At 53.4% G+C, this 115,343-nt stretch carries 89 protein-coding genes, 1 tRNA gene and 2 pseudogenes (1 of these 92 running past the window's edge); 28 read left to right on the top strand and 64 right to left on the bottom strand.

The window, feature by feature from the left end:
- Positions 1-355: the final stretch of a TonB-dependent receptor gene (locus KK078_RS07005; protein ID WP_254089537.1), read on the top strand. Its footprint begins 2,045 nt before the window's first position; 355 of the gene's 2,400 nt are visible here — the last part of the coding sequence; the start codon falls outside the window, past its left edge; the stop codon is at positions 353-355.
- Between the two features lie 63 nt (positions 356-418).
- Here the strand turns inward: KK078_RS07005 and KK078_RS07000 are convergent, their stop codons facing one another.
- On the bottom strand, positions 419-616 hold the full coding sequence (locus tag KK078_RS07000) for a hypothetical protein (RefSeq protein ID WP_254089536.1): 198 nt from the start codon (positions 614-616) through the stop codon (positions 419-421).
- A 203-nt stretch (positions 617-819) separates the two neighbouring features.
- On the opposite strand from KK078_RS07000, the pseudogene KK078_RS06995 reads away from it, so the two are divergent.
- From KK078_RS06995 to KK078_RS06980, 4 genes and pseudogenes are all read left to right on the top strand, one after another.
- Positions 820-1,288, top strand: a pseudogene (locus tag KK078_RS06995) ((2Fe-2S)-binding protein).
- Positions 1,281-2,300: an FAD binding domain-containing protein gene (locus KK078_RS06990; RefSeq protein WP_254089535.1), complete on the top strand. Its 1,020-nt coding sequence runs from the start codon at positions 1,281-1,283 to the stop codon at positions 2,298-2,300. Before KK078_RS06995 ends, KK078_RS06990 begins: the two are co-directional and overlap by 8 nt.
- 19 nt (positions 2,301-2,319) lie before the next feature.
- Entirely contained in the window at positions 2,320-4,584 is a 2,265-nt protein-coding gene (locus KK078_RS06985; RefSeq protein ID WP_254089534.1) for a xanthine dehydrogenase family protein molybdopterin-binding subunit, read from the top strand.
- 9 nt (positions 4,585-4,593) lie between these two features.
- On the top strand, positions 4,594-5,601 hold the full coding sequence (locus KK078_RS06980) for an SDR family oxidoreductase (protein WP_254089533.1): 1,008 nt from the start codon (positions 4,594-4,596) through the stop codon (positions 5,599-5,601).
- 98 nt (positions 5,602-5,699) lie between these two features.
- Here KK078_RS06980 and KK078_RS06975 read toward each other — a convergent pair whose 3' ends face one another.
- The 5 genes from KK078_RS06975 to KK078_RS06955 all read right to left on the bottom strand — a co-directional run bounded on the left by KK078_RS06975 (position 5,700) and on the right by KK078_RS06955 (position 13,955).
- Positions 5,700-7,304 carry a RagB/SusD family nutrient uptake outer membrane protein gene (locus KK078_RS06975; protein ID WP_254089532.1) on the bottom strand — a complete coding sequence of 535 codons (1,605 nt, stop codon included), beginning with the start codon at positions 7,302-7,304 and terminating at the stop codon, positions 5,700-5,702.
- Between the two features lie 21 nt (positions 7,305-7,325).
- A complete protein-coding gene (locus tag KK078_RS06970) occupies positions 7,326-10,748 on the bottom strand; it encodes a SusC/RagA family TonB-linked outer membrane protein (protein WP_254089531.1) in 3,423 nt (1,140 codons plus the stop codon).
- A gap of 119 nt (positions 10,749-10,867) precedes the next feature.
- Complete coding sequence (locus tag KK078_RS06965; RefSeq protein ID WP_254089530.1) at positions 10,868-11,920, bottom strand: FecR family protein; 1,053 nt, start codon at positions 11,918-11,920, stop codon at positions 10,868-10,870.
- 206 nt (positions 11,921-12,126) lie between these two features.
- Complete coding sequence (locus KK078_RS06960) at positions 12,127-12,705, bottom strand: RNA polymerase sigma factor (protein ID WP_254089529.1); 579 nt, start codon at positions 12,703-12,705, stop codon at positions 12,127-12,129.
- A 146-nt stretch (positions 12,706-12,851) separates the two neighbouring features.
- Entirely contained in the window at positions 12,852-13,955 is a 1,104-nt protein-coding gene (locus tag KK078_RS06955) for an acyltransferase family protein (RefSeq protein WP_254089528.1), read from the bottom strand.
- 990 nt (positions 13,956-14,945) lie between these two features.
- Here KK078_RS06955 and KK078_RS06950 point away from each other — a divergent pair.
- Both KK078_RS06950 and KK078_RS06945 read left to right on the top strand, forming a co-directional pair.
- A complete protein-coding gene (locus KK078_RS06950) occupies positions 14,946-15,386 on the top strand; it encodes a VOC family protein (protein WP_254089527.1) in 441 nt (146 codons plus the stop codon).
- Positions 15,387-15,479: 93 nt separating this feature from the next.
- Complete coding sequence (locus KK078_RS06945) at positions 15,480-16,097, top strand: DinB family protein (RefSeq protein WP_254089526.1); 618 nt, start codon at positions 15,480-15,482, stop codon at positions 16,095-16,097.
- Between the two features lie 44 nt (positions 16,098-16,141).
- Here the strand turns inward: KK078_RS06945 and KK078_RS06940 are convergent, their stop codons facing one another.
- On the bottom strand, positions 16,142-16,807 hold the full coding sequence (locus tag KK078_RS06940; RefSeq protein WP_254089525.1) for a DNA alkylation repair protein: 666 nt from the start codon (positions 16,805-16,807) through the stop codon (positions 16,142-16,144).
- A 214-nt stretch (positions 16,808-17,021) separates the two neighbouring features.
- On the opposite strand from KK078_RS06940, the gene KK078_RS06935 reads away from it, so the two are divergent.
- Complete coding sequence (locus KK078_RS06935) at positions 17,022-18,572, top strand: MFS transporter (RefSeq protein ID WP_254089524.1); 1,551 nt, start codon at positions 17,022-17,024, stop codon at positions 18,570-18,572.
- A 160-nt stretch (positions 18,573-18,732) separates the two neighbouring features.
- On the opposite strand, the gene KK078_RS30395 is transcribed toward KK078_RS06935, so the two are convergent.
- Together KK078_RS30395 and KK078_RS06930 are read right to left on the bottom strand one after the other, a co-directional pair.
- Positions 18,733-18,858, bottom strand: coding sequence for a hypothetical protein (locus KK078_RS30395; RefSeq protein WP_262898614.1), 126 nt, complete (start codon positions 18,856-18,858; stop codon positions 18,733-18,735).
- Between the two features lie 137 nt (positions 18,859-18,995).
- Positions 18,996-19,421 carry a hypothetical protein gene (locus KK078_RS06930; protein ID WP_254089523.1) on the bottom strand — a complete coding sequence of 142 codons (426 nt, stop codon included), beginning with the start codon at positions 19,419-19,421 and terminating at the stop codon, positions 18,996-18,998.
- Between the two features lie 81 nt (positions 19,422-19,502).
- Between KK078_RS06930 and KK078_RS06925 the strand changes: the two genes are divergently transcribed.
- Complete coding sequence (locus tag KK078_RS06925) at positions 19,503-19,730, top strand: YdeI/OmpD-associated family protein (RefSeq protein WP_254089522.1); 228 nt, start codon at positions 19,503-19,505, stop codon at positions 19,728-19,730.
- A gap of 44 nt (positions 19,731-19,774) precedes the next feature.
- Here KK078_RS06925 and KK078_RS06920 read toward each other — a convergent pair.
- The 9 genes from KK078_RS06920 to KK078_RS06880 all read right to left on the bottom strand — a co-directional run bounded on the left by KK078_RS06920 (position 19,775) and on the right by KK078_RS06880 (position 32,266).
- A tRNA-Pro gene (locus KK078_RS06920) sits at positions 19,775-19,848 on the bottom strand.
- A gap of 130 nt (positions 19,849-19,978) precedes the next feature.
- Positions 19,979-22,846, bottom strand: a complete 2,868-nt coding sequence (locus tag KK078_RS06915) for a M1 family aminopeptidase (RefSeq protein WP_254089521.1) — start codon at positions 22,844-22,846, stop codon at positions 19,979-19,981.
- 68 nt (positions 22,847-22,914) lie between these two features.
- Positions 22,915-24,060 carry a helix-turn-helix domain-containing protein gene (locus KK078_RS06910; protein ID WP_254089520.1) on the bottom strand — a complete coding sequence of 382 codons (1,146 nt, stop codon included), beginning with the start codon at positions 24,058-24,060 and terminating at the stop codon, positions 22,915-22,917.
- A 304-nt stretch (positions 24,061-24,364) separates the two neighbouring features.
- A complete protein-coding gene (locus tag KK078_RS06905; protein ID WP_254089519.1) occupies positions 24,365-25,297 on the bottom strand; it encodes a DUF6268 family outer membrane beta-barrel protein in 933 nt (310 codons plus the stop codon).
- A gap of 172 nt (positions 25,298-25,469) precedes the next feature.
- Entirely contained in the window at positions 25,470-26,225 is a 756-nt protein-coding gene (locus KK078_RS06900) for a LytR/AlgR family response regulator transcription factor (protein ID WP_254089518.1), read from the bottom strand.
- Complete coding sequence (locus KK078_RS06895; protein WP_254089517.1) at positions 26,222-26,875, bottom strand: sensor histidine kinase; 654 nt, start codon at positions 26,873-26,875, stop codon at positions 26,222-26,224. Before KK078_RS06895 ends, KK078_RS06900 begins: the two co-directional genes overlap by 4 nt.
- A 544-nt stretch (positions 26,876-27,419) precedes the next feature.
- Complete coding sequence (locus tag KK078_RS06890; RefSeq protein ID WP_254089516.1) at positions 27,420-29,369, bottom strand: ATP-binding protein; 1,950 nt, start codon at positions 29,367-29,369, stop codon at positions 27,420-27,422.
- Positions 29,370-29,391: 22 nt separating this feature from the next.
- Positions 29,392-29,820, bottom strand: a complete 429-nt coding sequence (locus KK078_RS06885) for a DUF7793 family protein (RefSeq protein ID WP_254089515.1) — start codon at positions 29,818-29,820, stop codon at positions 29,392-29,394.
- Complete coding sequence (locus KK078_RS06880) at positions 29,807-32,266, bottom strand: aminotransferase class I/II-fold pyridoxal phosphate-dependent enzyme (protein WP_254089514.1); 2,460 nt, start codon at positions 32,264-32,266, stop codon at positions 29,807-29,809. The genes KK078_RS06885 and KK078_RS06880 overlap by 14 nt, the downstream gene beginning before the upstream one ends.
- A gap of 272 nt (positions 32,267-32,538) precedes the next feature.
- Between KK078_RS06880 and KK078_RS06875 the strand changes: the two genes are divergently transcribed.
- Positions 32,539-33,870 (top strand): NAD(P)-binding domain-containing protein, encoded by a 1,332-nt coding sequence (locus tag KK078_RS06875; protein WP_254089513.1) that lies wholly within the window; start codon positions 32,539-32,541, stop codon positions 33,868-33,870.
- A 264-nt stretch (positions 33,871-34,134) separates the two neighbouring features.
- On the opposite strand, the gene KK078_RS06870 is transcribed toward KK078_RS06875, so the two are convergent.
- From KK078_RS06870 to KK078_RS06850, 5 genes and pseudogenes are all read right to left on the bottom strand, one after another.
- Positions 34,135-35,040, bottom strand: a complete 906-nt coding sequence (locus tag KK078_RS06870) for a phosphatase PAP2 family protein (RefSeq protein ID WP_254089512.1) — start codon at positions 35,038-35,040, stop codon at positions 34,135-34,137.
- Between the two features lie 49 nt (positions 35,041-35,089).
- Positions 35,090-35,626 carry an RNA polymerase sigma factor SigZ gene (gene sigZ / locus KK078_RS06865; RefSeq protein WP_254089511.1) on the bottom strand — a complete coding sequence of 179 codons (537 nt, stop codon included), beginning with the start codon at positions 35,624-35,626 and terminating at the stop codon, positions 35,090-35,092.
- Positions 35,627-35,726: 100 nt separating this feature from the next.
- Positions 35,727-35,990 (bottom strand): annotated as a pseudogene (locus KK078_RS06860) (arsenic resistance protein); the annotation flags it as partial.
- Between the two features lie 58 nt (positions 35,991-36,048).
- The gene (locus tag KK078_RS06855) at positions 36,049-36,675 is read right to left on the bottom strand and encodes a low molecular weight phosphatase family protein (RefSeq protein WP_254089510.1); all 627 of its coding nucleotides are present in this window, start codon (positions 36,673-36,675) and stop codon (positions 36,049-36,051) included.
- Between the two features lie 41 nt (positions 36,676-36,716).
- Positions 36,717-37,043, bottom strand: coding sequence for an ArsR/SmtB family transcription factor (locus KK078_RS06850; protein ID WP_254089509.1), 327 nt, complete (start codon positions 37,041-37,043; stop codon positions 36,717-36,719).
- A 132-nt stretch (positions 37,044-37,175) separates the two neighbouring features.
- Between KK078_RS06850 and KK078_RS06845 the strand changes: the two genes are divergently transcribed.
- From KK078_RS06845 to KK078_RS06830, 5 genes are all read left to right on the top strand, one after another.
- Positions 37,176-38,879, top strand: coding sequence for a tetratricopeptide repeat protein (locus KK078_RS06845; protein ID WP_254089508.1), 1,704 nt, complete (start codon positions 37,176-37,178; stop codon positions 38,877-38,879).
- A 108-nt stretch (positions 38,880-38,987) separates the two neighbouring features.
- The gene (locus KK078_RS30390; protein WP_262898613.1) at positions 38,988-39,119 is read left to right on the top strand and encodes a hypothetical protein; all 132 of its coding nucleotides are present in this window, start codon (positions 38,988-38,990) and stop codon (positions 39,117-39,119) included.
- Between the two features lie 248 nt (positions 39,120-39,367).
- The gene (rsgA, locus tag KK078_RS06840; RefSeq protein ID WP_254089507.1) at positions 39,368-40,426 is read left to right on the top strand and encodes a ribosome small subunit-dependent GTPase A; all 1,059 of its coding nucleotides are present in this window, start codon (positions 39,368-39,370) and stop codon (positions 40,424-40,426) included.
- A gap of 243 nt (positions 40,427-40,669) precedes the next feature.
- Complete coding sequence (locus tag KK078_RS06835) at positions 40,670-42,376, top strand: hypothetical protein (protein ID WP_254089506.1); 1,707 nt, start codon at positions 40,670-40,672, stop codon at positions 42,374-42,376.
- 135 nt (positions 42,377-42,511) lie between these two features.
- Complete coding sequence (locus KK078_RS06830) at positions 42,512-42,904, top strand: hypothetical protein (RefSeq protein WP_254089505.1); 393 nt, start codon at positions 42,512-42,514, stop codon at positions 42,902-42,904.
- A gap of 13 nt (positions 42,905-42,917) precedes the next feature.
- Here the strand turns inward: KK078_RS06830 and KK078_RS06825 are convergent, their stop codons facing one another.
- From KK078_RS06825 to KK078_RS06795, 7 genes are all read right to left on the bottom strand, one after another.
- Positions 42,918-44,279, bottom strand: a complete 1,362-nt coding sequence (locus KK078_RS06825; protein WP_254089504.1) for an MATE family efflux transporter — start codon at positions 44,277-44,279, stop codon at positions 42,918-42,920.
- A 50-nt stretch (positions 44,280-44,329) separates the two neighbouring features.
- Positions 44,330-45,418 (bottom strand): adenylate/guanylate cyclase domain-containing protein, encoded by a 1,089-nt coding sequence (locus KK078_RS06820; protein WP_254089503.1) that lies wholly within the window; start codon positions 45,416-45,418, stop codon positions 44,330-44,332.
- 117 nt (positions 45,419-45,535) lie between these two features.
- The gene (locus KK078_RS06815; protein WP_254089502.1) at positions 45,536-46,021 is read right to left on the bottom strand and encodes a VOC family protein; all 486 of its coding nucleotides are present in this window, start codon (positions 46,019-46,021) and stop codon (positions 45,536-45,538) included.
- A gap of 562 nt (positions 46,022-46,583) precedes the next feature.
- Positions 46,584-48,782, bottom strand: a complete 2,199-nt coding sequence (locus tag KK078_RS06810) for a hypothetical protein (protein WP_254089501.1) — start codon at positions 48,780-48,782, stop codon at positions 46,584-46,586.
- Entirely contained in the window at positions 48,730-49,905 is a 1,176-nt protein-coding gene (locus tag KK078_RS06805) for a hypothetical protein (RefSeq protein ID WP_254089500.1), read from the bottom strand. Before KK078_RS06805 ends, KK078_RS06810 begins: the two co-directional genes overlap by 53 nt.
- 434 nt (positions 49,906-50,339) lie before the next feature.
- Positions 50,340-51,374 carry a FecR family protein gene (locus tag KK078_RS06800; RefSeq protein ID WP_254089499.1) on the bottom strand — a complete coding sequence of 345 codons (1,035 nt, stop codon included), beginning with the start codon at positions 51,372-51,374 and terminating at the stop codon, positions 50,340-50,342.
- A 4-nt stretch (positions 51,375-51,378) separates the two neighbouring features.
- Positions 51,379-51,591, bottom strand: a complete 213-nt coding sequence (locus KK078_RS06795) for a hypothetical protein (RefSeq protein WP_254089498.1) — start codon at positions 51,589-51,591, stop codon at positions 51,379-51,381.
- 432 nt (positions 51,592-52,023) lie between these two features.
- Here KK078_RS06795 and KK078_RS06790 point away from each other — a divergent pair, with 432 nt between their 5' ends.
- The 3 genes from KK078_RS06790 (at position 52,024) to KK078_RS06780 (ending at position 55,704) form a co-directional block, all read left to right on the top strand.
- Positions 52,024-53,166: a peroxiredoxin family protein gene (locus tag KK078_RS06790; protein ID WP_254089497.1), complete on the top strand. Its 1,143-nt coding sequence runs from the start codon at positions 52,024-52,026 to the stop codon at positions 53,164-53,166.
- A gap of 160 nt (positions 53,167-53,326) precedes the next feature.
- On the top strand, positions 53,327-54,385 hold the full coding sequence (locus KK078_RS06785) for an SDR family NAD(P)-dependent oxidoreductase (RefSeq protein WP_254089496.1): 1,059 nt from the start codon (positions 53,327-53,329) through the stop codon (positions 54,383-54,385).
- Positions 54,386-54,441: 56 nt separating this feature from the next.
- Complete coding sequence (locus tag KK078_RS06780; protein ID WP_254089495.1) at positions 54,442-55,704, top strand: MFS transporter; 1,263 nt, start codon at positions 54,442-54,444, stop codon at positions 55,702-55,704.
- Between the two features lie 3 nt (positions 55,705-55,707).
- Here the strand turns inward: KK078_RS06780 and KK078_RS06775 are convergent, their stop codons facing one another.
- The 3 genes from KK078_RS06775 to KK078_RS06765 form a co-directional block, all read right to left on the bottom strand.
- A complete protein-coding gene (locus KK078_RS06775; RefSeq protein WP_254089494.1) occupies positions 55,708-56,586 on the bottom strand; it encodes a DUF6089 family protein in 879 nt (292 codons plus the stop codon).
- Positions 56,587-56,664: 78 nt separating this feature from the next.
- On the bottom strand, positions 56,665-57,357 hold the full coding sequence (locus KK078_RS06770) for a DUF421 domain-containing protein (protein ID WP_254089493.1): 693 nt from the start codon (positions 57,355-57,357) through the stop codon (positions 56,665-56,667).
- Positions 57,358-57,370: 13 nt separating this feature from the next.
- Complete coding sequence (locus tag KK078_RS06765) at positions 57,371-58,324, bottom strand: bestrophin family protein (protein ID WP_254089492.1); 954 nt, start codon at positions 58,322-58,324, stop codon at positions 57,371-57,373.
- Between the two features lie 277 nt (positions 58,325-58,601).
- On the opposite strand from KK078_RS06765, the gene KK078_RS06760 reads away from it, so the two are divergent.
- Positions 58,602-59,810, top strand: a complete 1,209-nt coding sequence (locus tag KK078_RS06760; protein WP_254089491.1) for a sensor histidine kinase — start codon at positions 58,602-58,604, stop codon at positions 59,808-59,810.
- Positions 59,811-59,902: 92 nt separating this feature from the next.
- Complete coding sequence (gene ppsA / locus KK078_RS06755; RefSeq protein ID WP_254089490.1) at positions 59,903-62,347, top strand: phosphoenolpyruvate synthase; 2,445 nt, start codon at positions 59,903-59,905, stop codon at positions 62,345-62,347.
- 211 nt (positions 62,348-62,558) lie between these two features.
- Here ppsA and KK078_RS06750 read toward each other — a convergent pair whose 3' ends face one another.
- The 25 genes from KK078_RS06750 to KK078_RS06630 all read right to left on the bottom strand — a co-directional run bounded on the left by KK078_RS06750 (position 62,559) and on the right by KK078_RS06630 (position 93,215).
- Positions 62,559-65,504, bottom strand: coding sequence for a glycosyl hydrolase (locus KK078_RS06750; RefSeq protein ID WP_254089489.1), 2,946 nt, complete (start codon positions 65,502-65,504; stop codon positions 62,559-62,561).
- An 11-nt stretch (positions 65,505-65,515) separates the two neighbouring features.
- Complete coding sequence (rhaM, locus tag KK078_RS06745) at positions 65,516-65,830, bottom strand: L-rhamnose mutarotase (RefSeq protein ID WP_254089488.1); 315 nt, start codon at positions 65,828-65,830, stop codon at positions 65,516-65,518.
- Positions 65,831-65,951: 121 nt separating this feature from the next.
- Positions 65,952-66,542 carry a LutC/YkgG family protein gene (locus KK078_RS06740; RefSeq protein ID WP_254089487.1) on the bottom strand — a complete coding sequence of 197 codons (591 nt, stop codon included), beginning with the start codon at positions 66,540-66,542 and terminating at the stop codon, positions 65,952-65,954.
- Positions 66,526-67,926 carry a lactate utilization protein B gene (locus KK078_RS06735; RefSeq protein WP_254089486.1) on the bottom strand — a complete coding sequence of 467 codons (1,401 nt, stop codon included), beginning with the start codon at positions 67,924-67,926 and terminating at the stop codon, positions 66,526-66,528. The genes KK078_RS06740 and KK078_RS06735 overlap by 17 nt, the downstream gene beginning before the upstream one ends.
- Positions 67,920-68,654: a (Fe-S)-binding protein gene (locus KK078_RS06730; RefSeq protein ID WP_254089485.1), complete on the bottom strand. Its 735-nt coding sequence runs from the start codon at positions 68,652-68,654 to the stop codon at positions 67,920-67,922. The genes KK078_RS06735 and KK078_RS06730 overlap by 7 nt, the downstream gene beginning before the upstream one ends.
- Before the next feature lie 199 nt (positions 68,655-68,853).
- On the bottom strand, positions 68,854-71,214 hold the full coding sequence (locus KK078_RS06725; protein ID WP_254089484.1) for an ABC transporter permease: 2,361 nt from the start codon (positions 71,212-71,214) through the stop codon (positions 68,854-68,856).
- 111 nt (positions 71,215-71,325) lie between these two features.
- The gene (locus KK078_RS30625) at positions 71,326-74,967 is read right to left on the bottom strand and encodes an ATP-binding protein (RefSeq protein ID WP_254089483.1); all 3,642 of its coding nucleotides are present in this window, start codon (positions 74,965-74,967) and stop codon (positions 71,326-71,328) included.
- A gap of 96 nt (positions 74,968-75,063) precedes the next feature.
- Positions 75,064-75,447 carry a DUF983 domain-containing protein gene (locus KK078_RS06715; RefSeq protein ID WP_254089482.1) on the bottom strand — a complete coding sequence of 128 codons (384 nt, stop codon included), beginning with the start codon at positions 75,445-75,447 and terminating at the stop codon, positions 75,064-75,066.
- Complete coding sequence (locus tag KK078_RS06710; protein ID WP_254089481.1) at positions 75,407-75,664, bottom strand: hypothetical protein; 258 nt, start codon at positions 75,662-75,664, stop codon at positions 75,407-75,409. Before KK078_RS06710 ends, KK078_RS06715 begins: the two co-directional genes overlap by 41 nt.
- Before the next feature lie 10 nt (positions 75,665-75,674).
- On the bottom strand, positions 75,675-76,220 hold the full coding sequence (locus KK078_RS06705; RefSeq protein ID WP_254089480.1) for a DUF420 domain-containing protein: 546 nt from the start codon (positions 76,218-76,220) through the stop codon (positions 75,675-75,677).
- 8 nt (positions 76,221-76,228) lie between these two features.
- Positions 76,229-76,729: a hypothetical protein gene (locus tag KK078_RS06700; protein WP_254089479.1), complete on the bottom strand. Its 501-nt coding sequence runs from the start codon at positions 76,727-76,729 to the stop codon at positions 76,229-76,231.
- An 81-nt stretch (positions 76,730-76,810) separates the two neighbouring features.
- A complete protein-coding gene (locus KK078_RS06695) occupies positions 76,811-77,152 on the bottom strand; it encodes a cytochrome C oxidase subunit IV family protein (RefSeq protein WP_254089478.1) in 342 nt (113 codons plus the stop codon).
- 36 nt (positions 77,153-77,188) lie between these two features.
- Entirely contained in the window at positions 77,189-77,935 is a 747-nt protein-coding gene (locus KK078_RS06690) for a cytochrome c oxidase subunit 3 (protein ID WP_254089477.1), read from the bottom strand.
- 71 nt (positions 77,936-78,006) lie between these two features.
- A complete protein-coding gene (locus KK078_RS06685; RefSeq protein ID WP_254089476.1) occupies positions 78,007-78,591 on the bottom strand; it encodes a cytochrome c oxidase subunit 3 in 585 nt (194 codons plus the stop codon).
- Positions 78,592-78,610: 19 nt separating this feature from the next.
- Positions 78,611-79,507: a heme o synthase gene (gene cyoE, locus KK078_RS06680; protein WP_254089475.1), complete on the bottom strand. Its 897-nt coding sequence runs from the start codon at positions 79,505-79,507 to the stop codon at positions 78,611-78,613.
- Positions 79,504-80,517, bottom strand: a complete 1,014-nt coding sequence (locus KK078_RS06675) for a COX15/CtaA family protein (protein ID WP_254089474.1) — start codon at positions 80,515-80,517, stop codon at positions 79,504-79,506. The genes cyoE and KK078_RS06675 overlap by 4 nt, the downstream gene beginning before the upstream one ends.
- Positions 80,518-80,605: 88 nt before the next feature.
- Positions 80,606-82,513, bottom strand: coding sequence for a cytochrome c oxidase subunit I (locus KK078_RS06670; RefSeq protein ID WP_254089473.1), 1,908 nt, complete (start codon positions 82,511-82,513; stop codon positions 80,606-80,608).
- A 33-nt stretch (positions 82,514-82,546) separates the two neighbouring features.
- The gene (locus tag KK078_RS06665; protein ID WP_254089472.1) at positions 82,547-83,617 is read right to left on the bottom strand and encodes a cytochrome c oxidase subunit II; all 1,071 of its coding nucleotides are present in this window, start codon (positions 83,615-83,617) and stop codon (positions 82,547-82,549) included.
- Between the two features lie 15 nt (positions 83,618-83,632).
- On the bottom strand, positions 83,633-85,060 hold the full coding sequence (locus tag KK078_RS06660) for a quinol:cytochrome C oxidoreductase (RefSeq protein ID WP_254089471.1): 1,428 nt from the start codon (positions 85,058-85,060) through the stop codon (positions 83,633-83,635).
- Positions 85,061-85,105: 45 nt separating this feature from the next.
- Positions 85,106-85,732, bottom strand: coding sequence for a c-type cytochrome (locus tag KK078_RS06655; protein WP_254089470.1), 627 nt, complete (start codon positions 85,730-85,732; stop codon positions 85,106-85,108).
- Between the two features lie 16 nt (positions 85,733-85,748).
- On the bottom strand, positions 85,749-86,279 hold the full coding sequence (locus KK078_RS06650; RefSeq protein ID WP_254089469.1) for a DUF3341 domain-containing protein: 531 nt from the start codon (positions 86,277-86,279) through the stop codon (positions 85,749-85,751).
- 22 nt (positions 86,280-86,301) lie between these two features.
- Positions 86,302-87,678, bottom strand: a complete 1,377-nt coding sequence (gene nrfD / locus KK078_RS06645) for an NrfD/PsrC family molybdoenzyme membrane anchor subunit (protein WP_254089468.1) — start codon at positions 87,676-87,678, stop codon at positions 86,302-86,304.
- Positions 87,679-87,737: 59 nt separating this feature from the next.
- Positions 87,738-90,836 (bottom strand): TAT-variant-translocated molybdopterin oxidoreductase, encoded by a 3,099-nt coding sequence (locus KK078_RS06640; RefSeq protein ID WP_254089467.1) that lies wholly within the window; start codon positions 90,834-90,836, stop codon positions 87,738-87,740.
- Between the two features lie 45 nt (positions 90,837-90,881).
- The gene (locus KK078_RS06635; RefSeq protein ID WP_262898612.1) at positions 90,882-92,132 is read right to left on the bottom strand and encodes a c-type cytochrome; all 1,251 of its coding nucleotides are present in this window, start codon (positions 92,130-92,132) and stop codon (positions 90,882-90,884) included.
- A gap of 273 nt (positions 92,133-92,405) precedes the next feature.
- The gene (locus KK078_RS06630) at positions 92,406-93,215 is read right to left on the bottom strand and encodes a TIGR02757 family protein (RefSeq protein WP_254089466.1); all 810 of its coding nucleotides are present in this window, start codon (positions 93,213-93,215) and stop codon (positions 92,406-92,408) included.
- Positions 93,216-93,299: 84 nt separating this feature from the next.
- Here KK078_RS06630 and KK078_RS06625 point away from each other — a divergent pair, with 84 nt between their 5' ends.
- A complete protein-coding gene (locus KK078_RS06625) occupies positions 93,300-94,682 on the top strand; it encodes a serine hydrolase domain-containing protein (protein ID WP_254089465.1) in 1,383 nt (460 codons plus the stop codon).
- A 1-nt stretch (position 94,683) separates the two neighbouring features.
- Here KK078_RS06625 and KK078_RS06620 read toward each other — a convergent pair whose 3' ends face one another.
- Positions 94,684-95,697: a Gfo/Idh/MocA family protein gene (locus tag KK078_RS06620; RefSeq protein ID WP_254089464.1), complete on the bottom strand. Its 1,014-nt coding sequence runs from the start codon at positions 95,695-95,697 to the stop codon at positions 94,684-94,686.
- Between the two features lie 35 nt (positions 95,698-95,732).
- Here KK078_RS06620 and KK078_RS06615 point away from each other — a divergent pair, with 35 nt between their 5' ends.
- The 3 genes from KK078_RS06615 (at position 95,733) to KK078_RS06605 (ending at position 97,735) form a co-directional block, all read left to right on the top strand.
- Complete coding sequence (locus tag KK078_RS06615) at positions 95,733-96,455, top strand: tRNA1(Val) (adenine(37)-N6)-methyltransferase (protein WP_254089463.1); 723 nt, start codon at positions 95,733-95,735, stop codon at positions 96,453-96,455.
- A 145-nt stretch (positions 96,456-96,600) separates the two neighbouring features.
- Complete coding sequence (locus KK078_RS06610) at positions 96,601-97,176, top strand: YceI family protein (protein WP_254089462.1); 576 nt, start codon at positions 96,601-96,603, stop codon at positions 97,174-97,176.
- A gap of 112 nt (positions 97,177-97,288) precedes the next feature.
- Complete coding sequence (locus KK078_RS06605; protein ID WP_254089461.1) at positions 97,289-97,735, top strand: MarR family winged helix-turn-helix transcriptional regulator; 447 nt, start codon at positions 97,289-97,291, stop codon at positions 97,733-97,735.
- A 1-nt stretch (position 97,736) separates the two neighbouring features.
- Here the strand turns inward: KK078_RS06605 and KK078_RS06600 are convergent, their stop codons facing one another.
- Both KK078_RS06600 and mreB read right to left on the bottom strand, forming a co-directional pair.
- A complete protein-coding gene (locus KK078_RS06600) occupies positions 97,737-99,458 on the bottom strand; it encodes a M3 family oligoendopeptidase (protein ID WP_254089460.1) in 1,722 nt (573 codons plus the stop codon).
- Between the two features lie 358 nt (positions 99,459-99,816).
- A complete protein-coding gene (gene mreB / locus KK078_RS06595) occupies positions 99,817-100,842 on the bottom strand; it encodes a rod shape-determining protein (RefSeq protein WP_254089459.1) in 1,026 nt (341 codons plus the stop codon).
- Between the two features lie 115 nt (positions 100,843-100,957).
- Between mreB and KK078_RS06590 the strand changes: the two genes are divergently transcribed.
- Positions 100,958-102,364, top strand: coding sequence for a Gfo/Idh/MocA family protein (locus KK078_RS06590; protein ID WP_254089458.1), 1,407 nt, complete (start codon positions 100,958-100,960; stop codon positions 102,362-102,364).
- Between the two features lie 11 nt (positions 102,365-102,375).
- On the opposite strand, the gene KK078_RS06585 is transcribed toward KK078_RS06590, so the two are convergent.
- Positions 102,376-104,757 carry a TonB-dependent receptor gene (locus KK078_RS06585; RefSeq protein WP_254089457.1) on the bottom strand — a complete coding sequence of 794 codons (2,382 nt, stop codon included), beginning with the start codon at positions 104,755-104,757 and terminating at the stop codon, positions 102,376-102,378.
- Between the two features lie 114 nt (positions 104,758-104,871).
- On the opposite strand from KK078_RS06585, the gene KK078_RS06580 reads away from it, so the two are divergent.
- Together KK078_RS06580 and KK078_RS06575 are read left to right on the top strand one after the other, a co-directional pair.
- The gene (locus tag KK078_RS06580) at positions 104,872-106,059 is read left to right on the top strand and encodes a BamA/TamA family outer membrane protein (RefSeq protein WP_254089456.1); all 1,188 of its coding nucleotides are present in this window, start codon (positions 104,872-104,874) and stop codon (positions 106,057-106,059) included.
- Positions 106,060-106,242: 183 nt separating this feature from the next.
- On the top strand, positions 106,243-106,737 hold the full coding sequence (locus tag KK078_RS06575) for a hypothetical protein (RefSeq protein ID WP_254089455.1): 495 nt from the start codon (positions 106,243-106,245) through the stop codon (positions 106,735-106,737).
- Between the two features lie 239 nt (positions 106,738-106,976).
- Here KK078_RS06575 and KK078_RS06570 read toward each other — a convergent pair whose 3' ends face one another.
- Positions 106,977-107,564, bottom strand: a complete 588-nt coding sequence (locus KK078_RS06570) for an RNA polymerase sigma factor (protein WP_254089454.1) — start codon at positions 107,562-107,564, stop codon at positions 106,977-106,979.
- Between the two features lie 1,191 nt (positions 107,565-108,755).
- Here KK078_RS06570 and KK078_RS06565 point away from each other — a divergent pair.
- Positions 108,756-109,016, top strand: coding sequence for a helix-turn-helix domain-containing protein (locus tag KK078_RS06565; protein WP_254089453.1), 261 nt, complete (start codon positions 108,756-108,758; stop codon positions 109,014-109,016).
- A gap of 179 nt (positions 109,017-109,195) precedes the next feature.
- Here KK078_RS06565 and KK078_RS06560 read toward each other — a convergent pair.
- On the bottom strand, positions 109,196-115,343 hold a 6,148-nt coding region (locus tag KK078_RS06560; RefSeq protein WP_254089452.1), incomplete at its 5' end, for a T9SS type A sorting domain-containing protein.

Genomic DNA, 115,343 nt, shown 5'->3' with positions numbered 1-115,343 from the left:
TGCCAAACAAACATTTAATACCTGGCTGACCTACAAACTACAAGGCGGTGCGTTGAGGGGATTCGGCGCATCGGTGGGTTATACATTCCTCGGCGACCGCGCCACCTACTATACCGCAGCGCCCGATCCCAGCAAGAATCTGGAGGACTACTACAAACTGGACGCCGGCCTGTCGTGGGAGAAAGATCGCCTGAAGTTTACGGTCAATGTATTCAACGTGCTCGATGCGTACCTGTACAGTGGCTCGTACGAAAATTGGGTAACACAAGCGGATGGCGAAACGCCGTCGCCTGTTTACAGCTACCAGGCGGAAGCGCCGCGGAACGTGCGGTGCAGCATAGCGTACAGCTTCTGAGCGAACGCGTCGGCCGTCATCCTATCAAAGCTTGCAGATTCCGGTCTGCAAGCTTTTTTACTGCTATATAGTTGTCTCGTCATCGATCTCAGACTCGTCTCCGAGGCGTTTTCCGGCGGGCTTTTTATTCGGCTGTGCCTTGCTGGTGCCCTTTTCAAATTCTTTGGATGCACGGTCCTGCGCCGGCTTCTTCTGTCCTTCGGCGGATACTCCCGGATGGTTTGCCGAAGTCTCATCGTTATCTCTTGTTGTTGTTTTCATGATGCTGTATGGTTTTAACTGAACCTTCATTGTGCGGTAGGTAAAAAAATACGCCACCGAAGCGGTTCCTCGTACGGAGGAAATGATCCTACGCTGCGGCAGGCCTGTTACGGCGCTTTGCACCCGTCTGTCCAATTATATCGCCATTTGGTTCTCCAGCCGCTCTGCCGTTCCCCGGCAGGATTTTTTCGGCCCGGCACACTATGCCAATCATTACATTGAACATCAACCAGCGGCGCCACGAGATCGACATTCATCCATGGGTATCGCTGCTGGACGCTATACGGGAAAATCTCAAGCTGACCGGTACAAAAAAGGGTTGTGACCATGGCCAATGCGGTGCCTGTACATTGCTGTGTGACGGTAAGCGCATCCTCAGCTGTCTGACGCTGGCGGTGATGAAAGACGGCGCATCGATCACAACGATCGAAGGTATTGCCGACGGTGATGTGTTGCATCCCCTGCAGCAGGCGTTCATCGATCACGATGCCTTTCAATGCGGATACTGTACTCCCGGGCAGATCTGCAGTGCCATCGGGATGTTGCAGGAAGGGCGCGCGCACGCGCGAAGAAGTTAAAGAGCTGATGAGCGGCAACCTTTGCCGGTGCGGTGCCAACGTCGGCATTATCGATGCGATCATGGAGGTAAAGAACGGAGGCCACGGTGAATAACTTCACGTATCAACGCGCCGCCACGGTGGCAGACGCTACGGCCGCGGTATATGCCGACGCCCGCGCACAATTTGTCGCCGGCGGCACGAACATCATCGACCTTTGGAAATATAACCTGACGCACCCAGCACGGCTTGTCGATCTAAACTCGATCCCCACTCACCGGGGACTGGACGCGACGGACTACGGCGGGGTGCTGATCGGCGCATTTATGACGAATGCTGAGACGGCGTATCACCCGCTGATTGAGCAACGGTATCCGCTGCTGTCGCGAGCGATCCTGGCGGGGGCGTCCGCACAGATCCGCAACATGGCCACGAACGGCGGCAACCTCTTACAACGCACCCGCTGCTATTATTTCTATGATCCCTGTGCACCGTGCAATAAACGTGTGCCCGGGAGCGGCTGCGCGGCCATCAAGGGACGTAACCGTATGCACGCCATCCTCGGCGCAAGCGCGGAATGTATTGCTGTGTTTCCGTCGGACATGTGTGTGGCCCTGGCAGCATTGGATGCGACCGTGCACGTTTCAGGTCCCTCCGGACCTCGAAGTATAGCGTTTCAGGATTTCCATCGCCTGCCGGGCAAAACTCCCGAACAGGACAATACCTTACAACGCGGTGAAGTGATCACCTCACTGGAACTGCCGGCCGAGGGATTTTCACAGCATTACTCGTATCTAAAAGTTCGCGACCGGAACTCCTATGCATTTGCCTTGGTGTCTGTCGCAACAGGACTAACGCTCGACAACGGCACGATCAAAGAAGCTCGGATCGCGTTGGGCGGTGTGGCGCACAAGCCATGGCGTGTGACAGAAGCAGAAGCATTCTTACATGGCAAACCAGCGAATGAACAGGCCTTTGCCGGCGCAGCCGACATTCTATTACGCGGGGCGAAAGGCTATAAATATAATGCTTTTAAAATCACCCTGGCGAAACGGGCCATTATCCGAAACGGAATGATGGCGTTGAATCCAGACTCGCAACGGCCGGGAGCGCAACCTTCTGCTTAGCCCAAAACGAAAAGTATATATGACTGCAACCGCTTCTGTAGGACAACCGATCAACCGCCTGGAAGGCAAACTGAAGGTAACCGGCGCCGCCCAATACGCGGGTGACTACCCTGTGGACGGCCTGCTGTATGGTTACGTCGTAAATAGCACCATCACCAGAGGGAAGATCATCAACATCGAAACGCGCGCGGCAATGACGCTGGACGGCGTCGTGGAAGTATTTACCCACGAGAACCGGCCCAAACTTGCATGGTTCGATATGCAATATGCGGATATGGACGCGCCACCCGGTTCGGTGTTTAAACCATTGCACGACGCCGAGGTACTCTTCAACGGACAACCTATTGCGCTGGTCGTAGCCCGGGATTTTGAAACGGCGCGGTATGCGGCAACGCTCGTCAAGGTACTGTATCAGGCGGAGGCCTTTGCAGCGTGCCTGGACGACAACCTGGAAAAAGCACGCGCGCCCAAGATCGGCATGGCGTCGGTTCTCAAGCCACCACCCCCTAAGCCCACCGGAAATTTTGAAGAGGCCTATAATAATTCGCCGGTAAAGGTCTCGGTAGAAATAAAGCACGGCGCCGAACATCACAACCCGCTCGAACTGTTTGCCACTACGACCCTTTACGAGGGCGAGGGCAAGTTGACCATCTACGACAAAACACAAGGCACGATAAACAATCAGTTATTCGTAGCCAATGTATTTGGCCTTCACTACAAAAATGTACGTGTGCTGGCACCGTTCGTCGGCGGCGGTTTTGGTTCGGGACTACGCCCGCAGTACCAATTGTTTTTATGCGTGCTGGCGGCATTACAATTGAAACGAAGTGTTCGTTTGACCCTTGACCGTCAGCAAATGTTTCCGTTCTGCCATCGGCCTCAAACCATTCAACGACTAAAATTCAGCGCCGATGAGAACGGACGAATCACGGCCCTGAACCACGCCGCCATTGGTGAGACATCGCAGTACGAAGACTATACCGAAATTGTGTCGGACTGGAGTCATCGGCTTTATCCCGCTCCGAACACGCTTTTTGAGTATAAGCTCGTGCCACTCGATGTTCATACCCCCATCGATATGCGTGCGCCGGGCGGTAGTACAGGAATGCATGCCATTGAATGTACGCTGGACGAGCTGGCGTACGCATTGAACACAGACCCGCTGGAGCTTCGACTGAAAAACTACTCTGATCTCGATCCATCGAAGGGAAAGCCCTTTACCAGTAAGGAATTGAAACAATGTTACCTGAAGGCGGCCGAACAATTCGGATGGGAAAAGCGCAATCCGATACCGGGCAGCATGACCCGTGGGAATAAGCTGATCGGCTATGGCATGGCCACCGGCATCTGGGATGCGTATCAATTTCCGGCGCGTGTCGAAGCTATCCTGACAGCCGAAGGCAAGCTGATCCTAAACAACGCCGTGACAGACATCGGTACGGGGACGATGACGGTGATGACACAAATTGCCGCGGATGCGCTGGGGGTATCCCTTGCTGATGTGACGTTTCAGTATGGCGATAGCAAACACCCCTTCTCGATGTTTCAGGGGGGCTCAGCTGCCACTGCCTCTACCGGTGTGGGTATTGTTATGGCTGCAAAGGCCCTCCGGAAGAAAATACTTGAAAAGGCAAAACGCATACCCGGTAGTCCGTTAAAAGGCATTGCCGGCGACGATCTGGTGTTCGGCGACGGAAAGATCGCTTCCCGGCACGATCCATCGAAGTATGTTTCCCTGGGAGATGTTGTGGCGGCCAACAACGGCCGCCCCATCAAAACCACCAACATGGGCAAGCCGCATTTAGTAAAACTCAGAAAGTACAGCAAGGCCGCGCACAGCGCGGCATTTGTAGAAGTTGAAATAGACAAAGACCTCAAGACCATCAACGTTACCCGGGCGGTAACTGCAGTGGCTGCCGGCACGATCGTCAACCCCAAGACGGCACGCAGCCAAATTCTCGGATCGATGGTGTGGAGCATCAGCAAGGCCCTGCGCGAAGAAAGCATGCTCGATGAAAACCTGGGAAAATATATAAACCCCAACCTGGCCGAATATCACATTCCGGTGCACGCAGATATACATGCGCTGGACGTGATCTTTGCCGATGAAAAAGACGAGCTGATCAACGAGCTCGGCATCAAAGGTGTTGGTGAGATCGGTCTGGTGGCCATGCCGGCGGCGATCTCAAACGCGGTGTTTCATGCCACAGGCAAGCGCTTGTATAAACTCCCCATGCACTTCAATGAATTGCTGGAGAACGAAACAGTATCTGATAACCCCTAATGTATCAACATGAAGAACGAAGAGACCTACAGGATCGGTCGTAGAAAAGCCATTGGCAATCTGGGAGTGGGCCTGGCAACACTTGCCGTACCCGCGGTCGCGTCGGCCACGCCATCAGCAGGAGACGCTGCGCCGGCAGATGTTGACGACCCGCTGACAAAATACCCCAGACCTCCATTCAAGCACCAATCGCAACCCTGGCCGGGCCTGGCATCGAAGATGGATCCGCGGCCGGATCACGGCGAAAAAAGTTATAAAGGCTCCGGCCGGCTAAAGGGAATGAAGGCACTTATTACCGGAGGCGACTCGGGCATGGGCAGGGCAGCGGCGATCGCGTATGCGCGAGAGGGTGCCGATGTTGCCATCAACTACTATCCTACAGAAGAGCCCGATGCGAGGGAAGTGATCGAGCTGATCAAAGCCGAGGGCAGAAAAGCCGTGGCCATACCCGGTGACCTTCGCGATGAGAGTTTTTGCAAACGCCTGGTAGCGGAAGCTGTAAAAGGGCTTGGCGGCCTGGACATCCTGGTGAACAATGCAGCGCGTCAGCAAACAAAGGCCTCCATTCTGGACATCAGCTCGGAGGATTTCGATACTACCATGAAAACGAATATATATGCTCCGTTCTGGATCATTAAAGCGGCCCTGCCCCACCTGAAGCCTGGCGCGGCGATCATCGGAACAACGTCGGTACAGGCAATGGACCCCTCTCCCGAGCTTTATGACTATGCGCAAACGAAGGCTGCTACGACGAACTATGTACGATCGCTGGCCAAACAGCTTGGACCAAAGGGTATCCGGGTGAATGGTGTGGCTCCCGGCCCGATCTGGACGCCGCTTCAGGTGAGCGGCGGGGCCACGCAGGAAAAGCTGGAAAAGTTCGGAGGAGAAACGCCGCTCGGCCGCCCCGGACAACCCGCGGAACTGGCGTCGATCTACGTGCAGCTTGCAGACCCGAGTGCGAGCTATGCCAACGGGCAGATCTATGGTTCATCGGGAGGCGGTGGTCAACCCTAGCCGGTTTCTATAACAAAAAAGGAGCATTTGTCGTGCTCCTTTTTTGTTTATTCATGTATACCGCAGGTATTCGCTGCGGTATACATTGATCGTGCAGTTTAATTATAACCGGGGTTGTTATCTCCCAGGGCCGGATTGCGTTGTCTTTCGTTGTTGGACAACGGCAGTAACAAATACGTAGATGTATAGGTCTTGCCCCACGGATTGGTAGCACCCACGACGTCGACATAGGTCACTTCGCCGGGATTTGCTTCGCTTGTCTGCGGATAGCGCTGCGTGCGGAGGATATCGAACCAGGTCTTGAACTCGAATACCAGCTCGCGGTTCCGTTCGGTCCATACCTCCTCTACAAACTCCGGCGTTGCCAGACCTGCCAGGTCGGCTGCGACGTCGGCGGGATCCTGCATCCAGTATGCTCTCGCGCGTACCTCTGTCAGATAATCCACAGCTTCTCCTGTTACGCCTTCGGACTGTGCGATGGCCTCGGCGGCAATGAGCAGCACGTCGGAGTACGTGAAGATGGCCACGTCTTTGCCCGAGTTACCGGTCGTGAACAGGGCGTTCTCATCAAACCAGATATACGGTGTTTCGCGGAACGTTACCGGATTGCCGTCGGCGCCGTTCATGGTAGTATGAAAATACTGCTTCTCCTGGATGCGTAAATCCTCTGTCGGGTCATACATGTTAAGAAACTCGTCTTCGGGCTGGTAAGCACCGTTTACTACCGAGTATTTTACAACCTTGTCTTCGAAGCCTTCAAAGGCCGGAACTGTCCAGCGCGGGTAGTCGCTTGCGGTGATCGCCGCATCGTACTCGCGGTAGAAGATATACTCGTTGGCGGTTTTGTCTGCGCGACGGATCTGGTTGTACGCGCTGTTGGGCAGGTCTACGTTGCCACCGGCCATTTGATGCTGGGTCAGGCTATAGCTGCCGAACTCACCGTTGATGACGCGTCGTGCCATGGCGGCAGCGTCGGCATAGTGATCTTCCTGCAGCGGGTAACCGCTCATGGTCAGGTATACTTCGGCCAGCAGTGTCGCTGCTGCGCCTTTTGTCACGCGGCCGCTGTTGGTGGCCATGGTGACGGCGGCCATATTGCTCTCGTTCACGGCCCACAGCAGGTCAGCCTCGATCTGGTCATAGATCGCTGCAATGGGAGATCTTCCCACGTACACCTCGTCGGCCAGCGATACCACGGGCTCGGTAATAAGCGGTACTTCTCCAAACAATCTCACCAGGAAATAGTAGGCGTATGCCCGGAAAAATCTGGCTTCGCCTTCCAGCTGACCGATCTCCGCTTCGGTAAGTCCCGGGGTCGTCGCGATATTCTTGATCGCGAAGTTAGCCCGTGCCACACCGTTATACAGCTCGGCCCAGCGGTCGTCCAGGTATCCGGAAATGTTCGTGCCGTTGAGGGTCAACTGCTGTGCGTGGCTGGCATGCACTTCCTGTCCTTTGTATTGATTGTCAAAGAAACCAGACATATCCTGAAAGAAAATGGCCGGTGTACCTGCGTATGCAGAGCCATCAAACATCTGCGGAGCTCCGTTTCGATAGAGCGTGTTCACAGCGTTGAAGGCATGGTCGCGGTCAGAAAAGAACTGATCGCTCGACATCTCATCTTTGGGCTCCTCCTCCAGAAAGTCTGAACAAGAAAAGGCGCTGAGCCCAGCCAGGAGTATGATTAAATGTATCTTTTTCATAATCTGTTCAAGTTAAAGTGATCAGAACTGCAGGTTTACACCGAGCGTATACGTTGTAGGCTTCGGATACTGGAAGAAGAAAATGTTTTGGCCCCACTGTGCGTCGTTGCCTGTCCACGAAGTAGCTTCCGGATCGTACCCTTTAAATTCTTTCGAGTCGATCACAAAGGCGTTTTGTACGTTAGCATAGACGCGCAGGTTGCGCAGCTTGAGGCGCTCCAGCATTTCGCTGTTGACGGTATATCCCAGGGAGAACAAGTTGCCGCGCAGGTATGAGCCGTCGGCTACCCAATGGCTATCGACCTCGCTGTTCTGACCACCACGGCCCTGGTGACGGATCTCCTGCACCATGGTGTTCTGGCGCTCAGGGGTCCAGCTGTCGGTCAGGATCGTCCGTAAGCCGTTGGCGATGCCTGAACGGTCTTCGGTGGAGTGGAAGAATTGCTGAAGGATGTCTACGCCGTATACAAATTGCAGATCGACGGTCAGATCCCAGTTCTTATACCGGAAGGTGTTGATAAAGCTTCCCGTCCAGTCAGGCAAACCTTTTCCGATGATCTTCTTTTCGACAGAGCGTTTGGCTTCGCCGGGCTTATAGCCACGCTCTGCCGCTTCTTCTGCCTCGTCGGTGCTCCATGTACCCAGGCGTTCGTAACCCCAGAAGGAGCTTAACGACTCGCCCACGCGCAGGATGGTCTGGCTGCCCGATACCCAGTTCGGACCGGGGAAAATGTCTTCGTCGTTTTCACCGAGCTTCTCAATCTTGTTCTTGTTGCGGTTGAAGTTGAGCGAGGTTGTCCAGCGGAAGTCGTTGGTCTCAGCGTTCACCGAGGTGATCATACCTTCAATACCGCGGTTCGAGACGGAACCGATGTTGGCAGTTACGGTCTTGAAACCAGACGAATACGGCACCGGTCTATCCAGCAGCAGGTCGGTGGTCAGCCTGTGGTAGTAGTCAAACTCAAGCTGCAGGCGGTTGTTGAACCAGCCCATGTTGAAGCCGACGTCGAATTGCCGTGTCTTTTCCCACTTCAGGTCAGGGTTTGCGATTCCTCTTAAATGAGCTTCGGTGCCGCGTGTTCCGTTGATGAGCGTGTTACCCGACTCGACGGTAGACAATGACCGGTAATAACCGATTTCGGTGTTGCCGGTATATCCAAAGCTGGAGCGGAGTTTAAACTCGGTCAGGCTTGCGATATCCTGCATGAAGGGTTCGCTGGAGACCATCCAGCCCAAACCGGCCGAAGGGAAAAAGGCGTATTTGTTGTTCTTACCGAATCGGGAAGAACCATCGACACGTCCGGTCACGGTCAGCATATACTTATCCCGGTAGGTATAGCCACCGCGGAGGAAGTAGGAGTTCATGGCCCATTTTTCATATTCCGACTCGGGAGCTTTCGGGATGCTACCGGCTTGCAGGCGATTATACCGGAAGAAGTTATCGGCGAATCCTTCTACTTCGACAAAATTCCGGTCATACACGCGTTCCTGCCAGCTCAAGCCCAGCACGGCATTGATGCGGTGGTCGGTACCCAGCTCCTTGTTGTAGGACAGGTAAGTCTCTTCTTGCCAGTAGTTTATGCGTTGTGATTCCACGCGTGCGCGGCCATTAGGCGACGAGATGTTCACCAGGTCGGTGGGCGAGTATTCCTGGAAGTCGCGTTCGTTCTGGTCGAAGCCAAATTGCGTGCGCAGGTCGAGGCCTGGCAGCAGGTGGAACGTCATGTATACGTTACCAAACAGCTGTGTTCTTTTGCGCAGGCGGTCTTGTGTCTCCAACACGTGCACCGGGTTGGCCATTGCCTCGAGGCTGTAGGCGTCGGTCACCATGTTGCTGGCTGCCCAGGTACCATCGGGGAACTTCACGGGGAAGATCGGGGGCATTTCGATCATCGTACGGCGCGGCATCTGGTGGCCACCGGTCTCTTCTACTTCATTCTCTTTTATGACGTTCGCCAGCAGGTTTACACCCACGGTAAGCCACTTGGTGGGATTGGCGTCGTAGGCGATCTTGCCGCTGACGCGGTTCATCCAGCTGTTGAGCATGATGCCTTCCATGCGCGAGTAGTTCAGGAACGCGCCGACAGAAGATTTTTCGCTTTTCTGCTGGATCGACAACTGGTGGTTGTACGATATGGCGGTACGAGTAGCCTCCTTCTGCCAGTCTGTGTCGTAAAGCGGGTTGCCGTTGGCATCGAACAAACGAGGATCGTTTGCCGTGAAAGCAGGTGACGCGCTGGGATTGTACTTCGGTGAGTTCTCAATACCGGTCCGTACTACGTCCAGCCATTCCTTGGCGTTGAGCAGGTCCATTTCCTTGCGCATGTGGCCGGCGCTGACGAAGCCATCATAGCCGATGACCATCCCTTCCGTGGCGGCGCCACGCTTGGTCGTAACCAGGATCACACCGTTGGCACCGCGAGATCCATAGATAGCGGTAGACGAAGCGTCTTTCAACACTTCCATACTTTCGATATCGTTGGGGTTCAGGTATTTGATATCTTCCATGACCACGCCGTCCACGACGAACAGCGGCCCGGAGGCTGCATTGATGGTGCCGACACCGCGGATGACCACGCGAGGGCTGGCGGTAGGCGATCCTGAGTTGAGGAATACGTTTACGCCTGCCACTTTACCTTTGAGGCCCTGGAGGGCGTTGTTCACGGGCGCCGTCAGCAGGTCGCTTCCTTTCACCACGCCTACCGAGCCAGTCACGTCTGATTTGCGTTGGGTACCGTACCCTACTACGACAACTTCATTCAGTGTCCGGGTATCCGCGTCCAGCGTGACGTCTATTACGCTGCGGCCACCGGCGGGGACTTCCTGGGTGGTATAGCCAATGAACGAAAACACGAGGACGGCCGTGGCAGGATCTGCCGCCAGTGAGAATTTACCGTTGGCGTCGGTCGTAGTTCCATTGGAAGTGCCTTTCACCAACACGTTTACGCCTGGCAGCGCCTGTCCGTCGCTGTCGAATACAGTGCCGGTGATGGTCGCCTGCAGCGCCGACAGATCGTCGGGTTGCTGAAACAGGTTCGCGTTGAGCGTACCGAGGTTTGTCAGCGGTGTCGAGGCCGTGTCTTTGCGTTTGTTCAACACGATACGGTCTTTTACGACACCATACTGAATGTGAAAAGGTGTAAGCAAACGGTTCAATACGCTGGAGAGCTTTTCGTTCTGTGCATTGATCGTTACTTCTTCCTTGAGGGAAACGAAATTCTTGCTGTAGATGAATTTAACATCGACGGTCTTTTCAATTTCGTCAAGCGCCTTTACGAGCTTAATGTTTTCGAAGTTAAGGGTAACGTCCCGCTCTAAAGGGTTTTGCTCTTTACTGACGGCGGCAAAAGAAATTCCTGTCAGCATCAACATGACAGCGAGCTGCCTGCGCGTGATGTGGATCACTTTGCCCAGGCAGGCATTTGTTTGTAGAAACTGTTTCATTTTGAATCCTTGTTTTGGGGTTGCTTAATGCAAGCGCGACGCATGGCATCGCCTTGTTCTGTTCTTTCTTGGCTGTAGTCGTTCGTGGTCAAGTTCGTCTTTTTGTTTGCATGTAGTCGTTATTTAGGGTTGGGTAATGGCGAGCATCCCTGTCCGCGTAAGCGAATGGTATTGCCCTCGAGTTCGTAGGTGGCATCAACCGACAGGCTCAACATTTCGAGAATGTCGGGCAGGTTCAGGTTGCTTAGATCCGCCCGTAAGAGGCAGTTCATCAGCGCTTTATTTTCAGTCTCGATGTGGACACTGAATTTTTCATTCAAGAGGGGAAGAACGTTACGCAACGGCTCGTTCTCGAAGACGAACGACGTCGATTTCCAGATGTCGAGCTCGGGCAGGTCCTGCCCTTCCTGCTTTTCCAGCCGGTGCTGGGCTTTAACATAGCGGGCACGTTGTTGCGCGACAAGCGATACAGACGATGCATCGGCGTGTGTTGTATTATCTATAGAGTCCTGAATGTTTACGGATACCTTTCCGGTCATTACCGATACTTCGATGGAGGGGGCATGCTCATACGCCTTTATATTAAAGCTCGTGCCAAGCACCCGCGTCAGGACATTTCCGGAGGTGATGAGAAACGGTTTGGAGGGATCGCGTGCAATGGAAAAGAATGCTTCTCCTTTTAGCTGCAGCGTGCGCTCGGTCGCGGCAAATGCGGCGGGATAATCCATCTCGCTGCCGGGTTGAAGCCATACCACTGATCCGTCGGGCAGGGATTGACGCAGGATGGTCCTGGAAGTGTTCACCACGTGCCGTGTTTCGGTGACCCTGCTTACCTGGCCGGAATGGAACGGCATGCGTGTGGTGAACCAATACGCGCCCGCGGCCAGCGCGAGGATCGCGACCGACGCGGCAATCTGATAAAACAGCCTGGATGGTCTTGCACGCTGGGGTTGCACATACGGCATGGGTGCGTGTTCACCGAGCGTTTGCCGGATGCGCCGCAACATGCTGCGCTCTACCAGATCCTGCTGGGCCGGTGTGAGCGGCAGCACGTGAATCTCCCGGTCGTTTAGGGCGGCATACCAGGCATTGACACGCGCTTCCTCTTCGGGCGTGCAGTCATGCTGCAGGTAACGCTGCAAAAGTTCCGGGGTAACATCCTTGCTATTCATTTCACTATATCGATTTAGCAGGTAAGTCCGGTCAGCAAACGTTTTCCCCTACGCCTGGGGCATTTTTTTTTGAAAATGTTTGGGCGTGGTTAGAAGTGTTGGGTTGATGATTCCGTGTGTCGTGGTTTTGGCGGTGGCGCCAGATGCGTGTGTCGTGATTTTTTGCGAGGGGTGCGAGGTTAAGGGCCGGAATTTGACCTATAAGACTATAAGAAAAGGAGCATAACAACCGACATGGTGTAGTGGCGAAGGGATGTACGCAATACTTTCAATGCTTTGAGGAGCTGGTTCTCGACAGTTTTTTCGGATACGCCCATTTGGAGGGCTACCTGCTTGATGGGGAGGTTCTCGACGCGGCTCAGGCGAAATACTTCGCGACAGCGTGCGGGGAGCTTATTTACTTCGCGATCGAGCGCTTCGTGCAAGTCGTTGACCAGTACTGTCTGCTCAGTGGTGTCGTCGCGGTCCTGGACGATCGCGGTTTGTTTTTCGAGGTATGTTTTTCGCGTCAGCTGGCGCTCGTAGTAGGATATGACTTTATACTTTGTTGCGGTGAACAGGTACCCGGATAGATTTTGTACCTGCATGGTGGCGCGGTTCACCCACAGGCTTATGAAGATCTCCTGCACCAGCTCTTCGGCCACGATCTTTGCGTGTACGCGATTATAGGCCATGGCATACAGCTTCTTCCAATAACGATAATAGATCTCATCAAACGCAGCCATATCCTGCTGCCGCATGAGCTCTACCAGTTTATCATCAGAATATACTTTGAATACACGCATGGCGGTTGCGTCAGGATTATTCCTCTTTGAGTGGATAATATTAGAAATTTTCTGTTACAAAATCGCATTTAAAACGATTGAATAACATAAAACCACGATTTCCAGCCTGTCTGCAAGCACGACGCACGAGTGACCGCGGGTGTGGATCAACCGGATACGGTCGACGACGAGCCCCTCAGCCTGTTCTTTAGGAACATGCGTATGGGCATGTCCACAAACACCAACACCAGGTATGACAGGCCGATCAGCAACAATGTACCGACGACGGTAATGATGCTCATTTCGTGCAAGGTAGGTTTGTGTGTTTCGACATAGCTCATAAAGATCCAGATAAAGGGATAGTGGATCATATACAGTGGATACGATATATTTCCCGAGAGCTCGCACAGGCGTTTCGCACGCGGCCCCGGCACTGCGCCCGCACCCACTGCCACCAGCAACGGAAAATACACGATCACGATGGAAGGTTCAATGACCCAGTTATACGGAGCCGAGAAGGGCACCAGAAAAGTTAACAGCAGCAAACCGGTAGGAATCAAAAAGCCAAGCTTGTTGCGAATGATATACCGGGAGCGGTATACCAATATACCGGCCAGAAACGGGAAGCATGCCCGGATGCCTCCTCCCCAAAAGTTATCACCGCTCCACCCTACGCCGAGGTTGGTGGCCTCATGAGCTTCATAGAACAGTGCACCGGCGCCGATCGCGGCCAATACCCACAGCACTTTCCTGCCCACCCGGATCAACACGGCGGCGTATACTATGCTCGCGACATACTCCCAAAATAAAGACCAGGACGGTGGATTGAGGTGGAATATATTAAAGTACCGTTCGGGCACGAAGGCGTAGGGGATCATCAGGCATGAAGCCGCGAAAGCAACGGGCAGCTTGTCGGCATACTTCACCCACAGATCGCTGAAGGGATCGAAGATAAATGCCACGAGGCCCCAGATCGATCCGACGATCACCAAGGGCTGCAACCGGATCAGCCGTTGTTTAAAAAACCTGCCGAAGCCGATGTCGGCCAGCTTGTTGTCGTAAGCATAGGCTATGACAAAGCCCGACAAACAATAAAAGAAGTCGACGGCCAGGTAGGCGTGTGCAATAAAGTTGTCGTTGTAATCGGGAACGGCAATCTCCATGAAGTGGAACACCACTACCGCGATCGCCGCCACTCCCCTCAACCCATCTAATATCTCGTAATGCTGCTTGGTGTTCAGTAAGCCCGCAGCCTGTGTGTGATCGTTCATTCTTCAAACATAAAGAATAATCGGACAGAACGACCAAAAAACAGCGCGCGTGTGCGTACGAGCGTGAAATTAATCCGGGTAGTAGCGCTTTTGGATGTACGGGTAAAGCCTTGTTTCGAACTCCTGTTCGTCGACGTGCAGCGTTGCAGGCACATCACCGTTGGTGCGCAGCAATTGAATCAGTGCGTCGTGCCCCACGTGGCTTCGATGAACTCGGTGGGGTACTGTTTGTCGACGATGTATGCAGATTTGCCGGCTCAGAAAATTGCTCTGCTGCATAACTGGCCATGGCTTCGAACAGCCACGGTGCCTCTGCCCGGGCGGCGACCTGCCCTTGAATCGCTCCAGCAAAGGTGAGCGGGCGAGGTAGTCCCAGTTCTTTATATCGCCGGCTGTTAAGCATTCTGCGTCGCTGACTATATCAAGGGAGGAGTTGACGCGTGCGTTTGGGATTCTCGATCATGCGTTTGCTCGTTGCCAGGCATTGATTCAAGCACGCCAGTCTAAGACGTCAGCGCGAGCTTACGCCAGGATAGTGCAGGACAAAGCCAGGGTTGTCGCAGAGATGCGGCACTATTACGGCAGAGTTGCGGCACAGTTGAAGCAGCCTATAGGGCACTGCTTTATCTATGTGACAACGCTGGTCAGAATGTAGTTGAAGATTGCTACCACTGCGCCTGATCCCCCCGGCATCTGGCGAGTCTGAGCGCCAATTACAATATTGCTCCCAATCGCTTCATCCGCCGGCTTTTATGCCGGTCTTGTTTCACAACATGATTTACGCTCTTGTTATCGTGAAACGATTTATCGACGACCAACGCGCGATCGGTCTGTTGGGCTCTTCTCATGCCGGAATTTCAGACTTTTCTTTGAAAAGAAATTTAGTATGCTGACGTTAGAAAACAAGCGAAGTATTTGCATAAAACCAGGGGGCCTCTGAGCATTGGCCCAAAGTTTTAGCTTCCCTTAACCAACCACCAACAATACATCATGGAACAACGAATAAGCGTCCTGACCATTGCCGTCGATAACTTGCCGGCTATGCAAAAATTCTACGAGCAGATACTGGACTGGAAACCGGTAGCCGCAAACCAAGACATTGTCTTCTATCAACTGAACGGTTTTCTCTTCAGCCTTTGTAAACGTCCGGACCTGGCGAAGTTTATCGGCATACCACCGGAGGGCAGCGGCTTTCGGGCGGTAACGATCGGCTATAATGTGCGCTCGGAACAGGAGGTGCGCGCGATCCACGACCGATTAAAAGCCCGGGATGTCGAAGTCTTGCAGGAGCCCACGGCCGCGCCGTTTGGAGGGCTCTTCTTCTATTTCAAAGACGTTGAGGGAAACATCCTGGAGGTAGCCTACAACGCTTACATTCCGCTTGACGAAAAGAACAATGCCGCCGGGCACAAGCCTATTGATCATCTCTAGTTATTGTCTTAATCACCCCGCGCAAATGTCTAATTCGCACCCTTGCGCACAGTTTTTGGGACATTAACTTTGTGAAACAAAACCACCCCTATTATGAAAATATTCAAATTCGTTCTTGTTGCCGTGGCCGCGATCGCCATGAGTTTTGACCGTCCGGCCGCCACCCTTACCGAAGCAGAACGGAAGTACGCCCTCGACCTGCTGCAGGGTACAAAAGAGGACCTGCTGAAGAAAGTGAAGGGACTCACGGCCGAGCAATTGAACTTCAAAGCAGACGCCACCAGCTGGTCTATCGCTGAATGCGTGGAGCACATTACCCTGGCGGAGTCGCAACTATTCGAATTTGCTCAATCCGGGTTGAAAGAGCCGGCTGATCCTTCCAAACGCAGCGAAATAAAGACAAAAGACGAAGAGCTGGTACAGATGGTGGCGGACCGCAGCCAGAAACGCCAAGCGCAGGAAACCATGAAACCCTCCGGCAAGTTCGGATCTTTCGAGGCCACCCTCGCCGAATTCAAAACGCAACGCGACAACCACATTAAGTATATCAAAACAACCTCCGACGACCTGAGAAACCATTACAATGACTTTCCATTCGGAAAACTTGATACTTATCAGACGATCTTGTTAATGGCGGCACACAGCCGGCGGCACACTGCCCAGGTTCAAGAGGTGCTGAACAATCCTACCTTTCCAAAGAAAGGCAAATAGCATACATTCAGTCTGCTGCGAACAATGTCACCGTTCGCAGCAGATCATTTTTTTCTATTGACCATTTCCTTGATCCAAATAGGCGCGAACGGCGATGTACATCCTTTTGAAACAGGATAGTCGCGGTAAATGCCCAATGCTTCGCCGATATCTAGCGCTCGCTTGCGAAGTTTGGGATGGTGGATACCGATTTGCGCCAGTGCGGTGTTCATGGTCCACTGTACTTCGGGGGGAGCGGCCGGCATTTCCGCTTCGATGCGATCGAGGAGCTTGTCCAGATCGAGTCCGTCGGGCTCCCGTGCAATCCTGCCGCTGGTGAGGCTCCAACCTGCCCGCGCTGCCCAGGGATTGCCGGCATCCATCCACTTCTCGCGAACCGATTCCCGGTCGGGATGATCTTTCACGATATACGCATTGACCCAATCCGCTTCCTGCACGAACGTGATGGACTTCACAAGCTCATCCAGTTCCTGTACGGACAATTTCTTAGGCTGTATGATCAGTGCGGCCAGCAGGCGGGCATCTATGTTCCCTGTATTCCACAGCTCGAGCGCCAGCGCATGGTCCTTTTTGATCTTGTTGCCTACGGTGCGGATGTCGCCAAGCTTTACCCCGTATTGATCCTTGCCCGCCCCGTGTTTCAGGTTGTGCGTGTACATCTTTTCGTTCGCCAGCGATTTAAGTGCTGACAGTGTTTCCTTGAGTGTCATGGCATGTCATCGTTTATTGTTCTTCCTAAATATGAGGGAACGCGCACACGATCGCCTCATACTTTAGTACCAAAATAAACGTTCCTCCTTTTGCATGACAATCTTTATCTGTCACGCCGGGGCCTGAGACCGAACAGCGTGGTTTTACCGCCGTGGCAAACCAAGACTTTGCTATCTTTAACGTTATGCGCCAACCACGGAAAACGACGATACGATGGCAACCGTAAAACTGAACAGCACAAAAGGTATCTGGGTGATGTCTGCGGCCATCATGGCATCGTCTATGGCTTTTATAGACGGCACGGCGTTAAACGTGGTATTACCGGCGCTGCAAGCGGGCCTGCACGCTACCAGTGCCGAGCTTTTCTGGATACTGAATGCGTACCTGCTGATGCTCGCCTCGCTTATTCTCATCGGCGGTTCATTGAGTGACAAGCTGGGACGCAAGAAAATCTTCATGGTGGGGATCTTCATCTTTGTGGTGGGCTCGGCGCTGTGTGGCACGGCGAGCACCGTTTTTCTGCTGATCGCATACCGTGTGATCCAGGGTATCGGCGGCGCCTTTATGATACCCGGCAGCCTGGCCCTGATCTCGTCCTCTATCGATGAAACCGAACGCGGCAAGGCCATCGGCACCTGGTCGTCTGTCACCACCGTGGTAACGGTCGGCGGCCCCATCCTGGGCGGTGCACTGGCCGACGCAGGGTTGTGGCGGTACATCTTTTTTATCAACATTCCGATCGGCATCGCCGCATTCCTCATCTTGTGGGCAAAGGTCGACGAAACCAAAGACGAGAACAGCAACCCCACGATCGACATCGCTGGCGCTATTGTTATTGCGTTGGGGCTCGCTGCCCTTACCTTCGGCTGTCTGAGCCTGCCGGAGAAAGGGATGCACCACTGGCATGTATACCTGCCGTTGATTACGGGCACGCTGTTGCTGATCGCATTTCTCGTCATCGAGAAGACCAGCCAATATCCTATGATGCCGCTGAACCTGTTTCGCAATAGCACCTTTAGCGGCGCCAACCTCCTCACCTTCTTTCTTTACGCGGGCCTTGGCGCCGGCATGCTTTTCCTTTCGTTAAACCTGGTGCAGGTACAGGGCTACACGCAGCTGCAATCGGGGTTTACGTTCCTGCCTTTTACGCTGCTGATGATCGCCCTGGCAAAGATCTCCGGCAAACTGGCCGACCGCTACGGCCCCAGGCTCTTCCTGATCATCGGCCCCGCAACGGCGGGCCTGGGCCTGCTGTGGCTCGCCTTTATCGGCCAGACCCGGGGCATCAACGACTATTGGGGAACTTATTTTCCGGGAATACTTGTCTTCGGTTTGGGGATGTCGATCACGGTCGCTCCGCTTACGTCGACGGTCATGGGCTCTGTCGGTCAGCAATATTCGGGGACAGCGTCGGGGATTAACAATGCACTCACCCGTATTTCGAACGTCCTGGCAAACGCCATTTTCGGAGCGCTGGCCGTGCTGCTTTTCTCTACGGCGCTGCAGACACGCGTGGAGAACGTCGATTTATCCAATGCAGGCCGGCACGCAGTGATGTCCGAGGCGGTAAACCTGGGAAACGCCACAGTGCCGAATGACGTTAACCCTGCGGATAAAGAAAAAATAAATAAGTATTATCACGAAAGCTTCATCGATGCGTACAAGAAGATCATGCTATTATCTTCCGCGCTGTGTTTTACGGGAGCTTTCATGTCGTTCTTGTTTGTAAAAAATAAAGCGGTGAACCCGGCCGATAGTCCTTAGAACTTCGTCCATTTCTTATGCGTGGTTCTTTGCCGAGGGAATTTTTACCAGGTATACGCCGGGCTTCAACCTCTGCCTCTCTACGGGTACTTCCAGTGTTTTCGTCCCCTTGTAGCCGGAGTATGTTTTGAATATCGCGTTGCCCCTCCCCGACTGCACCTTAGGTGAAGTCGCCTTCCGGATCACCAACGCCATCGTTACCCGCATCATTCACTACTGCCCGGAGGGCATCGTTGGGATTCACATAATCGTCGACCTCGTTTTCCACCACAATGCGGGTATCCACCCGGGAAACCGTTCGGCTGACCAGGATCGACGCGGTGTCCGATAAGCAGTGCGATGTTTTTATCAATGGCGTACACGGTGCCGCGCGGTTGTAACATAAACTCTACGCTATTGGCATTACAGGCGTTACTCCGCGTATTATCGTACCACAGACAGAATCCCCGGATGCCAGTCCTCCGACGGCGCAAAGCCGCCGATACCGAGCTCCAGTTGCCCCGAGCGAAGCACACCGAGTACGATTTTGTGAATATCCTGCGTAAAGTTCAGGAAATGTATATATCCCGGGCCGCGTTTGCGGGCCTCGGCGAAAACCGTCCTGCAAAACCGGGGTGGCAAATTCGATTCCTTGAACGCTACCAATTGAACTTGTATCTGTTCCAGCTGTTGGGCGGAAACGTCCATCGAAAGCTGCCGGGCAACGTATCCCCGCACGTCGTTCAAAACGACGTCTACGGCGATCCTGCGGTGCTCCTTCAAGCTGGCCGCCACGAGGATCATCTCTTCCAGGGCCGCCTCAAGCGCGGTCCCATCGAATCCGGATGCTATTTTAATTGCTGCTCCCATATTCCTGATCTTTTGTCAAAGTTAATGAAACTAAATAAATTAGTTAATAAAACTAATTATTTTTGTATCAGGTCAGGCCATTTGAAGGGAAAATATCTGAAATCCAATGAAATAGGACTATTGCAACAACGTTGCTACCTTGGGCCATTCGACGCCACCGCACGGTCGCTGGATGCGGGATATTTCATTCAGTCGTTCACCAAAAAACGCCCTAAAAGTGTATGGTATAGAGCCAACAAGGAAAAAGTAGCCGAGCTGCCCGACGTAGCCCGCTGGCACACACTCTCTAACGCACAATCCAACCTATAAAAAAAGCCCACCATCGCTCTGAAACAGAACCATGGCGGGCTGAGTCGGGGTGGCCAGATTCGAACTGACGACCTCTTGGTCCCAAACCAAGCGCGATACCGGGCTACGCTACACCCCGAAACTTCGGCAACACCGGTGTTAATTTCCCAAAGGGATGCAAACATAGGCTTTTTTTGTGGAAAACCATCAGGATCGATCTCATTTCTGTCATTAAATATGTCTTACTTCTAAGACCCGACCCCGATCTATCACTCTACGTGCACATCGATGTAAAAATTGTCGGTGTCCACATCAAATTCTTCCACCGACATGTTCTTCAGTACCATCGTTTTGGGGCGCGTGGTGGGATATATGAAGCCCATCTTTTCGGGGGCGGTGGTAACCCGGACGGGCATCCGGAAGTTCTTGACATCGGCTTGCCAGGCATAGGTTACTTCAAGATATTCTTCCTTCTGCTTCAGTACCACCGCGAGTTTGGGTAGGTTGGTGTAGCGCAGGTACTGATCGAACAGGTAGGTATAATCGGTACGGGTGCGGTCGTTGATAAAGGCTACAAGGTCGTCGGTGGTGAGGGTCTGATAGCGAAACTTCTGTTGGATGGCGCGAAGCAGGTTTACCCACAGTGTATCGTTGTGAAGCACGCTGCGGAAGGTGTGCAGCAGCAGGCTGCCTTTGCTGTACATGTCGCCGATGTCGTAGTGGATATGGTTTACATCGTATACACCGATCACCGGCTCGTTGCCCATCACGGCGTTCATCTGGTCGTCAAGCGCCTCCTGCACGTGCTCTGTTCCAAACCGGTCTTCTATCACCAATATCTCGGCATAGGTCGCAAAACCTTCGTGGATCCACATGTCGGCAATATCTTTCGCGGTAAGGGCATTGCCCCACCATTCGTGTGCGGACTCATGCCAGAGCAACCGGTTGGTGCCGGTGGAGCTTTGCGGCGTGATTTTGCCGATACAAACACCGCTCTGATGTTCCATCGGATACAGACTCTCCACCAGCGTAAAGCCATCGCGCTTGAAAGGGTACTTACCGAAGTTTTTTTCAAAGGTTTTGAGCATAAGATGCACTTGCTTGAAGATCTGCCGGCCTCGCTCCAGATTATAGGACATTACATAATAATCGAGCGTGAGTGTATCATCGGATATATAGCGGTCTTCGAAATGCGCGTATTGGCCGATGTTAAAGGTCACGTTGTAGTTATTGATGGGATAGCTCACATACCACTCGTACCGCATGCGATTGCCGGGCAGCGGTGTGGTGCGCTGCAGTCTGCCGTTGGAGATTTCGGTATACGGTGCCGGCACGGTAATCCAGATCTTCATGCTGTCGGGCTCGTCAGACTGGTGGTCTTTGTTGGGCCACCACAGGCTGGCCCCCGAACCCTGGCAAACCACCTGTGCCCACATATTGCCCAGCGAGTCTTTATCCCACAAGACGCCGCCATCCATCGGAATGCTCCTGTCGGGCGTTTTGGGAACACCGTTGTAATAAATGGTCACCTCCGCTTCTGTCCCCACCGGGATAGTTTCGGGGTAATCGATGAATATGGCATTGAACTCGCGGCTGTAACGCAAGGCCTGATGGCGGAACACAATGCTGTCGATGGCCATGTTGGCATACAGATCTACCTGCATGCGGGCGATGGGTTGCCGGGCCGAAAAGCGAATCAGGCTGCGGCCTTGCACCGACCGTTTGTCCAGGTCGATAGCCACATCGAGGTGGTAAAATGTCACATCATAATTGGTACGCAACGGTGTCAGCTTACCCCGGAGCGTGTCTGCACGGCTAAAGCTGTTCTGCCGGTTGGATGCCGCGCGAGCGCTGGCTACCGCTATGGTGTCGGTGGCAGGCCATGGCGCGGCGGATTGCACGGCTGTGTCTTCCGTTTTCAATACGTTATAGTTTTCCCAAAAGGCCGCGTCGTATTCCGAAGCGATCATGGTATGCATCGGCGCCTGGCTCCCGGCAATGTCTCCTTCGGTAAACGGCTGCACATTGTCGGTACGCAGGTCGGTCATCACCAGGTCCATATCGGCGCGCCACAGGCGGTCTGTCCAGTTCCGCTTCTTGCTGTCGACCAGGATCTCCCAATGCCGCGTAACGCGGTTCAGGTACCATTTGTTATTTTGATTGCTGTAGGATACGGTATATTGAAACGTATGATATTCCGTACTGACGTGTACCACGGCCGACATGATGGCAAACAGAAGACCTTTGTCCTTACGGCTCACCCTACGGATACCCGCCTCCGTCAGTGCGAAGTTATATTTCACAATGGCCAGCGTTGCGTCATCCAGAAAGAGCCGCATCCGCAGGTAGCCTTTCCGGGCTTTCCGGCGCGGGGTTACATCCAGCACCAGCAGGTCACGGTCGCCTTCGCGGATGGTTTCCGTATGCGTATAGTTATAATAGCGGTAGTTCTCCGGGTTGAGCGGACTGTACTTGGCCCGGCAGTATTTCACCAGATCTTCCGAAAGGCTGCCCCGCGCACCATTCGAGGTGCCGTTCATCCAGTAATACAATTGCGCTTCACGGCCATAGTCCATTTTCTTTTTACGGCCTTTCACCAGGCGGATCTGTTCGTTAAGATCCTTGCCGGCTTTAAAGGGCCGGTAGATGTCCAGCACGGCTTCTGCCTGCGTGAGCTCGAAGTCGTCGAGCCAGACGTTCTCGCGATAAAAGGCGGTATACTGTACGGCAGTCGTGTCGTAATTCTGCGGGATCTTTTCGACGGCTTCCTTCAAAATCTCCAGCCCGGTACGGGCTGTTACCGTAACACCTGCCAGCGTCACGGCAGCGGGTTCCAACGCAATGGCAATATCCTTGCCGATGGCCTGAAGCGGCTGCCGGTATGGGCGGTACCCGATACTGGATACCAGAAGTGTATCCGTAACGTTGGCGTCGCGGTATTTGAATACAAATTCACCCACGGTATTGGTGGCCGTACCGGAAGTTCCGGTGCGGAGGTATATGCTGGCAAACGGGATCCCCTGGCCGGTGTGCGCATCGGTTACCGTACCGGTAAGGGTTAAAAATCGATCTTGTGCCGTCGCGCAATATCCCAGAAGGGCAAACACCGACACGATCAGGTTCATTCGGAACATCATAGCTTTTTTGATCCGAAGCAACGGCAAAACATGTATTAAATCTTCTCAAAACCGGATTTGAGAGGTCTTTATCCGGGTATCGTGGGGTCTCCTGGGTTTTGGCCTTGCTCCAGCATATAAACCCGGGGTGACATGCCGGTAACATTTTTAAAGACCCGTTGAAAGGTAGCCTGTGAATTGAAGCCCGAATCAAGCGCCAGCGACGACAACGTGAACTGCCGGTTGGCCGGGTCCATCATGCGATTGCTTACCTCTTTCACACGATAGGTGTTCACGAAGTCGGCAAAGCTCATGTTTTGGTGTTGGTTCAATACGGCCGAGATGGTCTTTGCCGGAATGCCCGTGCTGGCCGACATTTTGGACAGACTCAACTCGGGATCGAGGTACATTTTCTCTATTTCCATGGCCTCACGCAGCGTTGCAAAATGGCGCTCATGGGTATCGCCGGCTGCCGGCTGCCGTACCGCACCCCGCTTAGCCGACAGTACTTTCACGGAGTGGTAACCATCCAGTACAATCCAATACGTGAACAACACCAGTCCGAGTTCAATGGGGTAATAGATATCGCCCGGCGCCACCGGGATTACGTACAAGAAAATTACGGTTAATGTCCATCCCACGCCCAGCATGCATGAGCATGCCAGTAACGTAGTGACCCAACGCAACAAAGGCTTCTGCTTCTCGCCCGCCTTCCGCTGAAACGCCGCCTTATAGTTCCGGAACCGCACCAGCGTTGCCGCGAGATAAGCCAGGAACACCGCCACGCTCAGCGGTTCGCTGTATGTCCATATAATAGTCATAAGCTGCCCGGGCGATACCGGGGGTGCAAAGACGTTATTAACGATCAGCACATGATACCCCAGAACAACAATGCGTGTAACGAACTGAAAAATAACCAGGCTATAATGCCGTGCTATTGCACCCGCCGAGACTTTCCTTTCGGGATCCAGCAGCGCGCAGACGTGCAGGTAGAGACTTGGGCCCACGGCATAGATCACGATAAAACTGAAAATATTAAAGAACCGATAATAGTTTTCGAGCCCGGAACTCCAGTTAAAGGTTTCGAAACCATTATAAGCAAAGACGAAAACAAATGCCGCGAGGTATTTTGCCCCGGGATGCCGCCGCTGGAAGAGCAACACGATACAGAACACCAGGGCATTGACGGCCCCGATAAGAATCAGGATATTGATCCAGTGGAAGGTCAGGTTCATAGGCGAAGGATAAGAACGATACCCAGCTATAACCAGAATTGTGCCACGACGGGAGGACCACCGATATTATTTTCACGTCAGCGGGTCCCCGACCATCCGGCATCTCAAAAGTCGCCCACATAAAAGTCACCGTTACCCAGACGCGCTGGTGGGCCGCTTCAATTACTCACGAATGCGCCGGATTGCCGGTTCGCCGTCAATTAATGGCCACACCCCATTTCCGAAGCGAACCGGATAGGAACTGAACGCACGAACGGAATGCAGTACCCGTCATTGATGTAATATAACCACGGATGGCATTATTTCAATTCACCCTGTTAAATTTCTTCTTTAAACCAACCGACACATACGGGGAAACAGAAAAATAATAATCACTATCAGACGCAAAAACCCCTTTCAATGTCCTCTCGGTGTAAGAAGCTGGGCGGTATATGTTTAACCCCGCCATACCGGTCAGTGAGAGTCCCGTCTTAGCCAACTTTACCTCGGGACGAAAACCCGTAACGATATATTGGTGAGAGAATATCACATCTTTGCCGTCCCTTTCCAACAACGCAACCTGGCCGTTCATTTCAAGAGCATAGGACAGTTTGAGCCTGTCATTAAAATCATAACCGGCCGCTATTTCGAGACCTTCTACCAGCTCAATATTCACATCGAATTTCTTATCAAGTTTCCATTTAACATACACGGCGGGAAACATCATGGGATAACCTAACGCGCTATTGATGGCTGCGCCTCCACCAATATCCAGGTTCGGTTTCAAGTGACGGATGAAAACAACTCCCCCACTTCCAAGCACATGTTTGAACCGGATCTTCGAAAAATCGGTGGACGGAGTAAATACACCTATTCCAACGCTTGCTCTCATAGACCATTTATCATTCAATGGGCGCAGATGATAGATCCCCAACTGCAAATTCATGATTTCGGATATCATTTCGTCCTTGAAATCTTCATTTTTCAACGAAACGTATGCTCCGCCAAAAGCAACACCCCAAGCGGTCGGCCGATTGTTCTTATTTAACTCCATGGATAATGGTACATTGACCGATGCCTGGTAGACCATAGCAGAACCATTGGCATCACCAATCCTTTCTTTCGGTTTGTCGCCCGGTGGCAGATAGTAGTAGCCAGAATTCCCGATGTACTCTGTCCTGAAAGACACTTCCTGCGCTCTCCCCTCCAGGGTTAGTAACGTTACCAAGGTGACTGAGAATAATGATATTAACTTCATGTGATTCAAAATTTGCATTCGCACGTATTCGTAATTTTTATCAAAGAATGAAGGAATGCCATGAAGTTGAAAGCTATAAAATCGTTGACTTCAGGATTAGCGGAATGAAGTTTAGTATGAGTAGAACAAACTGAATTCACAGATCTGCCCGCAGGATCGCCAACACCGGTCGCTACTCCACAATTCCGTCCATCCATTTCAGGAAGTCTGGAACACGTACCCGGCTTACCAGGACTTCGTGTGGGCATTCGGGCGAAAAGGAAAGCTTCAACCGGCTATTGAAATATCTGGCAACATTGTCGATGGCTTTGAGATTGCCCACACAATTACGCGATACACGAAAAAATAAGCGAATATCAAGTTGTTGTTCTAATTGGTCTAACGTATAATTAATGACATACCGTTTATTCTGGAATGTATGCAGAAACACGACTCCCTCCTCGCTGTAAAAAAAGGCAACGTCCGTTGTTTCGATATAATGATAGTTCTCTCCCTTCGATATCAGGAAACGATTCTTGGTTTTGAGAGAGAGTAGTTGTTCAAAATTTCCAGGACTGGTTTTATACGAGTCATTGTGAAAGATATCTTCAAATTTGCGCAATGCCGCGTCTAACTCTTTTTCGTCAAAAGGTTTTAACAGGTAATCGATGCTGTTTAGTTTAAAAGCTTTGATCGCATGCTCGTCATAGGCGGTGGTAAATATAACCGGAGTGGATACCTTTACGTGATTGAATATCTCGAAACAGTTGCCATCTGCCAGGCGAATATCCATAAGGATCAGATCAACGTGAGATTCTTTCAGAAATCTAATAGTATCGATGACTGCTTTGGTCCGTGTTTCCAACAAATAATCAGGGCGCAACTTTGTCATCATACGCTTCAGTTCCTCGTATGCAAACCGTTCATCCTCTACTATCAGATAATTCATGGCTGGATGTATGGAATTTTTACAACAAACATGTGCTCAGTATGCTCAAAAACGACCTCTTTGTCATATAATCCATATTGCTTTGCCAGGTATTTAAGCCCGATCCCGCCTTTTTCCACATCGTTCGACCGCTGTATGTTATTCTCCACTGTAATGTATCCACTGTTGATCGCAATTTTTATATCTAACGGCATTTCCTCTGTTGCTACGTTATGCTTAAATACGTTTTCTATCAATAATTGCAACGTCAATGGAATAATGCTATTTTCTTCATGGCCAGACACTTTGTTTACCGTGAAAACAAAGGAATTTTCAAATCTCATTTTCATCAAGAAAATATACGGATCCAGCGCATTCAATTCTTCCGCAACGGAAACCAGCGGCCGACGATTAAGGGAAAGTACATACCGATAAGTCTTGGAAAGCGCTTTTGTGAATTTATTGGCATTGTCAGGATTTATATATATCAATGAAGACAGCACGTTCAATGAATTAAACAAAAAATGCGGATTTATCTGCGCCCGCAACGTTTCGTGTTGAAATAACAGCGCCTCACGTTTTGCTTTTTCAGAATTGGCTATGGCCTTTTGTTCCGATTGAAAATAATAGATCAGCTCGAATACCAATAAGATGGGAATATTTGCCGCCATACCAAATGCAAACTTTATCAGGAAAGAAGGCATCCCATCTTTAGAAATTTGAAATATGTCGTATATCAGGTAATTAAATAACCATATTAACACTAAGCATACTATCGTTAACCCCGCGAGTCCCGCCAATATTCGGAGTAATATATTTTTCGAGTAGGGTAAATATTTATTTAACAATATTAACAATCCGTAATCAGCTATGCACATCGTGAATATTACCGTATAATGGGCTGACAACTGGATATGGAAATTACTCCACAAGTCCTCCTTCATCAGAATAATGCTGAATAGCATTTGGCACAATGCATAGATCAGTGTGGACGAGAGAAAAATGAATAGCTTCTTTACATCTGTTCTTTTAATCCGAACCATCCTCCAAAAATAGAATTTCCCCAGAAGATTTATTACCAATCCCCCGATTGTCTGATGAACTTCATTTTTTAAGGGATGAATTTAACCAGATTGAGAACAAGGGCAACGATCCGGTTCCAATTTTAGATAGCCTATGCCGGTGGGGGCAAACTGTATGCTGATGAAAAAAAGATCACCGTTTCCCTGAATAAATGGCTCCCATAGTGATATACTTATTTACCACTTCAAACAAGTGTGCCTCCGTATAAGGTTTTGTGATATGATCATTCATACCCGACTCTATACTATTCCGCAAATCTTCTTCATATCCATTGGCCGACAGCGCAACTATGGGCATTTTAAAATCCAGTTTACGCATTTCGGATGCTGTCTCATAACCATTGAGTCCCGGCATTCTAATATCCATGAGCACCATATCAAACTGCGTTCTCTTGATCAAGTCGATCGCATCGTATCCACTCTGGGTGATGGTAACCTGGGCACCAAACTTTTTCAGCATCTTCTTTGCCACTAATAAATTCATTGGATTATCATCCACCACAAGAATAGCTGCCGGGTTTTCAAATACTAATTTCACTGGCAGGCTCGACTTTGGCGTTTCGGCTGGCGCCCGGCCCGACGATTTTAAGATCAATGAAAAATGAAATGTTGTACCGGTATTTATTATCGGGTCCGCCGGGCTCTCTACGGTAATACTCCCATTCATCTGCGTCAACAAATTTTTTACGATACTCAGACCCAGCCCGGTGCCTCCGTATTTCCGGGTGATGCTATCATCCGCCTGCGTAAAGCTTTGAAAAATCACGTCCATTTTTTCTTTTGGTATTCCCGGTCCGGTGTCAGTCACCGCACCGTGAATCGTTAATTCCTCCGACCTGCGACCATGGAGCGTAAAGCGGACCGCGATACTACCCTCCTCTGTAAACTTGATGGCATTACTGATCAGATTCGTAAGTACTTGCGAGACACGCGTCGGGTCTCCCATTACTTCCAATGGAATCAACGGATCGATATGACAGGACAACGTAAGCCCTTTTTGATCAGCCAGAAACTTATACGAATTAACGGTGGCCAAAATTGTCTTGTGGAAATCAAAGGGGATATCTTCCAACTGAAGCCTCTTGTTTTCAATCTTGCTCAGATCGAGGATGTCGTTAATCAGCTGCGCGAGGTTCTTGCCGGAATTACGAATAATTTCAAGATAATTCCGATGCTCGTCTGAAACTTGTTCGCCCAATATGATCTCCGTGAGTCCCAGTATGCCATTCAGCGGTGTACGCATTTCATGACTCATGTTTGCCAGAAACTTGCTTTTAGCATTGTTTGCTTCCTCGGCAAACTCCTTGGCTTCTTTTAAGGATTGCTCGATCTGCTTGCGCTCCGTTATATCCTGGATCGTGCCCTTCAAATTTACGAACGAGCTGTCTTCGTCGGCAAGCACCTCGCCAATACAAAGCACATCTTTTACCACACCGTTATCCAGGGTGATCTTGACCTCCACGATAAAATCTTCTTTTTTTGCGATAGCCGACCTGATCAGATAGACAAGCCTGGGTAAGTTTTCCTGATGTACTTTTTTCCTGATCTCTTCAAAAAGGTTGGGATTTTCATTTTTGTCCAACCCCAAAATCCGGTATGCTTCATGAGACGCCGTCAAGGTCAACGACGAAGCATCCAACTCCCAGCTGCCTACCTTGGCCATGGATTGAGCCTCTTTGAGCTTGTTCCGCTCAGTTTCCAATTCCAGTTTAGAGGCAGTGGTCTGTTGCAGTTCTTCGCCGAGAATATTTATGCCCGTCGCTATGGCGTCCATAACAGTGCCATTTTCCGAGATCGGAAGCTTTTTTGTAAAATCAAGGTTGGCAAACGAGCTGATCACATCGATAAAACTATTGACGGTTTGCTCATGCGTTTTCCTTTCGCTGTTCAACTGTACCTGATCCGACAACTGATTGAGGTAAACAGCAATTTTTGCCAGGGGACTATCATCAAAATCACTAACAATGCGTTTTGAAAAGTCCCCACGGAGTATGGCCTCGCTTAATTCCGACACTTTCAGCAGAAGTTCTGTGTCTACAACAGTGGTTCGTGTCTGCATATCATTTCCCTCCATCTGTGACATTATATTGGTGTTAAAGCATGCACTATGGTGTACTTACTTTACGTGGGGCGTTTTCCTTCTTAATTTTTAACAACCAACTCAATGCTTCCTCCCGATCGGTAAAGAATCGGGCCGGGATGGCAGGTCTGCTCACTTTAAGATAAAGGTTCACCAAAAGTGTAGAAACTACGTTATTAGACAAAAAAGCACCTCCTAAAAGCCCTTTCAGGCCGCCCTCCCTGCTATTCATAAAATCACGCGCTTCTTTCGTGGTTGCCTTTAAATTGGTTACGTCGATCATTGCATACATCGGTTTGCCATGGGTGTACTCCAGGCGATGCTGAACCAACTCCCGGGCAATGGCGATGTCCATTTCCAGGCCCGGCGCATAATTCCAAAAGATGATCGCATCATCCACCCCACTCATCCAGAATGACGTTGTTTTATACTCTTTCAAGTTAAGTCGTTCCATGCGTATTTCTAGAATAGACCGTCGCTATTAATTCCAGGTTAAAATTGTCGTCAGCCTGAATATAAACACTTTTAGAAATAACATCTACTCCAAATCGCTGTTTCTCAATGGTGGCGTCCATTCCCATATGGTGAACGTTGCACTGCAACTCGTTTGCACGCAAAACCGACTGGTACAACGTCTGCCGGTAGCAACCGTGGCTAACCACATAATCGTAGTCCAGTCCCACCAGGACAATGGCATAATTATTCTGCGCAGACCGGTAGCAGAACCCCAGCGCCACGACCGGCTCCTTCTCAGCATATTCACGTTTTAATCTCAACTGAATAATTTCCCAGGAAGGATGCAGGGCTATATTCTCAAAAAATTTGTGGGGCAATGGGTACGTATTAATAGCAAGGCTCTTCCCTTTTACGTTTGAATACAATCCGTACCATTCCTCGACCTTTCCTTTTTGCAATTTTTGATCGCCGGTCAATATCGAAACGTCAAAAAAATGCTTGTTATCCTGGATTTTCCGTCGGAAGTGCCAGCGCTCGGGACCTGACAATCGTTTCATGAATTCCTCTTCGGTATGCCATGTGTTTACATCGGACACCCTATGGGTTTCAGGCATTTCTACTTTAATAAAACCTTCCCGAATTAAAAAATCGGCTATTTCGTCGTCTTCGCTATACAAATCCCGTAATTGAAGCATACTGGCGCCTGATCTCTGTTTCACCTCATTCATGACAACGATCATTTCCAGTAACGCCTTCCTCCACAACGGATGGCTCCGATCCAGAAACAAATGCTCTCCCTCTGTGATCAGAGAACCCATCATGATCACCTTCGAGGTGAGGTAGTATTTGGATCTTTTTCGTATCTCCTCAATCTGCTCTGAAACCGCAGACGGCGCGATCATGTCATCTTTGCAGATCAATTCCGTAAAGAAGGTCGCCAGTATCACTTTGTCAGACGAGTCTCTGATCATCAAATAATGCAGCTGCCAGTTATTTTCGTCCTCTTCATTGTCGCGAAACGTTTCTTCCATAAAACGACATCCTTCCCAGTCATACGTACTTTGCCCCAACAGCTTGTCCCATATTCCCCGGTCTACGTTGTGGATCGTTGTCTCATGCTGAACATGAAATGTATCCTGTTCGCCGGTCAATGCCGTGGAAGCGAAATGTTTTTTCGTTTCGGTAAAGGGTGCTTTAAAGCTGGCACTTATTTTATCGAGGCTAATGTCTTCTTCTTCCAGCACCATCGGAAAGTGATAATGGAACCTTTCGAGCAAATTTCTTATATCCTGCTCCGTGTGCCCGTTGGTGATCGGCAACCGCAGTCCGGTGCAATTGACCGGCACGCCAGGAAAAATGCCGATATTGGTGAAGAAGCCATCGTGTAGCAACCGCTTTACCATATTATAGCCGGTGCGGGGCAGTCCGAGGGCAAGATAAAAAATGGGCGAGTCAGACGGGTAAACCAATGGGAGAGCATATTGATCTATTATCGCTTTGGTTAATTCAATTTTACTCTTCAGCCTATTCTGCAATATATCAATCTCTTCCGTTAAATGGATTTTAGCACTCGCAACAGAAGCTCCAAGCATCGGAGGCTGCACGGGACCGGAGAAAGTGTAGGAACTTCCGCACGTCAGAATTTTTCGCATCATCTCCTTATCCGACATGACGGTAACACCGCCCCCGGTCCCAAATCCTTTGGCCAGCGAAGTCGTCAATACCATTTTGGGGTGCATGGGGATTTGGCTGAGTACGTAGCCGTTGCCATTTTTTCCTTTCCAACTCATACCGTGCGCATCGTCGATGTATAAATGGAAATTGTGATACTTTTCCATCAGGAAAACAATGTCTTGCATTGGCGCAAAATCTCCGTACATGGAATACAGCCCATCAGCCATGTACCAGATGCGATTGTATTTGTTCGGATTTTCTTTGATCAGCGTTTCCAGCATATCCATGCGGTTGTGCCTGATCATCTCTACCCGTGTTCCCTGAGCTTTCGCGAGCTGCGCCGCGAGTTGTACGCTGCCATGCACCTGGTGATCCAAAATAACAAGATCGTCGCTTTGCACAAGAACAGGAACTGCTGCTACGTGAGCCAGGGTGGTTGTGGCGGCCAATATGGCCGGGTTGTTATTGAAGATCTTATAAAACAGCGACTCCAATTCTTCATACAGGTGGCAGAAGGAATAAGCACGCGAGGAGGAATATTGCGTGCCGTACCGCATGGTAGCATCAATAGCCCCCTGTTTAAGCCGATCATCCATTTCCAGGCCCAAATAGCTACACGATCCAAAGTTGACTACCTGCCTGCCATTGATCGTCACCTGCCTTCCGTTCAAGCTTTCGTCTTCCGTAGCGACCTGAAATATTCCGTTCCTGACACCATTGGTTAAACACTCGTCGATGGTGTTAATAAACTTATTTGTGTTTCGCGACATATCGGGGGTCTGTTAAGAGGATCGCTAATAAGTGTGTATTCTACGGGATACTCGGTGATCTCTTTGTAAGTGACAATCCTTCTTTATCCTATGTGAATTACGCAATTGAATAACGAAAAAAGTATCGTGACTTTACATTTTTATTCACAGAGAAGAAGTGTCTCATAAACACAATCCATAGTGTCCGGGGTCATCCCAATAATTAAATTAAGATTCACGCGCTTGCATCTTTTTTAAAAGTCACCGTCTTAGAAGCAAACAGCATTATTACTATGGACAGAACAAATTCATTTCCCGTGGCAATCATTGGCGCCGGTCCCGTTGGCCTCGCCGCGGCTGCCCACCTTACGATCAGGAAACAGCCCTTTTTGCTTTTCGAAGCCGGCCGCACTGTCGCCGCCAATATCCTGACCTGGAACCACATTCGTGTATTCTCTCCGTGGCGTTATGCTATCGACAAAGCGGCCCGCCAATTGCTTGAGCAAACCCCGTGGCAAAGTCCGGACTCGGATGCAATCCCCACCGGCTGGGAGCTCTACCACCAATACTTTAAGCCACTCGCCGGACTCGCCGCCCTCAAACCGCATATCCGCCTTCAAAGCAAAGTCACGACTATCGGCCGCCGCGGCCTCGACAAAATGAAAACCGCCGGTCGCGAGCGCCTGCCGTATACCGTCCAGGTGATTCACAACGGCCAGGTCCATCACTATGAAGCAAAGGCCGTCATCGACACATCCGGTACCTGGAGCTCACCCAACCCCGTCGGTTCGGGAGGAACGTTTGCTATCGGCGAGCAAGAGAATGCCGACAAAATCTTTTACGGCATACCCGATATTTTGAACGACCACATTGACCGTTACAAAAATAAAAGTGTGCTTGTCGTCGGCAGCGGCCACTCATCCATCAACGCCGTGCTCGAGCTTGACAGGCTCAAAGAGCTGTACCACGATACAGAAATCCATTGGGTGCTGCGCAAAAACAATGTCCATGACGTATATGGCGGAAGGGAGAACGATGCCCTCGAAGCGCGCGGTGCTCTCGGCATCCGGATAGCGCGTCTGGTTGACGGGAACCGCGTCAGCCTGTATACCCCCTTTCATATCCAGCAGATTGTCAACATGGGTAGTCGGCTTTCTATCATAGGCCTGCAACACGACGATACGCTCGCATTGCCCGGCATCGACGAGATCATCAGCAACACCGGCTCCCGGCCCGACTTCACCTTCTTGCGCGAAGTTCGCCTCAGCATCGATCCGTCCCTCGAAAGCGTTGCCGCCATCGCCGATCTTATAGACCCCAACATCCATAGCTGCGGCACTGTACGGCCCCACGGCGAAAAAGAGCTCCGCCACCCCGACAGCGGCTTTTACATTGCCGGCTCCAAAAGCTACGGCCGCGCCCCGACATTCCTCATGGCCACAGGCTACGAGCAAGTACGCTCCATTGCCGCCTACATTGATGGCGATATGGAGGCAGCCCAAAACGTTGAGCTCGACTTACCCGAGACGGGTGTATGTAACGTAAGCAATGTCCATGCGGCGGCATGCTGTGGAACACCGCCACGTCAGCAGGCTGTTGCGTCATGCTGTAATGAACGGATCTAAAACGCCAACCATATGAAAACAACACTTGAAAACATCCCGGTGATCTCAAAAAGCAACGTAACGCCGCCTGCTACAGAAGCATTGGCCCCACGCTGTTGTACTCCTACCAAAGCAGATGCGACCGCTTGCTGTGAGCCCAGCAAATCCAGCGATGAAAACAACGGCGCATGCTGCGTACAGCCCGCGGACGGCAGTGCATGCTGCACTAAATAGTACAACAAAAAAAGTGAGGATCACCGGGATCCTCACTTCGTCGTTCAATACCTACCTACGAACCAGCGTTGGCGACACCACGTTCCATTCCGCCACGGCCTCGCGCAGATCCCTCTGAAAGGCGGGATTGTTCAGGTAGTACTGTAACATCCGATGTGACAACTGCCGCGAAGCTTCGTTATCACTTGGATAGTGAATGCCCATGATCTCCCGTGACCGGCGTATCTCTTCCGCCAATGCTACAAAGTCCTTTCGTTTCTCTGGTATCACCTCGCTCCAGGTGAACGCCTGCAGGAATGCCCATAGCGTATGCCCGCTCGCAAACGAAGGTGAATTGATCTTCATCAGCGGCTGTAGTTTCGGTTCGAGGTGATACGGCCGGGCCCGTAACAGCTTATACTTGATCGTAAACTCCATAATCCGCATGTCTTGCATGACACCCTGCAAAAGCTTTGATACCTTTGGGAAATTCCCGGCGTTGATGGCTTCTCCCATCAATTCCCGGCCCTCAAAGAACAGGTCCTTCAGGTTTTGCTGATACTGCACGTGCGTAGGCACCTGGTTAACCGAGGGCCAGTAACCAATATCGCCAAGAAAGGTCACGCGCTTTACCTGTTCATCTGTTCGCTTGCTTTGCAGGTCCAGCATATAGTCGAGTTCCTTGCGCACCTGGTCCGAACTATTTGCCGGAAATTTTACGCTTTCGCTCAACGCCTTCACCTGGGCATCTGTGAGATAATGCGGTTTTACCAGCAGGTAAACAATAGAACCACTATACTCCGTCGCCGGATACCGGACTGTATCCATCCAGGCCCGTGCCGGGTTAGGTGTCGCCGGCAAAGCTTGAAGTTCCTTGTAATGATCACTTAACGGCTCGAGCGGCCGGCCTGCATTCTTCTGTGCGCTGGCATATATGCAGGTCAACAGAAATAGAAGAAGTAAATTGTGCTTTTTCATCTCGTATACATTTTGTTTCCGAGACGGCACATCGCATCAAAAGACGCAACTATCTACAACAACTTCCACGGTCCTCGCAAACGATCACATTTCCATACGAGTCCGTCTTCACGATCAGCGTCTCGTCCATTTTCTCTTTCAACATCTGCCGTGCCCGTTGCACCCTTGACTTTGCGCCCGAGTACGATATCCCCAACCGTTTCGCCAGCGCGAGCTGCGGCAGGTTGTCTACGTCGGCCAACTGAATAGCCTCCCGGTATTTGTCCGGAAGGGTACCCATCATATCCTGTAAGCATCGCGTCACGCATTCATTGAAGTTCGGTACATCGTTCTCCCAGTCCAGATCGTCTGCATGGAGGCTTCGCGACTCCTTCCTGAAATGATCGACGATCGTATTTTGTGTGATCTGGTAGATCCAGCTCGTCAGCTTTTGTTGTTCATGCAACTGCCCGATCCTGGTCTGCACCTTTATAAAAACATCGTGCACAATATCTTCCGTCAGCGCCCGATCCTTGACGCGCCTATAAACAAAACCTTTCAGTTCCTCCTGAAAGAAGCTCAAATTAATACCGACAGCTGAGTCCATAGAATACGATTTAATCCAGGTTCATACCCTCTTGACGGAACCGGTCCTGAAAAGACGCAACTAAACTCCCACCATTTCGCTCCGGCGTTCCAAAAGCACTGTACTCCGGCTTGTCATGCAGGAACAACACCGCCAGCAAGAACATCAGCAGCGGTCCCACCACCCAGTTCAAAACCAGCGACAGCCCGATCACTTTTACATTCCTGAATACCTTTCCCAAGTGCTCATACCGCACCTTCGCCAGTGGAGGATACATCATCACAATCAACCCCACCGCTATCAGCACGTTGGTCGTTCCCACCTGGAAGTGGTTCATTACGTTCTCGACCGGCAGCACGTTACCCAATATCACGCCCGCGAGCATCGCCAGGAATATCCACAGCGTCAGGAACCTGTCCAGGAATCCAGTCGTTTACCCGAACTCATGAGTTCTTCACTTGTGAGAAAGCAAACAAAATCTCCCGTCCGATCTGTCGTACCCGTTCTGCGTACTTCGCCGCCTCGCGCTCCGTGCCGTCAAACTCTTTCGGATCATCGTACCGCAGCGCTATACGCTTTGTAGCCCCCAGTACCACCGGGCAATTGTCATCCGCATCCGAGCAGGTCATGACGGCCGCAAAGTCCTGGTTATGATTGAATGGATCATCATACTTCTTTGAAAAAGCCGTTATCGCCGGGGCATCGTCTGCAAACTTTACATGATACACCGGGTTATCGCCATCCTTGCCGACTTCGATGGAAAAGCCGGCTTCCCGCATGGCCTTAACCGCCCGGGGATTAAATGCCGTGGCCTCTGTCCCTCCTGAATAGCAATGCACATCCGGTATGCCATAATAATACGCGGCAACCTGCGCCCATATCTGTGAAAGATGGCTTCTGCGGGAATTGTGCGTGCATATAAAATTCAAATACACGGGCCTGGTCGCATCGAGCTTTTCCCGGACGAACTGCGTCAGTTCACCAATAACCGGCCTCCGTTCGGCAGGTATCTGATCAAATTCCTGCGTAAGCTGTTGCACAGTTGCCGATAGAGCATCGGTAAGTTTCATATTGCTATATTGTAATATTACGTTATAATTAGTCAAAAAAATTAGCAGCAGTTCTTCTTCACAAACTTCGAAAACATAGTGATGAACATGTCTTTCGCTTCCTCCCACACATGTTCATCGATGCAGTAATTTACCTTGGGGCCTTCCACCTCGCCCTTGATGATCCCAATTTGTTTCAGCTCCTTCAGGTGCTGTGTGATCGTCGATTGTGACAGCGGCAGCACATCCACCAGGTCATTGCAGATGCAGGTTTCGTGGGCCAGTATGTATTCCAGAATCGCCACCCGTGCCGGATGATCAAATGCCTTGGCCAGCACGGCGATCCGGTTCTGCCGTTTTTTAAAAAGCTCTGACTTGGTTAATCCCATATCGTTATAACGTAATATTACGTTATCTCATTGACACTTCCAATATGCTGGTTACCGTACAGGAAAGTAATGGCTTACCCAGCTGAACACAATCTCTCGAAAAGACGTAACTTCCGTTGTGAACACTACTCCATGAAAACCATTGCCTGTATAGTAATACCCATCGTGGTTCTGGCCCCCCTCGTCGGGGAATTCAAAGGCCGGGAGCCCGATGCCTCTTCCGCCCAGGAGATCACCCTGTGTGCGTCGCCCGCGGGGGAAACCCGGCCGGGAAGCGACGGCAAATTCATTACCGCGCTAAAAGGCTGGGGTGATGTGCACTGCACGATCTCAACAACAAAAGACAGTGTGCAATTCTATTTTGACCAGGGTCTTAGCTTTTATTATGGCTACCATTTCACGGAGGCCCTTGCCTCCTTCAAGGAAGCCAATCGTCTGGACCCCGATTGTGCCATGACCTACTGGGGCCAGGCATTGGCCATGGGGCCATTTTACAACACCTATGTGTACAAAATGAAAAGCGAAGTACCCGGGATCGTCGCCGCGATGACAAAGCGAATGACCGGCGCCTCGGAAAAGGAAAGATCGCTGATGGCGGCGTTGCAGAAGCGCTATTCCAACGACCTCTCGAATACCGACCGGCAGTCGCTGGATCGGGCGTACGCCCTCGCACTGGCAGACCTCGGGAAGAAATTTCCCGGGGACGATAATATCACCGCCTTATACGTAGATGCGGTCATGCTGGAACACAAGTGGGACTTCTGGGATGCGCAAGGAAAGCCCAGGCCATGGACACCCGAGCTGGTAACAGCCTGTGAACGTGTTCTCGAACATTCCCAGCACCCCGCCATCCTTCATTATTATATTCACCTGACAGAAGCATCGCGACAGCCGGACAAAGCCCTCGCGGCCGCGGAAGAGCTTAAAGATCAGATTCCAGGTATTGGCCACATGGTACACATGGCCTCTCACATGTATCAGCGAAACGGCCTCTTCCAAAAAGGTGTCATCATAAACGAAGAAGCAAACGCCGTCAACAACAACATCGATGCCGCGGTACCCGGATTGGGGCTTGGACGCGACCGCTCTCCGCACTTCTTCGCCGTGCAGTCCTACTGTGCCATGACGGCGGGAATGCAGCGCGGGGGCCAGCAAATATATCAGCGTGCGCGCAACAGGCAGCTGGCATCCAGCAGCGACCTTTCAAAAGACCTGTACGCACAGTTTGTGTATATGATACCGACAATAGCCGATGTGCGATTAGGGCAGTGGGATGAGATCTTAAAATCCCCTACCATAGACCCGCAATGGAAGTACGCCGTAGTGCTCGATAACTTCGCCAGGGGACTCGCCTCGCTACGAAAGAACAACCGACAGTCGGCGGTACAATGCTTACAGGCCATCGAAACCGCGACGCAGGACGAAAACCTCGCCAAACGGCTAATGCCCTTTAACAGTCCGTTGCAGTCGTGCCGCATTGCGAAATCTATATTAGAAGGCGAAATTCTTTTCGCGAACAAAGAGTATGAGGCTGCCATTAAAGCATTTAATGCCGCCATAGCAGAGGAGGACAATATGGTATACCGCGAGCCGCAAGATTGGCTCATTCCGGCACGGCAATTTTTGGGCGCCCGGTTGCTCGCCCTGCAAAGGCCGGAAGAAGCTGAAAAAACATACCGTGAAGACCTGGTGATGCACCCCGGCAATGGATGGTCCCTCCTGGGACTATTTCAAAGCCTCCAGGCGCAACAAAATGCGGAAGCATCCGTGTATAAAGAGAAATATCAGGAAGCATTTGCTTCCGCTGACGTGGTGATAACGGCATCCGTATTTTAACTAGTGATTTATGGACTACTGGCAGCTAATCCTCGGCATCCTCGTCGTGGTTACGTACATCGTCCTTGTCGTGCTGAATCTGCGCCGCTAATCCTCGGCATCCTCGTCGTGGTTACGTACATCGTCCTTGTCGTGCTGAATCTGCGCCGCCTGCGGCTCATTATCGCGCTCGCCAGTTTCGACATTATCGCTGGTCTTATCGCCGGCATTTACCTTATCATCGCCTCGTTCTTCCAGTGAATACGGGACATTACAAAGTGCACGGCAGCCACCGACCGGTTGTCATGTTATCGAACTTTTGCTATCTTTACGTTGTATGGCATTTATCGCTACTACATATCGCCCTTCGCATGCCGGAATGAGGGTAGCCTGACGGCAGGTAAACGTATTACACGTTCCTACCGTCTTGTTTCTACACCCTTTTGAATTTATTCTCTGGCAAGGTCATCTTCCCTTCGGCAAGGTGATCTAAAAATTCTTTATTACCCATGACATCATTAGACCAGTATGGCTGGCTACGCTATCGCCATTCATGCACTTCCATCGAAATACCGCGGGATCTTACCATAGGCCGCATCGTTAGCATAAAGGGATTTAAGTACTATACCGTAACCGAAGAAGGTGAGCTGGAATGCGACCTTTCGGGCCGCTTGCTCTACTTACCATCTACCGATCATCCGAAAACAGGCGACTGGGTAACGCTGACGGTGTATGATAGGGCCGGCTACATCATCAGCGTACTGCCGCGCTACAACGAGCTGTCCCGTCGTAACCCCGGTGCTGCGACCGAACGCCAACTGCTGGCCGCGAATATAGACGCAGCATTTATTGTACAAGGCCTGGACCGTGACTTCAACGTCATGCGCCTGGAACGATACCTGGTGCAGCTGGCGGCCTGTAACATACCGGCCAACATCGTGCTGAACAAAACCGACCTGGTAGACGACACGCTACCCTATCTCGACGCCGTGCAAGCCCTTGGGCGTGGTGTTCCCGTGTTGTTTTGCAGCACACATACCGGTGTGGGTATGCGTGCACTGCAGGACGAGCTGCTGTTGCCAGGCCATACCTATGTATTGATCGGGTCGAGCGGCGTCGGCAAAAGCTCGTTACTAAACGCCCTGTTACACCAGGAACAACAGGCAACCGCCACCACCAGCGGGTCCAACCAAAAAGGCCGGCACACAACCACCACGCGTGACCTTTTCCGGTTACCCAACGGGAGCCTGTTGATCGACACGCCGGGCATGCGTGAGTTTGGAGTTACCGGCGGCGAAGCAACCTCGGAAGACCTGTTTCCCGTCATCAGTTCGCTCGCGGCGTCCTGTCGGTTTACGGACTGTCAACACCTCGACGAGCAAGGCTGCGCTGTATTGGCCGCCTTGCACAACGGTTCGCTCTCCGAAGCGGTGTATGATAGCTATCTAAAATTGAAAAAAGAGATGCGTCGCTTCGAGATCGATGTATCCGATAAAAAACGTCTGAACAAACAGTTCGGCAAGATCGCGCGTGAGGCCAAAAACCACCGCAAGAAGTATAAGTATTAAAAGGCTTATCGAAAGAAAAGCCCCGCTTTTCAGCGGGGCTCTTTCACTTATTTCAGTTCACCTCCGAAAGGTACAATTCTTCATTTCAACCATCGTATAGTTTACACGCGTCCTGATATACCCTGCTTCCTCCTCCACCGTATTGCACGTGTAAGAAACCTACGGATTCTACCAGATTCGAAATCCCTCCCGGGGCGTACCTTTAGCCTTGCATGTGTATTTTCTATCTAACGTAACCACTACATGAACCGCCTTCGGCATTTCCTCCTGTTATCACTTCTCGGCTTCCCGTTTTGTGCCTTTAGCCAGTCCGAAAGACCCAACATCATTTTCCAGGATATGCAATCGGAGGACTACCCGTCCGCCCGGGAGCGTGCACGGACCCTCCACGAGGCCACGCTCAACCTGTTGGTAAACGCCAACAAGGTCGCCGTCGTAACGCGCAGCGGCGAAATGTGGAAGGCGATCGAAAACGAGCTGGCCATAAAAGACTTCGTCGATCCGAAGTCGGCCATCGACCTGGGCAAGATGTCGGGCGCTAAATACCTGCTCGCCGGCAACCTGACCCGCGTACACCACGAAGAGAAAACCCGCACGTCGGGCAACAACACCACAACCGAACATTATTACGTTGCCACCGCCTACGCTACGCTCAAGATCCTGAACCTGGAAACCGGCCAGTTCGAAAAGTCTTTTCAGGCCGAACACAATGCTACGGCCGGCAACCGCGACGAGGCCATTCGCCAGTCTCTCAAGTTGACGGCACAAAACCTGGCCAGTCAGGTAAACAAGTACTTTCCCGTGATAGTCCGTATTGACAAACAGGTATCGTCCAACCAGGTATCCGTTACCAAGGGCACTGCCGACGGCCTGCACGAACAGGAATTTTACGAGGTCTTGTCCGCCGATGGCAATAGTGTGATCGGCCAGATCAAGATCACCTTCGCTGCTGAACACGGCGCTACCGCCCGGGTGCTGCAAGGCGATGCCAAAAACATGGCGGGCAAGCTCGCACGCGAGCCGAAAGGTGGCGACGCTACCGTGAATATGGCCCGGATCGAAAAAATAGACGGTAACCACGTTGTGATCGACGCCGGCAGAGACCTGAACATCCAGAAAGGCGATGCCTACAAATGCGTCCGTCTGGTCGAGGAAAAGATCGGCGACCACATCAACCAAAAAGAAGAAGTTCTCGGCCGGATCCACATCACGAACGTATACCAGGACTATGCCGAGGGTAAAGTATACCGCGGGATCGGCCAGTTGGAACCCGGGCTGAATATAACCGAGACCAATGAAGACCGCGATGCACGGAAGCGTTTTGTTAAAGTCGGTTATAAGTCTGGCCTGGGCACCCGGATCAAAGCCACCAGGCCGGCCGGTATGGTCACCGTTCGCAATGACCACGGCGACTATAACGTCGATACGACCCCGCTGGGCAGCTTCCAGGACATTGAAAGCATCTCCATCTATACTGTTGGGTTTGGCGTGAAGAACCTTGTAAAAGACCTGAGCACCGCCCTGCTGTTTGACATTTACCGCATGGATCACCTCAACAACTGGACCGGCCGCCTCGAAGTGCTCTATGAGCTGCCACTGATCCATGAAAAGCTCCATGTCACCCTGGGACCGTCGCTGGGCTACGGCGGCCTCAAGCAGGAAGTGCCGAGCAGCATCATCGGCGATATCAGTGAAGGCAAGTCCGACAAGGTAAATGCATCATCCATCTTCCTGTCGGCCCAGGCGGGCGTGCAATGGACGATAAAGCGTTTCGTACTGTCCGGCTCGGTGTCGTATGATCATATGCGATACAAAAAGTGGAAGTACGACGTAACCGTGGACGACGATACCAAAAACGCCACCGCCCCGGCCAGCATCGTTCCCTATAGCAACGTAGACCTCAGCGGCCTGTATTATAACATCGGCCTGAGCTATCTATATCACCGGTAAATCACCGATAACATAACTTTTCAGAACGGGTAGGGTGTTTTTCCCCTGCCCGTTTTTGTTGGTCCGGGCATAAAAAAATACGGGTAAACCCGTAATATTGTCGCGCTACTTTCCAGCACCCCCAACCCTCTCTGTATGAGCCTGACGACCATCAGCAACAACAAACACTATATCATCGAAATCGCACCGGACAAGAACCGTGCTTACCTGAAGATCATCGGCTTCTGGCGCAATCCCGAAGCGGTACCCACCTACGTTGCCGACTGGAAAAAAGCTCTGGCGGGGCTCAAAAAGAATTTCACCTTGCTGACCGATGCCTCGGAAATGAAAACCCATCCGCAGGAACTTCGCAAGCTACACGAAGAAGCGCAAACACTATTGCTTAAAGGAGGAGTCCGGAAAGTTGCCGAAATCATGCAGAACGACGTGACCGAAATGCAGCTCGACTCGGTGGCGAAAACGACGCAATTTCCAAAAAAGAACTTCCGCGACCGGGCCACCGCAGAATTGTGGCTGGACGAAGTGTAGCCGAACAGCGCGATCACGTCGTAACGATTTGAGAATAGTAGCGCCGCCGGTATAAGAAGGTAATTCCCCCTACCAGCATCAACGTTGCCGCCTCCGCTCCGACGCGCGACAACCATATACCTGTCAGTCCCGGGTGCTGCATCGGCAACACCCATACAAACACTGCGACAAGTACAACACCTTTCAACAGGTTAACGATAATCGACATCGCCGTCTTGCCCGTGCTTTGAAAATACGCACCCAATATATAATTCGGGCCGGCCACCAAAAACAGTAAGAAATACAACGACAACCCACCCGCGGCCAGCGACTCAAATGCCGCGGTGGTCTCAGTCGAAAAGATGCGTATCAGGAGCCCGGGCACCAGCCACCCGATACCACAAACCGCCACGCCGATCACTACCGAAAACATCATGGCAAACCGTAGCATGGCCAACACGCGCGCCGGCTTCTGCGCTCCTACGTTGAATGACATGATCGGCAAGGCAGCAAGCATGGCTGCCGTTAGTAACCGAAGAAAGATAAAGCTCAGGTGGTTGATCAACCCGAATGCCGCTACCGCCGACTCACCATAAGACACCAAACTACGGCTGATGATCAGCAGGCCCAGCGAAAACGACAGCTCCGACAAAAGCGACGGCACACCGGCCTGGAACAGCAACCTCCACGCGGGAAAGTACAGTGTAAACCGAAAGTTACCAAAGTGCAGTTGGCCACGCCCCTGACGGATATACCAGAACAAGTACCCCATCGCAAAGGCATTACCCAATGCCGTGGCAATCGACGCTCCGGCAGTGCCCCATCCCAGCCAGACAATAACTATAAAATCGAGGGCGATGTTCAACGCCACCGCTATCAGCGACGCATTGCGTGCCACGCGCGGACTGCCATCGTTCACGACAAAGTGTCCCCAGACAATGCGCACAAACAGCACGGGCATGCCGACAAAGCCCCAAAGCATGACATCCCGCGTATTCTGCACGAGTGACACGTGCTCGGCCCCCACCAGGAACCGCGCCAGCGGTGCCGCGACAAACGGCGCACTGACCGCCACGACCAAGCCGGCCGTCAGCGCCAGCGTGGTGCCAAAGCATAATACCCCGCGCGCCCGCGCACCGTCACCGGCACCGATGCTGTGGGCAATCAGAATGCCACCGCCGATCGTCAAGGCCAGGACAAAGGCGATAAAGACCGTCAGCACAGGGCCATAGATACCCACCGCGGCAACCCCCTCTTTGCCCACGTAATGGCCCAACAATAGCCCGTTTACGATCATCTGCACCGTAACCGACATAATGCTGGTCAACGTAGGCACATAGTAGCGAAAGAAAAGTGAAGGAATCGGATCTTTCCCGAGGTCTGCAGATACGGCCATGGCGCACATTCCCGCTGGTTAAGAAAACGGGGCATCAATGTACTACATTTTCAGGCAACCAGCATGATCGTGTTCAACAAAAGCTCGTGCTCCTTGCCGCGCAGCTTAATATGTCCCAGCGGCATCAGCCGGTATTTATCAAAGAGATCCAGGTTTCGGGCCACGTCATGCGATACGATCAGGTCCGTGTTAAACTCCTTGCACATACCCTGAATGCGCGATGTGGTGTTCAACACGTCACCCGAATAGGTTATATCACGTTTGATGATCCCAACTTCACCCGCTACCACGTTGCCACAATGTATACCCGCCTTAAACGAAGGCACTACGCCGAACCGTGCCTGGTAACTTTCGCGTTTATCGGCAATCGCCTGCCGGATATCGAAGAAGCATTGCACACAATTGTTATTGGCCGACGCCTGGTTGCCCCAGGCGATCACGACTTCGTCGCCCACGTATTGATAAATGGAGCCGTTATTGTTCAAAATGGGTTGCGTAATGTCGGCAAAGAATTCGCGGAGTAACAAATGGTATTGTTTATCGCCCATCTTCTCCGCCATCGCGGTAGAAGCATTCAGGTCGAGGAACATAAACGTACGGGTCTCTTCGCGGGGAATCTGGTATTTACCCGACACCAGGCTCCAGAAAGCGCCTCGCCCGAACTTCTGGCTCACTTGCACTAACATCTGCGTAACCGCCACGATAAACGACCACACCAGCAATGCCTTGACCGGCGCGGGGTCGCGCAGGAACGCGATCAACGCCTGCCGCGAGGCGGGATCATACCAGGGCCGGCCCGTACGCATCGGTACAATGGTCATGCCCATGATCACGGCGATCAAAGCAATGATCAATACAAACGACACGCTCACCGCCACAATGGTATAACCATACGGCTTGTCCTGGTACTTTACGTTAATATAGAAGGTCATAAAGCTGCCCCCCAATATGCCGCCGATCAGTCCGCCACCGACGTTGCGCATGGCCGCTATCCAGAACGAGTACGCCGGCGACGGCCCCTGGGAGATATACGACAACAGCACCAGGTGATCGTAGACCGTCAGCATAAAGCCAAAGAACATCCACAACCCGATGATGACCAGGAGCTGCCGCAGCTTGAATTGCAAATCACTTTTCATACCGTATGCTTTTGGGACTGCCCGAAAAAAGCCACGCGTGATATTGCCGTCACGCGTGGTATAGTAGACCCGGTAGTGTAAAGATACGTTGGAAAGTGAATCTGCCGTATTCTTTTTCTATTTGTTGTAGGCGGCCTCCAGGTCGGCCACGATCAGCTTCCGCATCTTCATCATAGCCTGCATCAACTGGCCGAGACGTTTCGGTTCACCGTTGTTGATCTTATCGATCATGAAAGCTGGCACGATCTGCCAGGAGAATCCGAATTTGTCCTTTAACCATCCGCACTGACTTTCCTCGCCGCCGTCGCGGGTCAGGGCGTTCCAGTATTTGTCTACTTCCTCCTGGTCCTTGCAGGTCACAAAGAACGAAACCGCCTCGCTGAACGTAAAGTCCGGGCCGGCATCGAACATGTTGACACGCAGGCCGTCAATGACGATCGTTCCTACCATCACGCCCCGAAAGCCACTGCCTTCGTCCCATTTTTTGATGGCCTCGATCGTTGAATTGGCAAACAGCGATGTATACAATTTCATCGCTTCTTCCGCCTTGCCATTGAACCACAGGAAAGGGACAATTTTCTGATTGGTTGCTACCATGCTCATGTTGTAATTGTTTAAGGGGTTGTATCATTTTAGAATATTCCGTCCGGCGGGGCACTGTCAGGCACCTGTACATGCCCCGCCGGATGATACAAAGGTGCGCACCAGACCTGGATTCCGGCGTCGGAGATCAGGCCTTCGAAAGGGGGATAAAATGACAAAAAATACCGACCACTGGGCCTGGGAAATGTATCCCCCAGGCAGCTGAGCCGGAATTTCCGATTTTTTACCCCTGCTTCATCCGCTGCGCAATCTGACGTATAACGTCCTGCAGGTATATGTTTCGCTCGCGCACGATCACTAAATAAAATTCTCACGATCTGTATGTTCCCAGGCTTCACGGCCCACATCAGTCAACAGGCGTTGACCCGGCATCTGCACATTTGCTGTACGATCTCTGCATATGCCTCATGGACTGTAGAGTCTCTGACGCCACCCGCTCTCCCGGCAGCCGCACTTTCCACACGCTCCGCCAGTCGCCCCAGGATGCGGGCGGCTTCTGTCTCTGAAAGACATGTATAGGGCTCGCCCGGATATTCCGAAAACGCGATCCCCCCACACCGTGTCAATTCTTCTCTGCCAGGTCGTATAAGGTCAGGCAATTACGGCGGCCGTAGAACGCTGTGGTTTCATACTCCTCGTACTGACGGGCGTATACAAGCTTTTCCTTTTTACTTTCACTTAAGAGAGCCAACATATAAAGGGCTCTCACCCGTTTTTCGGGATCACGCTCGGCGTCCAACGCCTTTTTGAAATACCTGCGGGCATTCGTATAGCCTATGGCATACACCGCTTCGTCCGGCGTGGCCGAGCCGTCGCCGTAGCTCAGCATAAACCACGCGTGCGTTGTGAACGTGAACCAGGCGTTGCCGAGCATAAAATAGTTATGCGCACGTTGAGCAGGATCTTGCCTCGCAGCGGTGTCCAGGGCATACAGTTTTTCAACGATCTCCCGCTTGGTATACGTAACCATTGTCTGTCCTGCCAGCAGCTCGGCGTTTACGGTAAACGGATCACGGTCAAGATAGTACTGGGCATTGCTGAAGGTTGACCAAAATGCATCCGGGATCTTGCGTACCGTCGCCAGCGCATTTGCGACATCGCCCTGGCGTAGATACTTGGTCACCAGCAGGTCCTCAAAATAGTGTGGATGATCATATGGCTTGAACAATACCTCTTCCAGCGTATTTTTATCCTTACGGCGATATACTTCCAACAATGCTTCCAGATCGGCCGTCGATGCATAACGGTCCAGGTACCGGATGAACGTGTATTCGAACGTGCCGTAGGTGATACAGGAATAGCAAAATCTTTCGCGGGCATAGCTGTCAAACAAACCGGCCAATCCTACTACTCCGCGCTTTGCGAAAACATGGCGCAGATACGTGCTCAGGGAGTAAAGAATTTTCTGCGACTCGAACTGGCCGTTGCGATCCGCCAATAGCGTTTTGTATAATACGCCCAGCTTCTCTTGTACTGCGCGGTCGCGCACATCTTCCTGCAGCGTGATCTGCACGGCGCGCAGTGCTGTTACCTGATAGGCCATGGCCGGATCACCCGTGGGAACCCGATCCAGGTATGCAGCGGCCGCCTTGCCGTTGCCCTGCATCAGGCTGAGATTGGCCAGTACCACATTAAGGTATGCCGGGTAGCGCCTGGCCAGACCATCCATGGTCTTGAGCGCTTTAACAAACTCATCGAGGTACAGGCGGTCGCGTTGCCAGTTCTCCGTCACGGGTCGGTTGCCCCAATAATCGCGCGGCGAAACCTGTGCGTTAACGTAACGCGTTGTGCCCAGCCAGTCCTCAAACTTGTTTACCTCGCGGCCGATCAACAACGGCAGGTGCGGATGATCAGCCGCGAGCGTATACACCTGGCGAATACCTTCCAGTCCGCGACCGGGATTGATAGTCTCCCGAAGCACATATACGTCAGCCCGGCTCCTGTTATCTTCTGCCAACGCCAACACACTGTCCATGTCGCGGCTGGAATAGAATTGACGCGACACCATCATTTTCGCCGTGGCATGTGAAAACACACGGGCGTGCAAATAATTCGCAGAGTCGTTATGAATACCCTCCAGCATCATGGCTTTATAGTGCATCGCCCACCAATCCAGTACCCCGGGCGTGGCAACATTCTTAAAATACCGGTTGTAGGTTGCATTGAACAGGGCGCGGTCGGGTGCATAAAACGCGATCTTCGTCAGCAAAAAGGCATACTTCTTTTGCAGGAACGTATTCTGCTCGCGTGCCACCAGCGCCGACACCTGCTCCAGTGCCGAATCATAGGCTCCCGACGACGACTTCCGGCCTGTATCGCTCCAGGTGGACTCAAATCCCGCCAGGCCTTCATATTGTTTCAAAGTCTTGAAACACGCAAACACCGCAGGCTTTTGCTGTAACTTCTGATAAAAGTTGTTTACGGCCAGCGCGGAGTCTGAAGGCTCACCGAAAACGCATGCCCTTGCGGCCGTGGTGTCTCCAGGCGAGGCACCGGCGGCCGTAATCCATTCGGCAATAAGCTGGTCCTCATCACGGCTGGAAGAATATCGTCCGTCGAAGGCATGAAGATGCGCGGAATAAAAAAAACTCCACCACGCCCGGTTCTGCAACAGGTCGGGATTGAAGAGCATATAGCGCAGCTCCTCATTCTCAGGCCGCCAATAGCAGGCCTGTAAGCCGGTACCCGTTGTAAAAAACGACAGCAGGCTAAAAAGCGCGATACATATCTTCCAGCGCCGAAGAATATTTCTTAAGATCATGGTCATTCAGATGATAGAACGTTAGGGCCGCGTCGGCCGTGTGTTTATGGTCATGGAGCCAGGCCGCGACGGCGGCCACATCGTTCATAGCAGGGTGTTCAAACCGTATCTCATCGCCCCGTCGCACGAAGATGCTTTGACTGGTGTAGCCATAGGTAAAATCCTCTGAGACGGTAGCGTGCAGATCGCTGACGGTCGTCAAATACCGTTTATACCCGTATTCGTCCTGCAGCAACGCTGTTGAGAGGATCGCCTGGAACTTGCCGTCGCGATATAATACAGCCCATTCAAACACCGGCAACGCGTAGTCCAGCGCCAACGGGTAGGCATGCTGATCTTCCAGGTAGCGCATGATCTCCCGGCGATCAAAAATCGAATTGACGGTCTCAGGGTCTTTTATATTGCCGGCATTGTAGCACATCAGCATGCCTCGGTCCACGGGGGGAACGCCGGCCTTGACGGGATATTTATATTGATATAATCGTATGGTGGACGATACTCGCTGACCGGCAAAAAGCCTTTTCGATTCGCGCAAAAAAGCAAAATAGTGTGCCCGGGTGCCGGCCGTCCAGTCACAGTCGAACTGCACCTCCGACAGCCGTTGCAGGCGAGCGTCATGTAGCGAATCGCGCACATGCAATTCGTCAAAACGTTTTGACTTCTGCCTATACGGAGTGGAATTAAAATAACCGTCCTCCATGGTTTCCCATATCAGGTTATCAAACTGCCGATCGGATGCTGCTTTTAGCTGAGCCATCATTCTGCGGTGCACCTGCTGCGCCAACACGATCGCTCCGGCCGTATCCAGGTGCGCAAAGGTCTCGTTGGTTATAAACACTACGGGGACTACATCCAAGGTATCCGTCAACGGCTGATCCCAATAGTCTAACGGCGCGACCGGCACCGGTGCGCCGTCCGCCTCGCTCCAGCCGACATCAAAAAGTCGCACGTACAGCCGGTCAACATCCAACGCCTGGTAAGTGGAGTCATCCCAGTCAAAGCCCCCCGCCTCCGTCTTCCAATAATAAAAGCCCCGCGGCGCGCCATGATCTGGAGTACGTCCGTTGTCGGAACACCCCAGCAACAAACACAGGGCCGCCGCCAGGAAACAGATTCTTACCATATATAAAACCGGGAGAAAAAAGTGTATGGCTTAAAGGTATAAAAAATGAAACTCCAGGGAGGGCCTGTCGCAGAATTATTTTTTCTACAAAGATCGTGAGACAGGCTTACAATAAAGTGCCCGCCCCGGTTGTTATACATACTTATACGATTGTATAAATAGAAATGTAAGAAACGAGTCCCCCGCTTTCACAGGCTCCGCGGGGGACTCGTCAAGGTGGCGGGTCGGATAGATTATACTGCGTTCACGCGGATCGTTGCCGACTGCAATCAGTAACGATCCGGCATATCGGGCAGGCTGTGGGCTCTCAGCGTGCACCTTACTTTTCCGGGGCCGGAAAATCGACCGTCCGGCGCGATGAGACGCGCCGGCGGTGAAAGAACGCAGTCAGTGTGCAGTATAAAGTAGTCTCTATGCGCCATCGGCAGGCCGCATTAACGACAGGCCGTTGTGTGTAACACCACGTCGCCACCGGGCGATATCGTATAGTGAGTGTCCGGTAAAGACTGGGTGATGGCGTCCAGTACGCGCGTAAGCGTTACGTCGTCTTCTACAAACACTGCCGCAATGTGGCAGGTGCCGATGTCGCTACCCTCTACGGTAATCTTTCGCCCGAAACGTTTTTCCAGGATGGCCGCGGCCGTCTGCAGGTCAACGCTGTCGAGTATAATAAAGCCGCGGTTCCAACCGATCGCTTCGGCCGCATCGACCGACTGCCGGGCAAAGTGCCCCGAAGCCACATCGACTGCCAGCTCCTGGTCGGGATGTAACAGCGTCTGGAAATTCCCCGGCTTACGGACGTCCACCAGGCCACGGACCACCGTCACCCTTACCTCGGGTTGGCCGGTGTAAGCCCTGACGTTGAAAGCAGTGCCCAGTACCTTTACCGTTACGCCGTTGGCATGTATGATAAACGGGCGGGTCGGGTCGTGCGCGACGTCAAAGTATGCTTCGCCTTTCAATGTCACTTCGCGCATGAATGCACCCGGTGCGCTGCTATAGCGCAGCTCGCTGCCATGGTTCAGCGTCACGGCGGTGTTGTCGGTCAGGTGAAAGAACTGACGGCCCTGGTAGACGGCTTCGCGCTCGACGGCCGGGCGTTTAGCCATCTGCTGCACCTCGGCATGCGACTGTTGTGCCACCCATATCACCGCCAGAACGAGAACCACCAACATTGCCGCCGCGGCCACCCACGGCGAGGACTGCCAGGGGTATGCCGGGTTTGCAGTAACTCCTACGATCGTTTCCAGTGTGCGGCGTTTGACATGGGCCGACCGTTGGCGCTCGTCGTGGGGAACAGCCAGCAAACGCGGATTGTTCAGGTAAAACAGTTGATGCTGGTATACTTGCTCGCCCAGAAGTTTGCCCAGCCGGCCTTCTACCAGCAAGCGCATGACATGTTCACGCTCTCCGACGGTTGCCGTGTTGTTCAGAAACCGATGTACCAGGTCGTGAATCGTCGTCTTCATATCGTTAGGGATGCCGGAATGTCTGCACCCGGTTAACAACGCTTTGATGAAATGCTTTATAGGCCATATACTCGGCATTCAGGATCTCAAAAAGCTCCGCATTGTCCAGGTATTGCAACTGCCGTTCCTTCGGGTCCAGGGGAGGGTCGTTCTCAGCCGCGCCAGTCAGGTTCCGGAACGGTTTCAGCGACGTGGGGAGTTGAGGGTCTTCCATCATAAAACAGAATTTACTTTGGTAAGAAATGAGATACATGAATTTTATTTCGAATTACCGCACAATAACAAACTTTTATATTACCTTCCGTTTATGTAAAAGAGCGGTAAAAAACGCGTTGGTATAAGAAGAAACACTACCTTTTTTGGGCAACTTGGGTCTTTGCCATGACGGTGCTATAAATAAAGCCCACTCGTATACTATGCACCTGAAAAATGCCGTTGAAAGTAGTACCTAAGTAAACATTCGGGTACACGAAAACCTATACCTTGCAACACGCCTTTATAACGCGCCATGCTCGCCACTGATCTTACCAACGTCTCCCCTGTCCGACCTATCGTATGGGCTACTCTCTCGCTAACGGTTCTCCTGTTAATTATCCACGGAAAGGTGTCCGGCCAGGAAAAACATAAGGCATCTCATCCCTCCGGTACATTGTCGATACCATTGTCGGCCCGGGCGGTAGCGGCACGGGGCATCGCCGAGATCAACCGTGCCCGGAATGCGATGGTCATTACCGAAGTCAAAACCGGTATACCCAACATGCGCAATGTATTTCTGGAGCCCTGGACGGTACAAGAACTGGTATCTGCCAATCGTGCCGACACCCTGTACGGCGCGAGCTTTCAATATGCTGTCCTGGAAGACACCTTTCGGGTAGATATGTCGTATGACGGAAGACACCTGGTGCGCGTCGACGAGGAGCAAGGCAATGCGTTACAGGTCGTCGATGCGCAACTGCACCCATACGAAGCCGGCCGGGTCATAGGCCCCTTATACATGCGCATACGAACGGTAATGGAACAGGCCCTGAAACGAAATGCCATCCTGCAGACGACAGAGGATGACGACTCGCTCAGACTCGAAGTGGTGTTTCCAGATCTTTACCTCGAGCTGAATGCCACCGGCGTGATGTGGGAGAAAGACACCGTGGGTTTTGTCTCGCGATACGTTGTATACCTGGATAAGTATACATTCCTTCCCATCAAACTGCTGCGGGACATGCCGCACCATACTTCACAGGAAACCGTACTCTATCAACGCATCAATTTTACCGACACGCTCGCGATTGATGCCCTGCAAACACGTACGGGCGGCGTGGCATCAAATCTCGTGCTTACCGATAGCCTGCAGAAACTAAACCAGCAAGCGGGCATGAACAACCTGGTCGGGCAATCGATTTATAACTGGAAGCTGGCACGGGTAGATGGCGATACGCTGTCTTTTACAACACTACAGGGTCAAAAGGGCGTGATTGTTTTTAACTCCGTCGGCTGGAAGCCCTGTACCCAAGTGCTTCCCTTTCTGGCACAACTATCCACAACACCGACTATGGCAGTAGTAAGCATCGAACCCTATGTTACCAATACGGACGCTTTAAAGAAACATCAGGAAACGCAGGCGATCGATTACCCTATCGTAGTGGCCGATCGCACATTAAAGAAAACATATCCGGGCATGCAGGTGCCTACCTTTTTACTGACTGACACCGCCGGCATTGTGCGCGAAGTGGTCGTGGGGTACACCGGCGCGGCGACCGAAACGCACATACAGCGGGCCCTGGAGCGGCTTCCTTGATCTCCACCCCGGTCCAGGCACATCGGACTTCCATCCGATGTAAGTGTACGACGCGCTGCTTCCGCAGAAGTGTGGACAATAATACACCAAATGCTCGTGCTGCGGCTGGATTTGCTGCGCGCGCTTTTTGCTGCCATGCCGGAAAAGATCGCCCATGGCTATGTTCACACTACCTTCGATCCCTTCGCTTACATCGGTTATGAATATTTCCACCCGCAATCGCCTGTTGCTGGCAGGTGCCGCCGGCGCCGTAGCGCTGATGGCGTACAGCAAATGGCGACAAGAGCAGCAAAAGTTTGCGCTCGCCGGCAAGGTTGTACTGATCACCGGCGGCTCACGCGGATTGGGGCTGGTGCTGGCGCGTATGCTGGCGGCCAAGGGTGCCCGGCTGGCGATCTGCGCCCGTACGCCGGCGGCGCTGGATGTGGCACGGCAGGAGCTGGAGATGCTCGGCGCACCCGTGCTGACGCTCCCGGTAGACATTACCGACACTGCGCAGGTCGACAGTATGATCCGGCAGGTAGTCGACCACTACGGCCGGCTCGACGTGCTGATCAACAATGCCGGCACCATTCAGGTAGCGCCGCAGGAAGCGCTCAACCTCGACGACTATGAGAAAGCCATGAAGACCAACTTCTGGGCCGCATTGTATACTACACTCTCCAGTATTCCGTACTTCCGTGCGCAAGGGGGCGGACGTATCGTCAACATTACTTCGATCGGAGGCAAAGTCGCCGTCCCCCATCTTCTGCCCTACACCGCCAGCAAATTTGCCCTCGTCGGCTTGTCGGAAGGCATGCATACCGAATTGAAGAAACACAACATCCGGGTTACCACCGTCGTGCCCGGACTCATGCGTACCGGCAGCACCCAGCACATCACGGTGAAAGGTGACCACGAAGCGGAGTACCGATGGTTTAAGGTTTCTGCATCCTCTGCGTTGCTGTCCGTCAAAGCGGAGACAGCCGCTGCCAGCATTGTGGAAGCCCTGGAGTACGGCCGGCCCGAGGCACTGGTTTCCATCAGCACGAAGCTGGCCACCCTGGTAAAAGGCGTGGCCCCGGGTTGGATGGGCAGCTTGCTGAGTATGGCTGAACGATTCCTGCCAGACAACGTACCCGGTGGCGAGGTTGCCAAACAGGGTTCAGAGGCCGAATCGACCCTTTCACGCCTGTTGGGCAAAAGAAGTGAAGCCGCGGCACTACAGAACAACGAATAATTCTTTAATCTTGCCTGCGGCGTACCGGTGTTCCCCGGAGCGCCGGATCTTCTTCCATGCCGCGACCTTTTAAAGCCTTTCAGAGTTATAACTACCGTCTTTATTTCGCCGGCCAATCCGTGTCGCTGATCGGCACCTGGATGCAACGCACCGCGGTGTACTGGCTGGTATATGAAAAGACACAGTCATCCTTTATGCTGGGGGTTGCAGTCTTTGCCGCGCAGTTTCCTTCTTTCCTGTTTTCCATTATCGGGGGCGTTGTCTCCGACCGGTATAATCGCTACCGCGTCATGCTGCTGACGCAGGTGGCGTCTTTGATCCAGGCTATTTTGCTTACGGCGTTGGTGTTGCTGGGATTGGATTCCGTCTGGAACATCCTCACCCTTAGTGTTATGCTGGGTGTTATCAATGCTTTTGATGTACCGGCAAGGCAAGCCATGGTATATGACATGGTGGACAACAAGGAACACCTGCCCAATGCTATTGCGCTCAACTCCTCCATGGTCAACACGGCGCGCCTGATCGGACCGGCGATGGCGGGCATCGTCTTAGAGGAGTTCGGAGCCAACATTTGTTTCTCGATCAATGCCGCGAGCTTTATTGCCGTGCTGACGTCACTATTTTGTATGCGGCTGCCGGCCTATGTGCCCAAGCCGCGCACCAACGACGTCATGACCGACTTACGCGAAGGTTTTCAATACTTGCGCAAGACACCCAGCATCAGTACCGTCATGCTCATGCTGGCCTGCGTCAGCCTGTTGTCGCTTCCCTACATCACGTTGCTGCCCGTCTATGCGCGGGAGATCTTTCAGGGCCGGGCATCTACCTTCGGATACCTGAACAGCTTTGTAGGATTGGGTGCGGTGAGCGGTGCTATTTTCCTGGCGTCGCTTAAGCCTGGCACCAACTTAAAAAAGGTGTTGTTCTTTACCACCCTCGTGTTTGGCATGGGGTTAATTTGCTTTTCCCATCTGACGAATCTTCCTGCTGCACTGGCCTTCATTGCCATCACCGGGTTTGGTATGATGTCACAGACTACACTCAGCAATACATTGATCCAAACCGCCGTGACACCCGTTATGCGCGGCCGGGTGCTAAGTTATTACGCCATGGCATTCTTTGGCATGCAGCCGATCGGAAGCCTGCTGATTGGTGCTGTGTCGCATTATGCGGGTGCTCCCAATACATTATTATTGGAAGGCATCGCCACCCTGATGCTTGCACTCGTCTTTTTTCCCTTCTTGCGCCGCGACATTTTGCTACGCCGCCACCGGATGAAAATTGAACAATTAGAAGAACGATCGATCGAAACAACGTAGCACCTAGTTCTTCAGCTTGCATTTTTTCCGGAGGTACTTATCACGATTATACAGCTTCTTCTGGGGGTTTTTGTTCACTTCAAAAGGAATGTAATACTGGAGCGATACGTTCAGGAGGAAATAGCCATCGTTTGTCTTCGGGTTTCCGCGGGTTCCGGTAGTAGTGGGGGCTGCTATTTCTCCGCGACGGTCGGACAATGCGCGGGACAGGTCGCTCTTGAGCGTTGCCGGATCGGGATACCGGCGTGCGCTGACGTCGTCCATGTAGTCGGTAAAGGTAAAACGATACCCTCCTTCGATCAATACATTGTAAAAGGGACTGAGCTTGATACGAGCCCCCAGGCCGACCGGTATGACCGGCGTTACACGACTATAGTTTACTCCCTCGGTCTCAAGAGGCTGAAGCGCGTATCGCGTGCCTTGATATTCTGTTGTGGGATTAAAACGCATGACCCCTACACCGGCAAAGGCGTGTACATTCACCCCCGGACGGTCTTCAAACCGAAAACCGTGGGGTACCAGGTTTACGATGCCAATGGCGGAAAACTCGAAGTTGCTAGAGGCAAAGGAGAGGTTGCGTACGCGGCGACTGTCTTCATCTGTGCCCGGTGCGTCGGCATCGTCGCCCGAAGTACGGAACCAGGCGAACTGGGCCCGGGCACTAATGCGCTTGGTAAAAAAATATTCAGCCCCTACAATAGCACTCGGGTTAATCTTCCCAAAGTCGTTGGAGCCCGTTATTTCTCCAAAGTAGGTGGATGTACCAACACCCAGGTTCACCATCAGGTCGCGATTCCAGCGCACAGCGCGAAAGTCTTGCGCCTGGCCAAAGAACGGCACCAACATGATAAACGCGACGACGGCTACTATATTTTTTTCCATGTCAAATTTTAAAGGTCCGAAAGTAGTGATTTTACCAGGCATTACCCTATTAAAATTACGGACCACTATACGCTAATGTTACGCAATGCGTCGTGTGTTTAGGGCTCTCACCCACTCTTCCCGTGCACACACCGGGCACCGATGCCGACCGGGCGCCAACATCTCTGTGTGACCGCAAAATGCACAGGCATATACGGCAGGATGTTGCACCTGGGGACTTTTTCTACAAAACTCATCTGGCAACAGCGGTAAGCCTGGTCGTACCTCCTCATCCGGGTAAAAAAATATACTAAAATCGCCATTCGTCTCAAGAATGGCATATCGCACCTGGCCCAAGTGCTCTACCTGGCGCACACGCAGCTCGGCAAAAAATTCATCCTGTGAAAGTGACTCCTTCTTAAAGTCATTAAAGGCAAACTTACCTTCGCGGACGAGGTAAATAGCTTTGCCCTCGATGAGGTTTTCAAACCATATGCTTTTAGCCATCAACCACGTGACGAGGCGATAGATGCCGATGATCGCCACGAAGACCATGATGGCATGCAACATGCCGACGTCCTCGTAAAACATCGGATCGCCTGCCGCTGATCCTAACGATATGATGATCACGACTTCAAAGATGGACAACTGCCGTACCCCACGCTTGCCGACAAGTCGAAGGGCCATGAGCAGCACCACGAACATCACCACGGAGCGGAAAAGCACTTCCAGCAAAAATACCTCCGGCAGGTTGTTCCATAATAGGCGGGGCCATTCAAATACTTCTTTCATACCAACCGTGTATTTAGAATATAATTCCACCAATATTTTTTGCAACCGACGGCAGGTTTTCATCACCCCACTGTTCTTTGACATTTGTCTCGATGGTGCGGCAGAGGCTCGTCAACGGCACGTCTTCCAGGCGGTTTTCAAAGGGATCCTCCGTGCGCTCTCCCACCAGGTCGAGAGAATGAAAGATGAACGAGATCAACACAGATATCGGGATCATGATCAGGCCCATCTCATCCACGAACGCAAAGGGCAACATGGTCGCATGCAAGACCACGAACACACGCGAGAAAAAGCTGTAGTGGCGGGGTAGCGGCGTATTCTTGATACGCTCACATGCGCCCTGTACGTTATTAAATTCCACCAGTGTTTCTTCCAGTTTTACGAGGCGATAATCCGACAGCCAGCCTTGCGAAAAGGCATATCGGATGTCTTCGGCCTGCAGCTCGAGCAGGAAGTTGGGCGGGTTGTTCTTCTTGCTGAAGATGGCATACTCTGACGGCTGTAGAAACGACTCGGCGTCTTGATATTCATTTTCCGCCTGAAACAACTCCTCCTGCCCTGTCTCATTGTATTTATACTTGCGACGAAGGAATACACGCAACGCATTGACGTAGGCGATATGCCGGTGCAGCAGCTTTTCTTTGAAGGCAACGATCTCGTCAGGACTGGTGGCATCAGGGTCATTCAGGAACGTGATGACCTGACGGGTCCACGCCCGGCTGTAGTTAACCAACGAGCCCCATAAGCGTCGCGCTTCCCACCAGCGGTCGTAGGCGCTGTTGTTTTTAAACCCCAGGAAGATCGCCAGCGCGGTGCCGAAGGCCGTGATCGTATAAAACGGTATGGCCAGGTGCACACCTTGGTGGTGTATCCAATACACTAAAACAGCCAGCACCAGGTAATACAAGACACCTTTCCATGTATAAAACAGGATCAGGCTCCATTTCAGGTTTCGTCGCAAGATCATAAAGGGCTTTTAATAGAATTTGAGGTCCTAAATTTTTGCTCCATGCAAGTGTTGCGGATGCAAAGTAAGATGAACAGTTGCTGGCATTATTTTTTGCGGTCCTTTTTAGCAGGCTTGTAGAAGATTCCTCCCAACAATACGCCCGACAAAAAATGTGTGTTGTCTTTTCCCCATTTCGTCGTCATTCATCGGACTGATAGTTCCAAAACCAAATAATTCAGGGGGGTACAAGGTTTTAGCGATGTGTTGTCGTTGCGACCTCAAACCTCATTGTATTTTGAAAGTAAAACCGGAATTAAAAATCCTAGTGTTGGATGACGACGTAGAAGACGTTGAGCTAATTGCCTGGGAATTGCAAAAAGGTGGCGTGAATTTTCAATTAAGACACGTCAGCACGAAGGAATCCTTTGTCTCCGCACTCAAGGAGTACAATGCGGACGTCATCCTTTCGGACCACCATTTACCGCAATTCGATTCCTCGGAAGCTCTGCAACTATGTTATGCCAACAAAGTAGATATCCCGTTTATTCTGGTGTCTGGGGCTGTGTCGGAAAACTTTGCCAACGACACGATCAAGGAAGGGGTTGACGACTACATCCTCAAGACGAGTCTGACGCGTTTACCCGCGGCCATTAACAAAGCCTTAAAGCAGCATGCCCTGCATCGGGCCAAGCTTAACGCCGACGCCGAGCTCAAGTTTAAGAATAATCAGTTGCTGCGCACGATCGAAGAGCTTAGCAAGATCAACAAAGAGCTTGATACATTTGTCTATTCCGTCTCACACAACCTGCGGGCGCCGCTTATGTCTGTGTTGGGCATTCTCAACCTGGTGAAGCTCGAAGATCAGCACAACAACAATGGTACGCTGGCTACGTACCATGCCATGATCGAAGAAAGTATTCTGAAGCTCGACGAGACGCTGAAAGACATTCTGGATTATTCCCGCAACGCCCGCAAAGATATTCGCATCGAGCGTGTGGATCTCAACCGCATTATCAACGATAACCTGGAACGCATGCGGTTTATGGCCGGTTCGGAGAATATTACCCAGACCGTCACCATTCAGGAGCCGCTGCCATTTTACTCGGATCAGTATCGTTTGTCGGTGATTTTTAATAACCTGATCTCAAACGCGATTAAATATAGCGACCTGCAAAAAACGGACTCGTTCATCGAAATCTATGCGACCGTTTCGAAAACGTCGGCGCACGTCGAGATCAAGGATAATGGCATCGGTATCAATCCCGACTATATTGCGAAGGTAACAGAGATGTTTTTCCGCGCGACAGAAGAGCACGAAGGCTCGGGATTGGGTCTGTACATCGTAAAAGAGGCCGTGGACAAACTTCATGGCACCCTGACGATCGAATCGGAACTCGGTATAGGCACCCGGTTTGTACTCGATTTGCCGAATTTTATACCGGCTACGATGGCGGATCACATAGAAGATAAGGTGACTGTAAAAGGTCAGCAACACACTTCCTAATCTGAGAAAAAACCCCGAAAATAGTCTACAACAAACGTTTGCATAAGGTTAGAAATTGACATTTTTTTGCTGCTCAATTAATAACCCAAAGCATGCAGACGTCATATCAATTCACCATCGGCCTCAACGAGGTTGGTATGGAACACCTGGACCTTGTGGGAGGCAAGAACGCTTCCCTGGGCGAAATGATCCGCAACCTGACACCAAGGGGTATTGCTGTTCCGGATGGTTTTGCCATTACGGTGACAGCCTACCGGGCGTATCTTCAGCATAACAATCTGGAGGCGAAGATCCACGAGATCATTTCTTCTATTGACATGAGCAACCTCATCTCGCTGCGTAAGGGGGGTACACAGCTGAGGCAATTGATCCGCAACGGACGCTTCCCGCAGGCGATGGAAGACGAGATCAAAACGCGTTATGCAGCGTTGTCGCGTCAGTACGACCAGGATGCTACCGATGTGGCTGTACGCTCCAGTGCCACGGCCGAAGATCTGCCGGATACCTCGTTTGCCGGCCAGCAGGAAACATACCTGAACGTGCGCGGCCCGGAAGGACTGTTGGAGTCTATTCGTAACTGCTTTGCTTCGTTATTCACCGACCGGGCCATCTCCTATCGCGTCGACTTCAACTTCAACCATTTTGACGTAGGATTGTCTGTCTGTATACAAAAGATGGTACGCGCCGACCTGGCATCATCGGGTGTTGCGTTCTCACTCGACACCGAGTCGGGCTTCCGCGACGTTGTGGTCATCAACGGCTCGTATGGTTTGGGAGAGCTGCTGGTGCAAGGCGCTGTATCGCCTGATGAATATATAGTCTTTAAGCCGGCGTTGGAAAAGGACTTCGAGCCGATCATTGAAAAAAAGCTCGGCCGCAAGGACCAGAAGATGGTATACGGCGACGACCCCGGCCAGCTTACCAAAGTATTGAACGTGCAGCGCGAGGCACGCGACCGTTTCTGCCTGAACGACCGCCAGGTATTGCGCCTCGCCGAGTGGGTAAGCATCATTGAGAAATACTATTCGGAGAAGCGTGGTTCGTGGTGCCCCATGGATATTGAGTGGGCGGTAGACGGTCTTTCCAACCGGCTTTTTATTGTACAGGCTCGTCCGGAAACGATCCATTCGCAACGGGAGCGCGACAAGTTCGTGGAGTATACCATTACCAAACCCGCACCGCAGGATCGCATCGTACGCGGTATTGCCGTAGGCGACAAAATCGCGTCGGGCAAAGTGGTGATCATGTATTCGCTCGATGGCCGTGACGGATCACGGGATGGAATCGAATTTCAGGCCGGCGATATCCTCGTGACGGATATGACCGACCCGGATTGGGAGCCTATCATGAAAAAGGCCGCTGCTATTGTTACCAACAGGGGCAGCCGTACATGCCATGCAGCGATCGTAGCACGGGAGCTGGGTGTGCCCGCGATCGTGGGCTGTCTTGACGCAACCTCTATCCTGCGCGACGGCATGGCCGTAACGGTTTCGTGTTGCGAAGGCGACGTGGGATTTGTATACCAGGGCGAGCTACCGTTTGAGAAAGCGGAGACCAGCCTGAAAGACCTTCCCAATGTTTCGACGCCGATCATGCTGAATGTGGCCTCGCCCGAGCTTGCCTTCAAGTTTTCGGGTATACCCAATGCGGGTGTAGGCCTGGCCCGGGAGGAGTTTATCATCAACAATTACATACAGGTACACCCGCTGGCGCTCTTGCAGCACCGCGAGCTGAACGACGCCGGGCTGACGGAGCGGATCAAAGAGCTGACGCGCGGATACGAAAGCGAAGAGGCTTTCTTTGTGCACAAGCTTTCGTATGGCATCGCCAAGATTGCTTCGGCGTTTTATCCGAACCGCGTGATCGTGCGGTTCTCGGACTTCAAGAGCAATGAGTATGAGAACCTGCTGGGGGGTAAATACTTTGAGCCGAAAGAAGAAAACCCGATGATCGGATGGCGGGGAGCTTCGCGTTATTACTCGGAAGAATATCAACGCGCATTTGGATTGGAGTGCAAGGCGATCAAGCGCGTGCGCGAGCAGATGGGATTGACGAATGTGGTCGTCATGATTCCATTCTGCCGCACGGTGAGCGAGTTGTTAAAGGTTTATTCCGTGATGGAAAGCTACGGATTGAAACGTGGCGAGGACGGACTGGAAGTATATCTGATGGCGGAGATCCCTTCGAACATTTTGATGGCGGATGAGTTTTCGCAGCATATCGATGGGTTCTCCATCGGATCGAATGATTTGACCCAGCTTACGCTTGGGCTGGATCGCGACTCGGCGTTGGTGGCTGAGCTGTACGACGAGCGCAATGATGCGGTAAAGCGGATGATCTCGATGCTGATCAAGACGGCGAAGAAGCATGGTGTGAAAGTTGGCATTTGTGGACAGGGGCCGTCGGACTTCCCCGATTTTGCAGAGTTTTTGGTGAAAGAAGGAATTGATAGCATCTCGGTAACACCGGATTCAGTCTTGAAGACATTGCGGGTGTTGGGGAAGAATTCGAAAAAGGCCGTACCCGAGGCAGTTTAAGTTTTGCCACTGATTGGTTAGAATGACGGGGCCACTCTATGAGTGGCTTCTTCTTTATGTACCGACCAAAAAAAGCCGGCGTATGAAACCGGCTTTTATCAATTAACCCTGCGTCGAAATTTAATCATCCCGCGCATGCACACGGGATCCATATCCGTTTCAAAAATATAGTCCCCTCAATCGCGAACTGTCCTGCACTATGCCGCCTGATTCAGGGCGTGGGATCAACGCGCTCCAATGCTACCAGGGTTACAGAACCGAGCAGTCCCGAGGGACGCGGCGCCCAGCCGGCCGCGCTGAATATCCCGTCCGTGCGATTCTCGACCTTACGTGCCGCCAGGTTGACGTTGTAGAACTTCTTCCAGAATACGCCGCGCTTGTCGAGGTCGGCAATACGGTTGGCCATGAGGTTCGATACGGTAATGGTCAGTTCATTCTGTTCTTTCAACCACGCCGCGTCGATGGTTACGCGGTATGGAGGCCCCAGTAACGTGTCGAGTACACGGCCGTTTAAGGTAACAACCGTGCTCTCCTTTACATCTCCCAGATCAAGAGACCACGCCACCGCGGCTTTTGCCGGACGCGGAAAGGATGTAGCATATTTTGCCGTACCTGAAAATGCCTGCAGCGCGGGTATACCAAGATCCGGCCAGGAGCCCAGGATATTCAACGTCATCGGTGCCGGTAATTCCGGACCTCCTTTTATAAACGTTACTGTCCACGGTCCCTGTAAAGGGACTGTGCTGTTCGTGGGCCTGTAGAATGGAAGTATATCCGCTTCGATCGGTCCGTCATGAAGCTGAACAATGACGCTCTGTCCGGGCTGCAGCTCCAGGTATACTTCCTGATCGCCCGTACGGGATACACGGCTTACGCCACGGCCGATCGTACCGCGCATGGGATCGTACACAATAACATTCCCGGCACCGGCCGACAACGCCAGCCAGCCGGCGTAGCCGCGCTCAGGGGGACCGCTGATAAAATAGATAGCGTCATTTTCAAGATGTCGCTTTCGAATATAGCGCAGGCCGGTATCTGCCAACCGCTCGCGCCGGACCGCAGCAACTTCCAATAACGCTTCAAGATCGTTGCCCTCCAGTACCACGCCGCTACCCCACTTCCGTTCCTGTACGTTGTGGTCGCGGGTCAGCATTGGTATTTGTTTCCAGGTGCGAAAGTCTTTCTCCTGCCCGGGCGTTACGTTGTTTCCGGCGAGTGCCTCCGGCAGGCCGCCAGGGGCCAATACCACGGCTCCTTCGCCGACCAGCATCGTGATCTTCTCGAAGGTCTTCCAGGGAATATAACGACTGTGCGGAAGGACAATCACCTGATAGTAACTGTCGCCGGACGTGCGGATGCCCTGCTTACCCACCGCGCAGTCGTGCAGCTGACGATCGGATATGTAGTCGAATGCATACCCCCGGTCGTACAGGGTTGTGGCGGCGGTCGCGAAGGCTGTACTGTCAAATTGCTTACCGATGCCGTCGAAATGCTCGACCATTTCTTTTCCCGGGGTCGAGAACCGGTCGTATATCGGCAGATATAATAATACATCCTGATCAGGCCGGGTGCGTTGCAGCCAGGATTGGCAACGGGCGATATAATTGTTCAGCGCACGCGCGTCGTCCCACTGTGGGTTGCGTGGATTCATGTGCACGGCGGCATAGAACAGGCGCCCGGGCCATGGCTCGTCGGGCGGCGAATAACAGGTACCGTGATAAAAGACGTGATTGACACCGTTGACGAAGAACCGGTCGATGGCCACCTTGATGTCATGCAGGTTGGATTCGAAATGTTCGTCAAGCCACGTGGCCGACTCAGACGACACCAGTTCCTTTCCCGACACGTTGCCGGCCGACGACGCCATCCTGATCCGCAGTGGTTCGATACCTTCGATCTCGGGAATGTCGATCGCCGCATACAGGTCGAGGATATTGGCGGGTGATCCGTGTGCCTGATTGCGGATGATCTTTTTGTAACCATGTGCCCACTGCCTCCAGGGCATGGTGAAATGCTGTAAGAGCAGATCCGAGATCGTCTCGCGGTAGTCGCAAAGCACACGGGCATTCTTTTCGGGAGTATCGTTTCCAAACAACGCGGGCAGATGGTTGCGCAGATCATAGCCGCGTCGTTTTTCAAACTCCGCAAACAAGGCGGGTGTCCAGTCTGCCGCACCGCGGGCGTCGTCTACCTCGTACGAATCGTTGAAGAAAGCGCGCAGCGTTTTCAGGTCCTTGCCGGCAAAGGCGCTGTCGAACTTTTGCAGATACCGCTGCAAGGCTTCCGCCGAGAAGTGATCGATAACATTGCCCTCGCCCCCGGGACCGGCCCGCTCCACCATCTTGCCATGCCAGCCGGGGAAGATGGCGTATAGCGTCCAGGTGCCGGGTGGCGCGATCCACGCCAGGGTGCCGTCGGCTTCTACCTGGTCCGTCAGGTTTACGACCGCATTGCCGGGGCCATAGGCCATCAGCGTTTGCAAAGCCAGTGGTCGCTCGAACTGAACCTGGTCGATGGCCAACGCCTGCAGGTTCTTGTTGGCAGCGATGGGCTGTTGCAGGGTGCGGATGTCGGGCGGCGGATCGGTAAAGCCCACGGTATGTATCGTGCCTGACGCCGGCGTTGCCGATCCGTGAAATGAATTGCCGATGGCACGGAGGTACGACGGTTGTATGAACCTGATCTTTTCTGTCAGCCGCTGCCCGCCCGCGACGGTATATACCTGGTGGTACATGTTCTTGCACGCGTCGTCATCGCCGATCCAGGGGCCGCCGAAAGGCCAACCCGTACCGGTAGCCATATCGATGCCCAGCCCGAGACGCCCGGCCTCTTGCAGCGTGAACAACAACATCTCCATCCATTGCGGCGAGAGAAAGTCGATAAAGGTTGACTCTTCGCCATACACGCCATAGATCGGTGTTATCTCCAACCCGCCGATGCCGGCGCGTTGGTAGGCCTCGAGTTCCGCCGTGATGCCCGCGCGGGTTACGGCACTGCCGTGCCACCACCAACGGGTCCAGGGCTTAGTTTGCCGGTCGACGGCCGGCCATGTTGGATGATAGACCTGCTTGTTACACCCGGTCAGCAACAGCACGGTGAGCACCCCCACCAGAACGCTTTCTATAACAACGGCAACAACAGGCTTATTCGTTATCATAACCAACGCTATCAGGGTAAGTAAAAGACTTCGGGGAGCGATTTGCTGATGGGTGATTGATCGGGATTGGTCTCCATGATGTCGGCCATGTACGCCCACCAGCGGCGAATAACGTCCTGGTTTCCCAGGGCTTGCGAGCCGGCGGCGCCATCTACTTTCTGCACGGCAAACAGCGTGTCGGTATCCTCGTCGAAGAATATTGAATAATCGTGTACGCCCGCCTCCTGCAACAAGGCCTTTACCTCGGGCCACAGGGCGGCATGCCGGCGGGTATACTCCGCGCGGTAGCCGGGTTTGAGTTTCATTTTAAAAGCGATGCGCTTCATGGGTATCGGGATAACAGTAAACGTTCTTTAAGCTAACAACTCCCGGCAACGGGATGCATCCTGTACCGTCCCGGCAGCGGACTTCCGAAGCTCCCGCGCACAGACGATCGGAGTAGAGGATCTATGACAGCTGCAACAGGAAAACGGTCATGCTCTTGGGGCCGTGCGCGCCCAGTACCAGCGACTGCTCAATGTCGGCCGTCTTGGACGGGCCGGCAATGAATGTCCCTAATTCATATTGTTCCGAGCCTATGCGGGCATACGCCTCTTGCATGGTGGGCACCAGGTCTTCCACCCGCAGCACCAACGCAATGTGTTGCGCAATAAACGGCAGTACCCGATCGGGCATGCGGCTGTCGGTCAGCCATGCTGCACCATTTTCGGCTACGCCAAAGTGCGGCTCCAATACGATCAGGTCTACATCTTCAAAGCTGTGCGGGCCTGCCGGCATTGCCGCGGCCGGCAGGTCAAGTGCCGGAACAGCGGAGAGGATGCGCTGCGACGCAGTAAAGGTACCGTGAATATATTCAATGATCTCGTGCCAGGAGAATACACGCACGACGTTGCCGCCGATGCCGGTCAACGTTGTTTCAAAACGCGTGGTGAGCTCTTCTATGGCTGGGGTTCGCGGCGTCCAGACGGGGGGTGTCTGCGGCGGCGTCGACTTCCTGCCGGCCTTTACTGCTTGCAGTATTTTATCTCTGCTGTCCATGTTGCTGTCGGTTTTGGCGGTACCATTCCTGGAACGATTGTTTGGGCACGGCCGGCATCTCCCGTTGCTTGTACCACGGGTTGAGTTTATTGTTCAGGAGGGCCGGCAGGGATTTCATAAACCACCGCCCCACGGTGCCACTCCATCGGTAGAGGCGCGGACGCGCTAACACGGCCGCCATGCCTGTCAACCCTATCTTCTTCACGCCGCCTACATACCCCTGGCGGGCAAGCACTTGCCGCCAGTCGTAGAGCTGCTCGTGTATGTTGATCTTTACCGGGCATACATTAGTGCACGATCCGCACAACGTCGAGGCAAAGGGCAGGTCGGCGTGTCGTTTCATGTCAAGCGCGGGAGCCAGAATGGCCCCGATGGGGCCGGCAATGGCGTAGTGGTAACTATGGCCGCCGCTGCGCCGGTATACCGGGCAGGTGTTCATGCAGGCACCACACCGGATGCACTTGAGCGCATGGCGGAAGCTCTCTTCCTGCAGGCGTGCACTGCGGCCGTTGTCGACCAACACGATGTGCATCGTCTGCCCGGCGCGTGGGGTGCGGAAGTGGCTGGAATATGTCGTGACCGGTTGCCCGGTGGCGCTTCGCGCGAGCAGTCGCAGGAAGATGCCCAGGTCTTTGCGTTCGGGGATGATCTTTTCAATGCCCATGCACGCGATGTGCACATCGGCCAATTGTACTCCCAGGTCGGCGTTTCCTTCGTTCGTGCATACGACCACCTCGCCCGTTTCGGCTACCGCAAAGTTTACACCCGTGATGGCCACGCGGCTGGTCATAAACCGTTCCCGCAGGTGCGCGCGTGCGGCACCCGTAAGAAACTGCGGGTCGGCATTGCCGGCCGGTGTGCCGAGGTGGCGGTGAAACAACTCGCCGATCTCTTCTTTCTTCCAGTGTATACAGGGCAACACGATGTGGCTGGGCGGTTCGCCTGCCAGTTGCACGATGCGCTCGCCAAGGTCTGTATCGACGACTGTTATGCCCTTCTCTTGTAAGTAGTCATTCAAATGGCATTCTTCCGTCAACATCGATTTACTCTTGACGATGTTTGTAACGCCCGCCTGTTGTATGATGCGATGTACGATCTGATTATGCTCTTCGGCGGTCGCCGCCCAATGTACGGTGACACCGTTGCGTTGTGCCTGTGCCTCGAACTGTAGCAGGTAGTCGTGCAGGTTGTCGAGTACGCGATGTTTGATCTGCGATGCCGTCTCCCGCAGGTCCTCCCACTCCGGCAAGGTGTGGGCGGCGCGGTCGCGTTTCTCGCGGATGAACCACAGCGTTTTGTCATGCCAGTCCACGCGGGCTTCGTCGCGGTTAAACTTCTCGGCCAGGGTGGCGTGATCCGGGTGAGGCTGTGATGGGCTTACCATGCGTTGAGGATTTCGGCGACGTGTACAACTTTCATAGGACTGTTCTGGCGGCGCAGAATTCCTTCCAGGTGCATGAGGCAGGACATGTCGTTGCCCGTAATAAAGGCCGCTCCCTGTGCCTCATGGTCCGCAACCCGATCCTTGCCCATCTTTACCGATACGGCTTCTTCGGCCACGCAGAAGGTGCCGCCAAAGCCGCAGCATTCATCCGCGCGGTTAAGCTGCACCAGCTCAAGCCCTTCTACCAGGCCGAGCAGCTGACCCGTCTTGGAGAACGGTGGCGCTACCAGCTCTGACATCTGCGACAGCTTTAACCCGCGCTGTCCGTGACAGCTCTGGTGCAAACCCACGCGGTGCGGAAACCGGCTGGTCAAGGTCTTTACCTGTACGATGTCGGTGAGGAATTCGACCAGTTCGTAGGTGCGCCGGCGGATCGATGCAGCCTTCTCTTCGGCGCTTTCCACATGCAAATGGTCTTTAATGTGAAGCACGCAACTTCCTGATGGCGAGACGATGTAGTCGCAATCAGCAAAGTTCTCCACGAAGTTCTCATTACACCCCGTGGCCAGGTGCTCGAAGCCCGAGTTGGCCATGGGTTGCCCACAGCAGGTTTGCCGCGCGGGATATACTACCGTAACGCCCTGTTTTTCCAATACTTCCAGCGTTGCGATCGCTACCTGGGGATAGAACTGGTCTACGTAACAGGGCACAAATAATGCCACCTTCATAGTTTGTCTGGTCGGCACGTCTGTGCGCGTCGTTTTATCAACACCTAAAGTTAGCGGATTCAGTGTTAAATAAAATGATCGGTCAGGATTCTATAACACGCAGAGAAAGTGACCTTTATTTCTATACGAATAAAGATAAACAATCGCTGCGCTGCAAACTGTCATGTGCTGGCCGGCAACGTTATTATACTATACGGGCCTATTCATGCCGGAGCGTCTGTACCGGGTCTTTGGTGGCAGCCCGCAGGGAGTGGTAGGCGACCGTCATGACGGAGACGGCGAAACAGGCCGCCGCAGCAATAACCGGCACCAGGTACCCTACTTCAATATGGTAGGCGTAACTTTCCAGCCACTTGTTCATCAGGAACCAGCCCACCGGGCAGCCAATGACGGCGGCTACCACGACCAGTGTGCTGAACTCCTGCCCCATCAGCCGGACCAGTCCCGTGGTCGATGCCCCCATGGCCTTGCGGATGCCAAGCTCCTTGGTGCGCCGCTCGGCCGAGAAGGCCGACAGACCGAACAAACCCAGGCAGCTGATGAAGATGGAGACGATCGACAGGACATTAAACACCTTGCCGCGCTGGGCTTCAGACTTATAGTATTCTTCCCAATCGTGATTCAGGAACTTGTAACGCAGCGGGTATTGCGGCAGGTATTCTTTCCAAAGCTTTTCGGTAGACTGCAAGGCTTCGGCCGTTTTGCCGGCCTCCGCCCGGATAAGCATGCAGTTCATCCACGAGGTATCGATGCGCATAATGAGGGGCTCAACGGCGGCGTGCAGCGACCCGAAGTTGAAGTTTTTGACGATGCCGATGACTTTGCCTTTTTGGTCCCACATCGTAATCTCGCGACCGACGAGATCCTGGAGTCCGATCTTGGCGGCAGCCGCTTCGTTCATCACATAGTTATCGCTGTCGGCCACCTGGCTTCGGTCGAATGCGCGGCCTTCTGCCATTTCCATTTTCAAGGATTGGATAAAATCGTAGTCGACGTTCATGTTCGAGAACAGTATTTTATCGTCGGGATTCTTACCCTCCCACTGCACGCCATACGTGGAGTTACCAACGTTGATCGGCGACTGGCTGGACGCTGTAACGCTTTCGATCCCCGGAAGAGCCAGCAGTTCGTTGCGGAAGGTTTCATACTTCCGGGAGAGATCGCCCTCCATCCAGACCGAGTACAGGTTCTGACGGTCAAAACCGATGTTGCGATCTTCCATGAAGCTCATTTGCCGGAATACCACGATGGTGCTAATGATCAATATAATGGAAAGCGAAAACTGCACCACTACCAGCGACTTGCGAAAGGCCGCGGCGCGGTTGCCGCTCTTGAGCTGGCCCTTCAGCACCTGGGCCGGTTTAAAGCCGGCGATGACCAGGGCCGGATAGCTGCCGGCGGCGAACCCGGTAAAGACAATGATGCCGGCAAAGATCAACCACACGGTAGGGTCTACCGCCCGGAGCTGCACATCTTTACCCGTAAGGGTGTTGAACCCGGGCAGCAGCAGGAATGTCAGCAGGACGGCGATCGCCGCAGACAGCAGCACGGTAAAGAACGACTCGGCCATAAACTGCCGGAACAACTGGCGCGGTATCGCACCGATCACTTTTCGTAGCCCCACTTCCTTGGCCCGCTTGGTAGCCTGGGCGGTGGACAGATTCATAAAATTGATACAGGCGATGACCAGCACAAAAGCCGCTACAATCAGGAAGATGCGTACCGTTTCGATCCGCCCGCCCGACTGTATGCCGTTGTCAAAGTCTCCGTACAAGTAGGCGTCGCCGTAAGATTGTATAAACAGCGACACGTTGGTTTTCGCCTCGTGGGTTGCTATTTCGTCCCGAAGCTTACCGGAGAAATTAGTCGCATCGGCTCCTTGGGTCAACAGTACGTACGTGCGCACGTTGTTGTTGCCCCACTCGTCGAGCCATTCTTTATTGACATCGAAAAAGACCTGGAAGGGCAACAGGTATTCAAACTGCATCGAAGCACTTTTGGGAATGTCCTGCAACACGCCCGTTACCGTATAGGTCTTTTTGGCGTCTACCTGGAAGATCTTACCCAATGCCGACTGGGCGGAGCCGAAATAACTTTCGGCCATCGCACGGCTGATCACAACCGAGCTCTTGTCTTTCAACGCGGTATTGGCATCGCCCGCCAGTAGCGGGAACGTGAACATTTGCAGGAAATCCTGGTCTACATAAATGCCCTCGTTGAAGTACGACTTGTCGCCATATTGAAAAAGCAGGTTCTCTCCCCACGTCATGCGCGTGGCAAGCTCAATCTCGGGATATTTATCTTTAATGAAGGGAGCCATCGGCCCGGGCGTAGCGGCCCAGGTATAGATCCTGCCGTCGGACGCCTTCTGATTTTCCATGACGCGGTAAAGCCGGTCCGACTGCGCATGAAACTTGTCGACCTGTAGCTCGTCAAAAACCCAGAGTAATATGAGCAGCGTGCTGCAGATACCAAAGGCAAGGCCCAGGATGTTTACGCCCGAGAACAGCTTGTTACGAAAAATGTTTCGGAAGGTGATCAGCAGATAGTTCTTAATCATACCGGTAGCGTTTTTTGACAATGTGATACAAGGACAACCCCGGGCGACGCCGGGTTGCATAGAAGATACCAATGTTTTTTGGAAAAGTTACAGCGCCGCGGCGGTTTCCGGTCAGGCGGGTGATATGGGCAGCTCGATGAAAAAAGTCGTCCCCCTTCCGATTTCGGTCTCAAACCAGATCCGGCCTTTCATCTGCTCGATCGCCTGTTTGGCAATGGCCAGTCCCAGCCCCGACCCCGACTGTTTGGTGGTAAAGTGCGGAAAAAAGATGCGGTCCGCCACCTGGGGCTCGATGCCCTTGCCGTTGTCCTGAAAGGCAATGAGTATACCGGCTTCGGTCTTCTGCAGGGTGACGTGCACACTCACCGGCTCGGAGAAGCGCGCCGCCTGGAACGCATTCAGTATGATATTGGAGAACGTCCGGCCCAGCAGGGCCTCATCGCCTACGACGAAGATCTCTTTGAATGGTTCACGGAAATGAATGATCCCGGAGTGGCTGTGCAGGTCAACGATGCGCCGCACGAGGCTCATCAGCTCGAAGCGGGCATTGACCGGCTCGGGCATTTTGGCAAAGGCACTGAACGACGACGCGATCTCATTTAACGTATCTACCTGAATGAGCAGGCTCGACACGGCTTTCCCGGTCTTTTCGGGCGAGGCCGTTCCCCCTTGCACCGAGCGCTCCAGCTGTTGCAGCGTCAGCTTCATGGGCGTGAGCGGGTTTTTGATCTCGTGGGCTACCTGCTGGGCGATCTCCCGCCAGGTGCGCTCGCGTTGCGTCTGCTCCAGCTCTGCCTTGCTTTCACTGAGGTTGTAAAGCATCTGGTTATACTCTTTCACCATCATGCCGATCTCGTCATCCGATCGCCATACCAGGGGCTGGTTGGTTTTGGTCAGCGACGTCTTGCGCAGCGACTGGGTGATAAACTCCAGCGGAAACGTCAACCACTTCGACACAAAGTAGGCCAGCACCACCAGCGCAATAAAGATGATGGTAAAGATATTGAGGATCGTCGCCAGGATATTGATCTGTACCTTTTCCAACGACGCGGCCGAGCGGAAGAACGGAATGCCCAGGATGCCCGTCAACTCTCCGGTAACGGGCGACTTCAGCGCGGCATAGGACACCGAATACTCCAACGACCCGATCTGCTCTTTCTCGATAAACAGCCGCTCGCCCGCCTTTACTTTCTGCCAGGCCCGGGGATTCATATAGTGCGAGACAATACCGTTCTCTACGATCAACGGCTGGCTGGTGGTCAACAGCCGCCCGTTGGGAGTATAAACGTTCACATCGAGATTGGCCAGCGTGGCCACGTTGGCCACCTGGTTTTCGAACCCAACTCCGCTTTCGTCGTTTCCTTCGGACGCATCGCTCAGGAATCCCGCCAACTGCTGCCCCACGCTCCGGGCTTTGCTCAGGTATTCTTCGTTAAGTTGATTTTGCGACGAGCGGCTGATCAGCTGCAGGGTTACGACGCTGACAATGATCAGGGGCAGGAAGAACGAGGCATTCAGCAACAGCTGGATCCGCGCCGAGAAATACAGCTTGTCGCCATGTATATAGTTGGCAACCCCCTGCACGACGATAAAGACGAGAATAATCATCAGCCCCAGCGTCATGAGGAACGAGAAGTCGGCAAAGCGTGCCATCCAGGGTTCGTGCTGAGAGGTGACCACCGCCACGCGGCCATTCGAGTCCTCCTGGGCGATATGGTCATAGCCATCGATCTCGAGACCCGTTTGGTGTATCTCGGGGCGGCCAAGCCACGTAATGTCAAATCGTTGATCGTAGTTGAAGTTGCCGGAAGTATATAAAATGTGGTTGCCGGCCAATACGGCATAGCTCAGCTCCTGGTTGTCGTAAAACTGCTGAATGCGTTTGTCCACCAGCAGCTCGGGATACACGCTCTCGGGAATCACCTTTTTCAGCGACAGCTCCAATACCACATACCCCACGATGGTGCCGCTGCGGTGGACGGGCACGCGAACCAGGTACTGCTGCGCGGCATCACTGGTCGGATCACTCACGTAATAGACACCCGCATAATCCGTCCGGTAGGCATCCTGGTTGTACTGGGCCAGCAATTCGGAGAATGTTACCAGGGCATAGTTGCCCAACGACTCCCCCGCTGCGCTGAACAGATAGATGTCGACATCATACTTATTAAAGTAAACCGGCATGAACACCTGGCGGATCTTCTGGCGTATGGCGTCACGGCTCAGGAACGGACTGCCTAACCGCGTTTGTATAAACACGTCCTGGGCGATGTCGTTAGCTGTCTCGGCCAGCAGGTACTCACCAAAGTAGTCGCGCTCGATGAGGAAATCAGCGGCAAACCGGAACTGGTGCTCGATCTTTTCTTTTCCCGCAAAGTATTGCAGCGTATAGGCGCCGTTGGCGGCGAGCACAAACACGGCGATGAACAAATAGGCGAATGTCGCAAACCCCAATCGCTGCAGGCTGGCATATAGCCGCAGGCTGTACACAACGGCCAGGTAGATCACGGTGGTGATGATCGTGGAGCGGAACTCCTGCCCCGTTAACGTATTGATACCGGCAAAGATCGCAATGGCGATCACGAACGACACGATCAGCCGCAGCCGGTTGCGCTCCGCGGCCAACAGCCGGATAAAGGCATGGCTGAAAAAGAATGCACAGATGCCCGACAACAGCACCGCCAGAAATGCCAGGATCTTCATGCTATCGGGTTGTACCAGTTGCGCGACGTCGAGCGACAGCGATGAGTTATTGTATAAGGTCTGGATGACGACAAAAGGGAACAACATGGCGAACAATACACAAAGCGCACACACGATGTTCCAGAACCAGGCAAATGCCTTATACCGAAAGCGCCATTGCACGCCCTTGAACCGCACATACTGACGAAAAACAAATACACAGATGAACAACAGCGATAGCACGTTCAGCACGAGGTCGCCCAGGGAAGCATTGAGTGCGTCGGAAGCGAAGACCTGTGGATTAAAGGCGTCGGAGGCCATGATGTTAGCCGGAAAGTTAAACCGGATCATCGTTTGCCGTATAACCAGCACCACCAGGTATAACACCGCCACCGCCACTTCTCCATACGGTATATATACCGCCAGCCGGTATAACAAGAGGTACAGCGTCAACCACGCCAGCGACAGCAGGATGACCGCGGCGATCCGGGTGCGTTGGTATACCGGAAGCCCGTCGGGAAAGTTGACCTTGAACGGACATTGCCCCTGCACGCATACCGGGATGCCCGCGGGCGCTGACGGCTCCAGGATCGTAACATTGCCATTGGGAAACAAGCGGGTATTCCACGACGCGTTGAGATAATTATTGGTGATCGCATAGCGACGGTATAACGGCACGATGCCGACCAGCACGCTGCCGTCAGGGCGGTTGCGTTTTTGCGCCAGGTAGTCGCTGTTGCCGGCTTTGAGCAGCTTGACCAGAAATGCATCCGATATCGACGCATACGTCGGCACAAACGAGTTGTCGGTCCAGGCCACAACCTGGCCGTTGCTGTAGAGAAAAAAGGAACGATACGAACCTTTCGGGGCGGCCAGTACCGAATCTCGCTGCCACCGCGCATCCACTTCGGCCAGCTCCAGGCCGGTATTCCCGATCACCCGTTCCAGCCGGGCCGACAGCCGTTCAGTCGTCGAGCGCGTATCGGACTGGTTGGAGGTATAAACCGACACCAATCCGGCGACGAGAAAAACAACGAAGGCGATTATCAGTTTTACGATGCCGGATCTCACGGTTAGGGCAGACTAGGGTTACTCCTAAAATTAACGATTTTTAGAGAAGTAGATAGGTGGCAGCCAACGACGTGCCAATCAACGCCCCTGATCGGACTATTTTTTGGTTCGGTCGTAGCCGATGCCCCCGAAAAGATAAAGATACAAAATGCGTGAGTAGCGGTAGTTCAGGGGTATGAACAGCACCATGATGCCGACAAAAACACCGATGTGAAACCACTCGGACTTTTCAGGGAAGAACAGATAAAAGATAACGCTGAAAGCGACCAGGAGTGCCACCGTGAAACCATAGCCCACATACATGGCCCCCTGATAGAACCCGGGCTCGGGCTCCAGCCGCACACCGCAGTGCGGGCAGAACTCGTTCATGGTGTTAAACTTCCCCGGCTTTTCGAGGATGGACCAGGTAAAGATCTTCCCTTGGCGGCAACGGGGACAATTACCCTGCAGCAATGCTGTCAGTGAGCTCTTTTCGGGCATTACGGCTTGATTTATACCACAGATATCCTAAGATGCCAACGGCCAGATACGGCATGCACAGCAGGTACAATATGCCGGTGTTGATGCCGGCAGCAATGCCTGCCTGTCCGTTAGAGAAGTTGTTTTCCAGCGTAGAGCGGCACATGGCACACTGCGCCGCAACTTCGTGCAGGCTTCCCGCCAGGATGAGGAGGAAAAGGATGATATGCTTTTTCATACGGCCTATTTTAAGGTTGAGAATAATAGGGACTGATCATTAAATAAACGATCACGCCGGTTACGGCGACATACAGCCAGATCGGAAATGTTATCTTGGCCAGCTTACGGTGACGGGCGAAGTTGCCCGCCAGGGCACGCGCATACGAAAACAACACGAACGGAATGACGATTACCGACAGCAGAATGTGTGTAATCAGAATGACGAAGTACACATACCGGAGGGGCCCGGTGCCGCCGTAAGGCGTAGGGTCGCTGGTTATGTGATACAGGATATACATCACCAGAAACGATGCCGAACAGAGCATGCAAACCTTGATCAGACGCTCGTGTAGAATACGCTTTCCGTTCTTGATCGCCACCACGGCAGCAATCAGCAGCACGGCGGTGATACCGTTGATCGTCGCATAAATGGGCGGTAGGAATGAAAAGTCGTATCCCGGTATCTTCTCTACACCGAACAACGCTGCCACCGCTACCGGTATTACAACCGACAACGCAATGATCAACTTTTTATAAGGCTCTTTCTTCTGCTCCATCTCAATCGCGTGTTCCATAAAAGCTATTAATATTTCTTAAAGACTATTGTGAGTTCCGTTAGAAGCCTGTCGACGTCTTCACGATCGCTCGCATTATACTGTCCACGGATCGTGCCGGTCTCATCCAGCATGACCACGTTATGGGATTCCGGCAGCAGGAAAACACATGTACGATACATTTCCTCCAACTCCTTTTTCGGAAAGGTCAATCGTTCCATAAAACGACTGTCGCCAAACGTCTCTTCGATCCGCGCCAGCTGCGTGCCACTTTCCTTATCCAGTTCACCCAGCACGACCAGCAGGACGGTGTCGATCTTTTTATGTTGCAGCGTATTCCGCAACACACTGTCCGGCACGTGGTAGGGAAACGTCACGTGACCGCATGCTATCGGCACGCCGGCTGCCGGCGCCACCTGGAACAACGGCTCGACCGCAAATTCATTCTTGCCGAAGAATTTCAAAAAAACAAAGATGACACTCGGCAAAACCAACGCCACCAACAAGAAAACTATTCCTTTACCTTTCATGACGATCCTCTCTCCTCTCGTGAAAAAACAGAAGGCTTAAGTGTTGAACCTAAGCCTTCCATTGTATACTATTCTTTCATATTAGTGGAAGAACCGTGCGATAGAGATCTGAGTACCTTCGTAAATAAAGGCTACCAGCATCCATACGATAAATACCAGCGGAATGAGGATCGACCACATCAGCACTTTTGCTTCGTAGCGAAGGTGCATGAACTCGCCCACGATATACGCGGCTTTCACGATCGTCATTGCGATGAAGATCCATACGCGCAGATCTTTGTATTCGTGCGGAATGGTGAAGGCTACGGTAAATTCCAGGATCGTGATGATCAACAGGATGAGCGCCGTCATCCACAGTTTTTTGATCTTCGCCGTGTCCGGAGGGAGTACGGTAACGTGTGTAGTTTCTTCAGAATGTGCCATGTCTGTTCAGTTATATAGGACGTTGATCGATCGGAATTATACCAGGTAGAAGAAGGTGAACACGAATACCCACACCAGGTCTACAAAGTGCCAGTAGAGGCCTACTTTCTCCACCATTTCGTAGTGACCACGTCTATCGTAGACGCCAGTCACCGTGTTGTAATAAATAAGAAAGTTCAGGCAAACACCGCTGAACACGTGCGTACCGTGGAAACCTGTGATGAAGAAGAAGAATGCGGCAAAGTCGCGGGGACCGTACTGATTGTTCACGAGGTTGGCGCCAAAGAACGTTGTGCCTTCTGCTACCGCATCGCCCGTTTCTGCACCGTGGATAAAGTGTGACCACTCCCATGCCTGGCAGCCTAAGAAGGCAAGTCCGCCTACGATCGTCCACAACATCCATTTCTCAACAGCTTTGCGGTCCATGCGGTGACCGGCTTCTACCGCCAGTACCATGGTTACCGAGCTCATGATAAGGATGAAGGTCATGATGCCCACAAATACCAGGGGCAGGCTCATTCCGTGCAGGAACGGTACCGCTTCGAATACTTTCTCGGGAACGGGCCAGTAATTCGCTGAAAACTTAAATGCATGAACGGCGCCTTCATACGCAGGGTGCGCTGAGCGAACCATGCCGTACGTGATGAGAAGTGCAGAAAACGTAAAAGCATCCGACAGCAAAAAGAACCACATCATGAGTTTGCCATAGCTGGCACCCATGGGTGATACTCCGCCATCCCAGGCGCTCCGTCCCGGAGCCGTTGCTACTGAGGTACTTGCCATATTCTAAGTTAAATTTTCAGGTTTAAAGTTTATCTTCTGTTGGTTAAATACTGCGTTTCCCGCTCGCCTTGCTACTTATTCAGCAACAGAAAGACGAACAAATATAGCCAAAGAACACCCAAAAAGTGCCAGTAGGTGGCACACATTTCGAGCGTGTCCATATTGCCCCGGTGTATGCGTCCCCGCAGGGCGGCCACCAGCGCAATCACCAGGACGATCACCCCGCTGATCACGTGCAGCCCGTGCGCGCCACTTAATACGTACACAAAGGAATGAGAAACCGGTCCACCGGTAAAATGCTCATGCAGGGCAACCATCTGGTCGAATGCCAGCAGCTGACCTATCAAAAATGCAATGCCCAGGACGGTGGTTATTCCCACGGCGATCTTCAGTTGCTCGGCCACGTCGCGCCGCGCGGCACGCACCGCCCACACCATCGTTCCGCTGCTGATCAGGATGACACCCGTATTTACCCAGAACAGGTCGGGCAAAATGATCTCCGACCAGCCCATGTCACCACGTTTCACGATATACGCGCTGGTCCAGGCTCCAAAAAGCATGACCACCGTTGCCATGAAAAGCCACAACCCGAACTTCCTCGGGTTCATGGACAACGGCCGCTTGGCCTCTTCTACGATCTTGATGTCTACTGCCATTGTATATTCCTCCCCTCTCTCAAAGTTTATCTAACAAGTATGCGATCTGTACCATCGGCAGATACAAAAAAGAACCGAACATGATCTTCAACGCTGCCTTGCGGTCACCCGAGCGCATCAGCGAAAAGGTCTGCGCAAAGAACAACACGCCGCATACCGTCGCCACGATGGCCGACAGGGTACCCGTTATGCCGAACGTTGCCGGCAGCAGGCCCATCGGGATCAGGAACATGGTATAGATCATGATCTGGATGGCGGTGTTCAGGTCTTTCTGCCCGCCGGAGGGCAACAGTTTAAAGCCGGCTTTCTTATAGTCCTCGTCCGCTACCCAGGCAATGGCCCAGAAGTGCGGAAACTGCCAAATGAATTGTATACCGAAAATGATCAATGCCTCGTGCGAGATGCTGCCGGTGGCGGCGGTCCAGCCCAGCAGCGGCGGCAGCGCGCCGGGTATCGCGCCGACAAATACGGCGATCGGACCTACGCGTTTCAACGGTGTGTACACAAAGCTATACAGCAGCATCGACACGATCGACAGCGCCGTGGTCAGCGGGTTGGTAAAGGTGATCAGCAAGGAAACACCCGCGACAAAGCAGAGGATCGAAAAAACAATAGCCTCCTGGATGGAGAGCCGCTCCGTGGGAAGCGGGCGCACCTGCGTACGTGTCATGAGCTTATCGAGGTCTTTCTCGAGGATCTGGTTCACCGTGACGGAAGCACCCGACAGCAGGAAGCCGCCGGCGAATACCATGGCCAGCGTAAACCAGTCGATTCGCGGTGACGCGAGTACATATCCAAAGGCGCAGGAAAAAGAGACCAGGAAGGAAAGTCTGAATTTCAACAGCTCCCAATACGCCCGGGCTTTGGCCCCCGCGAGCGTCGCTCCTGAAAGTAAATGCGTTTGTCCGGCAATCATGATAGCGCAGCTACAGGTTTTTCTTTTCTATTGAGCTTCAGCAGCAACATGAACTGGAGTCCGAACGTAAGCGACGCCAGCAGCAAATGCACCGGCTGAAGATACGGCGGCACAGCAAACCAGGCCATGCTGACACCCGTTAAAATGGTGCCCAAAATTAGCACGATTAGGGTAAGCAGGAAAGCTTTTGCCCCTTCTGTTTTGCGCAATTTCAGGATTAATCCGACATGCAACAGCAGTACGATCCACGAGAACGAACGGTGTAGAATAAAGGCATCGCCCAGGTTCGCGATCCACTGCTCGCGTACGGCATACGCCGCTACTTCGTCGATGGCCTCGCGCACTTGCGTACCCAGCAGTACTTGTACCAACAGCACGGCCATGCACGCCAGCAGCCACCAAAAGCCCGTAGACGACTCGATCATCGTAGCATAGCTGCTGCGGTGTACCAGGTAGAACAACAGCGCCACCAGCAGCAGCGCCAGGAACATGTGTACGGTAATGGTCCACGGCGTAAGATTTGTCGAGACCACAAAAGAGCCGATCCACCCCTGAAAACATACGAGCAAAAACGACAGCAGCGATACAGTCGTGATCCGGGGCTCGGTGCGCCGAAAGCGAATGGATGAGATGAACACGGCGAAGATCAGAAACCCGATCACCACGCCCGTCAGGCGGTTGAGGTATTCGATCAGTGTCTTGGTGGGATTAAAGTCACCCTCCCGCAATACGGCCGGATCGTTGAGGATCTTGTCGGCCGTCTCGTGCATGCCGACCAGGCGCAGATACCGGGCAAAACGCTGGTTTTTCTTGTCGCGATGGGCCGCATAGATGTCCTTATAGTTCTCGGGCAGCGCCTCTACCGACGTCGGTGGTACCCACTGGCCAAAACATTTCGGCCAGTCCGGACAGCCCATGCCCGAACCGGTGCTGCGCACGACACCGCCAACCAGGATCAGCACATAGACGGCGATCAGCGTAGAAATCGTCAGCCTTCGAAAGGACCTCATGAATCGTTTTAAAAACTGAGGGTTCCAGGCTCCGGTAAGATGTTGCCATCTTTCCCTGCGAAGCCTGGAACCCTGCTATGAATATCTATTAATGGTTGCCTTCCAGCTTGCCTCCCTGGATGATAATATCATCACCCGAAGTGCTTTCCAGCTTGATCAGCTCAGTTTCGTGCGGAAGGTTGGATTCCGGCGTTTCCGAGAACGGTATGGTCTGCGGGATGAAGTCATCTTTCGCGCCCGGCTTGCTGTAGTCATAAGGCCAGCGGTATACCGCCGGGATTTCGCCAGGCCAGTTGCCGTGACCCGGGTTGCGCGGGGTGGTCCACTCCAGCGTGTTGGCGTTCCACGGGTTGGCCGGCGCCAAACGGCCGCGCCAGATGCTGTAGAAGAAGTTGAACAGGAAGATGAACTGCGCCGCCAGTGTCAGAATAGCCGCGAGAGACACCAGCATGTTCAGATCTGCGAAACCACTGAAGGTCTCGAAGTTCGTCCAGGAATAATATCTTCTCGGGAAGCCCGCGATACCAATGTAGTGCATCGGGAAGAACACCATGTATACACCGATGAAGGTGATCCAGAAATGGATCTGGCCCAGGCGCTCGTTCATCATGCGACCGAACATCTTCGGGAACCAGTGGTAGATACCGGCCAGCATACCGAAGAACGATGCGCTACCCATTACCAGGTGGAAGTGAGCGACCACGAAATATGTATCGTGCAGCTGGATGTCGATGGCCGAGTTACCCAGGAAGATACCGGTGATACCGCCTGTCAGGAAGAACGATACCAGGCCGATCGAGAAGAGCATGCCGGGTGTAAATACGATATTACCCTTCCACAGTGTTGTTACATAGTTGAAGATCTTCACCGCAGACGGTACCGCGATGATCAGCGTCAACAGCATGAAGATCGAGCCCAGGAACGGGTTCATACCCGTCACGAACATGTGGTGTGCCCATACGATGAACGACAGGATGGCGATGAAGAGCATGGAACCGATCATGGCCTTGTAGCCGAAGATAGGCTTGCGCGAGTTGGTGGCAATGATCTCCGAAGAGATACCCAGCGCCGGCAACAATACGATATATACTTCGGGGTGACCGAGGAACCAGAACAAGTGCTGGAACAGCACCGGGCTACCACCGTCGTGCGCGAGGGCTTCACCACCGATATAGATGTCCGACAGGTAGAAGCTGGTGCCGAAGCTACGATCGAAGATCAGCAGCAACGCCGCAGCAAACAGTACGGGGAACGACAGGATACCGATAATGGCCGTAAAGAAGAAGGCCCAGATCGTCAGCGGCAACCGGGTAAACGACATACCCCGGGTACGCATGTTGATCACAGTCGAAATGTAGTTGATGCTTCCCAACAGCGAGCTCACGATAAACAATGCCATGGCGACCAGCCACAAGGTCATCCCCAGGCCCGAGCCTTTAATGGCTTGCGGCAGCGCGCTCAGGGGCGGGTATACCGTCCAGCCACCGGCCGCAGGGCCGGTCTCGAGGAACAGGGAGATGAACATCAGCACGCTGGAAGCAAAGAAGAACCAGTAGGACAGCATGTTCATAAAGCCCGAGGCCATATCGCGGGCGCCGATCTGCAGCGGAATGAGGAAGTTCGAGAACGTACCGCTCAAACCGGCGGTCAGTACGAAGAACACCATGATGGTACCGTGCATCGTCACCAGCGCCAGGTAGAACTCGGGGTCGAGCTTACCTTCGGGCGTGATCCAGCCCCCCAGGATGGGCTTCAGCCACTCCAGGTTCATGTCGGGGAAGCCGAGCTGCAGACGGAAGATCACCGAAAGCGAGCCGCCCAGCAAAGCCCAGAAGATACCCGTGATGAGGAACTGCTTACCAATGATCTTATGGTCTTCGCTGAAAATATACGTGGTCCAGAAGTTTCCACCGTGGTGCTCGTGGTCGTGATCATGATCGTGACCATCGCCGTGGTGGTGTACGTCTTGGTGAATGTGGATATCGGTTGTTGCCATGTCGTTGTTAAATCTTGATGGGAATACTGCTTCTTATTCTTTCACTACCGCTACACCGGCACCGGGATCAGCTTGCATACCGGCTTTGATCATAGCTGCCTCCTTCAATTCCGCCGGTACCTTGTTGAGGTAGTCGGGGTTTTGTTTCAGCCAGGCCTCTTGTGAAGCCTTCCAACGCTCATAGTCTTCCTGCTCTTCTACGACTACCGACATCTTCATCGAGAAGTGTCCGCGGCCGCAGATCTCCGTACAGGCAAGCTCGTAATTGAAATTCGGGTTGCCGAGCTCGTCGCGCATTTGCTCCGTAGTCTTGGTTGCCACGAACTTAAATTGCGTGGGCATACCCGGCACGGCGTCCATCTTCACGCGGAAGTGCGGCAGGAACACGCTGTGAATAACATCTTTCGCACGGATCTTCAGCAGGATCTCCTGCCCTACCGGCAAGTGCAGTTCCAGAGACTTGAAATCGTCGAACGAGTTCTTGTCGCTCAGGTCCAGACCAAATTCGTTTACAGCGTCGATGAGCTTGTAGTTCACCTTGCCCAGCGATTGGTCTTTCACACCCGGGTAACGGGCGGTCCAGGCAAACTGCTGCGCGATCAGTTCGATCACCTCGGCATCTTTTGACGCCGGCGCAGTGATCTCGTTCCAGGTGCGCAGACCCGTGAAGATCAACAGGGCCAGCACAATGGCGGGTATGATCGTCCAGGTAAGCTCCAGGTAGTGGTTGTCCGGGAAGAACTTCGCGCGGCGGGCCGGGTTGTAACGATATTGGTAAATGAACACGAACATGATGATCGAGATGATCACGAACGCGATCACGGTGATCGCCATCGTGATCCAGAACAGACCATCGGTCTTCTTGCCGTGCTCGGAAGCGATCGGCAACGTATACAGATCAAAACGGGTAAACGAATACCAGAAGAAAAGTGCCAGACTCAACACCAGGAAGACGATAAAGAGCACGGCATGTACCCCGTTGCTGGGACTTACATACTCCTCCTTCTTACCTCTCGCGATGCCTACTAAAGTGCTTATCCGGAAGATCAGGAATAGAATTCCGAGAACCAGAACAACACCCAGAACAATAATCAAACTCATCATAGCGCTTTCTATAAATTAAATGTGGTGACCAAGACTTTCTTGTAACATCGGATGGTTCTTACCAACCAGCGGCAGCTTCGTAAGGCTGCTGAGAACCACAAGCAGGAACACTGCTGTGAAGATCAGGAACGTGCCGATTTCCAGGAAACCGACGCCGCCGTCGTGTTGCATCACGCCCGGAGTCACCATGTTGAAGAAATCAAACCAGTGTCCTACGATAACGATCGGGCAAACCAGCTTCAGGGTAGACAGCTGACGTTTTGAATCACGCGTCATCAGAAGCAGGAACGGAAGAACAAAGTTTACGATGATGTTGAGGTAGAAGATCCAGCTATAAGGACTGGTCCGCATACGCTCGATGAAGTATACTGTTTCTTCCGGGATGTTGGCGTAGTAGATCAGCAGGAACTGACCGAACCAGATATAGGTCCAGAAGATCGAGAAAGCAAATACGAATTTACCGAGGTCGTGCAGGTGGTTCGAGTTCACCACTTTCAGGTATCCTGCCGACTTCAGGCTGGCGGCAATCCAGGTGATCGCGGCCAGGGCCGTTACCCACCAGCTGGCAAATACATACCAACCGAACATCGTCGAGAACCAGTGCGTGTCGATGCTCATCACCCAGTCCCATGCGGCAATCGAAGAGCTCACGCCGAAGACGATCAGGAACACGGTAGAAACGACGCGGTTCTTGTACCAATACTCGGTAGACGGATCGAGATCTTCCGCCATCATGTTCTTTCTGATCCGGGTAAAGAAATAATACCACAGGCCAAAGAAAAGGACCATGCGAAGGATAAAGAAGAGCGGGAAAGTACCGCCGGCCAGGGGCCAGAAAAAGAACGGCGCCTTTTTGTTGATGATCTTATCGAACTGCCCGCCGTTGGGGTCGTACAGGTAGCTGTGCGTCCAGTGGAAGATGTCGTGGTGCGTCAGGAACCAGAGCACGAGGGTCAGGATACCCGCGATCGGGATCCACGTGCCCATGGCCATGGCAATGCGCTTCACACCGGCCGACCAGCCGGCCATGGCAGCGTACTGGATGGCTACGAAAAACAAACCGATGAGACCGAGACCGATAAAGAAGACGTTGTTCTGCCACAGTGTGGTGTACAACCGCTTCCGCCAGGTAGGTGCTTCGTGGTGCTCGCCGCCGCCATGGACATCGTGCCCATGGCCTTCGGATGCCGCCGCATGTTCGTCGTGTTGTGCGCCTTCAGAAGCGGCCGCACCGTGCTCATTGCTGGCGACCATTTTCTCGGTGTGTAAAGCCCCGTGGTGCCCCTCTTCGTGGTGCCCACCTTTACCTTCTTGCGATATTGCATACCCGAGGCCGATAGCGAAGAGCAGAATACCTGCAAAGAGCAGGTAGAAAAGCTTCCGCTTGGTCTCCGGTCTGAATACATACTGTTCGTCAGCAACTTCTACGTGATGATGAGCCATTGTTTTATCGTTATCCGTGGTCGGTTATCGTTTTTTCTCTTACTTCTATTTCTGCAGCGTCTTCACATACTTGGCGATCTTCCAGCGGTCTTCAACGCTTATTTGCGAAGCGTGCGACCACATCAGGCCTTTACCCATGGTGATCACGTGGAAGATGTGGCCTTCGCTGATGCTCTTCAACGCATCAGACTTGTAGTTCGGAACGCCCGCATATTTGTCGGCTACCTTACCGTTGCCTTCGCCTTTCGGGCCGTGGCAGTGGTCGCAGTACGTTTCGTACAGCACTTTGCCTTCGCCTACGATCGCCGCGGTAGAGTCCAGCGGGTTCTTCAGCGTAGCGGCGGCAAACGCCAGGCTGTCCTTGCCCAGGCGGTACGGTAACCAGCCGTGCTTGTTGCGGGGCACGGTGTTCGGCGGCAGCTCGCGCATGTTCATGCGATGCTTACCGTTCAATTTATTGGAGTTGAAGAACTCGGCGTGACCGTCGGGATATTCGATCGACGTTACCCAACGTCCGGCGTCTTCATCAACGATCTGGCTATAGGGCTCATAGGCTACTGAGTGATACATGTTGGGGGCATATTCCGTACCCTGGTTATCACCACCTGCTCCGCATGAAGCCAGAAGCATGGCGGCCGACATTCCCACAAACAAGTTTTTTACAAAACGCATGGTTAGTATACTATGATTATTCAAAATTCTTTTCGTTCACTTCAGAAGCGCCGGCCTCGCGCAGGATGCGGGCGATCTCGTCTTTGCTCTTGCCGCTGTTCAGCGCCAGGTCGATCGCCATCACGTGTTTGTCGTCCGTGCTGCGGATGTCGAACTGCCGGGGCCATTTGTACGGCTTCATATCGCTTACGATCAGGAAGGTCGCCACCATGCCGAGGGCCGACAGCAGTACCGTCAATTCGAACGTAACCGGGATAAAAGGCGGCAGGGACGCGTAGTTCTTACCACCGATGATCATCGGCCAGTCATAACCCAGCATCCAGATCTGCATGGTAAGGGCCAGGGTCGTACCGGTCAGGCCGAACAGGAACGCCGCGCGCGGCAGGCGCGAACGCTTCAGGCCGAGGGCATCGTCAATGCCGTGTACCGGGAACGGCGAAAATACTTCGTGTATCTTCAGCCCGCTCGTGCGTACCTTCTTAATGCCGTCCAGCAGGACCACCTCGTCGTTGAATACGCCTACTAAAAAGTTCTTATCTGCATTCATTTTCTACTAGATCATTTAAGGCTTAATGCGATACTTTTTCAGAGTCAGTTTTCACGATGCTCTTCACTTCGGCCATGTTGATGACCGGGAAGAACTTGGCGAACAGCAGGAACGCGGTGAAGAACAGACCGAAGGTGAACAGGTACTCACCGATGTCGTACTTGGTCGGGTGGAAGTATGTCCAGCTCGACGGCACGTAGTCGCGGTGCAGCGAGGTCACGATGATCACGAAACGCTCGAACCACATACCGATGTTTACGACGATCGACAGTACGAATGTCGCCACAATGCTGGTACGGATCTTCTTGATCCAGAACAGCTGCGGAGAGATCACGTTACACGTCATCATCGACCAGTATGACCAGGCGTAAGGGCCTTGTACACGGTTGTAGAAAGCATATCCTTCGTATTCAACGCCTGAGTACCAGGAGATGAACAGCTCGGTGATATACGCGATACCCACCACGGAACCCGTTACGATGATGATGATGTTCATCAGCTCGATGTGGTAGATGGTGATGTAGTCTTCAAGTTTGAATACCACGCGGGTGATGAGCAGCAGTGTCAATACCATCGCGAAGCCCGAGAAGATCGCACCCGCAACGAAGTACGGCGGGAAGATCGTGGTGTGCCAGCCGGGAATAACCGACGTCGCAAAGTCCATCGATACGATCGTGTGAACGGAAAGTACGAGCGGCGTAGAGAGACCCGCCAGGATCAGGGCTACAGCTTCGTAGCGCATCCAGGTCTTGGCTCCACCCTGCCAGCCGAAGCTCATCGCATTGTAGATCTGCGCGCGGAGCATGCTGCCTTGTGCGACAGCACGGTCGCGGATGGTGGCAAAGTCAGGGATCAGACCGATATACCAGAATACGAGTGATACCGTGAAGTAGGTCGAGATCGCGAACACGTCCCACAACAGCGGCGAGTTGAAGTTCGCCCACAGGGAACCGAATGCGTTCGGCAGCGGCAGTGCCCAGTAGAATCCCAGCCAGAGACGGCCCATGTGGATCAACGGGAAGGTAGCGGCGCAAATTACGGCAAAGATCGTCATCGCTTCCGCGGCACGGTTGATGGACATTCTCCACTTCTGACGGAACAGCAGGAGGATCGCGGAGATCAGCGTACCGGCGTGACCGATACCTACCCACCACACGAAGTTGGTGATGTCCCAGGCCCAACCTACCGTCTTATTCAGACCCCACACGCCGATACCGTTCCAGAGTACGGTGCATACACAGTAAAGTCCATAGGCCAGTACCACGAGGGAAATCGCGAGCGCCAGCCACCACGAGCGTGGCGGCTTGTTTTCTACGTGCCGGGAGATATCGTGCGATACATCTCCTACGGTTTTCCCGCCGGTTACCAGGGGGTCGCGAACTGATGAAAAAACTTGCATTTATCTAAAAATTTTTCCGTTTTCTTTTACTCTCTCTTATGTTGTCGTTACCCGAACGATTACGCTTTCGCGCTGTCTTTATTCCGTACTTTCGTCAGGTACCAGATGTTCGGCTTCACGCCGATCTCTTCGATCACACGGTACGCGCGCGGGTTGTCGGCAACCTTGTCCATCTTGTAAGGGTGCTTGGGATCTTGCGGACGGATCTTGAGAAGTTTCGAGATCCGGCTTTCCGGGTTGTTCAAGTCACCGAAGACGATCGCGCCGGTCGAGCAGGCTGCGGCACACGCGGTGTCGACATCGCCGTCTTTCAGCTTGCGTTTCTCTCTCTTGGCGTTCAGTTTACCCCCCTGGATGCGCTGCACGCAGAACGAGCACTTCTCCATCACACCGCGTGAACGTACCGTCACGTCGGGGTTGAGGACCATCTTGCCGAGGTCGGTGTTCATCGCCGGGTTCGATACCTCGAACTGTTTGTTGTCGTGATATTTGAACCAGTTGAAGCGACGTACTTTATAGGGACAGTTGTTTGCGCAATAGCGGGTACCGATACAACGGTTGTAGGTCATTTGGTTCAGACCTTCGGTGCTGTGCGTCGTCGCAGCCACCGGACATACCGTTTCGCAAGGCGCGTTGTTACAATGCTGGCAAAGCATCGGCTGGAATACCACTTCCGGGTTTTCCGCGGCCACTTCCACACCCGCCCAATCATCGGCAGGAGCATCGCTGCTGTAGTAGCGGTCGATCCGCAGCCAGTGCATTTCACGACGGTTGATCACCTCTTCGCGACCTACCAGCGATACGTTATTTTCTACGTTACAGGCTACCACGCAAGCAGCGCAACCTGTACAGGTGTTCAGGTCGATGGACATCGCCCAGTGGTGGTCTTTGTATTCGTGACCTTTCCACATGTTCAGCTCATCGGGCTTGGCTTTGTGGTCGTCTTTCATCCAGGTAGCAACCGACGGTTGGAACTCACGCTCCCAGTGCTTGTCCTTGAACGACTCCAGGATGGTTTCCTGTACGACCGTCTCACGGCCCATGTACGTGTTGTGCGTCTGGGTCTGTGCGATCTGATAGGTTTCGGTGGTAGCTTCGAACTTCACGTCCACGGCGTTGTAGCTCAACGAGCCGTTCACCATGGTTACCATCGGGTATACGTTCTCACCGATGTTGTCGGCTACTTTGCCCGCCTTGGTACGACCGTATCCCACCGGAATACCGATGGTGCCGGGCGTCTGGCCGGGTTGTACCAGCAACGGCAGCTTCACGGTCTTGCCGTTTGCCGTGATGGTATAGTATTTGGTAATGCTTTCAGAGAAGTCAATGCCGCTCGCGTCTTTCGGCGATACGGTTACGTAGTGATCCCAGGTAGCCTTGGTGATCGGGTCGGGAAGCTCTTGCAGCAGCGGGTTGTTGGCTTGTGAGCCGTTGCCGATGTTGCCGCTTTCGTAGAGCACAAGCTCCCACTGGCTGGTCTTGTAGTTGCTGGCGATAGCCGATGCTGCTGCCGATACGTTGCCGCCAAAGGTCGGCGTCGTGGCCATCAGCGTAGTGGGTTTCTCAAACACGCCGTCGTACAGGCATTTATCCCAGAAGCTCTGGAAATCCAGCGTCTGGCCGGTATAGAACCAGTTCTTCCAGTTATTTTTTACTACTTCGAAATAATCAACATTCGTCTCGCCGCTCCAGATCAGGAAGCTTTCCTGTGCAGCACGCGACTTGAAGATCGGCGTGATGGCCGGCTGGCCCAGGCTGTAATGACCGGGTTTGGGCTCGGCATCGTTCCATGCTTCCAGGAAGTGGTGGTCGGGTGCCAGGTAGTTGGTCAACGTGCCGGTTTCGTCTTCCTTGTAGGCTGTCGCGACCGAAAGCGCCAGCGCTTTCAGGGCCGCTGCGATCTTCTCGCCGCTCGGATGATCGTATACCGGGTTACAATTATAGAAGATGACGACATCGATCTTGCCGCCTTCCAGTTCATTTACAAAGTTGGCCATGGCCAGGTCGTCACCTTGACGATAGTTCACCGGCAGCGCGGTGTTGATCGTCGTGCCGTAGCTGCCCAGGATGTCGTTGATCGCGTTTACGATCACCTGGATAGCCTTGTCGTTAGAACCGGCTACCACCAGCGCCGCGCCGCGGTTTGCCCACAGCTCTTCGGCGGCTTTGCCCAGGTTCGGTTTGTCTACACCCCCCGTTACCGTCGGGCGGCCGGCCTTTGCGGCGAGCAGGTTGTACAGTTGCGTCACGACAGCACCTTCTTCCGAAGGCTTGATCTGCACGCGGTAGTCGGCGTTCGCACCGGTGATCGACATGATCGACTCGAACTGGTAGTGACGTGACATTTCACGCTTGGTTTCCGTCACCTCGCGCGTCAGGGCATATTGTTTGGTGAATTCGATCGGCGATACCCAGCTGCCAATGAAGTCAGCGGCTACCCCTACGATCACTTTTGCTTTGCTAAAATCGTAAGAAGGAATGATCGCGGCACCGAAAGACTCTTCGTTCGCTTTCACAATACCGAAGGCCGAAGTCTGGTCATACTGTACTACTTGCGTAGTAGGGTATGTTGCCTTGAACTTCTCGATGGCAGCCTTGGTGCTGGGGCTGATGATGGTATTGCTCACAATGCGGATCTGACCACCTTGTGCGGCAATGCTTTTCAGCTTTGCAATAACTTGTTTATCAAGGTCTTCCCAGCTGATCTTGTCTTTACCGATCTTGGGGCCGCGCAGGCGGGCGTTATCATATAAAGAGAGTACGGAGGCCTCTACCTGTGCGCTTGTACCCCCTTGGGTCACAGATGACAGCGCGTTGCCATCGATCTTGATCGGGCGGCCCTCGCGGGTTTTCACCACGATGCTGGCGTAGTCACCACCGTTAATATAGGTAGATGCGTAGTAGTTCGGAACGCTGGGGTCCAGATCTACGGGTTTATTGATATACGGGATCGCCTTGCGGATCGGAGCCTCACACGCGGCCAACGCTACAGCAGACATACCGAAACCCATCATCTTCAGGAAATCCCGGCGCGAGTGGCCCGGATCTTCCTCCGGCTCAGGGCCCGGAGCAAATTCGTTATGAGCGTGCTTTACAAACTCAGGATGGTTCGCTAACTGCTCAATGCCTTTCCAATATATCTTCTTAGACTCTTCCATAGATCGTTTATCGCGAATCGTTGATCGTAATTGTTCCTTATATTATTAATAGTGACACTTCGAGCACTCCAGGCCACCAATGTCTTCCACTTTCATAGGCGTCTTCTTCGATTGACTGTGGAGCTCGACCAGGTTGTCGTAATACGCATTGCCTTTGGAATTGACGTCTGTCTTCCGGTGGCAATCGATACACCAGCCCATGGTCAGTAAGGAATGCTGACGAACAACATCCATGGTTTCAATCGGTCCGTGGCAGGTCTGACATTCCACACCGCCTACGCTTACGTGTTGTGAGTGATTGAAGTACGCCAGATCGGGCAGGTTGTGGATCCGGATCCACTCGATCGGCTTCTTCGTTTCCCATGCCTTGACAATCTTGGCGATCTCGCCTTCGCCGGTAGTGGCGCCGGACTTCACCTGATTGTGGCAGTTCATACAGATGTTCACCGTAGGGATCGTGGCACTCTTGCCTTTGGTCACGCCTACGTGGCAATATTTACAGTCGATCTCTAATTGACCGGCGTGGATCTTGTGCGAGAAGGCGATCGGTTGCTTGGGTGCGTAGCCGATCTGCACACCGATCGAAAACAGGTTGTTGATCACCGCCTTGAAGCCTAAGCCAGCCACCAGGAACACCACGACAAAGATGAAACCGCTGCTACGGGTGATCGATCCGACCGTGATCGTCGAGGAAACGACTTCTTTATCTTCTTCTGAAAGTTGCTTGTCGTCGAGGAAACGCTTCAGCGCGGAAACCAGGAAGCCCAACACCACGAGCAGTAGTATCAGGATGACGATCATACCGATCAGGATGACGTTGAGGTATTCCGAAGGAAGCGATGCGCCCGTCGCCGCAGTAGCACCACCTGCAGGTTCAACACCGGGTGTCGGCGTCGGAGTCGCCGGTTTGTCGGTCTCCGCTTTTACATACGCCAGGATGTTCATGATGTCCTCGTCCTTGAAAGACGAGAAAGCAGTCATCTGCGTTTTGTTGTATTCGTTGTACAGCTTGTTTGCGTACTCGTCTCCGCTGGCGATAACCTTCGAAGAGTTCTTTACAAACGCTTTGATCCAGTCGATGGAAGGTGCACGATCGTGCACACCGGCCAATGCTGGACCAACCAATTTTTGATGTACGCGGTGGCAAGCCTTACAGTTCGCATTAAACAACGACTCCCCTGCGCTGATCGCGGCAGGTTCAGTAGAAATACTTTGAGCGTTTGTGGAGAAGGTGAGTAATGCGAAAACGACGACTAAGGTGAACTTGCAAGCGGAGGCAGTAAATTTTTTAATCATGTTAGGTTCAGTGTCCGTTTTCAAAACAAGCGGCACAAATCTACTATCGGAACTCATTTTTTCAAATTTATTTGAATCGTTGCGCAATAAATGCCATCGAAAATCTTACCTCAAATGATGATTTTTCGCAGCTTTTATTAACGCGTGCGAAGGTATAAACGGAATGAATAGGAGGACCTAAAAAAGTGCAATTTAGAATCATTATGAATTGATATAACGGAGCCTCAATATCCCTCAACGGTGTTCAAACAAGCGGCTTTTTGCCGGCGAATATTACACTTTAAACTGCTTGGACCATCCCTCTTCGATACCCAGTCCAAACAGCGCAAAGTCATATTTGACGGGGTCTGCAGCGTCGAAGGCCCGCAGATGCGTGGTCAGCTCCAGCGCTGTCTCCCAGTCGGTTTGCTTCCGGCTGATCAACTTCAACCGACGCGCCGTGCGGTCTACGTGCAGGTCGCACGGACACACCAGTTGTGCCGGGGTGAGCCGCTTCCACACACCGAAGTCCACCCCCTTGTTATCCTGACGAACCATCCACCGAAGGTACATCACCAAACGTTTGCAGGTAGACTTGCGCACCGGGGCCGGTATGTGTTTGCGCGTGCGGCGCGGCGCATCTTCCAGGCTGAAGAAGATCTCCTGAAACTGGTTCAACCCCTGCTCCACCGTCTCGGCGCCCGGCACATAAAAAGCATCCTCCAGCGAGCTGTGCTGTTGATAATACCAGCGCAGGGCCTCCACAAAATAAAGTGTATCCGTGCCGTTGAATGTGCGGTGTTTAAAATCCATGAGCGGTCGAAGATCCTTCTCGCGATGGTGCAGGATAAACTGGTGCGGATCGTCGTCCATCATGCTCATCAGCTGACGGCATTTGTTGATGATCGTCACGCGCTGGCCCCACGCCAGCACCGCGGCGAAGAGGCCGGCGATCTCGATGTCCTGCTTGCGTCGAAAGCTATGCGGGATCGACACCGGGTCGTTGTCGATAAACCCCGGGTGGTTGTACTGGTCTACCTTCTCATTCAGGAAATCCCGTACGGCCTCCCATTTCTTACCGTGCACGTGCTTGCGCGATCTCATAACATTCAAAGCTTCCGGCGCAAGATTAAAGAAAGAAACCACACCCGCCAAAAGTTGTATCTTGCTCCGCTACTAACCGCTGTTATGAATCGAATTATACGCATTGTCCTCTTGTCCTTGCTCGTCATCCTCCTGGGCGTCGTCGGCTACCTGGCCATTACATTCCCGCCGGTAATGACCGGCATGGCCGCCAAAACCATGTGCTCGTGTGTATTCGTCACCGGCCGTACCCCCGAGAGCGTGGTGCAGCAGGAGCTCCAGGTGTTTCCGGGGTTGGCCTCCATTCCCCTGGACATCAACCATACCGACTCCACCGTGTCGGCTTCATTGCTCGGCCGTACGGCCAGGGCGATCTTCCGCAAAGGCCTGGGCTGCACGTTGCTGGCGGAACGTCCGGAAGCTGACGTGCGCCGTCAGCCCGTCAGGCTGCCCGCGCCCCCACCCTTCGACCCCGACACCGTTGACTGGCCCACCGGTAACCGTATACGCCGCGACACGCTGCCGGCCCATATAGACTACGCTGCCGTCAAGCAAGCCGTAGACGATGCCTTTGCCGATGCCGATCCCGCCGAACCGGTCTTTACCCACGCCGTGGTGGTGGTGTACAACAACGAGCTCATCGCCGAAAAATATGCCGACGGCTATGACCTCAACAGCCGGTGCATGGGGTGGTCCATGACAAAAAGCATAACCAATGCGTTGGTGGGCATTCTCGTGAAAGAAGGACAGATCGGTACCGAAGACCCCGCGCCGGTGGCCGAGTGGCAGCACGACGACCGGAAAAACATTACCGTCAACAACCTGCTGCAAGCCAGCAGCGGCCTCGCCTGGTCGGAGACCTATTTTAACCCCACGGCCGACTTCCACAGCATGTTCATCAAGAGCGATGACAAAGCCGCCTACGCGGCAAGCCGACCGCTGAAGCATGAACCCGGTACCGTCTTTCAATACTCCAGCGGCACCACCAACATCCTCTCGCGCATCATCCGCGAGAAGACCGGAGATGGGTATTACGCCTTTCCCTACGAAAAGCTGTTCTACCCGATCGGGATGCACACGGCGATCATCGAGCCCGACGCCTCGGGCACCTTCGTGGCATCATCGTATTCATATGCCAGCGCACGCGACTGGGCCCGCCTGGGGATGTTATACCTCAACGATGGTGTATGGGAAAGCCGACGCATTCTGCCGGCGGGTTGGGTCAAATATTCCATCACGCCCAACGGTACCGCTCCCAGACAGGAGTACGGTGCGCAGATCTGGCTGAACCGCGGCGCGGCGAACGATTCGACAAACGTAAAATATCCGGGGCTGCCCAATGAAGCGATCCTGTTCGACGGCTTCGAAGAAAACACCGTGCTGATCATTCCGTCTAAAAAGCTGGTGATCGTGCGGCTGGGGGTGACCCACAACCGGAACTTCAGTCTGCCCGCGCTGGCAAGCGCCGTAATGAAAGCCGTGCCGTAGCTCAGCCGGCGTCCACGGCGTACCGGATGCCGGCCACGCGCCGGATGGCGTCCAGTGTCTCCAGCAACGCAAGGCTATCCGCATGCGTCATGACGGGGCTCTCGGTCAGTCCCTGCCGCAGGCACTGGTTGACGTGGCGTGCCTCAAACTGGTAACCATAACCTGTCTCGCGGTGTACTTCCACGGGCTTCGGATCTTCTTTGCCCATCGCCAATTCCACCGTACTGACGGCATTGTGAAAGCGGTTCTTTAACAACAGCCGTCCTTCCGTGCCGGCAATGACAGCCTCCACCGGCGTTTCGGCCACGAACGTACTGGACAGCGAGGCCAAAGCGCCGTTGGCAAACTTCAGCGACATCACACACTGCTCGTCCACCCCCGTGTCATGCAACCGCGCCATAGCCTGAATGGCCACCGGCTTTCCCAGGATCGCCTGCGCGAGAAACACCGGGTAGATACCGATGTCGAGCAGCGAGCCTCCACCCAGGGCGGGATCGTATAACCGTGAGGCCACCGGCGGCTGCGGCCGAAAACCAAAGGCAGCCTGGATCCATTGTATCTCCCCCAACACGCCGCTGTCGACGATCTCCAGCACCCGGGTATACTGCGGCAGGAACCGGGTCCAGAACGCTTCCATCAAAAAGACACCTTGTGCCCGTGCATAGTCGATCATGCGTTGGGCTTGCGCGCGGTTCAAGGCAAAGGCCTTCTCGCAGAGCACGGCCTTGCGGTGTTGCAGGCAGAGCATCGTATGTTCATAATGAAACCCGTGCGGGGTGGCAATATAGATCGCGTCCACTGCCGGGCTGGACGCCAGCGCTTCGTAGGTGCTATGGATGTCGGTGGCACCATAGGTCTGCGCAAAGGTATGGGCGCGTGCTTCGTCGCGGGCCGCCACGGCCACGAGCACGGCGTCGTCTACAAGCTTCAGGTCGTTGGCAAACTTATGGGCGATCTTGCCACAGCCGAGAATGCCCCACCGGATTTTTTCCCGGGCAATTTTCTTTTCTTCCATTGGATGTTTCGTTGTAAATTAGGAATATTCACGCTATGGCGAAAAGCGGAGTACACTTTCACTTCAAACACTTCTCTGTACGGCACGACGTAGCCGCGATGAAGGTCGGGACCGACGGCGTATTGCTCGGTGCGTGGGCCGCGATCGATGCCGCGCGCTATATACTCGACATCGGCACCGGCTCGGGCGTGATCGCACTCATGCTGGCACAACGCTCGGCGCCCGACGTCGTCATCGATGCGATCGAGCTCGAAGCCACCGAGGCCGAGCTGGCCCGCGAAAATGTAGACTCCTCGCCGTGGCCCGCCAAGGTGAACGTCTATACTTCGGCCATCCAGGACTTCCGGCCCGGTATGAAATACGATGCGATCGTATCCAACCCGCCGTACTTCATGCAAAGCCAGGAGTCGCCCGACGCGCGGCGCACACAATCGCGTCACACCGTCACACTCTCCTACCCGCAGCTGTTAGACGCCGTCGGGGACCTGCTCACGGAGGACGGAACCTTTCACACCATTCTGCCCTATACCGAAGGACTGCAGTTCATCACCCTGGCCGCAGCCCGCGGACTGCGGTGCAGCCGGCAGTGGAGCTTCCGCACACGCCGCGAGAAGCCCATCGAACGATGGCTGCTGGAGTTCTCGCGGGCAACATCCGGCGCCGAACCCGAGACCGGCGAGATTTTGCTCTACGATCAGGGAACGGATTGGTCCGATTATTACCGTAAACTCACAAAAGAGTTCTATCTTAATGCTTAGTCAGCAAGACCTGACACCTGAAAAATAAGGTAATGGAGAAAATTATAGGTTGATTTTCAAGGTGTTATAAAATAATATTTAGATGTTTAAACATCTAAATACCTATTTGCGTTATAGGGACAACACCATAAAAACATAATACCATATGAAAAAAGTAAGCACCTTATTGGTCGCTGTAGCCTTCGCCGGCACTGCATTCGCGCAAACCACCTGGAACATTGACAAACCTCACTCAAAAGTAGGTTTTAGCGTAGCCCACTTAGTCGTATCGGAAGTCGAAGGTAACTTCAAGGAATTTGAAGGTAAGGTCGTGAGCAAGGCCGCCGACTTCAACGGCGCTGATGTAGAGTTCACGGCAAAGGTCTCCTCGATCAACACCGACGACGAAAAACGTGACGGCCACCTGATGTCGGACGATTTCTTCAATGCAGAGAAATATCCCGAGATCAAATTCAAAGGCAACCTGGTGAAGCAAGGCGCCAAGTATGTGCTGAAAGGCAACCTGACCATCCGCGACGTGACCAAGCCCGTAACCCTGGATGTGGTATACGGTGGCACGGCAAAAGCCTTTGGCGGCGAGAAGGCCGGCTTTAAAGTGAACGGCAAGATCAACCGCCAGGATTACAACCTGAAGTGGAGCAAAACCACTGAAGCGGGTGGCCTGGTCGTTGGCGACGAAGTCGAGATCATCGGCAAGCTTGAATTGAACAAAGCGGCGTAAGCTGTTTATAAAAAACTTGCAGGACGCCGGTACGCGTATGAAATTGCCGGTAGAAGGAAAAGCCGGCGTCCTGCAGCTCTTCCTTTTTTTAAGTACACTATCCCACTTGACTATGAAAATCGAAGAAGAGATCATCCAGCCCAAGTTTCGGAACTACCATCAGAAGGCGGTCATCAATCTGATCTTCACGTCCAACTGGATCGGTAACCTTCAGCAACAATTCCTGAAACCCTTCGGCATCACCATTCAACAGTTTAACATCCTGCGCATTCTGCGCGGACAACATCCCAGGAGCATCTCGGCGTCGGCCATTAAGATGCGCATGATGGATAAGAATTCGGATGTGTCGCGGCTGCTCGACCGCCTCGAAGCAAAAGAGCTGGTGGAACGCAAGATATGCCCCTCCGATAAACGCGCGGCCGACGTGCTCATTACCGATAAAGGCCTGGGCCTGCTGGCAGACGTAGACAAAGACCAGCAAGCCTTTGACCACGTCATTGCGTTGTCTGACGATGAGGCGCAACTGCTGAGCGACCTGCTCGACAAGTGCCGCGGCTAGCTCAGATCTTTGCCAGCTCGGCTTTTACAAAGTCCATCAGCTCGCGGATGTACGCGCGGCTGAAGTCGAACTTGATGCCGGCGGCGGCATAGATCTCCGGGATCGGGCGCATATAGCCCAGCTTCAATGCACGCTGGTAGCCTTCGAGGCCTTTGGCCGGATTCTGGCGGAAGTTTCTCCACACGGCAATTGCCCCCAACTGAGCCATACCGTACTCGATGTAATAGAACGGCACTTCGTACAGGTGCAGCTGCTTCTGCCACAGGTAATCCTTGATCGTTTCCAGGCCTCGCCAATCGGTTGCAGTATCTGAAAATTCGTCTACGATCTTATTCCAGCAGCGCTTGCGCTCTTCGTGGGTATGCTTGGCGTGCTCGTACAACCAGTGTTGGAACCGGTCGATCGTCGCCACCCAGGGCAGTGTTTCAATGATGTCTTCCAGGTGCTCGCGCTTGGCGCGCCGGAGCGTGTCGGCATCGGTAAAGAAGATATCCCAATGATCCATCGAGATCAGCTCCATGGACATCGACGCCAGCTCGGCCACCTCTGAAGGAGTCGATTTAAAATCGTTCAGCTCCAGGTCGCGCGTCAGGAAGTTGTGTATGGCGTGCCCCCCTTCGTGCATGATCGTCACCATGTCGCGCAGCGTCGACGTTGCATTCATAAAGATGAATGGCACGCCGATCTCTGCCAGCGGATAGTTGTAGCCACCCGGTGCTTTACCTTTGCGCGACTCCAGGTCGAGGTGCCCCATCGACCGCATGATCTCCAGGCACTGGCCCAGGAACGGGTCCAGGCGGCGAAAGGCTTCAATGGTCTTTTCCGTCAGCTCGGTACCATTGTCAAACGGCTTTAACGCCTCGCGCCCTTCCGGATCAACGGCTTTATCCCACGGCCGAAGCGTATCCACGCCCAACGCACGCTTACGCTCCAGCGCAAACTCGTTCAGCAAGGGCACGACTTCGCCCTGTATGGCTTCATGAAAATCAAAACAATCCTTGGGAGTATAATCAAAACGCCCCAGGGATTTGAACATATAGTCGCGGTAGTTGGAAAAGCCCGCGTTGAGCGACACTTCATGGCGCAGCTTCACCAGGCGGGTGAACAGGTCGTCCAGCACCTCCTTATCTTGCAAACGGCGTTCGCTGATCTTGCGATAGACCTCCTCGCGTTTCTTGCGGTCGGTCGACATCAGCAGTACCGATGCCTGGGGCAAGGTGATCTCGGCCCCCTCCCACTGAATGGTCATGGCACCGGAGATCTGGGCATATTTTTGTGTCTCGGTGGCAATCTCCGTATACAGCGGCACGTTCTCGTCGCGGAAGAGCTCGATCTCCTTTTTTAACGTGCGGATGAGGATGTCATACCCCTCTTCTTTTGCCAGCGTATCCAGGAACGGCGAAGCAGCGGCCTTTTTGTTCAGCTGATCCGACACGGGCGCCATGCGCGGCTGGATCTGCTCAATAAACTCCTGATACGCACTGCGATAGGCCTCATTCTCCGTATAACACGTCATGCGGATGTACCGCCAGGCCAGATCTTCCGACACGATTGCCTCCAGCTCGCTGCGGTCTTTGAACCACTGGCGGAGGGCCTCCGCCGAATCCAGAGGCTTGGCCAGCAACGTATCAAAATACGGCTTCAGCGCGTCCCAGGTACTGATCGTAAAGTTTTCGGGTAAAAAGCGACGGGCAGGTCGCTGCGGTATCGTTATGTCGGGCATGTGCGTTCTTGGGTAGTATGACAAGCCAAAAATACACAGCAGACCAATGCCATGAAACAGGAAAAATTGAGGCTTCCGGGGAGATTACCCGTATCAAAACCCTATCATACCCGTATCAAAGCCCTATCATACCCGTATCAAAGCCCTACATTACCCGTACCAAAGCCGTACTTATTACCCCTTCAGGGAGTCAAAGGCACGGTAATGGCATAGATGAAGTTCTGTTAAAGCATAGTTAAAGCACTGATAAAGCAACGTTCCTATAGTGCTTTATCAGTGCTTCAACTATGCTTTAACTATGCTTTAACAGTGGCTTTGGGGTGGCTTTGCCCCGACGTATCCTGGGCGGTGAGTTTCCTTAAGCGACGAGTACGCTCTGATACTTCTTAGGATCTTGCAAAGCCTTCGCAATGCCTTTATTCACGGAAAGCAACGCTTGCGGGTCAATGTGAACGGGCAGTTTAATGCGTGACTCAAAACGCTCTTTCAGTCCGCGCAGGTAGGCGTTGCCACCGGTGAGGTGGATGCCGTTCACGTAAATATCCGCCGCCAGCTCGGGCGGGCAGGTCTCCAGGGTCTGGATGATGGCATGTTCGATGGCGGCAACCGATTTCTCCAGGATGTGGACGACTTCGGCATGGTCTACGCGGCGTACCACCGGAATGCCCTCCATCAGGTCTTTGCCGCGCACCATCATCGGTGCAGGCACGTCCTTCAGGTCGTTTTGAGCGGCCCCTACTTTGATCTTCACCTGCTCCGCCGTTTTCAGACCAATGGCCATGTTGTAGGTGCGGCGGAAGTGGTCCTGGATGGCTTCGTCAAACGTGTCGCCGGCGATCTTCACCGACTGGAAGGCGGCGATGCCCGACAGCGAGATGATCACGATCTCGGTAATACCTCCGCCGATGTCGATCACCATCTTGCCTTCGGGCTCGCGAATGTCGAGTCCCAGGCCGAGGGCGGCTGCCAGCGGCTCGTATAATAAATAGGTATGGCGGGCATTGAACTGGCCCAGGGCGTCGCGCAGGGCGCGGCGTTCTACTTCGGTGGTCGAATACGGTATGCCCGAGATGATGTTCTCGTAGCCACTCAGGAACGAGGTGCCGCGGCTGGCCTGCTTAATCAGCTCGTGGATCATGCGGCTGGCCGAGTCGTAGTCGGCAATGACGCCCCCCTTGAGCGGTTTGATCGGGCGCAGCTCTTCGTGATTCTTCTCGAACATACTGTACGCTTTGTCTCCTACAGCTTTGACCGCATTGTTCTGCGCATCGAAAACTATATAGGACGGCTGCGAAACCAGCAGATTGTCCTTATCGCTTACCAATGTATTATTATTGCCTAAATCGATGGCCAGGCTTTTGTTCTTGAAGAGGTTGAAGTTCATGTTCACAAAAAAATTAGTCCGCTCGTACTTCTGATTGGCCCTAAAAAACACTGTTGTGTGCAAGGGTATGGACAAATATCGTAACTTCCTCTACCCTACCAAATCCGAATGTTATATGAATCGATCAACCTCACGTTCAAGAAGAGACTTTTTACAAAAAATGCTGGGCACCGCCGTCCTGACGGGTATAGCGCCTGCAGTCTGGAGCAATACCCTACATGCGCAGCAATTACTGCAACCACCCACGCCGCAGGCCTATACGGCCAACAGCCGCGTCAACATTGCGGTGATCGGCATGGGCATCATGGGCTTTAGCAATGCGGAGACCAGCACCGCCCTGCCGGGCGTGCAGCTGGTGGCTGCCTGCGACCTCTATAACGGCCGGCTGGACCGCGCCCGCGAGGTCTATGGCAAAGAGCTGTTCACCACCCGCAACTACAAGGAGATCCTCGACCGCAAGGACATCGACGCGGTCATTATCGCTACGTCCGACCACTGGCACGACCGCATCGCCATCGAGGCCATGAACAAAGGCAAACACGTATACTGCGAAAAGCCCATGGTGCACAAGCTGGAAGAAGGTGCCGAAGTGATCGCTACCCAGAAAAAGACCGGCAAGGTGTTGCAAGTGGGCAGTCAGCGTGTCAGCTCGATCGTTACGCGCAAGGCACAGGAGCTCTTTGAAGCGAAGGCCATCGGCGACCTGGTGATGGTCGAGGCCTGGATGGACCGTCACTCCGCCAACGGCGCCTGGCAATACTCCATTCCAACCGACGCCAGCACGACCACCGTGGACTGGGACAATTTCCTGGGCGACGCCCCTAAGGTGCCGTTCGACCCCATACGTTTCTTCCGCTGGCGCAACTACCGCGACTATGGCACCGGCGTCGCCGGCGACCTGTTCGTACACTTATTCTCGGCCCTGCACACGGTGACCAGCTCTGCCGGCCCGAATCGCATTTACGCCTCCGGCGGCTTGCGCTACTGGAAAGACGGGCGCGATGCTCCCGACCTGATCCTGGGGGTATACGATTATCCGGAGACGGCCCAGCACCCTGCCTTCAACCTGCAGATGCGCGTCAACTTTGTCGACGGCAGCGAAGACGGCGAAGGCCTGCGGTTCATCGGCACGGACGGCGTCATGCACCTGGGCTGGGGCAGCGTGAAAGTGGTGCGGCACAAGATCTCCAACATACCCACCTACGGCGGGTGGGACTCGTTCGAGACGTTTACCAACGCACAGCAGAAGGAATTCGAGCAATGGTATAAAGCCCACCACCCGGCCCCGACACCGGTCATACAAGACTCCGACCTGGAGTTCAAGGCGCCGGAGCACTACAGCGCCAACATAGACCATCACCTGGCCTTCTACGCCGGGGTGCGCGACGGCAAGCCGGTGAAAGAAGATGCCCTGTTCGGCATGCGGGCCGCCGGGCCGGCGCTGGCCAGCAACAAAAGTGTATTTGATAAGAAGATCATTCTGTGGGACCCCGTCACCGCCAGAGAGGCGATGACGAAGTAAGCACAGTAGCCCTAGAAGCTCTTGCGTAACGTTACGCCCCAGTTGCGGGGGTCGCCCAGGCGGGTGGCGCCGAAGTCGTAGGCGTAGCTGATATAGGTCTCGTCGCTCAGGTTACGGCCCCAGAACATTACCTCGAAGGTGCGGGCCGTAACGCCGGCGCGGGTGTTGTACAGTATATAGTCGGCCTGCCGGATGTTGTTGGCCAGGTCGAAGTACTGCTCGCCGACCGAGAGCGCTTCGCCACGCACCACCAGGCTCAGGTCCTGCCAGCGCGTAAGCGGATAGCTGTATTGTATGGCGATCATGCCCGTGCTGCCAGGGGTATAGATCTGTTTGTTCTTGCGGTAGTCCCGGGTGGCCGCGGGGTCTCCGCCATTGTTCGCGGTCGGCACGGTCAGCCGGTCATAAGTGGCATTCGTAACACCCGAGGCAACCTCGATGAGCAAGCCGCGGACCGGCGCAACGGACGCTTCCACCTCAAACCCGAAGCTGGTCAGCTCGCCGGCGTTGCGTGTCACGGTGATTCCCTCCGGCAGGACCAGCGTCGGCACCTGAATGTCGTTTACCTTGGTATAAAACGCCGCCATATTTACGCGCAGCCTGTTCTTCCAGAAGACATTCTTCGAACCGATCTCCAGGTTGTTGCTATACTCCGGTGCGTATTCGTACAACGCGGGGTCTGATGTAAGCCCGCCGGTACGGAAGCCTCGGCTGTAGACGCCATACAGACTGCTGCGATCGTTGATGTGATACGTGATGCCGGCCTTCGGTGAGACGGCGCTGTACGACGTGGTCCCGGTCGTATCGTTTTGTGTTACCACAAGCGTGGCGGGGTCGTCTGGCATAGGCTGAAATTCTCCACGCAGTGTCAGCTCACGATGTTCATAGTCGTAACGAATGCCGGCAGTCACGTCGATCGAAGGCGTGATGCTATACGTAGCCTGTCCATACACCGCCACGCCCTTGTTTTTTCCGGTAGACGTGTTGATCGTCGTCGTATGGATGTATTCGGCCGGAAGGTCCATCAGTCCGATGTCCTGGCCCAGCCTCGTACCCTGCCGGGTCGGGTTGTCCTGATAATATAAATATGTACCGGCGGTCCATTTCAACGGCGACGACGACACCGTGGGCGATGAGAACTTAAATTCCTGCGTATATACCTGCACGCGGTTCCAGTCGTGTCCATAGTTGTTGACGATCGCGTAAAGATCAGCCGGTGAAAAGTCGGCATCGATCGGCGTTCTGTAATAACGATGGTTAGACTGGTAGGTCGACACGGACTGGAAGTTAACAGCCTGGCCATGGTGCCGGATGTTCAGCGCGCTGTTGAAGATGTTGTCCACCAGCTCCGTGCGGGTGTTCTGATGTACTTCAAAGGGATGCTCGAATGCCTCGTCGCGCGAGCCGGCCAGCATGAACGCGCCGTTGTTGCGGTGTGCATGGTGTTTGACGTTGAGCGTAAACGACCAGGCGGGACTGGCCAGGTACGTCAGATAATAGTTGCCTGTCAGGCTATGTCTTTTGTCGAAGTCGCTGCCGTCAAATGCGTTGGTATAAAACCCATCCATGCGGTCGTACATGCCGGCCACCCCCAGAAAGAGCCTGTCTTTCACCAGCGGCGTGCGCACCGCCAGCGAATAGCGCTGCTGGCCGTAGTTGCCCGCGCTGGCTTCCGCATACCCGCGAAAGTCGTTGGACGGCTGGCGCGTCACGATGTTGATCACACCACCCATGGCGTTGCGACCGTACAGCGTGCCCTGCGGGCCGCGCAGTACTTCAATGCGCTCTACATCGAAGAGTGGCGCCAGGTAGGTGTCCAGGCTGAATTGGTTCACACCGTCGATGTAGGTGGCCACCGCCGGATCGTAGGAGGTCGTCGTGATGCCCCGCAGGGAGGTCACGTTTCGGTTATCGCCGGGGTTGGAGGAATACAGATTGGGGACGATCGCCGTGAGGTCGCGCGTGTTCCAGACGCGGAACTCTTCCAGTCTTTTGGCCGGCAGCGCCGTGATGCTAAAGGGTACGCGCTGCAGATCGTCTTCCTGTTTCTGCGCTGTCACCACGACATCTTCCAGCGTTACGGTCGTTTCCTGAAGGTCGATGACCAGCGCTTCCTGGTTGGCGGGGTAGACGGTGAACTTCTCCTCGCGCGCGGCATAGCCTACCGCCGTAACAAACGCGATGTACGAGCCCGGTGCCAGCGACAGGGTGAATTCGCCCTGGGCATTGGTGACCGTGGTCAGGTTCGTATTCAATATGCGCACATAGGCGCCTTCGATGGGTTCTTCTTGTTTTCCGAGCACTCTGCCAGCAACGCTTGTCTGCGCCCGCGCGTCCCATCCGGAGAGCAGGAACAGCAGGCAAAGAACGCCGAGAATTCCGTGTTTGGTCATGTCTGAAAGTTCGATAAGGCAGTGAAGCCGTTTAAAATTCCCCGCAATATAGTCGGCTGGCATAATTGTTTTCTGTAAAAAAGCATCTGTGGTAACTGTTTTATTCAATCGATCATGGCCGCCAAAGGCATCTTTCTTATCGTTTTTTTGATGGCGACCGTGCCCTGGCGCGCTGTTGCACAGAACAAGGATTCACAAAAGGACAAGACTTCCTCCTCAAAAACCGATAAGAAGGCTTCAAACGATCAGCCCCTGATCCAGGAAGTGACTGAAAAATTCGACGACGTAAACGAGAAGGCCGAGAAGCTCTTCCGTATACTGCCGGTCCCTTTTTACTCCTATTCATCCGACGCCGGCAATATCTTCGGGCTGGCGAAGTTCAATCTCTTTCAACCGTCTGCCGACGACCGCTCCAAGCCCTCGCGGTTATCAGAGCTGGTAACGATCTCCAGCAAGGGCCGCATCAACGTCTTCATCACCAACGAGCTCTTGCTCCGGGAGAACCGGTATATGATCCTCAGCGCTTTCAACTACAGACGTCAACCCGAATACCTCCAGGGCATTGGCAACGATGTGCTGGACAACACAAAAGAACAGGTAACGATCGACCGCGTTCGTCTTACCAGCACACCGTTGCGGCGTGTTCATAACAATCTCTATGCGGGACTGAGTGTCGATATAGCGCACTATACGGTCCGCGCCGACAGCGCAGGCTATTTTCGCGAAGGTCTCGCCACCGGTACGCGGGGCGGCACCGACGTGGGACTGGGCATCGCCGGCGCGCTCGACAGCCGCGACAACCGGTACAACGCACACCGTGGAGCATACCTGCTCACGACGCTGGTATATTATTCGCGGTCACTGGGCAGTACCTATACATTTTACCGGTTTGAGCTCGACGCACGCAAGTACATCAACCCCTGGTACAAACACGTTATCGCGGTGCAGGCTACCACGGCCTATGCCGGTGGCAACCCGCCGTTTTACAACCTCTCGCTGCTGGGTGGAGAAGAACGCATGCGCGGATATTACAAAGGCGCTTTGCGCGACCGTGCGCTGGTCGATGCGCAGGTAGAATACCGCATGCCAGTATGGAAGATCTTTGGCGTGGTGGCGTGGGTGGGCACGGGTCGTGTAGGCAAAGGGTATGATGACCTGGCGCTGTCCGGCTTTCATCCCTCGTATGGCGCCGGCCTTCGCGTACGGGTCGATACCCGCAATAATACCAACATGCGGTTCGATATGGGTTTTGCGCCGCACGGCATCCGTGGCTTTTACATCAGCTTCGCGGAAGCGTTTTAGGGGGCGCAGCACTTTCCCCATTCTGAGGAATCCGCCACGCGGCAGTCGCGGGCCGCATCGGGACGTGCGCCAATTGTCTACAGAGACAAAACGGCATAGTTTTTTGAATCGCCTTAGGTATAAACACTGTGATCCGGCCCTGGCATACTCCGGGCAGACATATTTTCTTTAAAACAACCATCTATGAAAACGTACAGAACCATCCGCTTTTCCCTGTTGCTGGTACTTTCCATGTTTACCGGCAGCCTGTTTGCACAAGAAGCCAATAAGCCTCCCGTCAAGAAGCTCATCGAGAAGGTGCCGGGGGTTTGGAAGGTGACCCAGGTGAATGACGGAAAAAAGGAGATCTCACAAACCGTAGATTCAACGGCCATCGAGTCGATCGAATTTACCCGCGAAGCGAAGTATATCATCCGGAATAAAACGCAACGGCTCGACTCGGGCCTGTATCGTCTGAACGAGCAACAGAACATCCTCTACCTGGAAAGCAAGCTCACCGCCGATACTCCCCCGGTAGAATGGGGCATTACTGTTACCGGCAACACGCTGGTGATGACTGGAAAAGGCAGTGAGGCCACCAAAAACTTCAAATACACGTTAACCCGCACGTCGCACAAAGCGGGCAAGGAGAAAAGGACCACGAATGATCCCAAGGGAACAGGCAAAAAGATCCACTAGCGACATGTTGCGCAACTCGGATTTCCCCAAAATTCAATTTGGGTGAAATCTACTGCATAAGCGTAAAATACGTACCTTAGGGAAGCTTTTAGTGGTTGGATAGATTATTAAAAGCAACTCGACCACCTAGCTGCAACTGGGTGGTCTTTTTTTTACCACACAGATTGTTGCAGAAGTATTTTGCTTCCAGAGAATGTCAGGAAAGAGCATGCGCTACCCGGTGCGGGCAACGGGAGCGTCTACTGCCAATAGATCAACAGCAACGCCAGATAGGCTATATGGCCCCGGAAGCGCTCGCGGATCAACAACATGGCATCATAAACATGTTTCTTTACCGAAAAGGGCGTGATGTTGAGGCGCTCGGCTATTTCCTTGTGGGAAAGACCTTCCACCTTCGCCAGCCGGAATACTTCCTGCTGGCGTGGTGTAAGTGCATTTACGGCTCCATGCAACGTGTCTTTGTATCGCTTTTCTTCGTAGAGGATCTCGTCCGGGTTTACATCGGGCGCGCCGCGGTCGAGTGTAATGGTATATTCCCGCTGGGCCTGTGTTTCAGACGCAATGCGCTTGAGCAATCGCAGCGCGTGGTTGCGCGACCACATGGCCAGGTAATGCTTGAGATTCTGTACATCCGTAAATTCCGTGCGGCGTGCCCACAGAGACGTAAAAATCTCCTGGGCCACATCTTCGGCAAACTGCTTCGAGCCAACCTTCTTTCGGATGAAATGATAGATCACATCCCAATAGAGGTCATAGATCTGCCGGAAGGCCTCTTCATCTCCCTTCGCCATGCGGCGAAGCATCGCTTCATTGACATTGCTATGCATAGGTTCAGATCGCTTTACAAATGTTATTAACGTTATACTTCAAGATACTCTGTTTTCTGCAATTTCGTAAAAAACCTTACTTCTGGGTCCGCTTAAAGCACACTTAAAAATAATCCCTTTTTACTAAATATTAATACAGGATTCGTAACTATTATTTAATTTTTTTTCCTATAGAATTGTTACAAATACGCTTTCTTAGGCCAAAACACGACTTTTACAGCCGAGTCAACTGCTGCTCAGAGGGTTCCTCGAAAGGTTTTGGGGATCTTTATGAATATTGCAAAAAGTTTCGATATATCCAAAAACTTACCTCAGTAAATGACCCTATCTCACCTGCTAATACACCACGGTCACCTATATATCACACTTGCCTATCGAACCTTACGCTAACTATATACCTGAAAAATCAGGTATCGAATCCCTAAACACCGCAATTTTACTACTACTTCCAACTATTAAAACCATTATTTCTCTGCAATCGATCTATAGTCCGCCGTGACGGCGCAAAAAAGGGCCATAGCCGGTTCCTTCCATATACGGGTATATTTGCCATGGACCGGCACGCCGCCCACGTGCCGGCCACGACGGGGGCTTTCCAACAACGGCAAAGCCCCTCTCTCCTGTTATTACTTCGCACTTCATCCCGGCGAAATCCCGTGCACCGGCATGGCGCAGAAAACGTAACTTTCCACACCGGGCACAGGATAGTGCTCCCGCAAGCACTGCCGGTCGCTGACAAATGCCAGCATCAATAATTATAGTATAGTATTTCGCATAAGATACCCGGGCGCGCCACCTGTATCTTATATAGCGCATAAAGTGCGTCTGAAAGAAGGGATCGATGCCAAGCCAACAACATGGCGCGGGGCTCATCCTATTGCCTGGTAGGTCTAGTAATACCCTTTGCGCAATAAGTGAGCCCACGCCAATATTCATTGACGTGAGCATTTTCACTTATTGTCTCGCGCAAATTGAAGTTACTAGTTTCCCAGACGAGACGCATAAGTGCGAATGCTCCGTAGATACTGCTATCGTAGTATTCGCAAATCCAATTTATTTGTGCTGCCGTATACTTATTTACATCCTGTTTTCACGAACCAAATATAGTAATTTAGATTAATCAAGGTCTAAATAGACCTCGATAAATTTTAAAAAAACGAGGACTTTTAGCGATCGTTTTAACCATATACCATGACCGAAAAGGAAGAAGAACGCATACGAAGTCTCTTCAGAGAACACCTTAAAAAACTGCGGGAAGCCAAAGCGTTATCGCTACTCAACATCGCCCAAAATTCCGATCTCGATAACAGCAACTTCTCCAAATACGAACGCTCCCGCGACCCCCAGCTCATGACCCTTTTTAAGATCGCCGAAGCGCTCAAAATACACCCCCGCGAACTGCTCGACATCGGCATCGATTTTACCGAACCTAAACCCGGCGCGAAGAAATAAAGATGCGTGTTCATCGTGTTCATGTATCAAATATCACATACTCCCGGCATTCTTGTATAGTATAAGAAGGTATAGATTATCCAATCGGGCAGCATGAAATATGCCGACATGCTATAGCAAAAAAAAGAGGGTACCTTTTATGACACCCTCTTCCTGATAAAAATCAATTCGTTATACCGCTACCGCACCACGACTTTCCGGGTGCCCTTGAAACGCTCGGTCACGATCGTCACCAGGTAAACACCCGGCCGCAACGTGTCACCTAATGCGTGCAGATCGACGTCGTCTTGAAAATCCACCGCCGCTGCATATACGCTACGCCCTGTCACGTCCGCGATCGTCAGGTATGCATGGCGCACCACGTCGTCGCCGCTGGTAAAGCGCACCCACACCGGCGCTGTCGCCTCGCCTGGGTTAGGATATACCTGGAAGATATGCGCACCGCTGGCGTTGTTCTCCACCTTTGAGAGCGCCGAGTACGTGCTCGTACCGTCATAATCGGTTTGTTTGAGCCTGTAGTACGAGAGCCCCCGCAGGGGTGTATAATCCACCGCGGCATACCGCAATGCTTCCTGGCTATCGCCGGCCCCCGGCATAAAGCCGATGGAGTCAAATTTCAGGTCTGTACCGGCTCGCTCGATGGTAAAGAAAGCATTATTGCGCTCGGTAACGGTGGTCCACGTCAGGTCTACCTGTGTGTTGTTCAGCACGGCTTTAAACGACAGGAGCGTGATCGGCAGTACAGCATTCTGATACCCCAACGCAAAGTACGTGCTCGTCCCGATACTCGTAACGCCGGAGGTAGCATACCCGCGCGGAGACACGGGCGAGTATACACCCGAGCCACCTTCGTCCGTCCAGGGCCCGCCGGCGCTGGTCGCACGCACGATGCGCACGTTGCCCGGCGTGGCGATCGACTCGTCCGGCGCCCCGTTGGTGTTAAAGCCTATCTCCACCGTGGGTGAGCCGAGGCCGCCACCGGAGCGGTCGATTGAGAAATAACGCACTTCCGACAGCCGCTCGATCGTCGCGGGGAATGTCCCCGCCGGCGGTGTATTGATCATCTCTACGCGCACGCTGCCCGCACCCGGGGCCGCGACAGTTTGCTGGATCGTTACCGGCCGGTATACCGTGCCTCTCCCTACCGGAAACGTACGGCTTCCGCCCGCCGTCGACGGAAAGGCTATCGACAGCCGCCCGTCTATATACGATGATACGCTATACCCTACTACCGGCTGCGTAGTCGTGTTCGCCAGGTTTACCTGGTTCGCGCCGGTAGCGATCATACCGCTGGTCAATGTCAGCAAGTTGTTGACGGTAAAGGTATTGTTCATGGTCAGCGTTCCGCCATTGGCACGCGTGACGTTATAGAAGTCCGATGCGCCGCCGAGGGATTGCGCGCCGGTACCGGCAAAGACCACCGTGCTGGTGCCGTAGGTAAACGTGGCGGTATTGTTCCAGTGGCCTGCTACCGACACCGTACCCGAGCCGGCGTTCACCGTGGCGCTGCTGGTATTGCTAAAGTTACCGGATATTGTCAGGGTCGCGTTGTTCAGCCGGTAGAGCGTTCCGCTGCCGTCGTTGCTAAAGGCTCCACGCACCGTAATCGCCCCCGTACCTGCGGTGAAGGACCCTGTATTGGCCAGCGCGCCACTGACGATCACAACGCCCGCCCCACCAGTCCACGTACCGCTGTTGGTCAGGCCGCCGCTCACCCGCACGGCGCCGCCGGCACCGGCAACGGCGGCTGCGTTTATAAAATTGCCCCGCACGCCGATACTATCGGTACCGGCGATAAACGTTGCGTTGCTGCTATTGGTCAGGTTCCCGCCGATGCGCAGCCCCGCTGTACCGTTGCCGGCCGTAAAGCTGGCACTGCCGCCGCTGTTCAGCACGTTGCGACCTACCACCAGGGCGCCGTCGCCCGCGTTGAATACACCGTTGTTGGTCAGATCGCCGGTGGTGCTGACCAATGTAATGGCTCGATTGGCCGCGTTGTTTACCGTACCGGCCGATATAGTCATGTTGCCGTTCAAGACCAGATCGACGTTGGGCAGCACTTTGGTGCCCGTGCCGGTAAACGCCAGATGGTTATATGTCGTCTGGGTGGCCGGCAGGGTCATCGCGCCGTTGTAATCCACGGTACCGCCACCGGCGGCTACGAAAGAGGAGAAGTTGCCCGTGGGGAAGGTTGACGATTGAAGCTGCAGCGTGCGCGCACCGCTGCCGCCGGCCGTGACGGTACCCAGGTCGTGGCCTGTGGTGGTACCCAGGTGCAGACGCCCGCGTACTTCCAACGTGGCGAGGAGCTTACCGTTACCGGTAACCGTCACCGTGTGCAGGTTGTCGACGATCACGAACGACCCCGGCGGCGGGCCCAGGTTTGTGCCCGGGGGGTCGATATCCCACACGGCGTCAGCCTCCCAATTGCCTGTCGCCACGCTGGTATACGTAGTCGGGTTGACAAACGCCGTTGGCTCGCCGGCGGTATAATCCCCGGCGGCATCGGTGTTTGTAAAGGTGATGACCCGCATCGCGACGTCGGGGTTGCCCGCCGTTACACCGATGGTCCACGCGCCGTCTATAAAGCGTGCATCGCGATAGTCAGCCGGAGTGCCGTTCTCATCCACTGCCAGATACGTGTAACGGTGCGTTAGCGCGGTCAGATCGACGATTGCATGGTTCACGCTCCAATAGTAGGACAAATAAGATGCGCCTGACCCCGTAGCGCTGGGGTGCTTGCTGTTCACGGGCTTCACCGTCATATTCCCTCCTGTAGTGCCGGTCGTAACGACATACTGTGCAGGCGTATACTTCGTTGTTCCCGTACCGATCGGGAACGTAAAAGTGGCAGCCGCGAGCGATCCGGCAAAAGCTTTCGTTACCCCAGCATCCGACAAGCGGCCCGACGTAGCGATATACCGGGAAGCTGTCACTCCCACAATGGACGTGAGGCTGGGGTTGGAGAGGTAAAGTCTGTATGAGGCAATATTGAGGATACCGCTGGAAAAGGTCAGCGTACCGGTGACCTCCTGGTCGGCGGTAAAAACAGCACCAAACGTGTTACTGACGTCGACGTTGCCGAATTTACCACTTCCATTTCCAGAAATGACCTGCTGCGCGCCACTGCCGTCCAGCATTACACGGCCTGCACCCGAACTGGTGTGCACCGCCGCATTATATATATTAGATACCGCAGCAATAGTATTGGTGTTGCCGGCCAGTGTCCCTTGCATGAGTGATAGCGTGCCATACACACGCAGGTTTGTATTGGGCTGCAAGTTAACGACACCTCCCGGTAAGGTATTGCGTATAACAAGGTTTCCGAAGTTTGTCAGGTTACCCGTCACACCGGCTACTAACTGATTGGCTGCCGAACCGTTCAACGTAGTCGTCTGCGTCGCTGCTCCCGCCTGGTATCCTCCCGTGGTTACGCCGTTGGAAGTACCGATATTGGCGTTTGTAAAATTGCCTGCCACACTTACATCAAATGAGTTGGCATTGAAAATATTCGTCGCTTCAACGGACAATGAGCCCCGTATGGTAAGACCGTTAAAGTCCAGGCGCGCGATGTTGGTGGTACCGGTGACCGTTACATTGTACACGGGTATGGTCGAGTTGATATCGATCGTGTGGCCGGAGGCATCCTTACCGATCTCGATCGTGCCACCCGTCACGGTATATCCTGAAGGCTGCAGGTAAAGCTCCGCAATGGTCGTACCGGCCGAAGCACGCTCGATGGCCAGCGAGCCTCCCGTCATGGTAAAATTACTGCCCTGATTCAGGATCTCGAAAATACCGCGTGTTGTCGTAGCGGCGCTGTTTATGCCGAGGCCCACGGCACCGCCGCTCTGGTTGTACTGCAGTGTACCCTGCGAGCTGGCAAACGAACGCCGGATCTGTGACTTTACATTCAGCGCGCCACCGGCTACCGTGATCGTCGGTTGCCCCGTGGCCGCATACTCAACAGAGTTGTCGTTGTTGGTCGTACCGACGTTCACCGCTCCCGCCAGTACCTCCAGCGTACCGGCCACCAGCATATCATGTCCGTCGTTGCCCGTAAGCTGCATCGTACCGCCGTTTGCCGAAAGGCGCGTAGCCGCGGGAATAGAAAAATCCGCACCGTTCGCAATGGTGACCGTCTGCACACTCGTCAACCGGAACGTACCATACTCCAGCACCAGCGGCAACGGCGTACCCGAGAGTGAAAAAGCCGAAGCATTTACCTCCAGCAACGTGGCCGGCGACGAGCCTTTGGACACCGTCAACACGTTAAAGTCCGTCGTTCCGCCGGTACCGGTAATCATAGCGTTGGCAGGCCCTGTAAAAGTCGTATTACAGATACGGCCGCCCTGGGCCATGTCGAACACGCCGTTGTTCTGCAGACCTCGCGTAATGGTCAGCGTATTCGTCACCACCGTGCCCGAGGCTGCAACATCGAAAATAGCGCCCGTACCGATGATCACGTTGTTATCCGTAAAGACCGTCTGCGCCGTGCCGTTGACAAACTGCAGGTTGCCCGTGGTCACCATAATGTTGCCGTTCACCGTAAGCTGACGGGCGGCGGCGGAATTCAAACGCACCACCCCGGTAGCCCCTGTGCCTTGCACGGTCATGTTGTTATACATGCGCATATCCTGATCGGGCATGATAATGAACAGTCCCGCGCCGGGCGTCAGGATCAGATTTCGATACGAGATCAACGGCAGGTTGGTCGGCGCCAGCGATGTTTTCGGAATGGTAAAGCTCGTCGCGCCGGTGGTATAATACTCCACCGTGCCTCCCGCCGAACGTATAAAGTTTCCGAAGTCCCCGGCGGGAAATTCCGCGGTGGCGGTGGCCGAAGAGATACGCAGCAAGCCACTGCCCGAGATCTGGACGTTTTCCAGGCGGCCAAAGTTGTGCCCGGTAGACGTACCGACATCCAACGTGCTCCCGGCGTTGATCTCCAGGCCGCCGGCGGCCTGGTTATTATTCGTGATCGTCACAACGTGGTTGTTGGTCGCACCGTCGCCAACAAATACCTGGTCGCCCGCGCCCGGCGCGGTCGTGGCATCGGGGCCGGTGTGGCTTACGTTCGACCACGGCGTCGTGCCGGCGCCGGTGTTATTCCAATTACCGTTGCGCTTGCTGTAAAAGATCTTTACCGTGCCGAACGAAGCCGGTACACCGGCGGTGTAGTCGCCCGTGATATACCCCACGTTGGTGAAATAGATCATGTTGTTTGTCTGGTCTACCTGGGTGAGGTTGTTGATCACCGTCCAGGAAGTGTTGTTATAGCGCGCGGGAACATAGTTCGCGTCATCACCGGCGGGTGTTACGTCTGAGTCGACATAATAATATGTGTGCGACGCCGACACGGCGCCGGTAAAGCCTTCTCCGACGACTTTCCAGTAATACGTCAGATTGTTGGTGTTCGACGCCACCACGAACTGGTGCCGCGAGGTGACCGGCCGGGCGGTGATCGTACCGTACGTCGTCGGCACCGCCGTCAGCTGAATGGTGGCCGGTGTATAGTCCGACCCCGAGCCGAAAGCAAAGGTAAAGGCCGATAGGTTGGAATACGTCTTCTTCACACCACGGTCGGACTGAAGTCCCAGGGTACGGATCATCTTTACGGGGCTGAAGCCGTTACCCGTGGTGGTGATCGCCGTGGCAGACGTAGACGTAAGCGATAACAAGTAGTGCGCTATATCAAAGATACTATTGCTCGTGCCAGCGAGCGTCAAAATGCCTGCAATGGTAAGGTCGGCGGCGGCCGATGCGCCGGGTGACGACGGGTTGTTGAGCACAACGTTGCCAAACACGCCGCTCCCGTTGCCGGAGATCGTTTGTGTCGCGGCACCGCTCAGCGTAATGCTGCCCGTACCCGTATGGGTTGCCGAGTTGTTTACGGTGCCATAAGCAAGGATCGTTTTACCGCCGTCGTTCAATATCCCGCCGGTCAGCGAGAGTGTCTGACTCACGGTAAAGCTGGCCACACTACCGCCCAGGGTCAACGTGCCCGTCGGTTTAGCCACCGTCATATTATAAAGTCCCGAGGTAATGGTGCCGCTGTTGGAAAACGCCTGCACGCCCGAACCGTTAAAGGTCGTGGTATTGGTCCCGGGAGTATACGTGGCGCCGCTACCGATGGTAAAGCTACCGCCTACGGTCACAGGCAGGTTATTGGCCAGGAATACCGGCGAGTTCGTGCCGTTGATCGTAAAGTCGTTGAGTACTACCAGCGGCTGCGCGGCGGTAACGGTGTTGCCCACGCTCCCGATACCGTTCAGCCGCACCGTGGTAGGCGTCCCCCCCGTGCGGGAGATGTTCAGGTTCCAGAAG

This window comes from Dawidia soli, assembly GCF_018598185.1.
GTDB lineage: Bacteria > Bacteroidota > Bacteroidia > Cytophagales > Cyclobacteriaceae > Ohtaekwangia > Ohtaekwangia soli.
The sequence above is the reverse complement of the archived record's forward strand: the minus strand, read 5'-3'. Positions and strand labels throughout refer to the sequence as shown.

Coding starts and splice junctions, on each gene's coding strand:
- KK078_RS07000 (WP_254089536.1), bottom strand. CDS start 616: ATGAAAACAACAACAAGAGATAACGATGAGACTTCGGCAAACCATCCG.
- KK078_RS06985 (WP_254089534.1), top strand. CDS start 2,320: ATGACTGCAACCGCTTCTGTAGGACAACCGATCAACCGCCTGGAAGGC.
- KK078_RS06980 (WP_254089533.1), top strand. CDS start 4,594: ATGAAGAACGAAGAGACCTACAGGATCGGTCGTAGAAAAGCCATTGGC.
- KK078_RS06975 (WP_254089532.1), bottom strand. CDS start 7,304: ATGAAAAAGATACATTTAATCATACTCCTGGCTGGGCTCAGCGCCTTT.
- KK078_RS06970 (WP_254089531.1), bottom strand. CDS start 10,748: ATGAAACAGTTTCTACAAACAAATGCCTGCCTGGGCAAAGTGATCCAC.
- KK078_RS06965 (WP_254089530.1), bottom strand. CDS start 11,920: ATGAATAGCAAGGATGTTACCCCGGAACTTTTGCAGCGTTACCTGCAG.
- KK078_RS06960 (WP_254089529.1), bottom strand. CDS start 12,705: ATGCGTGTATTCAAAGTATATTCTGATGATAAACTGGTAGAGCTCATG.
- KK078_RS06955 (WP_254089528.1), bottom strand. CDS start 13,955: ATGAACGATCACACACAGGCTGCGGGCTTACTGAACACCAAGCAGCAT.
- KK078_RS06950 (WP_254089527.1), top strand. CDS start 14,946: ATGGAACAACGAATAAGCGTCCTGACCATTGCCGTCGATAACTTGCCG.
- KK078_RS06945 (WP_254089526.1), top strand. CDS start 15,480: ATGAAAATATTCAAATTCGTTCTTGTTGCCGTGGCCGCGATCGCCATG.
- KK078_RS06940 (WP_254089525.1), bottom strand. CDS start 16,807: ATGACACTCAAGGAAACACTGTCAGCACTTAAATCGCTGGCGAACGAA.
- KK078_RS06935 (WP_254089524.1), top strand. CDS start 17,022: ATGGCAACCGTAAAACTGAACAGCACAAAAGGTATCTGGGTGATGTCT.
- KK078_RS06930 (WP_254089523.1), bottom strand. CDS start 19,421: ATGGGAGCAGCAATTAAAATAGCATCCGGATTCGATGGGACCGCGCTT.
- KK078_RS06915 (WP_254089521.1), bottom strand. CDS start 22,846: ATGATGTTCCGAATGAACCTGATCGTGTCGGTGTTTGCCCTTCTGGGA.
- KK078_RS06910 (WP_254089520.1), bottom strand. CDS start 24,060: ATGAACCTGACCTTCCACTGGATCAATATCCTGATTCTTATCGGGGCC.
- KK078_RS06905 (WP_254089519.1), bottom strand. CDS start 25,297: ATGAAGTTAATATCATTATTCTCAGTCACCTTGGTAACGTTACTAACC.
- KK078_RS06900 (WP_254089518.1), bottom strand. CDS start 26,225: ATGAATTATCTGATAGTAGAGGATGAACGGTTTGCATACGAGGAACTG.
- KK078_RS06895 (WP_254089517.1), bottom strand. CDS start 26,875: ATGGCGGCAAATATTCCCATCTTATTGGTATTCGAGCTGATCTATTAT.
- KK078_RS06890 (WP_254089516.1), bottom strand. CDS start 29,369: ATGTCACAGATGGAGGGAAATGATATGCAGACACGAACCACTGTTGTA.
- KK078_RS06885 (WP_254089515.1), bottom strand. CDS start 29,820: ATGGAACGACTTAACTTGAAAGAGTATAAAACAACGTCATTCTGGATG.
- KK078_RS06880 (WP_254089514.1), bottom strand. CDS start 32,266: ATGTCGCGAAACACAAATAAGTTTATTAACACCATCGACGAGTGTTTA.
- KK078_RS06875 (WP_254089513.1), top strand. CDS start 32,539: ATGGACAGAACAAATTCATTTCCCGTGGCAATCATTGGCGCCGGTCCC.
- KK078_RS06870 (WP_254089512.1), bottom strand. CDS start 35,040: ATGAAAAAGCACAATTTACTTCTTCTATTTCTGTTGACCTGCATATAT.
- sigZ (WP_254089511.1), bottom strand. CDS start 35,626: ATGGACTCAGCTGTCGGTATTAATTTGAGCTTCTTTCAGGAGGAACTG.
- KK078_RS06855 (WP_254089510.1), bottom strand. CDS start 36,675: ATGAAACTTACCGATGCTCTATCGGCAACTGTGCAACAGCTTACGCAG.
- KK078_RS06850 (WP_254089509.1), bottom strand. CDS start 37,043: ATGGGATTAACCAAGTCAGAGCTTTTTAAAAAACGGCAGAACCGGATC.
- KK078_RS06845 (WP_254089508.1), top strand. CDS start 37,176: ATGAAAACCATTGCCTGTATAGTAATACCCATCGTGGTTCTGGCCCCC.
- rsgA (WP_254089507.1), top strand. CDS start 39,368: ATGACATCATTAGACCAGTATGGCTGGCTACGCTATCGCCATTCATGC.
- KK078_RS06835 (WP_254089506.1), top strand. CDS start 40,670: ATGAACCGCCTTCGGCATTTCCTCCTGTTATCACTTCTCGGCTTCCCG.
- KK078_RS06830 (WP_254089505.1), top strand. CDS start 42,512: ATGAGCCTGACGACCATCAGCAACAACAAACACTATATCATCGAAATC.
- KK078_RS06825 (WP_254089504.1), bottom strand. CDS start 44,279: ATGGCCGTATCTGCAGACCTCGGGAAAGATCCGATTCCTTCACTTTTC.
- KK078_RS06820 (WP_254089503.1), bottom strand. CDS start 45,418: ATGAAAAGTGATTTGCAATTCAAGCTGCGGCAGCTCCTGGTCATCATC.
- KK078_RS06815 (WP_254089502.1), bottom strand. CDS start 46,021: ATGAGCATGGTAGCAACCAATCAGAAAATTGTCCCTTTCCTGTGGTTC.
- KK078_RS06810 (WP_254089501.1), bottom strand. CDS start 48,782: ATGATCTTAAGAAATATTCTTCGGCGCTGGAAGATATGTATCGCGCTT.
- KK078_RS06805 (WP_254089500.1), bottom strand. CDS start 49,905: ATGGTAAGAATCTGTTTCCTGGCGGCGGCCCTGTGTTTGTTGCTGGGG.
- KK078_RS06800 (WP_254089499.1), bottom strand. CDS start 51,374: ATGAAGACGACGATTCACGACCTGGTACATCGGTTTCTGAACAACACG.
- KK078_RS06795 (WP_254089498.1), bottom strand. CDS start 51,591: ATGATGGAAGACCCTCAACTCCCCACGTCGCTGAAACCGTTCCGGAAC.
- KK078_RS06785 (WP_254089496.1), top strand. CDS start 53,327: ATGTTCACACTACCTTCGATCCCTTCGCTTACATCGGTTATGAATATT.
- KK078_RS06780 (WP_254089495.1), top strand. CDS start 54,442: ATGCCGCGACCTTTTAAAGCCTTTCAGAGTTATAACTACCGTCTTTAT.
- KK078_RS06775 (WP_254089494.1), bottom strand. CDS start 56,586: ATGGAAAAAAATATAGTAGCCGTCGTCGCGTTTATCATGTTGGTGCCG.
- KK078_RS06770 (WP_254089493.1), bottom strand. CDS start 57,357: ATGAAAGAAGTATTTGAATGGCCCCGCCTATTATGGAACAACCTGCCG.
- KK078_RS06765 (WP_254089492.1), bottom strand. CDS start 58,324: ATGATCTTGCGACGAAACCTGAAATGGAGCCTGATCCTGTTTTATACA.
- ppsA (WP_254089490.1), top strand. CDS start 59,903: ATGCAGACGTCATATCAATTCACCATCGGCCTCAACGAGGTTGGTATG.
- KK078_RS06750 (WP_254089489.1), bottom strand. CDS start 65,504: ATGATAACGAATAAGCCTGTTGTTGCCGTTGTTATAGAAAGCGTTCTG.
- rhaM (WP_254089488.1), bottom strand. CDS start 65,830: ATGAAGCGCATCGCTTTTAAAATGAAACTCAAACCCGGCTACCGCGCG.
- KK078_RS06740 (WP_254089487.1), bottom strand. CDS start 66,542: ATGGACAGCAGAGATAAAATACTGCAAGCAGTAAAGGCCGGCAGGAAG.
- KK078_RS06735 (WP_254089486.1), bottom strand. CDS start 67,926: ATGGTAAGCCCATCACAGCCTCACCCGGATCACGCCACCCTGGCCGAG.
- KK078_RS06730 (WP_254089485.1), bottom strand. CDS start 68,654: ATGAAGGTGGCATTATTTGTGCCCTGTTACGTAGACCAGTTCTATCCC.
- KK078_RS06725 (WP_254089484.1), bottom strand. CDS start 71,214: ATGATTAAGAACTATCTGCTGATCACCTTCCGAAACATTTTTCGTAAC.
- KK078_RS06715 (WP_254089482.1), bottom strand. CDS start 75,447: ATGCCCGAAAAGAGCTCACTGACAGCATTGCTGCAGGGTAATTGTCCC.
- KK078_RS06710 (WP_254089481.1), bottom strand. CDS start 75,664: ATGAAAAAGCATATCATCCTTTTCCTCCTCATCCTGGCGGGAAGCCTG.
- KK078_RS06705 (WP_254089480.1), bottom strand. CDS start 76,220: ATGGAACACGCGATTGAGATGGAGCAGAAGAAAGAGCCTTATAAAAAG.
- KK078_RS06700 (WP_254089479.1), bottom strand. CDS start 76,729: ATGAAAGGTAAAGGAATAGTTTTCTTGTTGGTGGCGTTGGTTTTGCCG.
- KK078_RS06695 (WP_254089478.1), bottom strand. CDS start 77,152: ATGGCACATTCTGAAGAAACTACACACGTTACCGTACTCCCTCCGGAC.
- KK078_RS06690 (WP_254089477.1), bottom strand. CDS start 77,935: ATGGCAAGTACCTCAGTAGCAACGGCTCCGGGACGGAGCGCCTGGGAT.
- KK078_RS06685 (WP_254089476.1), bottom strand. CDS start 78,591: ATGGCAGTAGACATCAAGATCGTAGAAGAGGCCAAGCGGCCGTTGTCC.
- cyoE (WP_254089475.1), bottom strand. CDS start 79,507: ATGATTGCCGGACAAACGCATTTACTTTCAGGAGCGACGCTCGCGGGG.
- KK078_RS06675 (WP_254089474.1), bottom strand. CDS start 80,517: ATGAGGTCCTTTCGAAGGCTGACGATTTCTACGCTGATCGCCGTCTAT.
- KK078_RS06670 (WP_254089473.1), bottom strand. CDS start 82,513: ATGGCAACAACCGATATCCACATTCACCAAGACGTACACCACCACGGC.
- KK078_RS06665 (WP_254089472.1), bottom strand. CDS start 83,617: ATGATGAGTTTGATTATTGTTCTGGGTGTTGTTCTGGTTCTCGGAATT.
- KK078_RS06660 (WP_254089471.1), bottom strand. CDS start 85,060: ATGGCTCATCATCACGTAGAAGTTGCTGACGAACAGTATGTATTCAGA.
- KK078_RS06655 (WP_254089470.1), bottom strand. CDS start 85,732: ATGCGTTTTGTAAAAAACTTGTTTGTGGGAATGTCGGCCGCCATGCTT.
- KK078_RS06650 (WP_254089469.1), bottom strand. CDS start 86,279: ATGAATGCAGATAAGAACTTTTTAGTAGGCGTATTCAACGACGAGGTG.
- nrfD (WP_254089468.1), bottom strand. CDS start 87,678: ATGCAAGTTTTTTCATCAGTTCGCGACCCCCTGGTAACCGGCGGGAAA.
- KK078_RS06640 (WP_254089467.1), bottom strand. CDS start 90,836: ATGGAAGAGTCTAAGAAGATATATTGGAAAGGCATTGAGCAGTTAGCG.
- KK078_RS06635 (WP_262898612.1), bottom strand. CDS start 92,132: ATGATTAAAAAATTTACTGCCTCCGCTTGCAAGTTCACCTTAGTCGTC.
- KK078_RS06630 (WP_254089466.1), bottom strand. CDS start 93,215: ATGAGATCGCGCAAGCACGTGCACGGTAAGAAATGGGAGGCCGTACGG.
- KK078_RS06625 (WP_254089465.1), top strand. CDS start 93,300: ATGAATCGAATTATACGCATTGTCCTCTTGTCCTTGCTCGTCATCCTC.
- KK078_RS06620 (WP_254089464.1), bottom strand. CDS start 95,697: ATGGAAGAAAAGAAAATTGCCCGGGAAAAAATCCGGTGGGGCATTCTC.
- KK078_RS06615 (WP_254089463.1), top strand. CDS start 95,733: ATGGCGAAAAGCGGAGTACACTTTCACTTCAAACACTTCTCTGTACGG.
- KK078_RS06610 (WP_254089462.1), top strand. CDS start 96,601: ATGAAAAAAGTAAGCACCTTATTGGTCGCTGTAGCCTTCGCCGGCACT.
- KK078_RS06605 (WP_254089461.1), top strand. CDS start 97,289: ATGAAAATCGAAGAAGAGATCATCCAGCCCAAGTTTCGGAACTACCAT.
- KK078_RS06600 (WP_254089460.1), bottom strand. CDS start 99,458: ATGCCCGACATAACGATACCGCAGCGACCTGCCCGTCGCTTTTTACCC.
- mreB (WP_254089459.1), bottom strand. CDS start 100,842: ATGAACTTCAACCTCTTCAAGAACAAAAGCCTGGCCATCGATTTAGGC.
- KK078_RS06590 (WP_254089458.1), top strand. CDS start 100,958: ATGAATCGATCAACCTCACGTTCAAGAAGAGACTTTTTACAAAAAATG.
- KK078_RS06585 (WP_254089457.1), bottom strand. CDS start 104,757: ATGACCAAACACGGAATTCTCGGCGTTCTTTGCCTGCTGTTCCTGCTC.
- KK078_RS06580 (WP_254089456.1), top strand. CDS start 104,872: ATGGCCGCCAAAGGCATCTTTCTTATCGTTTTTTTGATGGCGACCGTG.
- KK078_RS06575 (WP_254089455.1), top strand. CDS start 106,243: ATGAAAACGTACAGAACCATCCGCTTTTCCCTGTTGCTGGTACTTTCC.
- KK078_RS06570 (WP_254089454.1), bottom strand. CDS start 107,564: ATGCATAGCAATGTCAATGAAGCGATGCTTCGCCGCATGGCGAAGGGA.
- KK078_RS06565 (WP_254089453.1), top strand. CDS start 108,756: ATGACCGAAAAGGAAGAAGAACGCATACGAAGTCTCTTCAGAGAACAC.